This is a genomic window from Deinococcus sp. Leaf326, from assembly GCF_001424185.1.
Classification (GTDB): domain Bacteria; phylum Deinococcota; class Deinococci; order Deinococcales; family Deinococcaceae; genus Deinococcus.
Window position 1 is genome coordinate 1 of sequence record NZ_LMOM01000032.1, and the last position, 115,343, is coordinate 115,343.

Sequence of the window (115,343 nt, forward strand, 5' to 3'; positions counted from 1 at the left end):
TCCGCATGGCCGAGGGCCTTAAGGCGGTGGCCCTGATCTCGCTGCATTACGACATAGTCTTCAAGAATGCCCAGCCCATGAGCGGCGTGTACTACGCGCCGGGCAAGGCCAGCCGGAAGTTTGCGGAGAAGGTTCTGCCCGCCCTGCGCGAATGCCCCGGCCGCTGGGTCAAGCCGAGCAGCTCGTCGCGCTTCAACGGCCTCTACATCGACGCCTTCCCCGACGCCAAGCCCTCGGTGCTCTTGGAGTTGGACAGCATCCGGCACGCGCCCCCCACGGGTACAGCAGGGCGCGAGGCACGCCTCACCATGCTGCGCCCGGTGGCCGACGCCATCGCGGCGGCGCTCTAAGCCCGCACGTGAGGCGGTTCAGGCTGGTCCGCGCTGAGGACGTGTCCGGGTCGAGCGGCACCGGCCACGTCGCCCAGGGCGTCGTCTTCACAGACGGCCACGTCGCTATGCGCTGGTGCGTGAACTCGTGCAGCACGGCCCTCTACGACTGCATCGAGCACGTCGAGCGCATCCACGGCCACGCCGGGCGCACGTGCGTCGAGTACCTGGACGAGCTGCCTGAGTGGCCTGAGCCGCCCTTCCTCGTCTTCCCCTAGGTCCGTCCGCGCCCTGTGCGCGTCTCAATCCGCTCAGGCCCGCGCACGTCGCTGGCCGCTTCCCAGTCACCTGCCCCGGCAGGTGGCCGCCCTGGAGGGCACATGAACAAAGTGGGATTTCTTGCCGGCCTCACCGCTGCTCTGGCACTGACGAGCACCGCCCCGCAGACCGCACAGCTCGAAGCCTGGGCGGACATATACCTGCCCGAGCTGCACACCAAGGCGCAGGAGCTGCTCAAGCCGCCCTTCACGCTGGGCGAGCTGGAGCAGGTGGCCGACGTGGCGGTGCGCAGTGCCCAGGAACTCAAGGGCATCTTCTATGGCGTGCCCCGCGCGGTCATCGCCCAGACGGCGCTGGTCGTGGCGGTGAAGGCCACGCTGCCAGACCAGGTGCAGCCGTGGCTGCTGCCGTTCCTCAGCAGGCCGGGGCTGGCCGCCCTGATCGAGTCGGCCTTCCAGCGGGCGTTCGGCCCTGAAGCGGTGCCGCTGCCGGGTGCCAGCGCGACCCCAGTTGCTCCGGTCGTGGAAGCCAGCGACGTGGCCGAAGGCGGCGTGCAGTGAGGCGCCTCTTGGTGTTCACGGTGATCGGGGCACTAGGGCTCGCCGGGTGTGCGCCCACGGCGTTCGTACAGGCCAGCGTCCCCGATCCTGGGCAGGCCGTGCTCGGCTTCCAGACGGGCAAGGACGCGGTGCTGGGTTTCAGCGCGGGCAAGCTCGACGCCTTTGACCTGGTCGTCAAGGTGTCGGGGGAGGGGCTGCGAGTCAATGCGCCGAGCTATTGCCACGTCGAGCGACGGGACATCCTCTGCACCGTGCCCACGCTGCCCGCTGGGAAGAACTTCATCCTGCCGATGAAGGGCAGCAACCTGAGCGCCGTGGCGACGTACAAGCGCGGCGGCGGGCAGAGCTTTACCACCGAGGCGAGACGCTAAGCTAGCGACCGCCAAAGCGAGCGCCCCCGCCGATTGGTGGGGGCGCTTTCGCCTTTTGGAAACCCTTAAAATATGAGAGTCCGATATGAGAGCGCGAGGCCGTTTGGTTGAAAGAATTACCTGTCAATCTGCAAAGAATTACCTGTCAGCGTCAGTGACAACTAACTTGTCTGAGTTTTGACAACTAATTTTTTGCGTGACACCTTCCGGTGCGCTTAACGCTCGGCTCAGAAGGTAGCGGGGCCGCACTTGGGCACAGGCACTTTCTGGGACGCTGCACTCCGGAGGCCACGATAACCCATGCGACACCCCACCCTGACCGCCCTGACGGCGGCCCTTCTTGGCGTCTTGCCTGGAACGGCCCTTGCTCAGCAGACCCCTGCCCAGTCTCCCGTCACGCCGCCTCCCGTCGCGCGGCCCATTGCGCCCGCCGAGCCGCCCGCGACCGCAACCGTCACCCGCAACGAGCCCACGCCGCTGGAATTCACGGCCGACAAGCTCGCCCGGCTGAAGGTGCCGGCCGGCTTTACCATCAGCACCATGGCGACCGGCCTGGGCAACGCGCGCATGATGCATGTGATGCCTGACGGCGGCATCTACCTCTCGCGCCGCGCGCAGGGCGACGTGTGGTATCTGAAAGACGCCAACGGCGACGGCCAGATCAGCCCGGCCGAACGCCGCCAGGTCGCGCAGAACATGAAGGCCGCCCACGGCATGGACGTGCGGGACGGCAAGTTGTACGTGGTCGGCGAGAAGACCATCTGGGTCATGACGATGTCCAAGGACGGCGGCCTGAGCGTGCCGCGTGTCTTCGCCGACGGCTTCCCCGACGCGGGTCAGCACCCGGCGCGCGACCTCGCCTGGGGACCGGACGGGTTCATGTACGCCACCTTCGGCTCGACGAACAACGACTCGCCCACCCAGAACCCCGAGGAAGCGACGATGCTGCGCCTCTCGCCCGACGGCAAGACCCGTGAGGTCTATGCGCGCGGCCTGCGCCACACCATCGGCTTCGGCTGGCACCCGGCGACGGGCGTGCTGTACGGCGCCGACCAGGGCAGCGACTGGCACGGCGACAACATCCCGCCCGAAGAGATCAACGTGATTGAGCGGGGCAAGAACTACGGCTGGCCCTTTTGCTACGGCGACAAGCAGCCCGACCCCTACGTGAATGTGGGCAACATTCCCGGCAAGATAACCAAGGCCGCCTACTGCGCGGGCACCCAGGGCAGCGTCCTGAACTACACGGCGCACGCCGCCGCCATCGCCATGAACTTCTACACGGGCACCGCCTTCCCGGCCGAGTACCGCAACGACGCCTTCATCGCCTACCGCGGCTCGTGGAACCGCAACGAACCCAGCGGCTACGAGATCGCCCGTCTGGTCTTCGGCGCAGACAACAAGCCCGAGAAGATCGAGCCGTTCGTGACCGGATTCGTGTACGAGGAAGGCGGCGAATGGAAACAGTTCGGACGGGTGGCCGGCGTGGCGACCTACACCGACGGCAGCCTGCTGTTCACCGACGACCAGAGCGGCGTCATCTACCGCGTGCGCTACACCGGGGGGCAATGACATGAGCAGCCTGAAGATGATTCTGGGCGGCGCGCTGTTGCTGGGGACGGCCGCGGCCGGTGGGGCAGGGATGCCCATGATGGCGCTGGCCCCGGCCAGCACGGCGCTCGCGGCCAGCGGCACGTTGCGTGACCCGCAGGGCGCGGCGCAGGGCACGGTGACCCTGCGCCAGATGGGCATGGGCGTGCAGGTCAGCGTCGAGGCGCGCGGCCTGAAGCCCGGACAGCACGGAATGCACGTTCACGAGTTCGGGCGCTGCACGCCGGGCGTGGACGCGGCCACGAATACGGTCGTCGCGTTCGGAGGGGCGGGTGGGCACTTCGACCCCGGCAAGACCGGTAACCACGACTCGCCGGCCGCGCCGAACATGGTCGGACACGGCGGCGACCTGCCCATGCTGAGCGTGGGCGCCGACGGAGTGGGACGCGCCACCTTCATGACCGACAAGGCCAGCCTGACGGGCATGGACGGCGTGTTGAACCGCTCGCTGGTCATCCACGCGCAGCCCGACGACTACAAGTCCGACCCCTCGGGCCTGACCGGCGCGCGCGAACGCTGCGCCGTCCTGACCCGCACGAACTACGCGACGCGGGACTACGTCTTGCCGGGCGTGCAGGACTTCCCCGAAGGCGTGGCCTACGACGCCAGAAAGGGCGTGGTCTACACCGGCAGCGCGCAGAACGGCACCATCTACGCGGTCAATGCCGCTTCCGGCGCAGTCAGCAAGTTCAGCGAGGGCGGCGCGCTGGGCCGGGCGAGCGCCCTGGGCCTGAAGGTGGACGCGCAGGGCCGCCTGTGGATCGCGGGAGGCGCGCAGGGCACCGTGAGCGTCCTGAGCCCTGACGGCGCTCCGGTGGCCGTTCTCGAGACCCCCAAGAGCCCGAACGCCTACATCAACGACCTCACCCCCGCCGCCGATAGCAACGTGTACGTGACCGACTCGTCGCGTCCGGCCATCTACCGCGTGACCCCCGACCTCAAGATCAGCGAGTGGCTCAACCTCGCGGGCACGCCCATCCGCTACGGGCCGGGCATCAACCTCAACGGCGTCGTGGCGACGCCCGACGGTCGCTACCTGCTCGCCGTGCAGCTCAACACCGGTGACCTGTGGCGCATCGACCTGCGCAGCAAGGCCATTCGCAGGGTGATGGGCGGCCTGAACAACGGCGACGGCATGCTCCTTGACGGCCGCACGCTGTATGTCTCGCGCAACAAGGACGGGATCATCAGCAAGGTGATGCTGGGCGCCGACTACGCCAGCGGTCAGGTCATGGCTGAGGAACCTGTCACCGGCCTGCGCTTCCCGACCACATTGAGCGCCATCGGCGGCGACCTGATCGTCCCGCAGGGCCAGCTCGACAAGTTGCAGGGCGGCACGCCCGAAACGCCCTTCAGGCTCACCCGCTTCCCCAAGTTCTAACCACACCTCACTCTATCCAGCGCCGATCCGGACCCGTTCCGGCGGCGCTTTGTCGTGGCCCGCAGCGAAGGGATGGCGAATGCCAGGGGAGGCCAGCATCTCAGACTATTTTTGCAGGTTTTAGGGTTTTATCTGCAAATTGAGAGAGAAAAGTTTGACAAGTTGCAAAAAATCATGCTGAATAGGGACCAGCGGGTGTGGTCCCTCCGGGGACCGCAACCTGCGAGGGCCGCCGCAGCTCGCGCGGCCGATGTTCTCCCCCGCTCCCCGAGGTCACGTATGGAATGGTTTGAAGGTCTGCAGATCCTGAGTCTGGAATCGCGGCGCACCGAAGAGATGGAACGGCTGATCCGGGCGCACGGCGGGCAGGCGGTGATGGCGCCCAGCATGCGCGAGCAGAAGCTCGACCTGAGCGGCGCGCTGGCCGGGTTCGGGCGGGACCTCGCCGCCGGCGACACTCACGCGGTGGTGTGCCCCGGCGCCGCGGCCACCCGGCTGTTTCTGCGTGAGCTCGCGGCGCGCGGCGAGAGTGGCCCGGAAGCTCTGACCAGCACTCACCTGCTGGGCGGGCGAGCAGCGCGTGGGGTACTGGAGGAGGCGGGCCTGGAAGCCCAGGCCCTCCGGGCAGGCCCCGATCCGCTGGGAACCGACTGGGACGGAATCCAGGCCGCGCTGCTGCGGACCCTGGAACCGGGCCAGCACGCCACCGTGCTCGAATACGGCGAGGCCATGCCCGCCCTGACGGCCCGCGAACTGAGCTACGCCGGCATGCGCGTGAGCAGCCTGCCGCTGTACCGCTGCGCCTTTCCCGCCGACAGCGCGCCGCTGGCCCAGGCCGTGCGCGACTGCGTGCTCGGCGGGCCGGACGTGCTGCTGCTGTCCAGCGGTATCCAGGCGCTGCACTTCCTGAAGTACGCCGAGCGCATGAAGCTGCTCGCGGAGACGCGCTCGGCCCTGTCGCGCATGGCCGTGGTGAGCATCGGTCCGGCGTGCAGCGAGGCCGCCGCCGGGCTGGGGATTCCCGTGCACCTGGAGGCCAGCCCGTACAAGATGGACGCGCTGGTGCGTCTCGCGGCGGCGCAGGCCCCGGCGCTTCTGCGAGGCCGCCTGCGTAAAACCGCCTGAGCGGACGCCGGACAAGGCAGGAGGCGGGAGCCAGTCGCTCCCGCCTCCGTTCCATTGCTCAGCGCGTCAGCGCATACGGAATGATGTACGGCCGACCCGTATCGGGGTCCGAGAGGATGTGGGCGCGCAGGCCGAATACATCGCGCAGGAGTTCGGGGGTCAGCACGTCCTCGGGACGTCCCTGGGCGTAGACCTCGCCGCCGTGCATCGCCACGATCTCGTCGCTGTAGCGCACGGCCTGGTTGAGGTCGTGCAGCACCATCACGACCGTCTTGCCCTGCTCGGTGTTCAGGCGGCCCGCGAGTTGCAGCACCTCGAGCTGGTGCGAGAGGTCGAGGTAGGTGGTCGGCTCGTCGAGCAGCAGGATGTCGGTCTGCTGCGCGAGGCTCATGGCGATCCACGCGCGCTGGCGCTGTCCGCCCGAGAGGGCTTCGAGCGGCCGGCCCGCGAAGATGGTCATGCCGGTCTGGGCCAGCGACCAGACGACCGCCTCCCGGTCCTCCTCGCGGCGCACCGGGAATCGGCCCTGGTGGGGATGGCGCCCGAACCACACGAGCTCCTCGACCGACAGGCCCTCGGGCGCGGTCGGCCCCTGGGGCAAGATAGCCAGCCGCCGGGCGATCTCCTTGGCGGGCAGGCTGTGCAGCGCCTGACCGTAGAGCTGCACGTGGCCGCTGGAGGTGGGCAGCAGACGGGCCAGGGCACGCAGCAGAGTGCTCTTGCCGCAGCCGTTGGGGCCGATGATGCTCGTGACCTTGCCGCCCGCGAGTTCCAGGTTCATGTCCGGCACGATGACGGTCTGGCCGTAGCCGAGCCGGAGCTTGTCGGTCGAGAGTGGAGAAGGCAATGAGGGCGCAGGGGCGCCCAGGGGTGCAGGAATGTGGGTCATGGGGGACTCCTCGGGGGTCATGCTGTGCCCCAGGTCATGCGGAGCGCCGCAGGAGGTACAGGAAGTAGGGCGCGCCCACCAGCGTGGTGAAGATGCCGGCGGGCACCTCAATGGGTGGCAGCAGCGCCCGGCCCAGCGTGTCGGCGGCCAGCACGAGCAGCGCACCGATGAGCATGGCGACCGGCAGCAGCCGACCATGCCGCGCCCCCACCAGCAGCCGGGCGAGGTGCGGCGCCAGCAAACCGACGAAGCCCAGGATGCCCGCCCCCGTCACGGCGGCCCCGGCCAACGCGACGGCGACCGCCAGGCACAACAGACGCATGGCCGCGACGCGGGTGCCCAGGCTGGTGGCGAGGTCTTCACCGAGGTTCAGGATATCCAGCGTGCGTGAGAGGAGCACGCCGGCCGGCAGCAGCACCAGCGCCCAGGGCAGCACCCGCAGGGCGCGCACGCTGTCGGCGCCGTAGACCGTGCCGGTCAGGAAGCTCAGGGCGGCGCCCAGGCCGTCGGGTGCCCGCACGATGATGAGCTGCTGCGCCGCGCCCAGTGCCGCCGCGACCGCCACGCCGACCAGCGCGAGACGGACCGGATGCAGGCTGTTGCTGCCCCTCCACTCGCGCGCCAGCAGGAGCACGAGCCCGAAGCCCCCCCAGGCCCCGGCCAGCGCGGCCCAGGGCAGGCCGCCCGCCGGCGCGCCCGGCCACGCGAGCAGAAAGATGGTGGCGGCCAGTCCCGCCCCCGCCCCCACCCCGATGAGGTCGGGCGAGGCGAGCGGGTTGCGGATCACGCCCTGCATCATGGCGCCCGAGGCCGCGAACATGGCCCCGGTCAGCAGGGCCACCGCGATACGCGGGGCGCGCAGCTCCAGTACGAGTTGCCGGGTGAGGTCGTCCCCGCGTCCGAGCAGCACCTGCCACACGTCGGCAGGCGGTGTGCGCACGGCCCCCAGTCCCAGGGCCAGCACGGCGAGCAGCACCGTGATCCCCGCGAGGACCAGCATGATGCCCACGGCGCGCGGGGTGGTAAAGCGCGGTCCGGGGAGGCGCGGCGTGGTCACGGAGTGCCGAAGCCCGTCGCCGGAGCGGCGTCTTGCAGGAAGCGGCTGCGGATGGTCTGTGCGACCATCAATTTCAGGGCCTGCGGACCGCGCCCCCGCGTCCAGTCGTCGCGGTCGAACACGTAGACCCGGCCGCGCTGCACGGCGCTCAGGCGCTGCCACAGCGGGCTCTGTTTCCAGGTGTCGGTGATGGGTTTCTCGTCCGGCGCGGTGAACAGCACGAGCGACGCCGGATTCAGGGCAACGAGACCCTCCAGCGACAGTCCGTACTGGGTCTGGTCGCCCCGAGGAGCAAGCTGATTCTTACGTCCCAGCGCCTCCAGAAAACTACCCACGAAACTCTGGTCGGTGTGCACCGTGAAGCTGCCCGGCGTGACCACGGCGGCCACGAAGGCGGGGGCACCCTTTTTGGCGAAGGCCCGGGCCTTGGCGTTCAGCGACGCCTGATCGGCCAGCAGGCGGCGGGCGGCGGCCTCACGCCCCACGAGCTGCCCGATGGCGAGCGTCTGGGCATTCAGGTCGGCCAGACTGCCCCGGCGGCTCTGGAAGTCGGCGGTAGGCGCCAGCCGTGCGAACTGCACGGAGGTGTCCTTGTGCACGAAAGCGTCGGCCAGGATCAGGTCGGGGCGGGCGGCGGCGAGCGCCTCCAGGCTAGGCTGGGCGCGGCTGCCGGTCGCCGGAATACCGCGCACCTGGGCCCGCAGGTAGGGGGGCGCGCCCCGGTCACCGCCCTGGGTGCCCAGCGCCGCGCCGACCGGGCGCACGCCCAGGGCCAGCAGCGTGTCCACGAAGGAGTATTCCAGGGCGGCCACGCGCGCCGCCGGAGCCGGGAGGGTCAGGGTGCCGCGCTCGTGCTTGACGGTCACGGGGGCCGCCGCGGCATGGGTGCCCAGCAGGGCGGCGAGCAGGAGGGGCAGCGGGGAACGTCTGTGCATGGTGGAAGTCTCCGGAAGGAAAGGGAACGAGAAGCTCAGCGGCGGCCAATGCGGCGGGCCAGCACGACGAAGAAGGGTGCGCCGACCACCGCGACGAGCACCCCCACCGGGGTCTCGGCGGGGCGGTCGACGAGCCGGGCAGCGATGTCGGCCACGACCAGGAAGGCCGCGCCCAGCAGCGCCGCGAGAGGCACGCTGAACCGGTGGTCCGGCCCGACCAGGGTACGCGCGGCGTGCGGCACGATGAGGCCCACAAAGCCGATGGGCCCGACCACGCTGACCGAGGCCGCCGCGAGCAGCACGCCCAGACCGGTCACGATCAGGCTGTCGCGCTCGGTGCGGGCGCCCAGGCTGCGGGCCACGTCCTCGCCCAGCGACAGCACGTTCACGCGCGGCGAGACGAGCACGGCGAGCAGCAGCCCGGCAAGCATCCAGGGCGCGACCTGTGACACCTGCTCCCAGGTGCGCCCGGCGACCGACCCCGAGAGGGCGAACAGGGCGCCCTGGGCGCGTTCCTCGAACAGGATCTGGACCGTGCGGGTGCCCGCGCCGATCAGGCTGGCGATCGCCACACCCGCCAGCGCCAGCCGCAGCGGCGTGGCCCCGATGCTGCGCGCCACACCGTAGGCCACCGCCGCTGCCAGCAGGCCGCCCAGGAAGGCCGCCGGCACGAACAGCGCCGAGGGCGCGCCCGGAAAGAACACGACCATCATCAGGATGGCGAAGGCCCCGCCCGCCTCGACGCCCAGAATGCCGGGGTCGGCCAGGGGATTGCGGGTCACGCCCTGGAGCAGCAGCCCGGAGACGCCCAGTCCTGCGCCGGCCAGCGCGGCGACGAGCGTGCGCGGCATACGGATGGTCTGGATGACCAGACTGTTGGTCGTGTCGTCGGGAGAGCGCAGCAGCCGCAGGACCTCGCGCCACGGAATCTCACTGGCGCCCAGGGCGAGCGAGGCGATGAGCGCCGTGACCAGGGCCGCAGCGCCCAGGACCAGCCACAGCGGTCGACTCACGGCCTCACCGCGCGTTCGTGCCACTCGCCCAGTCGGTACTGGCGCACCTCCGACAGGTCGGGCTTGTGGCTCGAGCCCGGCAGGTGCAGGCTCGGCGCGGGCTTGACGGTCGCCCAGACCTCGCCGCCCCCGCCCGCAGGTAGGCGGTAGGTGAGGTGGACGGCCTCGCCGCGCACCTCGGCCTGCCGGTCTGCGTCCAGCCAGGACCATCCCCGGCGCACGAGCAGTTCGCGGTCCACGACCTGCGCCAGCGCCGGCAGGCCGCTGTAGCCGCGCAGATACCGGACGTAGTCGGCAGGGTGGCCCTCACGCCGGGCGATCTTGAGGGAAAGCTCGGGGGTCAGGTGCGCCCACAGCAGGCCCGAAGGCAGTTCGACGGCCGTGGCCGCCAGCCGGTGCCCACCGAAGTGCCCCGTGCGCCAGCCGCGCTCGCCGCCGGCCAGCAGCGCGTGATACACCGGCACGCCGTAGCGCCCACAGGCCGCGTCCACCGTGCCGTGGGTACAGACGTGCAGGTCCACGCCCTGCGCCGGCACCTCACGGGGGGTCCACGCGGTCAGGCGCCCGGGCTCCAGCAGGGTGTCGATCAGGCCATCGGCCCAGGCGTCCTGCGGCAGCTCAGAGACGTAGTCGCGCCGCGCGTAGCCTCCGCCCGCGCGTACGTAGTGGCGCACGGCCAGTGGAGTGCCCCGTGTGAGCGGCGCCGACATCAAGAGCCCGAAGCCGGCGCCGCTGGCCTCGACCTTGTCGCGCAGGCGCTCGAACAGGCCGCTCTGCTGTGGGGTCCAGTTCGCCACGTCGCGTAGGCGGGCCCACACCGGTACGTCGAGCTCCAGAACGGTGAGTTCCTGCCAGTGCGGCGCGGTGGCGATGGGGTCCTCGTTGGCCGCGCGCGACAGGTCGGCGCACAGGGCGAGTCGGGGAGCCGGAGGAGAAGAAACAGAAGTCATGTGAACCTAACGTCCCAGCACCACGCGGCTGATCTCGCCCGCGAGGGTCGGCGCCGAGAGCGGGCCGCCGAAGGTCCGGGTCTGTGCATTCAGTGGGTAGAGGCGTCCCGACTTCAGGCCCAGTGCCAGCCTCCTGTTCGTGTTCCGCTTCATCTGCCCTGCCCCTCGCCGCTCAGAACGCGGCTGCGAATAACGTCGTTGAGAATGCCCTCCAGACCGATGACACCCCGGCCCTTGGCCCAAGCGTCCCGGTTGAAGGCGTAGACCCGGTTGGCCCTGGCGGCGTTCAGGGCGCGGACCAGCGGGCCGCTGCGCCACTTCTGGAACAACGCCTCGTCCTCGGGGTTGTACAGCACGATCAGGGTGTCGGGGTTCAGGGCCAGCAGGCCCTCGGCACTGAGGACGTACTGCGTCTGACCGTCCCGGTTGCCGACAGGATTGTCGCGCCCCAGAGCCCCGAGCAGACTGCCCACGTAGCTGCGGTCGCTGTGGACAAAAAATCCGGTCGGTGCCAGCACGCCCACAGCGGTCCGGCCGGCCGCCGGTCGGCTGCTGGCCCTGGCGCGGTCGAGCAGCACCCGGTGTTCGGTCAGGACAGTGCGCCCCAGGCCCTCACGGCCCACCACCCGGCTGATCAGGCTGAACTGCTCGAGCTGGTCGGCGTAGCTGCCCCGGTATGACCGGAACAGTAGCGTCGGCGCGATCCGGCTGAGCTGCGCGTACAGCTGCTTGTGGTCTTCCTCGTCGGCGATGATGAGGTCGGGCTTGAGGGCCAGGATCTTCTCCAGGCTCGGGGCGTGGCGGTTGCCCACGACGGTCACGCTGCCCGGCGGGTAGAACCGGCACAGATGAGGCAGGACTTGATCGGCCTTGTCGCCGTCTGCCACGATACCCACCGGCTTGACCCCCAGTCTGGCCAGCGCGTCCATGAAGCCGAATTCCAGCACCACGATCCGTCTGGGCACTTTCGCCAGCTCGGTCTGGCCCATCAGGTGCGGAACGGTCAAGGCGTGGCCCGCGCCCCCCAGACTGGCGAGCGCGAGGGCAAGGGCGACGTGGCGCAGCCGCAGGGTCACTTCACCTTCTCCAGCACCAGGCGGGTCAGGTCGCCGCTGACCTTGGTGGACACGAGCGGCCCCGTCCAGGGCGAGAACTGCTCCATCTCGTAGGGCAGGAGCTGGTCCTTGAGGCGCTGGCCGACCGCCGAGGCCAGGAACCCCGCGAGGGCGCTGTCGTCGCGGCTGGGGGGCAGCACGACCACCAGGGTCCTCTTGTCGAGATTGAGGAGCACCTCGTCGCTGATGACCGAAGCCACGCCCAGGGTGGTCTTGGCACGGCCGGTCAGCGCGTCGCTGAACCCCAGGGCCTTGAGGTCGTCGATAACCCGCTTGGCCGAGTTGACGTAGGTGGTGCCGCCGGGGAAGGGCGAGATCACCACGACCTTGGGATACTTGCGGAAGGCGCCCGCCGCGAGCAGCTTCTGGCCGTTGACGCGGTTGGTGTCGGCCACGCCCTTGATGACCGTCTCGGCCTGCACCTGCTTGCCGAAGACGCGGGCCAGCGCCCGGAAGCTGGTCTGCCAGTAGGTCGGCTGAGCCTCGGCGTACCCGATGGTCGGGGCGATCTTGCTCAGGTTGTCGTAGTTCTGGTTGCCCGCCCAGGTCGAGCGCAGGATCAGGTCAGGCTTGAGGGCGGCGATGGTCTCCAGGTTGGGCGCGGTCCAGGTGCCCACGAATTTGGCGGCCGGATTCAGCGCGCCACGCCCCAGAAAGCCCACCTTCGCACGGTCGGGCTTGATGGTCCCTGCCGCCGTGAAGTCCGACGGCTGCACGCGGGGGCCACCGATGCCCACCACACGGTTTCCCAGGCCCAGGGCGTACATCCAGCCCAGCATCTCCTCGTCCAGAACGACCACGCGCTGGGGGTTGGCCCTGACCTGCGTGTTCCCCTCGTCGTGTTTGATGGGCAGGGTCTGCGCGGAGGCGACGGATAGACTCAGGGCGGCGAGCAGCAGCGCAGGCTTGTTCATTTGGTCTTCTCCAGGATCAACTTGGTCATCTCGTTGCTGTTGCGTACCGACACCAGGGGACCGCTGTAGGGGCTGTAGTCTTCGGGCACGTACACCACGCTCTGGGCCGCGAGCCGCTGGCCGACGGGGGTTTTCAGAAAGGCCTCGGCGCCGTTGAACTTGCCACCTGGAGGAAACAACACGACCAGGGTCTGCTTGTCCAGGCCTAGGAGCGCCTCGTCGCTGATCTGCTCGCCGACGCCTAGAACGGTCTTGCCGGGGCGGTAGGCGTTCTTGAATCCCAGGGCCTGAAGGTCGGGGATCAGGCGGGTCGCCGTATAGACCCAGTTGTTGCCGCCCGTGAAAGGCGCCACCACGATCACCTTGGGGTACCTGCCGAACACGCCCGCCGCCAGCAGCTTGCGAGCATTGGCGCGGTTGGTGTCGGCGACCTCCTTGATCACCTGTTCGGCCTGCACCTGTCTGCCGAAGACCCGGGCCAGATCGCGAAGGCCCTTTTGCCAGAAGCCGGCGCCGCTTTCCTTGTACCCCAGAACTGGGGCGATCCTGCTCAGGTTGTCGTAGTTCTGATTGCCTTCCCAGGTCAGCCGGACGATGAGGTCGGGCTTCAGGGCGGTGATGGTTTCCAGGCTGGGCTTTTGCCAGTCCCCCACATAGGCGGGATTACCGAGCCGGGCGCGGCCAAAAAAGCCCTCGCGCAGCACGGCCGGTTTGACGACCGTGCCGGTCACGTCGGCAGGCGTGATGTATGTGCTCGCCAGGCCCACGACGCGGTTCGACAGGCCCAGCGCCGAGATCCAGCCCAGCGACTCCTCGTCCATCACGACGATCCGCTGGGGGTTGGCCTTGACCTGCGTGGTCCCCTCATCGTGTTTGATGGTCAGGGTCTGCGCGGAGGCGGTCGCCGCCAGCGCGAGGGCGGCAAAGGACAGGGCAATCTTCATTCTGGGCATATATAGGCTCCTCGCGCGGCGTGCAGCCACAAAGGGCCGCCAGGACGCAGTGGCGCTATCCTGCTGTATTCCAACCAATTTAGTCAAGTTTCAAGAAAGCTGCCCTGCCGGGCGCCGGCTTAGTCGTCGCCTTCCGGAGAGAGACCCTGGGCCAGCGCGCGGGCCAGCTCGAAGGTCTGGGCCCCTATGAAGCCTGCCTGGTCCGGCGTGAGGACGAAGTCGCGCAGGGCCGCCTTGCGCAGCCGCGCCGGGTTGATGAACGAGATTCCCGCCGCGCGGGACACCTGAAAGATGCGGGTCCGCAGGGCGTCGTTGTTGTCGTACGGAAAGACGCGCCCCTGCGGCTCCGCGAGCGGCCCCCCGGCCGCGGCCATCAGGCGGTCCAGGGCGCGGTAGCTCGCCTCGTCGAGCCTGGTCACGGTCCGGCGGCGCAGCAGCGTGCCGTCCGCGTGCAGAAAGGCGGGCCAGCGCAGGGCGATCAGCTCGGCGACCTGTACGGCGTGGTGGTACATCAGGGTGAGGGCGGCGTGCAGCGCGGGGTCGTCCTCGGCGTGCACGAGCAGGCGCACGATGTCCTCCCGCGCTGGCAGGGTGTCGGGGGTGCGCTGCGTGGCAGGGCGCTCTAGGCCGCGCAGAGGATGGCGCAGCACGAGGCCCTCATCCATCAGGACATTGTAGAGCTGGGACAGGGTCGAGAGCCGGGCCGTGATGGTGTTGATCTTGGCCGTGCCCGGTCCGCGCACGGTCTCGCGCAGCGGCGCCTGAAGCCAAGCCTGGAAATCGTCGGGCGGCCGCAGAAGGTTCACGCCGCTCTGCTGCGCCGCCGCGAAGATCAGCCGCAGGTTGCTGTGCAGCTGTTTGCGCGGCCAGCGCAGATCGGCTTCGAGAAGCGGAAGCAGCGTATCGAGGTCATAGTCCTGGAGCGCGCGGGTCAACTTCAGGGCGCGTTCGTCGGGATGCATGGAATTGGGTGGGTTCATGCGGCGTCTCCCCTGCCTGGGCCTAGTTCAGTGTGCGGCCCCGCGCGCTGCCCATCAGCTCGCCCGCGCGGCGCAGGTGGTCTTGCAGGGTCACGTACCAGTCGTCGCTCTCGGGGGTGTGGGCCAGCGCCTGCTGGGCGTGCGCGTAGGCGGCGGCGGGGTCGGAGAACCCCTGCTGGGCCATAACGTCGGCCGCCATCTGGTGACCCGTCACCCAGTCGCGGCTCTCGGGGGCGGCCTCGCGCACCACGCGCTCGTAGTGCTCGAGCGCGTCGTCGAGGTGGTAGTAGTCCAGCGCCACATTGCCCAGCACCAGACTCGCCGGAATGACCGCGCCCTGCGCCAGCGCCTGCTCGGCCGTCTGCTGCGCCTCGGGCAGGCGGCCCAGGCGGTAGTCGCACTCGGCCACGTCGGCCAGCACCTCGGGCAGGTAGGGATACTCAGGGTCGCTCAGGACCGCTTCGAGTTTCTCTCGCGCCTCGACGGGCCGGTCGAGGTCCAGCAGGGCCACGCCGAGTTCGTGGTTGGCATAGGGCTGGTCGCCGGGCGAGGCGAGCTTGAGCGCCTGCTCGAAAGCGCTCAGGGCGCCTTCCTGCCGGCCCAGGTGGGTCAGCACCTGCCCGCGCACCAGGGCCACGCCGTAGCTGTGTTCGCCCTGCCGGGCCTCCAGACGCGCGGCCTCCTCGATGGCGCTCAGGGCCGCCTCGGGCTGTCCCTGCCCCAGCAGCGCCTGGGCCTGGAGGTACTGCCAGGTGGCGAGGTTCAACTCTTCTTCGGGGTCGCGGCCGGTGTAGAGCGCGCGCGCCTGCTCCAGCACGCGCGCGGCCTCCTCGGGCTGCCCGAGTTGCAGCAGCAGGGCCGCCTGCTCCTGAAGCATGACCGCGCGGTTCAGGCCCTGGGCCAGGTGCGCGGCTTCGGCATACAGGTGCGCGCCCTCCTGGAACTCGCCCAGCGCCTCGTGGGCGTCGGCCTGCCACGACCGCAGGCGCCAGCGCAGGTGCTCGGGCAGCTCGGCCGGGGTCAGGGTGAGGTCCAGGGCGTCCTGTGGGTGCCCGGCGAGCGCCAGCGCACACAGGGTGTGAAAGCGCACCAGGGGCGAGGGGTCGGTACGTAGGTCGGCGGCGGCGGGCGCGGCCTCCTCGCCCTGCGCGCGGGCAGCAAGCTCGGCGTCCAGGGCGCGCAGCAGCGGGTCGGCCGCGAGGGCGGGGTCCAGGGCTAGGGCGACGTTCAGGGCCTTGCGGACATCGGCCACGCCAGGATCGCCGTACAGGGCCTGCGCCGAGGCGAGGTACAGCGCGATGCGGGCGCGCGCCGGGGGGCGGGCTTCACGCATCGCGCCTTCCAGCACGCCGAACGCCGTGTCGTACTCGTCACTGGCAAGGGCCGCACATGCCTGCTGCCAGGTGGTGTCCACATCAATCATTACCCTGAAGTCTAGCGTGCGCGCCCACGCTCGGGGCAGCGCGGGGTCCGGCGCGGGCGTCACGGCGCCGGCTTCTGGGTTCGGCCGGGCGCTCGGCCAGCCCATCACCCAGACCACACACAGCGGAGAGGTCGAGGGCCGGGACCAGGGCGCCGGCCGTTCCAGCGGGGCCTTAGTCCCATGGGTCCTCCTCGGGGCCGCCACAAGAGAACCCCCGCACGGCGGCGGGGGACTCTCTCAGCGGCTCTGGGTATCGGCCGCGTCTCTCAGGGCGTCGCCCAGGAAATTGAAGGCGAGCACCGAGATCACGATCATCAGTCCCGGCAGCAGCAGCCAGGGATAGAGGTTCAGGGTCTCGAAGTTCTGCGCGTCGCGCAGCAGCAGACCCCAGCTCGTCATGGGTTCCTTGATACCCAGGCCCAGGAAGCTCAGGGCGCTCTCGCCCAGGATGTAGCCAGGCAGGGCCAGCGTGGCCGTCACGATGAGGATGGAGCTGAGGTTGGGCATGATGTGGCGCAGGATCACGCGCAGGTCGCTGGCGCCCAGGCTGCGCGCCGCCTGCACGTAGTCCACGCCGCGCGCGCCGAGCACCTGCCCGCGCACCACCCGCGCCAGCCCCGCCCAGCCGATGAGGGCCAGCACCGCCACGATGCCCAGGTACACCCAGGTCGAGGGCCACTTGGCCGGAATGATGGTCGAGAGGGCGAGCAGGATGGGCAGCCGGGGGAACGAGAGCAGCACCTCGGTCACGCGCTGGATCAGGTTATCCACCCAGCCGCCGAAATACCCGCTGACGCCGCCGAGCACTATGCCGATGGAAAAGGAGATCAGGATGCCGATGATGCCCACCGTCAGGCTGACCTGCGAGCCGACGAGCATCCGCGAGAGCAGGTCGCGCCCGAACTTGTCGGTCCCCAGCGGAAAGTAGTTGCCCCCCGGAGCGCCGAACAGGTGCAGGTCGCTGCTGAGCACACCCAGCACCCGGTACTCGTCGCCGCGCACGAACAGCCGGATGGGCACCGGCGCCGTCTTGTCCTCGGCGAAGGTCGAGAGGAAGGTCACGGGGTCGCGCGTGCGCTTGAACCCGTAGACGAAGGGGGTACGCAGCTGACCCTCGTGCACAAGGTGCACCGCCTGGGGGCGCTGGTACGGGTACTCCTCGTGCTGGGTGGTGATGCCGTAGGGCGAAAGAAAGCCCGCGAAAATGGCGACCGTATACATCACGACGAGCACCCAGAAGCTCAGGACCCCCACCCGGCTCCGGCGGAAGCGCCGTAGCGCGAGGGCGAGCGGGGACTGCCGGGCAGGGACGCGCGGCGCGGCGGAAGAAGACGGCGTGGCGGTCATTCGAACCTGATCCGGGGATCGGCCCACGCCAGCGCGAGATCGGCCAGGAGGTTGCCCACGAGCAGCAGCACGGCGCTGAACAGCAGCAGCGTCATGGCGACGTACTGGTCCTTGTTGAGCAGGCTGTCGTACAGGAAGGGGCCGATGGTGGGCAGGTTCAGGACGATACTGGCGATGATAGTGCCCGAGATCAGGGCCGGCAGGCTCAGGCCCGCGAGGCTGATGAGCGGGTTGATGGCGTTGCGCACCGCGTGCCGCCACAGTACCGCCCGGCCCGAGAGACCCTTGCTGCGCGCCGTGCGCACGTAGTCCTGGTTGATCACGTCGAGAACCGAGGCGCGCATCTGGCGCATGAGGCTGGCGACCCCCTCGAGCCCGATGGCGATCATCGGAATCCACAGGTGCGCGAGCAGGTCGGCCACCCGCGCCCACGACCACGGCGCGTCGATGAACTCGGGACTGAACAGGCCGCCCACGTTCGTGCCCCCCGTGCCCAGCACGAGCGCGATGAGCAGCAGCGCCACCAGAAAGTCGGGCGTGGCGAGACTCACGTAGCCCAGGAAATTCATGACGGTCGCGCCGACGCCGTGGCGGTTCAGGGCGGTGTAGATGCCCAGCGGAATAGCGACTGCCCAGCTCACGAGCAGGGTGAGCAGGGCCAGAAAGACGGTCCAGCCGAGCCGCTCCCAGATGAGCGAGCTGACCGGGCGGCCGTTGACGAAGGAGTACCCGAAGTCGCCCTGCGTCACGATCCCCTTGATCCAGGTGAGGTACTGCACCCACAGCGGCTGGTCGAGGCCCAGTTGCCGGGTGATGCTCTGCACCGTCTCGCGGGTGACGCGCGGGTCTTCGAGGTATTGGTCGATAAAACTTCCCGGCTGAAGCTGGATGACCACGAAGCACACCAGCGAGATCAGGAGCAGGGTGGGAATCATGCCCAGCACGCGGCGGATGGCGAAGGTCAGCATGAGAGGAAGGGGGGGTGATCAGGGCCCGGCGAAGGCGAACTCACGCGGAGCGGAACGGACAGGATGGGCGACATGGGCACCTCCGGGACAGGGGCAGGACAGGGCTCGGGCCACAGGGCGGCCGGGGAGAAGGGGCGCGCAGCCCAGCCTCTCCCCGGCCGCGTGTCCCTTCGCCGGGCGTTACTTCTGGAAGATGAGCGGCACGGGGTTGTAGCCCGGAATTACGCCGAGGTTGTAGACGTAGTTGCCGAACTTGTTGTTCACCGCGCCGATGTTCTCGGGCTTGGCAATGGGCGTCACCGGCAGGTTCTGGGCGAACAGCAGCTGCCAGCGCGTGTACAGCGCCTTGCGCGCCGAGGCGCTGGGGGTCACGGCCGCCTGGTTGAAGATGGTGTAGATGTCCTTTTCCCAGCTGGCCATACGGGCCATGTTGGGCGCGCCGCCGTCCTGGGCGGGTTGCAGCGTGCGGTGCCAGTAGTACAGCGCGCCGCCCGGCTGCCAGATGGGCCGGCGCAGTTCGGGGTCGGGCTGGTCCCCGAAGGCGTGCAGGATCATCTCCCAGTCGCCGCTCTGGCCGGTCGAGAGCAGCTTGCTGCTCAGAATCCCCTTGAGGTTGACCTTCACGCCTACCTTGGCGAAGTCGCTCTGGAGGATGGTCGCCATGGCCGGGTACACGCTCGAATCGGTGCCGTAGGTCAGGTCGAATTCCAGCGGGCGGCCGTTGGACAGCAGTCGCACGCCCGCCGCGTTCTTGCGGGTCAGGCCCAAAGCGTCGAGCGCCTTGTTCGTCGCGGCGAGGTCGAAGGTGCCGAGCTGACGGGTGGTGTTCGTGTAGAAAGCCTTGTTGGCCGGGGCGACCCCGTGGCCCGGCAGGCCCGCCAGCCCGTTGTATACGGTGTCGATGATGCGCTCACGGTTCACGGCCCCCTGCATGGCGCGCCGGAAACGCACGTCGCTGAACAGCTTGGAAAGGACCGCGTCCTTGGCGTCGAAGTTGTAGGCCACGAAGGGCGGGCTGCCGAACAGCGCCGTGCTGCGGATGACCTTGAAGGGCGCGCCCGCCACCTCCTTCTGCTTGAGGTCGGGAAACTGCGCGCCCGAGATGTTGAGCTGGTCGAGATTCCCGGCCAGGAACTGCGCCACCTGTGCCTGCGGGTCCCGGATGACCAGGAATTCCAGGGTGTTCAGGTAGGGCAGCTTGGTGCCGGCAGCGTCCACCTTCCAGTAGTTGGTGTTCTTCGCCAGCGTGACCTTCTGGCCGGTGGTGTAGCCCGTCAGCTTGAAGGGCCCGGTCCCCACGACTTCGCTCGGCGCCACGTTGCTGGGCCACGCCGTGTTGATTTCGGCCGCCTTGGCGCCGCCGTCCTGCGAGAACTTGGCGAGCTTGTGCTGCGGCATGATGAAGTACCGCTGCTGCAGCAGAAAGGCGGGCGCGGCGCGCGGCAGCGTGAACTGCACGGTCGTCGCGTCCACCTTGCGGACCTCGATGGCCTTGCCGTCGAGCTTGAAGTTGCCGGCGTCGCCCGCGCGGGCCTCGGGATTCATGATGATGTTCTTGTAGGTGAACACCACGTCGTCGGCGTTGAAATCCTGACCGTCGCTCCACTTGACGCCCTGGCGCAGCTTGAAGGTGTAGACCTTGCCGTCGGGGCTGATGGTCCAGCTCTCGGCGAGCGCGGGCTCGATCTTGTAGGTCGCGTAGTTGAACTCGACGAGGCCGTCGAACATCTGTTGGGCGACGAGGCCGAGGTTGTTGTCGATGACGCCGTAGTAGTTCAGGCTCTGGGGGCTGTCGCCCAGCACCAGGGTGTAGGTGCCGCCGGCCTTGCCGTTCACGACCCCCAGGGAACCGTACCCCGTGACCTTCTTGGGCGCGGCGAGGGCGCCGCCGGCCAGGGCGAGCGAGAGCAGGACGAACGCGGAACGCTTGAGCACAGAGCTGGACATGAGGGGCCTCCGAGATAGGGGAAAGGGCTAGGCGGGACGCCGCACCCAGAGTTGTCGCTAACGCTGCCCAGAGTAAGACCACTTCAGGACCAATTTCAAGTCTGGTCGCCAGTGGTCCTGAAGTGGTATGGTCGCCGCGATGCCTCAAGCCTCCTCTGCGCCGGACCGCCGGGCGCCGCCTGCTCCTGTGCCCGCGCCGCGCAGGGCCGGGGCGCCGGCCGCCGCGTGGCACCTTGCCCTCGACCCCGGCAGCGCCACGCCGGTTTACGTGCAGGTGGCCGCCGGGCTGCGCGGGCGCATCGAGGCGGGCGAGCTGCCCGGTGGCCACGCCCTCCCCGCCGAGCGCGAACTCGCCGCCCAGCTCGGCGTGTCGCGCGTGACCGTTCGGCAGGCGCTGGCACAGCTCACCGAGGCGGGGCTGCTCACGCGGCGCCACGGCAGCGGTACCTTCGTCACGGCGCGGTCCGCTCAGGGAGCGCCGCGCCCGCTGGGCCTGCTCAACTCCTTTTCCGAGGACGCCCGTTCGCGGGGACAGACCCCCGGCGCGCGGGTGCTGGCCTTCACGCGCACGCCCCCTACCGCGCATGAAGCGCTGACGCTGGGGCTGTCGCCCTCGGGGGCCGTGTACCGCGTGCGGCGGCTGCGTACCGCGAACGGTGAACCGCTGGCCGTCGAGGAGAGCACCCTGCCCGCCGCGCTGGTGGGCGAGCTCACGGATACCGACGTGACCGACGCGAGCCTCTATGCCCTACTCGCCGCGCGCAGCCTGCGCCCGCAGCGGGCCATCCGCCACCTGCGCGCCGTGAACGCCGACGCCGAGATGGGCGCGCTGCTGGGGCTGCCCGCCGGCGCGGCGCTTCTCGTCACCGAGCGGGTGTCGTGGACGCCGGGGGGCCAGCCCGTCGAGTACGCCCGCGCGTGGTACCGGGGCGACCGCTACGACTTCGTCATGGAACTGACCGGAGATGCCGAGTGACGCCCCGGAGGACGCGCCCGCCGCGTATCCTGGGCCTGATGAGCGGCACGAGCGCCGACGGCATTGACGCCGCGCTGCTGGAGCTGGAGGGCTGGCCGGCACTGGGCACTGGCCTTCCCTTCCGGGAACTGCCCCCTGGCGCGCCGCGCGGGCGGGTGGTCGCGCACGTCTTCACGCCGTTCGCGCCCGAGTTGCGGGAGGCGGTGCTGCGGGCCATGCGCGCTGACGCCGATACCGCCGACCTGACCCAACTTCACTGGTGGCTGGGCGAGGCGCTGGCTGACGCCGCCGCGCCGCTGGCGGAAGACGCCGACCTGATCGCCTCGCACGGCCAGACGGTGCAGCATCACCCCCGGCCCAATGCCGGGCGCGGCTGGGCACGGGCCGCGACCCTGCAACTGGGCGAAGCGGCCGTGATTGCCGAGCGCACCGGACGGCCCGTCGTGGCCGACTTCCGTCCGGCCGATCTGGCGGCGGGAGGCGTGGGCGCGCCGCTGGTGCCCTTCGCCGACTGGGCGCTGTATGCCGAAGCGAAGCGCCACCGCGTGCTGCTGAACGTGGGCGGTATCGCCAACCTGACCAGCCTGCCGGGCCTGGGCGCGGGCGCCGTGGTCGCCTTCGACACCGGCCCTGGCAACTGCCTGATGGACGAAGTCGCCGCGCGTGTGGGCCAGGCCTGCGACGAGGGCGGGCGGCTGGCGGCGGCCGGCACCCCCGACGAGGCCACCCTGGCGCGCTGGCTGGCCCACCCGGAACTCCGTGCCGCGCCCCCACGTGCGACCGGCCGCGAGGTCTGGAGTCTGGAGCGGCTGGGCCTTCCTGAGCAGCACGGATCTGAGGCACACAGCGGCCTGAGCGTGCCCGACCTCGCCGCCACGGCGACCCGCTTCACGGCGCTGACGGTGGCAGCGGCGCTGCGCTTCGTGCCGGGCACGCCAGACGAGGTCGTCGTGGCCGGGGGCGGCGCACGTAACCCGGTGCTGATGCAGGAACTGGCGCGGGCACTAGCCCCCGTGCCGCTGCGCACCTTCGCGGACCTGGGCTGGGCAGCGCGGGGGCTGACCGACGCCACGCGCGAAGCGGCGGCCTTCGCCTTTCTGGGCTACGCCCGTGCCCAGGGCTGGGCCAACACGCTGCCGCAGACGACCGGCGCGCGCCGCGCAGTCAGCGCCGGCAAGCTGACCCCGGCTCCCCTCCTGGCCCCACTTCTACTGACGGGAGAACAGCCATGACCGACCCTCGCCGCACCGAGCAGGTGCATCCCGACCACGCCGACCTCGACCGCCTGTCGCCGCTAGAACTCGTCGAGGTACTGGCCGCCGACCAGCTCGCCGCCGTTCTCGCCGTGCAGGCGGCGGCCCCGGCGCTGGCCCGCGCGGTCACGGCGGCGCTTCCCCGCCTCGCGCGCGGTGGGCGACTGGTGTATGCCGGAGCCGGCACGAGCGGGCGGCTGGGCGTGCTGGACGCCACCGAACTCACCCCGACCTTCTCCTGGCCTCCCGAGCGCGCCGTCCCGCTGATCGCCGGGGGCGAAGCAGCCATCCGCCGCGCGGTTGAGGGTGCAGAGGACGACGAGGAGGCTGGAGCGCGCGACGTGCGGGGAGTAGGGATCGGCCCAGACGACGTGCTCATCGCGGTCGCGGCCAGCGGCACCACGCCCTACGCGCTGGGGGCCGTGCGCGCCGCCCGCGCGGCCGGAGCGCTGAGCATCGCGCTGGCGAACAACCCCGGCACGCCGCTGCTGCTGGCGGCCGACTGCGCCGTGTCTCTCGACACCGGCCCCGAAGTCATCAGCGGCAGCACGCGCCTCAAGGCCGGCACCGCCCAGAAGATCGCCCTGAACACCCTGTCGAGCGCCCTGATGGTGCGTCTGGGCAAGGTCTACGGCAACCTGATGGTGGACCTGCGCGCCACGAACGCCAAGCTGGAGGGCCGCGCCGTGCGGCTGGTCCAGCACGCGACCGGCGCGCCGGAAGCCGGGGCCCGCGCCGCCCTGACCGCGGCGGACGGTCAGGTCAAGACGGCGGTGGTGATGCTGCGCCTCGGGCTAGATGCGGGGGCGGCGCAGGCGCGGCTGGACGCGGCCGGCGGACACGCGCGGGCGGCGCTGGGAGAAGTGGAGCAGGAAGAGCAGGAGGACTAGGGCTGGCACCTCTCCAGCCGCGCCTTCCTGTTACTGGCCTAGTCGTCCGCCGCTTCCAGCGTCGCGGCCTGCTCCAGCGCGGCGTAACGGCCCCCCCGGGCGCGCAGCACGTCGGGCGGTCCCTCCTCGACAATGCGGCCACCTTCCAGCACGGCCACCCGGTCGGCCACCCGCGCCAGCGAGAGGCGGTGTGTGACGATCAGGGCAGTGCGCCCGCGCATGAGGCGGCTCAGGGCGGCGACGATGAGGGCCTCGGATTCGGCGTCCACCGCACTCGTCGGCTCGTCGAGGAGCAGCGCGGCGGGCTGGGCCAGCAACACCCGCGCGATAGCAAGGCGCTGACGCTGTCCGCCCGAGAGCCGCACGCCTCGCTCGCCCACCATCGTCTCCAGGCCCTGCGGCAACGCCGCGACGAACTCGGCCGCTCCGGCGACCTCCAGCGCGGCCCCCACCTCCTGAGCATCCGCCTCGGGGCGCGCGTAGCGCACGTTTTCCAGCACCGTGTCGTGGAAGAGGAAGGTGTCCTGCTGCATGACGGCCGCCGCGCGGCGCAGCGAGGCCAGGGTCAGGTCACGCACGTCCAGGCCGTCGAGAGTGACGCCGCCCTCCTGCGGATCGTAGGTTCGCGTGAGCAGGCCGATGAGGGTACTCTTGCCCGCCCCAGACGCCCCCAGCAGCGCCACCCGCTCGCCCGCCGCCACCCGCAGATTCAGTTCACGCAGCACCGGATGGGCCGGATCGTAGCCGAAGGTCACGTTCTCGAAGGCGATCTCGCCCCGCACGGGCGTGGGCAGAGCGCGGGCGCCGGGCCGCTCGGTAACCGCCTCGGGTGCGTCGAGCACCTGGAAAATCCGCCGGCCGCTCGCCTCGGCGCGCTGCAACAGGTCGTTGATATTCACGAGGTCGTCGATGGGACCGAAGAAATACCGGCCGTAGCCCCGGTACGCCAGCAGCCCCCCCAGCGTGAACTGCCCCTGCGTGATGAGCCACACGCCGCCGCCCAGCATGAGGACATTACCGAAGTTCGACACGAAGCGCACGAGCGGAAAGGTCCGGTTGCGGATGTTCACGGCCTCCACGCCCGCTGCGTACAGGTCGCGCCCAAGGGCCGAGACGCGCGCCTCCTCCTGCGCCTCGCGCGCGAAGCCCTGCACGACCCGCACCCCCGCGAGGCGGTCGGTGATCAGGGCCGAGAGGTCGCCCAGACGGGTACGTGCCGCGCGGTAGCTGGGGCGGACCCGGGCGTTGTAGCGCCGCAGCATGAGGGCCACGGCCAGCATGGGCAGGGTCACGACCACGCCCAGCAGGGGTTGCAGCGCGATGAAGATGCCCACCACCCCTACGAGGCGCAGCGCGTTGCCCAGCACGGCGTCGGTGCCGCGCAGGAGTACGTCCTGGATCCCGTCCACGTCGGCCGTGACGCGCGAGAGCAGGTCGCCCGTGCGCTGCGACTCGAAATACGCCGCCGACTGCCCCGCGAGCTTGTGGTACAGCCGCAGCCGCAGGTCGTAGGTGAGCTGCTGCCCGGCGCGCTCGAGCAGTTGCCCGCGCACCGCGCTCAGGAGCTGCTGCACCCCGAACACCGCCACCAGGACGGCCAGCTGGCCGCCGATGTAGGTCCAGTCGGGCCGCACCTGTCCGCCCTCCAACAGTCCGCGGTCTACCACGCGGCCCCACACCAGCGGCGGGTACAGTTCGGCGGCCACGCTCAGGACCAGACACAGCGCCCCCAGCGCCACCGTGCGGCGGTACGGCGTGAGCAGGCCGTACAGTCGCCGCACGACGGACGGGCCAGGAACCGAAGCGGAAGCCGGAGGATTCACCGCGCCAGGGTACCCAGAAGCGGGCGCGCCCATGCCCCGCTTCGCTTACGGTTCGGGCCGGGTTGACAAAAAGGCCGGAGCGCGCGGGGCGGCTCCGGCCGGTCAGGGCGAACTCAGGCTCAGCGGGCGGGCGCGCCGACGACCACGATGCGGCCCTCGGGCTGCGCGTTGATATTCGGGTGGGCCTTGAGGTAGTTGACCAGGATGTCGACGTCCAGCGTGCCGGTCGAGAGCGAGGGCGCGCCCTTGAACATCGTGAAGCCGTCGCCGCCCCCGGCCGTGAAGTTGTTGGTGGCGACCTTGTAGGTCTGGGTGTCGCTTATGGGCTGCCCATCAAGCGTCACGGCCGTCACGCGGCTGCCGGCGGGTCGGGTGAGGTCGAAGGTGTAGCTCATGCCGCGCGAGACGTGCAGGAACTGGCCCTTGTTCTCGCTCCAGGTGGCGACGCCGTGTTCCAGCGCGGCCCGGATCTGCGCGCCGGTCAGGGTCAGGACCGTCAGCGTGTTGCCGAAGGGCTGCACGGTGATGGCTTCCTCGAAGGTGATGGGACCGGCGTCGATGCCGGCTCGCACGCCCCCACCGTTCACGAAGGCGAGCTGCGCGCCCGCGTTTGCGGCGGCCTCAAGGGCAGCGTCGGCCAGGACGTTCGCCATGGTGCTCTCGCGCTGGCGCACCACCTCGCGGTTGCCGTTCAGCGGCGCGGCAGCCGTGCTCACGACCTGCTGGCGCAGATTGGCGATAGGGACGCTGAGGGTCGCCACCATGCGGCGGGCGGTGTCGTCCTCGGCGATGTCGGCCGTCACCGGGACGGGGTTGCCCTCCCAGCTCTCGACCGCGCCCGCGTCGTTGAAGTTCACCTTCAGGCGCCCGAGTACCTTGCCCCATTCCCAGGCGGCGACGAGCAGGGTACGGTTGCCGTCGGGGTTCTGGACGATGGTCGGGTACGGGCCCTCGCTGGCCGGAAAATCCTTATTGTCGAAGGTGCCCAGCAGGGTGTGCGAGTGCCCACCCACGATCACGTCGATACCGGGGACGGTCTTGGCGACCTCCTGCTCCAGCGTGTAGCCCAGGTGCGACACCAGGAAGACCTTGTCGATGCCCTGGGCCTTGAGGGCCTCGGCGCTCGCCTTCAGGCTGTCCATGAGTTCGAGCATCTTCACGTTCGGGCCAGGGCTGCTGATCTGGGGCAGGTCGGGCGTCACCGCGCCGATCACGCCGATCTTCTGGCCGCCCACGTTCAGGACGGCGTAGGGCTTGAGGCGGTCCTTGAGCAGCGGCTCGGCGCTCACGTCGAGGTTGGCCGCCAGCACCGGGAACCTGGCCTTGTCGATGAAGTTCGCCAGCGCGCCGGGGCCGTCGTCGAACTCGTGGTTGCCGACCGCCATCGCCTGGTAGTTCATCAGGTTCATGAACAGTACGTCGGCCAGACCCTTGTAGACGTTGTAGAACAGCGTGCCCTGGAAGGTGTCGCCGCCCGAGAGGATCAGCGGGTTCACGTCCTCGGCGCTGTACTTCTTCATCAACGTGGTCTGGCGAGCGTAGCCGCCGTACATGTTCTGACCGACCTTGACCGGGTCGAGGTGGCCGTGGAGGTCGTCACTGTGCAGCACGGTCACGGTCAGGGGCGCGGCCGAGGCGCCGCCCAGCAGCCCCAGCGTCAGCAGAAACGCAAAAGTTTTGTTCATGCGCCTCATCCTAGAGGAAAACGCCTCTCTCCCTGCTCAACCGTGCAGCCGATCAGATGACCGCCCGACCATCCCGCATGGACCTCGGTTGGCCCTCCGGGCGCAGACAGACGGAGACGTCGTGGACGCACCGGGACTTCTCCCCTGTGCCCACGACGTCTGGCGGCTATGAACAGGTCTGACCCGTATCTTCGGGTCGTTCCAGGACTACCGGGCCTTCTCAGACCTGGACATGCCGCGCCAACTCTGCGGGATTCCGGCGTTCCGTCCCGCGCGCTAAACAGGTGGCCGGGCACAGGACACGGAACTACGCTGGAATCATCCGAAGTCCGTCTCAGCCGTCGTCGCGGTTGCCCCACCGGACGCCTCGCCACCCTTGCGGCCGATGTCGGCCATGTGCTCGCGGTCCTGGCTCACCGCCTCGCCGCCTTTACGGCCGGCGTCGCGGGCCTCCTCGCTGCTGAACTCGTGCGCGTTGCCGCTCTCGTGGGCGGCCCGGCCGCCCTCGCTGGCAATCTCGCGCTGCTTGTCCGGGTCCATACCCGCGAAACCGCGTCCGTCGTTGTCGCCGTTCGTCATGTCGCGCCTCCTTGACCTGCAGGAATATGGTGCGTGCTTCCTCAGCACGCGCCAAGTCTGCGCTTCCCTCCCGTACCGCCGATGTTCACCGGCTCAATTCCGGCTGAAATGGCCTGTGGGCCGTCCTTCCTCTGGCATTAAGAGGCCTTCATGCCGGTTCTCATCTGGAGGGCACAGCGCCGCATGGCCGGCAGCCCTGGGGGCTGCCGGCCACGCACGGCGGGGTCAATTCGAGCGGTTCACGTCAGGTGCAATTTCCACTCGGTCTGGCTGTCCCAGGGGGCGAACCCCAGCGCCACGTTGATGCCCAGCATGGCGGCGTTCTCCTCGGCGTTGCTCGTCCGTACGAACTGCGCTCCCGGCGCAAATTCGGGCAGCCGCAGCAGCACGGCCGCCTTGAGCCACTTGCCCAGGCCGTGGCCACGCGCCGAGGGCCGGACGGCCGTGCCCCCCTGAAAGACCAGTGGCGCACGCTCGGGACTCCAGAACACGTCGCTGAAGCCCACGAGTTCGCCGCTGCGGGTGTCCTCGATCACGGCGGTCAGGCGTTTCTCGCCGGCCTCGACGATCTGCTGTTCCCAGCTGCGGAGCATCTCGGGCGTCACCGTCCAGTCGTCCATCTCGATGTCGCCGCGCGGGGCCGTGTTCATGACCATGACCATGTCCGCCAGGCGCTCCAGGTACTCCTCCGGCAGCTCTTCCCAGAGGTGCAGGGCATAGGGCTCCTGCCCGGGACGCGTGGTCCAGGCGCGCAGCAACTCAGCCGACACGTCCTCCAGCACGAGCTGGCTGCGGCGCATGGGCAGCGTGGCCTGCGCGCCCAGCGTCCGGGCGAAGGGCTCTCCGGCCGGCGCGCGCTCGGCCGTCATGAACGTGACGAGGTCGCGGCCCAGGGCGCGGGTCCGCGCCTGCAGCGTCCGGGCGACCTCGCGGCCCAGGCCACGCCGCCGGGCGTCCGGATGCACGATCAGTCGGGCGTGGACGAGGTGCAGGTTCTCGTTCAGGCTGTAGTGCAGCATTCCCCAGGCCAGCGCGCGGGAACCGTCCCACACGACGACGTGTTCGCTGCATTCGCCGGGGGTCTCCTGGATCAGGCCGTGGGCTTCGCGCCCGGCGATGAGCGGAGGATCGGCCGGGTAGGCGGCGGCAAAGGCCGCGCACATCATTTCGGCGACCGCCAGCCGGCGCTCAGGCGTCTCGGTCTTCGGATCGAAAGCGGTGGGGGTCAGGGTAAGCATGGGCACAGTGTGACCCGGAGTCGTCAGGCACGCCTATGGGCACAATGGCGCACCGCACCTCCGCCATTTCCGCACGCGCTGCCCAGAATGGGGAGTCGGTGAACGTGTCTTCACCCCGTCCTCGGGAGACGGCCCTCTCTCCTTAACGGACCCAGAGGCGGACGGAAAGCAGGGCGACAGCCCGCTGAGGGAACATCGGCGCCATGACCGATGGCCGACACGACCGCCGGGAAGGCCCTGGCTCCCTCCCCTCCTTCGCTGGGCGCTGGGGCCTGCTGCTGGCCGCCGGAGCCGTCTGGTGGCTGGTTCGCCCGGCCAGGCGTCACCTTCCCCTGACCCCGACGACCCTGGCCGACGGCCTGGGCCCCGTGGTCGAGCGGCGGTTCTGGGCCGACATCGTGGACGCCCAGCACTCGGCTCAGGAGACGGTCGACCACGCCGCCGACTTCTTCCCGGCACTGATGCCCCGCCCACTCGCCTTTGTCTGGAAGGTCTCGGGGCGCCCAGGTCGCGCCGTGCCGGGCGACCGCTACGCCATCGTTCTGGCGGCGCGCCTGGGAGCCACCCGGCTGCAAGTGCGCGGGCCCCTGCGGTTCCGGGAACAGACCCTGCGGCACCACCCCGAAGCCGGCTGGGTCGAGTTCCGCGCCGTGCCGCAGGACGTGGGCCGGGCGCGCCTGGAAATCGAGACCTGCACGCGCTCGAGCACCCGGATGGACCGCCTGGGCTACCTGCTGGGGGCGTCCTACGTGCAGCGGCGCACCTGGGAACTCTTTCTGGAACGGGTCGCCGCCTCGACCGGCGGCCGGGTCGTCGGGACTGGGCACACCACCGAAGAACGCCCCTATGTGGCCGGGTCATCTGGGAACGGTTGACGCCCGGGGGCCGGCACCGCTGCACGCGGAAAACCGGGCCAGACGCTGGAGGCAGCTATCCTCAGCCAGATGAGCCCCTCTCACGCGCCCCACGCCATCGGCTTCGACGACGCGCCCTTCGCGCGCACGCACCGGGGCGACGTGGCCGTCTTTGGAACGGTCTACGCCGGCCACACTCTGCACGCCGTGGTCCGTGGGCGGGTACGCCGCGACGGCCGCAACAGCACCGACGAACTGACACGCCTCGCAGAGCTGGCTGGTGAACACCTGAACGTGGTACTGCTCCAGGGAGTCGCGCTGGCGGGCTTCAATGTGGTGGATCTCGCGCGGCTGCACCGGCAGACCGGGCGCCCGGTCCTGGTCGTGGCGCGGCGCCTTCCCCGACTGAAGCTCATCCGCGCCGCGCTGCTGGAACATGTGCCGGGCGGAGCACGCAAGTGGCGCTTGATTGAGCAGGCCGGGCCGATGGAAGCCTGCGGCGGCGTGTACGTGCAGCGGGCAGGCCTCTCTCTGGCGGTGGCCGAGACGGTTCTTGCGTCCCTGACCGTCACTGGGCATATCCCGGAGCCGCTGCGCGCCGCCCACCTCATCGCAGGCGGGGTGATGCGGGGCAGCAGTGCAGGGCAGCGGGTGTAGGGCGCCCCAGGCAGACCCCGCCCCGGCAACCTGACGACGTCCTCCACCTAACCCAGATCCGCCACCCGTCAAACTACTTGCTTTGCAAACTAAATACATGTAGAGTTGAGCCACCTGAGGAGGTTTCCCGGTGCTCACCCTTTCCCTAACAGAATTGTTGGCTTGGCGCGGCTTCCTGCATACGCACGACGCGCTGTGGAAGGCGCTGGACGCGGCACTGGCCGAAGAAGGCCTGAACATGGCCGCCTACGAACTGCTGCTGACGTTGCAGGAAGCGGGCGCGGCCGGCCTGCGCATGACCGAGCTCGCGCGCCGGGTCCGCTTTTCCGGCGGCGGGCTGACACGGCTGGCCGACAAGTTGCAGGCCCAGGGCCTGATCGAGCGCCGGCGCTGCGAGGAGGACGGCCGCGGTTTCGAGGCCGTGCTGACTCCGCAGGGCCAGCGCCAGCTGCGCCGGGCGCATGTGCGCCACCTGCGGGAGGTCCGCCGACTGTTCCTGAGCCGCCTGACCCCCGAGGAGACCGCCACCCTCGCCGCCCTCTGGACCCGACTTCAGGAGGAACCCGTACCGTGACCCTTCCCTCTCTTCCCCTGCCCCTCGGCGGTCTCCACCACGTCAGCGTCCTGACGGCCGACGCCGCGCGCAACCACGACTTCTATACCCGGGTGATGGGGCTGCGGCTGGTCAAGAAAACCGTCAACCAGGACTCGCCTGGCATGTACCACCTGTTCTATGCCGACGGCGCAGGCACCCCCGGCACCGACCTGACCTTCTTCGACTTCCCGCGTGCGGCGCGCGAACACCGGGGCAACGACTCGGTGACACGCACGACCTACCGGGTCACGGGGGCCGCGGCGCTGGAGTTCTGGACAGACCGCTTTGATGCGCTGGGCGTGCCTCACGGCGAGGTCTACACCCGCGACGGCCGTGCACACCTGGATTTTGAGGACCCCGACGGCACCCGGCTGTCCCTGTTCGACGACGGCGGCGAGGGTCCGCGCGGGACACCACACGGCGACCTGCCGGCTGGTGTCCAGCTTCAGGGCCTGGGCTACAGCGGCTATCACGTGGGCGATCTGGCCCCCACCCGCGCCTTTCTGGAGACGGGCCTGGGCCTGCGTGAAGTGCGGCGCTACAACCTGGACGGCCACCCCACCACCGTCTTCGCACTGGGTGGAGGCGGCCCCCACGCCGAGCTGCACGTGACCGAGGCGCCGGGCCTCTCCCACAGCCGCCCCGGCGCGGGGAGCGTGCACCACGTCGCGCTGCGGGTACAGGACGACCGCGAGCTGCGCCACTGGCTGCTGCACCTGGCGGCCACCGGCTACGGCAACAGCGGCGAGGTGGACCGCCACTGGTTCCACTCGGTCTACATCCGCGACCCCAACGGGCTGGTGATCGAGCTGGCCACCGACGGCCCCGGCTTCGCCACCGACGAGGACCTGTCCGCCCTGGGCGAGCGCCTGAGCCTGCCTCCCTTTCTCGAATCCCGCCGCGCCACCATCGAAGCGCACCTGCGTCCCCTGCACCTGCAGGAAGGAGAATGACCATGAGCGACCTGCCCAGCACCGGACTGCACTTTCCCGGCTTCCATCACCTGACTGCCGTGTCGGCCGATATCCGCGAGAACAAGCGCTTCTATACCCAGGACCTCGGGATGCGCCTCATCAAGCGCAGCGTCAACCAGGACGACGTGAGCGCCTACCACCTGTTCTACGCCGACGCGGTGGGCACGCCCGGCACCGACCTGACCTTCTTCGACTGGCCGGTGGAGCGCGAGCGCCGGGGCAACCACGCGGTGACGCGCACGGCCCTGCGGGTACGCGACGAGGCCAGCCTGAGCTACTGGCAGTCGCGGCTGGACGACCTGAAGATCACGCGCGGCGAGCTGACCGAGCGCGCGGGCCGCGCCACGCTGAACTTCGAGGACCCCGAGGGCCAGCGCCTGAGCCTCGTGGCCGACGGCGGCGCGGGCGACGAGCCGACCCCCTGGGCACAGAGCCCGGTGCCGGCCGAGCACCAGATTCGCGGTCTGGGACCCATTACCATGACGGTGCCCAGCCTGCGCAACACCGACGTCGTGCTGCAAAAGGTCATGAACCTGCGCCCGGTGCGCGAGTACGCCGATCCCGAGAGCCCCGCGCACATGGTCCACGTGTACGAGATGGGCGCGGGTGGCCCGCAGGCCGAGCTACACGTCGCCGTGCGTCCCGACCTGGCCCCGGCGCAGAGCGGAGCAGGAGGCGTGCACCACGTCGCCTTCCGCACGCCGGACGACGACCAGTACCACGCCTGGAACGAGCGCCTGAACAGCTTCGGCCTGCGCAGCAGCGGCGAGGTGGACCGCTACTACTTCCGCAGCCTGTACTTCCGCGAGCCCAACGGCGTGCTGTTCGAGATCGCCACCGATGGCCCCGGCTTCGGAGTGGACGAGGACATGGCCACCCTGGGCGACAAGGTGATCCTGCCCCCCAGGTTCGAGTCCCGCCGCGCACAGATTCTCGCCGGCCTCAAGCCCATCGACTGATCTCGGTGGGGCCCGCCCCGCAGACAGACGGCCCAGGCCCCACATACGACCTCTGGAGACGAGACATGACCACCCCCACACCTGACCTGAAATGGATTCACCATCTGGAACGCGGCGCGCAGGACCGCACCCTGCTGCTGCTGCACGGCACGGGCGGCGACGAGCGCTCGCTCCTCGACCTGGGGCGGCGGCTGGCTCCTGGCGTCAACCTGCTCAGCGTACGGGGGCGCTCACTGGAAGAAGGCTTCCCGCGCTTTTTCCGCCGGTTCAGCGCCGTGCAGTACGACCAGCCGCACCTGAACGCCGAGGCCGACGCCCTGGCCGACTTCGTGGGGGCGGCCGCCGCGCACTACGGCCTCGACCCCGCCGCCGTCACGGCGCTGGGCTACAGCAACGGAGCGAACATCGCGCTCGCTGCCCTGGTCCGCCGGCCCGGCACCCTGGCCGGCGCGGCGCTGCTGCGGCCCGTGATGGCGCTCGAACACCCGCCGCAGCCGGACCTGAGCGGCGTGCGGGTGCTGGCGCTGCACGGCGCGCACGATCCCTTTTTGCCCCACGCGGCAGCGCTGGGACCCTATCTGCGCGGCCTGGGGGCCGACCTGACCGAGCAGACCCTGAACGCCGGACACGAATTGTCGCCGCAGGACCTGGGCCTGACGGCTGCGTGGCTGAACACGGGCAACTGAGCCTGTAGGGGTGAAGACTCACCCCTGGACCAGCCCCAGCAATCAGTCGCCCGCCGGCACCCGCTCCGGCAGCGCCCTTATAGCCTGAGCCGCAGCGAACAGCACTGCCTGCGCCGAGGGTTGCGCACCCAGATCGGGCACCAGACCCACGCGCAGTTCGGGCACGAACGTCTCTTCTCCGACCGTGAAGGGCGCCGAGAAGCTCCCGCGCAGGCGATCGAGAATGCGCTCAAGTCCGGCGGGGCCACCGGGACGGGCCAGCAGAGCCGCGAACTGCCCCTGCTCGAAGCGGGCGACGAGGTCGCTTCCCCGGAACACGTCGCGGAATCGGGCGGCGCAGTCGAGCCACAGCCGGTGACTCAGGTTCGGGCCGATTCGGGCGCTCAGATCGTCCAGGTTGCCCAGTTCACACAGCAAGACGGCGTACCGGCATTCGGGGTCGTGCCGGCGCTCCTCCAGGGCCGTCTCGATGCGGTCCATAAAGGCCTGGCGGTTGGGCAGTTCGGTGAGGGGGTCGCGCCGCGTCACCTGACTGAGGTAGCTCAGCAGGCGGCGTTTCTCGCTGAGGTCGCGGGTCAGTACCGCCACACCCAGGTCGCTGGGCAGCACATAGGCGCTCATCGACATCGGCCGGGAGCCCTGCTCCGAGACGACCAGAACCTCCTCGTCGCGCACCTCCTCGCCCCGCAGGGCGCGCGTCCCGGGGAATTGCGCTGGCGCCAGCACTTCGCCGCCGACACTCCTGAGCTCGAAATGCCGCGCCCAGTCCCGCGCCGCACTGTCCTGTGCGCCAGGCATCATCATCTTGCGCACGGTGCCGCTGAGCATCAGGGGCCGGCCGCGGGCGTCGGTCACGACCACGCCCTCCGACGAGTACGCCAGGAGGATGTCCAGCAGGGCCAGGCGCCGCTCCAGGTCCTGCGGCTCATGGCTCAGGGGCGCAAGCTCCAGCAGGGCGTGTCCGGCGGTCAGTGGGCGCGCGCGGAGCTGCCAGGGGGGACCCGTCTCCAGCTCCAGCACGGTTTCGGCGGCCTCGCCGCGTCCGGCCCGCAGCGCTGCGGCACGGACCTGCCGCCGGACGGCCTCGTGGCCGCGCCATACGCCCACCGACCAGACCAGCTCACCCAACATGGAGACGGCACTGTCGCCGGCTTCCAGCGCCGCTGCCGCCGCGTTGACCTCTACCACGGTGCCCTTGCCCGTCACGAGCCACTGGGCGTGTGCCGCACTGTCGAACAGCGCCCGGAAGACAGTGGAGTCCAGACCCGGCGTAGGCGCCGCAGCGGTGGGCGAGGCCGCGACCCGCAGCGCGGCGTTGGCCTCCCAGACACTGAACAGCACCGCCAGTTCCGAGCCCGCAACCGGCCAGGGCCGGAGCTCGCTGCCGAACTGCGCGGGCGCTCCGGCGGGCACGGCGGCCCATCCCGCCGGCACCGTGAAGGCCCGGCCCGCCAGGACTCCGGGCAGCGCCTGCTCCAGCAGCCGCCACTCGGTACGCAGGTCGCCCAGCGGCTGGCCGATCGCCTCACCGGCCAGCCCGAACAGCGAGAGCCACGCGGGGGTGGCCGCCCGTAGCCGCCCGTCACGGTCAATCAGTGCGCTGTACCCGGCAAGCTGGTCGGCGCTCCAGGGGTCAGGGGCCGCACTGACGCGGGCCAGCAGGTCCGCCAGCGCTTCGGCGGCCGGAGCCGCCAGCGACTCTCCAGGCGCGGTCCACAGCAGCCCCACGGTCTGCCCGGCGTGCAACAGGGGCAGGGGAACGCCGCTCAGGGGCAACCATTCGTCCAGGCCGGCCCCCCAGTCGCCGCTCAGGCGCCGCACTCCGGCCGGGCCGAGCTGCACCGTGCCGCCGCCGTCGTGGTACAGCAGGAAGCTTTCTCTGGCCCCGCCACTCGCCAGAACGGCCTGAAGAGCGTAGGTCAGCGCCTCGGACGAGAGAAATGCAGTGCTCATGAAGTCAGTCTGCCCCCAGAACAGGCAGCAGTACCGTAAGAAAACCGGGAACCCGCCGAGCGTCCCCAATCTGGTGACAGCAGAATGAAGGCCAATTCAAGCCCAGCCCAGCCTGACTGGGAGAGGAAGTGAACAATTCCACAATATGCGTCAGCATGAAGGTTTCTCAACGTCGAACTTCATCGGACTGACGAAGCGCTTCCCCTAATGGGGGGATTTTTTCGCTACCCCGCGCAAAAGGATTCGTCCCAGCGCGTAAAAAACATTCACCTACTCCAGAGCTACCCATTTCATGTGCACCAAATGAGAGTATCGGGAGAAGCTGTGACAGCCCACCTCCTAACCTACCTGCACCGTGAAACCGATGACCGACCGTCTTGCCCGTGTTCCACGTTCCGTAGGCTCCTCGCCTTCCGACCCGTCACCCAGGAGGTTCTGCATGTCCCGTTCCCGTCATCTGCTCTGGACGGCCACCCTTGCCCTGACGACCGGCGCCCTGGCCGTGGGCACCCCCGTCGGTACCCGAGTGACCAACACCGCTACGCTGGACTACCGCACGTCGCTGGGCGCTCCCGTACAGATCGCCTCGTTGCCGGTCGAGGTCGTGGTGCGTCAGGTCTACGCCCTGAGCGTGACGCCCGACGCCGACGCGGGCAACGTCCCAGCCGCCCGGCGCTTCGGCGCGTTCGCGGGCCAGGACCGGCTTATCCCGTACACGCTGACCAACAACGGCAACGGCAGCGACACGTTCAACTTGAGCGTGGTGCAGCCGACTGCCGGCGACGACTTCGACTTCAGCAACGTGGCCATCTACGCCGACGCCGACAACAACGGCGTGGCCGACGGCCCGGCGCTGACCTCGCTGACCCTGGCCGCCGACGCCTCGACCGGCGTGCTCGTATCGGTGCGGACCCCGGCGGGAGCGCCGGCCAGTTCGAGCGGCCTCCTGGACCTGCGAGCCGTGTCGGCCGGTAACGCGGCTGCCATTGACGAGAACAACTACGCGCGCGTAGACGTGACCAACAACGCGCAGCTGAGCCTGAGCCTGAACGCCAGCCCGGCGGGCGCAGTGGCGCCGGGCTCGGCCATCACGTACGCAGCGACCGGAGGCAACGCCTCGGCCACATCTGCCGGCAACGTGACCGGCGCAGTCACGGTGGACGGCACGCCCCGCGACGGCATCTTCGTACGCGACGTGCTGCCCGGCGGGATGCGTCTGGCGAGCATCGATCCCACCAGCGGCAGCACGGCCGGCGCAGCGACGGTGCTGTACTCCACCGACGGCGGCGTGACCTGGACGGCCACCGCGCCCGCCGTCCTCTCCGACGTGAACGCGGTGGGCCTGCTCATCAGCGGTGCCGGCGCCTTCTTCCCGCAGAACGCCACCTACGCCCTGCGCTTCACAGCGACCGTACCGGCCGGCGCGGCCGCCGGCACCGACCTGACCAACCGCGCCACCGTGAACTTCGACGGCAACGCCGACGGCGACGGCGCGGACGCGGGCGAAACCGTGACCTCGCTGGCCACCAACAATACGGTGGCGAGCGTGAGCAGCGCGGCCTTCGGGCCCTTCGAGTTCCCCAACGGCGACGGCTCGGGCGCCTACACCTTCGGCGGGCAGACCATTACGCGTGCGGGCGACCTCCAGACGATGGCTACCCCAGTGACGGCCGGGACCTCGGTGACCTTCAAGCAGACCCTGCTGAACACCGGCAACGCCCTGAACACCTTCAACGTGGCAGTGGACCAGTCGCCGGCTGGCTGGACCTGCCGCGTGGTAAACGTGGACGCAGCCGGCAATCTCTCGCCGCTGAACGGCGCCGTGAGCCTGCCCGCCGGCGGCCGCGTGGACCTCGCGGCGCAGTGCGACATCCCACTGCCCTCGACCAACCTCACGAACGCCGAGATCCGGGTGGTGGCGACCCCCAACGGCGGCGTGCCCGACTACAGCCTCGACCGCGTGTCGCAGGTGAACGCCGCCGGCCCCGTACTGCTGGGCAACGGTGACGGCAATCCGGCCACCGCCCCGAGCACCGCCCCCGTAACCGTCACGGCCGCGCCCGGTACCCCGGCCCTGTTCGTGCTGGAACTGCAGAACGGCGCGCCGGTTCCGGAGGCCTACAACCTGAGCTCCACCGTGCCCGGCGGATACGGCACGCCCGTCTTCTACCTGGACACCAACTGTGACGGCACGCCTGACGGCGGCCCCATCACCCAGACGCCCGCCGTGGCCCCCGGCGCGACCGTGTGCCTGATCGCGCAGGTGACGCCGCCCCCCGGCCGTACGGCGGGCAGCGAGCCGGTGCAGTTCACGGCCACGAGCACGACCACCCCCTCGCGCACCAGCACCGTGACCGACACCATCGGGGTCAGCGGCGTGGCGGCGGCGACCTTCGTGCCCGACCGCGCCGGCAACGCCGTCCCCGGGGCAAACGTGGTCTACACCCATACCCTGACGAACACGAGCAACGGCGCCGTGACCGTGGCTGTGCCGGCCTTCACGTCACCCAAGGGCTGGACCTACGAGTTCTCGACCGACGGCGTCACCTACGCGCCGCAGCTCACCGGCCTGGCGCTGGCGCAGGGCGCAGCCACGCCGATCTACGTGCGGGTCAGCATTCCGGCGGCCTACGCGGCGGGTGCGAACGACACCGAAGCTGCTCCGATCCGCGCGGTCGTCACGGCGGCGGGCGCGGCAGGAACCACGAGCACCGTGACGGTCGTGGACACCACCACCGCCCTGCGGACGAGCGCGACCGTCACCAAGGAAGCGGGTCTGTGCAACGACGCGAGCTGCACCACCGTCACGCCGCTGGCCAACGGCGCCGCCGTCTCACCGGGTGACATCGTCCGGTACACCATCGTCGCCACCAACACGGGCGACGCCGCGCAGAACTCGGTCTACGTGGCCGACTCGCTGCCGGCCAACACCGAGTTCGTGGCCGTCAGCGCGACGGGCGCCGGCGTGGGCCTGCTGTACAGCGTGGACGGCGGCCAGACCTGGACGACCACGGCGCCGAGCAGCCTGCCGGGCGGCAGCATCCGGATCGGCGTGAACAGCGACGGCGACAGTAGCGTCGGCGCGGGCGATCTCTTCGGGGCGGGACAGAGCTTCACGGTCCGCTTCGACGTGCGGATCCGCTGAGGGGCGGGGCGGCCATGCAGACGCACACCCTGGTCCCCACCCTCGTGACCCTCGGCCTCCTGCTGGGCGGTCTGTCAGGAAGGGCGGCGGCCCAGGGCACGGTGCAGAACACCGCTGCCCTGCATACCGCTGGCCCCCAGAACCCCCTCGTCTTCTCCTCGAACACGGTCGAGCTGCGCCGGGAACTGCTGTGTTCCCCGGCGCTGAGCCTCGGCCCCGCTTCCGGCGCCCTGGCCCTCCCGGCCACGGGCGCCCTGTTCATTCCGTTCACCGTCCGGCAAAACGGCGCGGGCGGCGAGATCCTGCTCGAAGCGCAGTTGCCCGCCGACCTAGCGCCCTCGCTGCGTGTGTCGTTCTTCGCCGACGACAACGGCGACGGAGCGCCCGACGGCGCAGCCTTCGACCGCCTGACCCTGGCTGCCGGCGAGTCGCGCACGCTGCTGCTGGGCATCTCGTCGACCAACCCCCTGATCCTGCCAGGGGCGCTCGACGTGGGCGTCAGTGCGTCCTGCGGAGAGCGCCGCACTGTAGCCAGCGTGCGCGTCGCCGCTCCGGCCGCGGCGCTGAACCTCGCCCACAGCGCCGGTGTCGAGATGGCCCGCACCGGCGAACGGGTCCCCTTCGTGCTGTCGGTGGCCCACTCGGCCACGGAAGCCCTCATGGTGACGGTGCGCGCGGTGGTCCCCGCACACGGCGCCTACGTGGCCTCGGCCGGCGATGGTCAGCCGCAGGTTGAAGTGGGCGCGAACGGCCAGGTACTAACCTGGACCCGACGCGTCGCTCCTGGCGAGCGCCTGACCCTGCCCTATACCCTGCGGGTGCTGGGCAGTGGGAGCGGCCGCCTCGCCGTACCCGCGCAGGCCGAAGCCGTCGCCGGAATCCGGCTCCTCCAGAGCGCGCCCGCGACGGCGCAGGTGCGCGTCGCCGACCCGGTGGGCGCCCTCGGCACCCTGATCGGGCGGGTCTACGTGGACCGCGACGGCGACAACCGCTTCGGCGAAGGCGACCAGCCGGTCGTGGGTGCGCGCGTGGTTCTGCCCGGCGGCCTTCAGGTCCTGACCGACGCGGCCGGGGGGTACACCTTCCGCGACCTCGCGCCGGGACCCTGGCTCGTGGGCCTCGACCCGGCGTCTCTCAAGTCGGTGGACCAGACCGCTGGCCAGACTTGGCGTCAGACCGCCGAGGTCCGGGGACTGGCCCGCGCCGACTTCGCCCTGAGCGCCCAGGCGCCGGACGCGGCGGCGGCTCCCTCGGCGCCTGCGGCGGACCAGACCGTCGCCGCTCCGACCGGCCTGATCCGTTCGCCCCGCCCCGGTACCGTCGTGCGCGAGGGCACGAGCACGGGCGTTGTGCTCGAAGGACCGGCGCAGGGCACCCTGAGCCTGTGGGTCAACGGCGAACGGGTCGCAGACGACCGCCTGGGTCAGCAGGGACCGGGCGAGGCGGCCGGCACGCGGCGCCTGACCTACGTGGGCGTGGCGCTGCGGCCGGGCCGCAACGTGATCGAGGCGCGCACCGACACCGGCAGCGAGACGGCCGAGGTGACGGTCGCCGGCGCGCCCCGCACTCTGAGCGTACGCCCCGTGACCCTGCTGGCCGACGGCCATACCCCGCTGGAGATCGAGATTCTGGCGCTGGACGAGGCCGGTGTGGCGGGCGGGCGCGGCTTCGTGACGGTCGGCACCGACGCCGAACCGCTGACCCCGGACGCCGCTCCGGCCGAGAGCGGGTACCAGGTCGCCCTGAGTGACGGCGTGGCCCGGCTCCGGCTCGCGCCAGTGACGACGGGACGCGAAATCACAGTCAACGCGGCGCTGGGCGCCCTCCAGACCGGGGCGCGGCTGTACGCGGGACAGGCTCCCTCCTCGCTGTCGCTGTACCAGGGCAGCGTGGGGGTGCAGTTCGGCGGGGACGGCACGCAGCTGCGTGCCCAGGCCCGCGCCTACGCCGAGGGACCGCTGCTGGGCGGACAGGTGCGCGCCGCAGTGGACACCGGCGGCCTGCCCGACTCGCCTACCGCCCCGCGCTTTCCGGTTACGGGCAGCGCCAATGAGGCCCAGCCGGCCCTGCGCTCGGCCGACGGCTTCGCCGTGCGCTACGACCGGGGCGACCTGACCCTGGGCTACTTCGCCGCGCCGCTGGGCGTGCCGGGGCTCAGCGCCCTGGGCGCGGGCACGGCCCTGCGCGCCGAGGTGCGCGGGCAGGTGCGCGTGCAGGGCTTCGCCGGCCTCGTCGCTCCGACGCAGGGGGTAGTCGTCCTCCGCGCCGACGGCGGCCGGACCTACCGCCTGCCCCAGACCCCGCAGCCCGGCACCGAACGCGTGACCGTGCGTTCCGGCGGCCGCGAGCGTTTCCTCGTGCCGGGACAGGACTACACGCTGGAGGACAACGGTCTGCTGGTTCTCGCCGCTCCCCTCTCCGCCTACGACGACAACTTCTCGGCGGTCGAGCTCGTGGTGAACTTCGCGCCGCTGGGCAGCGCGCGCACCCTGGTGGCTGCCGGAGTCGGCGCCGAGTACGTGAACGGGCCCTGGAGCGTGCAGGTGGGCGCCGCGCGGCTCGAACGGCTCTACTTCGGGGCCTCGGCCGCGTACACCACGCCGGAACTGCGGGCGCGCGTGACCTACGCCCAGGACCCCCTGTACCCGCAGGGCCGCCTGAGCGCCGAACTGCGTGGCGAGCAGGGTCCCCTGAGCGCCGATGCCAGCGTGAGCGCCGTAGCCGGCGAGCGCCCCCTGGGCACAGCCGCCGTGAGCTACCGCCTGGGCGACACCCACCTGACGCTGCGCCAGCGTTTCGAGACGACCGGAGCCCGCAGCGAGGCCACCGCCGAACACCATTTCGGCGCCCTGACGCTGGGGGCCGGCGCGGACTACGACTGGAACACCGGCAGCTTCGGGGTCCTGGGCCTGGGCCGCTACGACGCGGGCCGCCTGAGCACCGAGGTGTCGCATGCCCAGCCGCTGGGGAGCACCGGCCGCGCTCCCGAAACCCGTTTCGGCGTGCGCTACGCGGTGACGGACACCCTCAGCGCCGAGGCGCGGGTGCGCCAGATCTGGGGCAGTGGCCCCGACGCCGGACCGACCGGCGAGTTCGCCCTGCGCCAGCGGGTGGGGCTCTCGAACTTCAGCGTGGCGTACACGCTGCCCGGCGCGGCCGGCGAATCCTCGCGCGCGCGGTTCGGGCTGGACGTGCCGCTGACCCTCAACGAGCACCTGGGCGCCAACCTGAGTGCCAGCGTGGACCGCGACATGGAGACGGGTACGTTCGGAACGACCCTGGGCGCAGGACTGCGCTACGCCGACGAGCGGATTGTGGCGACCCTGGGCGGCGAATACGGCCTGAGTGCCGGGCAGTCCCGCCTGGCCCTGCGCGGCGGCGTGACCGGTCAGCTCGGCGAGGGCCAGACCCTCTCGCTGGACGCCAACGGACAGCTGCTGCCCACCCCCGAGGGCCGCGTGGGCCTGAGCTACGCCCTGCGCCGCGAGGACTTCTCGCTGCTTACCACCCACCGCCTGAGCACGGCGTCCACCGTCCTCGGCACCGGGGTCGCGGGGGCAGTGCTGGAGGGTGAGGCCCAGGCCAACGTGGCCCTGGCCCGGACCCTCTTGAACCGCCCCCTGAGTCTGCAACCGGGCGTGTCGTACCGCGTGCCGCTGTCCGACCCAGAAGGCAGCGTCCTGGGCCTGAGCCTGGGCGCCGTGGTGGAAGTCACCGACCGCTTCGGCGTCGGGGCCGGCGCCGGCGTGATCTGGCTGCCCGCCCTGGGCCAGACCGAACGCGGCGCGACCCTGGACCTGCGCTACCGCCTCACCGGACCCGAGCAGCCCCTGTGGGTGGTCGCGGGCTACACCTGGGGCCGCGTGCCCGGCGCTGCCGGCGGTCTGTGGAACACCCAGAGCGGCTTCTCGGTCCGCTTCGACTTCTCGGGCGGCCACGTCTCGACCGGCGCGGCCCCCACCGATTCCAACCGTGCAGGAGGCACTCCATGAAGCGCATTCTGATCACGCTGCTGTGCCTGCTCGGCCTGTTTCCGGCCAGTGTCGGCGGGGCGCAGAGCTGCCGGGGCGGCGCCTGCGTGGCGGCCGGCCCCCGGCTGGTCAGCGTGGACAGCACGCAGGGGCCACTGCTGAACCTGCTGCTGAGTACCCTGCTTCCCGGCACGGCCGTGAACCTCTCGGTCCTCGACTGGAATGCCCTGACCCAGGGTTCGGTCGGCCTGAACGCCCTGCTGGAGCGGCTGCGCCTGAACCTCAACCTGTCGAGCACGAACGAGGTGCTGGCCACCAATATCGGCGTGGGTCAGCTCATTACGGCCCTCGCCCAGGTCGCGCAGGCCGACGGCAACACGGCCCAGGTGAGCGCCCTGAACGCGCTCGGCACTCAGCTCGGCGCCCTGGGGGGAACCATCCGCCTGGGCGACCTGCTCAACCTTCAGCTGCCGTCGGGCGCGCTCACGGACATCCGGCTCAACGTCCTCGACCTGCTCACCGGCAGCCTCCAGCTCTACAACTTCCGCAACGTGGCAACTACCCCGACCCCCATCACGGTCAATCCGGCGGCCCTGGGCCTGCCCGGTGTCGCCTCGCTGAAGGTCTACGCGCAGGTCGTCGAGCCGCCGGTCTACACCTGTGGGCCGGCCGGCAGTACCCTGCACACGGCCGCCATCCGCCTCAAGCTGGACCTCACGCTGACTCAGGGTCTTACCCTCGACGCCACCACCCTGAGCACCGTGACAGCTGGCGTCTCCAGTCTTCTGCCCCTAGGTCTCCAGGTTAGAACCGGAGTGGCGCAGCAAAACGGGCTGCTGTCCGTCAGCGTGTACGCCGAGGTCGCCAAGGCCGAAGGTACCATCACCAGCATCGACCCTGTGGGCAGGGTGCTTCAGCTCAACGCGCGGCCCGGCGTGGCCGACCTCTACGTGGGCCAGATTGCCGATTCGGTGTTCTTCAACCGCAGCCGTATCCTCACCGCAGCGGACGTGACCCCCGCGACTGCCGCGAACCTGACGGTCAGCCTGAACTTGGCGACCACGCTCGCACCGAACCTCACCATCGCGACCGTCACCGTGCCTGTCGAGGTGCGGCTCCGCGCGGTCGCGAGTGGCACCCCGGCCACCCAGACGGGGACCTTCGGCGGGCCCTTTCCGCAGACCCAGACCTTCACCTCGGGTACCGTTTCAATTGGAGCACTGGCCACTTCACTCGTGCAGAACCTGGAGATCAGCGTTCTGGGCAGTGGGGCGAGCATAGCCGTTCTGCTTCCCAATCCTCTTCTCAACAATCTGAACCTGACTGCTATCACCAACTCCGTGGTCAACGCCGTGACCACACCGCTCAAGACCCTGACCGCAACTGTGGTCGGTCCCGTCCTGACCACGGTCCTGGGGGGCGTCCTCGACCCCACACTGGCCCTGCTGGGCATCCGCGTAGGGCAGGCCGTCTTCACGGTGCTGGGCGTGAACAGCCTGTGCACGGTCAGCGGCGTGGTCTACCGCGACGTGCAGCCCGACGGAGTACGCGACCCCGGCGAAGACTCGGGCGTGCCCGCCGTCTCAGTGAATCTCGTCCAGAACGGGCAGGTCACGCGCACGGTTGCGTTGAACGGCAGCGGAACCTACGCCCTGGCCGACGTACCCTCCGGGCAGTACCGCCTGCTCGTGGCGACCTCGGCCACCAGCCCCACTCCGGCGCCGCCGGCCGGCTGGGTGTTCGTGAATCCGGAGCCCGGCGCGCGGGACATCGCGGTGGCGACCCAACCCGTGACCGGTCAGGACTTCGGCCTCTTCGCGGGCACGCGGGTGCGCGGCGTGCTATTCCGGGACGACGGCCGGGATGCGCCCGGTGTTGCCGCAGCTCCCAACAACGTCCGGCAGGAAGGCGCCGAGCCGGGCCTCGCCGGCGTGACCGTGACCCTGAACGCAGGCCAGAACACCCGCACTGTCCAGACGAGCGCCGACGGCAGCTACACCCTGTACTGGCCGTCCACACTGGGCACCGCCGCCACCCTGACAGTCACGGGCAGCAGCACCGCCCCCACGGGCTACGACCAGGGCACCGGAACGCCGGTGGTCCTGGCGACCGATCTCGCCGGGACAGGCGTGAACGCCCTGCCGCTGGACGTGTCTGGCGGGCGTGATCTCGTGCGGCGGTTCGGCCTGGTAGGCCTCTCGACCTTCACCCCAGACGCGGCCGGCGTGGCTCCCAGCCCCGGTACGGCCAGCTACGTTCACCTGTTCCGGCCCGGTACCCAGGGCAACGTGGCCCTGTCGGCCAGCGGGACCCCCGGCTTCACCTCCACCTTCTTCCGTGACCTGAACTGTGACGGCACTGTGCAGCCTGCCGAACGCGTGGCCGTGACGGCCTTCACTGTCGACGACTCCTGGCCGCGCGACCCGGACGGCCGACTGAGCGCCTGCGCCATCGAGGTCCAGGTCAGCGTACTGGGCGGCCTGGGTGCTGGGCAGCAGGACCTGCGGGACGTGGAAGCCCGCCTGACGTGGTCGGGCAGCGCCGTGCAGGACGCGCGCAGCGTCCGTGACACGACCACCGTGACCACCCTGGGCCGCGCCAGCCTGACCAAGACCGTGCGCAACCTGGGGACCGGGGCGGCCGGCAGCAACGCCACTGCTCTGCCCGGCGAGCGGGTCGAATACTGCCTGACCTACCGCAACGAGGGCAGCGACGCCCTGAGCGACCTGCGACTGGCCGACGACTTCAACGCCCCGCTGGTCTACGTGGCCGGTACCCTGACCCGCGACGGCACAGCCCTGACCGACGCAGCCGGTGACGACGACGGCGAGGTCGTAGGCCGTCAGGTCCGCGTGCGGGTTCCCGCTCTGGCGGTCGGTGCTTCAGGCCAGAGCTGCTTCACGGTGCAAGTGCCCTGAGAATTGAGGGGGAGGCCACGCATCAGCGACCTCCCCCTCTGCTGGACCCAACTTCTCGCCGGACCGGCCCCACTACCTAAGTGGGGCCGGTCCGGCGTTGTCTCTACTGCTCAGTCTGGAGCTGAACCGCGCTCCCGACGTAGAGGGCTAAAGCGTTACCCTCATCCACCGTCAAGCCCGCCCTAGCGAGATGTAAAGCATCAGTCAGGCAAAAATCCTACTCCGTTCTGACTGGAGCAGGGTTTCGGGTAAGAGTAAACCGAAAAAGGAGCCCCGAAGGACTCCCATTCACTAAGGTGAGACTTACCAGCGGTCGTCGCGGCGAGCCGGACGATCGTTGTAGGAACCGGCCGGAGCGGCCTTGGTCACCACGATGTTCTTGGCCTGGGGGCCCTTGCCGCGCTGGCCTTCTTCGATCTCGAATTCGACTTCGTCGCCTTCGTTGAGCTTCTTGAAGCCGCTGCTCTGGATCGCGCTGAAGTGCGCGAACACGTCGGGGCTACCCGCCGACTCGATGAAACCGAAACCCTTCTCTGCGTTAAACCACTTAACTTTACCGTTAGCCATACTCAACCCCTTGACCAAGAACAACAACAGCACACGGTCTTACCTCGTGCGCCTTTCACTGCGTACTTGGGAAATTCTAGATCTAGATCATACACACTTCTGCGGGTTGATGACAACCCAGCTTACAGAGCGAACAACCCAGGACCTGAATCTGCTCAAAGAGTAGCACACCGGAGATGCAGAAAGCAACAGGGGCGTGAGCCCGACAAGACCAGTGGATGACCGGCGCTCCTTGACCCGGGTGGGTAGAGACTGAAGACGGCTGGAAAGGACGACAGGACTGTCTCACTAAGGCGCAGGCAACGGCTGAGCATAAGGAAAGGTCACGCTCAGGCGTGCGCCGCCCAGAGGACTCTTGTCGGCGTGGGCCGCGCCCCCGTGCGCCAGGGCGAGTGCCTGCACGATGGCGAGGCCCAGGCCACTACCGCCCGTATCGCGGGCCCGGCTCTCATCAAGGCGGGTGAAGCGGGTGAACACCGCCTCGCGGCTCCCGGCGGGAATGCCCGAGCCGTCGTCGTCGACGAGTAGGGTCACGCCCTGTTCGCCGGGCTCGACCTGTACGCGGACCTGCGCGCGGGCGTGGCGCAGAGCGTTCTCGACGAGATTGGTCACGACCTGACGCACCCGGTCGGGGTCGGCACGTAGCGGGGCGGAGGCGGTCAGCACGTCGAGCTGCACGCCCCGGCGTGCCGCCTGGTCCTGAAAGCCGTCCACGACCTCAGCGGCGAGGTCCCCGAGTTCAGTGTCGCGCAACTTCAGAGCCAGCCGCCCGGCGTCGGCCAGGGTCAGGGTCCGCAGGTCACCGACCAGCCGGGTCAGAAGCTGCGTCTGGGTGCTCAGCAGGGCGATCTGGTCGGTGTTCAGCGGATACACACCGTCCTCCAGGGCGTCGAGCCGGGCCTGCATCACCGCGATGGGCGTGCGCAGCTCATGGGCGATATCGGCCACCGCCTGCTGGCGCTCGCGCTCCAGCGCCTGGAGGCTCTGGGCCATCTCGTTGAACGACCGCGCCAGGTCGATGATCTCGCGCTCGCCACTCGCCCAGGCCACGCGCGAAGCTGCCGGCGGCCAGGGAGCACGCACCGCCAGGTCGCCCTGCGCCAGCCGGCGGGCCGCCTGCGAGACGGCCGTGATGGGCCGCGCCAGCCGGCGAGAGAGCCAGAAGGCCAGCGCCGCCGACGCCAGCGCCGCGACCAGCCCGACCTGTACGAGACTGTCCTGGATATTGCGCAGGAAATCCTGTGATCTCGGGACTTCCGGCGGGACCCAGCGGCGGCCACTGCCATTCCCATTGTCGGTTCCCTGAGCGGCCGTCCCCGTCCCGCTCCCGGTCGTCTGGATACGGCGCACCCGGACACCGTCCTCGACGACCGTCACGCGCCCGGCGGCCGTGACCGTCTCGCCCGCCACGCCGGGACTGCTCCAGCCGGGCGGCAGGTAGGGGTCGGCAGGCGACCCGGTGCGGATCTCGGGAACCGGCGGCGTGGGTGTCAGGACCTGTCCCTGGCGCTGGGCGGCCTGCTGGGCCCGCAGGTAGGTCTGGACCTCGGGCGGCAGCCGCCGGAACTCGCGCTCGACCGCCAGGTTGGAGAAGAAGAACGTGCTGCCCAGCGCCAGCCCCACCACCCCCAGCATGGCGAGCAGCAGGACGGCCGCCAACGGCGGCGCGCGGCGCGAGTCGGGCACGCCGCCCGGCGACGGCCCCTCCGGGAGCGGGGAGCCCGGATTCTGGGTCAAGAATCCGCCTCCAGCCGGTAGCCCACCCCGCGCACGGTGCGTAGCATCCCGGAAGCGCCCGCCGCGTCGAGCTTGCGCCGCACGCTGGCGAGGTGGGCGTCCACGACCCGTTCCAGAGCGTCGCTGTCGGGCAGGGCGTGGGCCAGCAGTTCCTCGCGGGTGAAGGCCCGGCCCGGCACCTCGGCGAGCTGCGCGAGCAACCGGAACTCGGCCGGCGTGAGATTCAGCGCCTGCCCGTCCACGCGGGCGGCCACGGCGCGGCGGTCCACCTCCAGGCTGCCCACCCGCAGCGGACGGTCCTCGGGATCCCCGAGAAGCTGGCTGGCGCGCCGCAGCACGGCCTTGACGCGCGCCATGACCTCGCGGGGGCGAAAAGGCTTGACCACGTAGTCGTCGGCGCCCAGCTCCAGGCCCACGATCTGGTCGGTCTCCTCGGCGCGCGCCGTGACCAGGATGACCGGGGTGGCGCTGCTGGCGCGCACGGTCTTCAGGACCTCCAGGCCGCTGCGCCCCGGCAACATCACGTCGAGGAGGATGAGGTCGGGATGCGCCGCCCGGAACACCGTGAGGGCCGCGTTGCCGTCGGAGGCCCGCTCGGTGCGGTAGCCCTCCTGCCGGGCGTAGGCTTCGAGCACCTCCGCGAGTTGCGGCTCGTCCTCGACGATCAAGATCAGGGCGCTCATGACCGCATGGTAGGCGCCGGCCGTGAAGGCCATGCGAAGGGCCGGGCAGCCATCTTCGACAAATCTTCAAAAAAGGTGCGCGCCGCCTTCTCTTAACTGCGCGATGCTGCCCCCCATGAACGCCCCTCCCCTGCGCCGGCCCTCACGCGCCCGGACCACCCTGCTGACCCTGGCCCTGGGTCTGGGCCCGCTGGCAGCCGCCCAGACAGGCCCGGCCGCCGCACCAGCCAGCACAGCTCCGGCGACACCGACAGCCATCCCCGAGACAGCTGCCGGCAGCGCCGCCGGGGCCACCGATCTCACTCTGGAAACGGCCCTGGCCCGGTTGGCCCAGGCCCCCAGCGTGACGCAGGCGGCGCTGAGCGTGCAGGTGGCCCAGACCAACCTGAACGCCGCGCGCGCCGCCCTGGGCCTGAGCGTGAGCGTGAGCGTGAGCGGCAGCGCGGGCTATACGGGAGGCAGCGCCGTGACCGACGGCAGCGGCGAGACCACTACAGAGGGCAGTCTCAGCGGCAGCGCGGGCGTGAACGTGAGCCTGGGCCTGTTGCCCTGGTCGAGCAGCCAGAACAGCCTGCAGGCGGCCCAGCGCAGCCTGACACTGGCACAGTCGCGGCTGGTCGCGGCCCAGGCGGCGGCGCGGCTCAATGTGGTGCAGCAGTACCTCGCGGGCGTGATCGCCGCGCAGGACGTGACCCTGGCCGACCAGACCCTGACCCTGCGCCAGCGTCAGCTGGAGGTTGCCCAGACCCAGCGCCAGAGCGGCAACGCTACCGATGAGGACGTCCTGAGTGCCCAGGCGGCCGTCCAGTCGGCGCAGGCCTCGCAGTTGCAGGCCCGCGCGAGCCTCGACGCCGCGCGGCTGGGGCTGGGCGCAGCGCTGGGCACCGACCTGGGGCCGGTCAGTTTCGTCACCGCTCCGCCCGAGAGTTTCGCGCTGCCGGACCTCGCGGCGCTCGTGGCACGGGCGCGGACCACCCTGCCGGACGTGGTCAGCGCCCGCAACGACCTCGCCGACGCGCAGCAGACCCTGGCCGACCAGCGGCGCGACCAGACGCTGCCGGACCTGACCGCCTCCGTACGCTACGGCCCGGCGAGCAGCGGCGGCCTGAACGCCAGCCTGAACCTCAAGGCCGGTACAGCCTCGGCCGGATACACCGTGCCGCTGAATTCTGGCAGTTCCGCGGGGGGCACCAACCGCGTGGTCGCCAGCGTGACGGGCAGCTACGTGGTGTACTCGCCGGCCCTCAAGGCCCAGGTCTCGGCCGCGCAGGCGAACGTGACCCAGGCGCAGCTGACCCTGAACGTGACCCAGCAGAACGCCGAGCTGAACGTGCGCACCCGCTACGCCACAGCGCAGTCGGGCCTGATCACCCTCCAGAGTCTCGCCACCGGGGTCGAGGTCGCCCGTCTGGGCGTCCAGACCGCCCAGACCCGCCTCGCGGCCGGGGTGGGCACGGCCGACGACGTGACCCAGGCCGGGCTCGCGCTGGGACAGGCGCAGCGCGCGCTGCAGAATGCTCGCCTGACCGCTCAGATCAACCTCATTCAACTCGACAACGCCGCCGGAGGCCTCCAGTGAAGCGCACCACCCCCCATACCCGACCCGTACCGACTCGTTCCCTGTCTGCCCTGCTCGGCGCCCTGCTGCTCGCCGCGCCGGCGCTGGCCCAGACCGGAACTGCGACCAGCGCCGGCAGCGCCGTGCAGGCCGCCCTGAGCAACAACAGCGACGTGAAGACCGCGCAGGCCAACCTCGACAAGGCGCAGGCCGCCAACCGCGCCGCGCAGGCCGATCCCAGCAGCCTGGTGGCCGCCAAGCTGAGTGCGCAGAACGCCGCCACGTTGGCGCAGGCCAGTCTGCGCGGCGCGCGCATGAATACCTTGCAGAGCACCGTCGGGGCCTACACGGCGCTGCTCGAGGCCCAGGAGAACGTGGAGGTCCAGACGTTGCAGGTCCAGACCGACCAGAAGGCCGTGCAGGTGGCGGGGGTCAAACAGGGACTGGGCAACGCCACGGCACTGGACGTACAGAACGCCCAGAACACGCTCTCGGCCAGCACTCAGACCCTCGCCGACGCCCGCGCGCAGGTGACGCTCGCCTCGGCCCGCCTCGCCACCCTGACCGGCCTGGGCAGCGGCGTGCGGGCCGGCAGCGCCGTGAACGTGCCCAAGCTGAGCACGACCCTGGCGGGCCTACAGGGTGGCCTGAACAACCTCAGCGCGCTCGTATCCGCGAACAACGAACTGGCGGCCGCACAGCTGAGCGTCAAGCTCGCCACGAACGACTTCACGCCCGCACGCACCCTGCAAGACGCCCAGACGGCCCTCGCCAACGCGCAGCGCAGCGTGAGCAGTGCCGGACAGACGGCTGCCCAGACCCTCGCCAGCGCCTACCAGACAGCCCAGAACGCCTACGAACTCCAGCAGGTCGCCCTGAACCGCGAGGCCGCCGCCCAGAAGACCTACACCCAGGATGCCGCGCGGCTCAGGAGCGGGACCATCAGCGCAGTTGACCTGCAGGCCACGCAGCTCACCCTGAAAAAGGCGCAGTACAGCCGCCTGCAGGCCCAGAACAACGTCCTGGAAGCCCTGGCGGCGCTGTCCGTGGCCAGCGGTCAGAACCTGACCGGCATCGGGGGCACGCTCTGAACAGCGGACCCGCTCCTGCCGGGGCGGGCAGCCAGTCGTTGTGAGTCTCGGTCCCTCCCTTCCGGGCTGGACGCGGGGCGGCCACCTGAGGGCTGTTCTTCCGGTGGGGTGAGCGCCCGCAGAGAAGTCCCGTACAGATACCGCCACTCATACAGAGGCCAGAGTGACGGCGCTTTTTAAATGAACATTCATCTGACCGGATGACCATGCCTCACGCAGCCGAAGGTGAAGACAGAAGAATCTCGTCCTCACGACTGGGCGGAGTGTTGCAGTGAAGGCATGACTAGGCCCCGGCAGGATTGCCCGACCACGCTTCTGTACGGAAGTTGGAAAGACGACCACGGGTCAACGCGGCGGTATTTCAGCGGCCGCGTGCTCGAATCCGACCGGCCGGATATCCGGCGAGGAGAGCTCGTCATGATTGTGTACCAGTGCCCGGATGACCGCGTGGTCGGTCCCTGCGTGCACGGCTCCTACGTTATGAAGACGAGTCGCCTGCGGCTGCCGCTGGTCAGCTTTCTGTGCGAGGCGATCCGGCATCCCGGCGGGGGCTGCCGGCAGGACACCGCGCCCTCGCAGTGGGCCGCCCTGGCCATCTCGGAAACGGCCCTGCCCACGGCCCGCCTGGCCTGAGCGGGCCCGGTCAGCCCGCCTGCCTCTGTAGAAAACGGCCTCGCAGGGTGGGCGCATGTTCGGCCGCCGTGCGGACCAGAATGCCCATCTTGTGCGGATTGGCTTCCAGGTCGATCCGCAGCCCCAGTTCGCCGGCCGACTCGCTGCACGCTGGCCCGATGCTGGCGACCACCATGCCGCGTAGCTGCGCCCTGACCGCAGCGAGCTGCCCCAGCGATTCGGCGTATTTCAGGAAGTGCAGGACCTGCGTGCCGCTGGACAGCAGCAGCACGTCGAGTTGCCCTGCGGCGGTCGCCTCGACGGCGCGGGCGAGTGGAGCGGTATCCTCGGGAAAGGTGCAGCGGTAGACCGGCACGCTGGTCACCCGCAGCCCACGCCCTTCCAGCTCACGCAGCATGGGCGCGGGCGCGGCTTCGCCGTATTCCAGGATGACCGCGTGCTGCCCCGGTTTCAGGGTCTCCAGCAGGTGAGACTGCACCTCGTGCCAGGTATGCGGCCGGGGCACGCTGACTCCTGTCAGTCCGAAGGTCTTGAGCGCCTGCATGGGTTTATTGCCGCGCGCGACGAGGTGCAGGCCACGCAGGGTGTCGAGGTGCCGGGGGTCGCGCGCCGCGAGGTCGCGCAGGAACAGCCGCGTGCCGCCCCCGGTCATGAAGGCCACGGCGTCGACCCGTCCCGCCGCCAGATCGGCCTCGAAGCGGTCGAGGACACCGCTCAGGTCGAGTTTCTGCTCGGCCATGCTGGGCGCCACCATCGGCACACCCCGGTACTTCCCGATCAGCACCGCCATCTCGTCGGCGCGGCGCGACTCCAGGCTCAGTACATTCAGTCCGGCGAACCAATCCACAGGTCACCTCCGTCCACGCGCGCGGCGTACACCGGCAGCCAGACGGCCGGATCGTCGAGGCTCTGGCCGCTGCGCAGGTCGAAGGCGTTCTTCAACAGGGGCGAGACGACCTTCAGGCCCACCTCTTTCGGACCGGCGCCGGCGCGCGCATAGCTGCCCGTCAGGCCGCGCGACATCACGTTGGCTCCGGTGAAGGGATCGCGGTTACCGAGCGCGAAGACCTCGCCGGCCACCGAGAAGACCGCCACCTGCTGTCCACCCACCAGTGCGCAGACGCCAGCACCAGGCAGGATGTCGCTCAGAGCGCATATGCGCGTCCAGGAGCGCGGAGCCGGAACGGGGCTGGGAGGTGATGCAGTCGAAGTGGTCATGGCGAGAACCTCCTTGTCGGTCACAGATGGGGAGAGGGCCAGCATCAGTCGTCGCCCCCGGCCATCGGCAGTGGGGTCAGGTGAGACAGGCCCGCAGGCAGGTCGGCGGGGCGGATCTGGCCGCGCTCGTCCACCCACTGCACGCCGTCGTCGCGGGCGTCGCTGTTCACGAAGGTGCGGAAGCGGGCGCGGATCTCGGGAGTCTGGACCGCGCGGGCCCACTCGTCCTCGTAGCTCGCCACATGGCGCTCCATCTCGGCTTCCAGCTCGGCGCAGATGCCCAGGCGGTCGTCCAGGATCACGGCGCGCAGGTAGTCCAGGCCGCCGTCCAGGTTTTCCAGCCAGACCGAGGTGCGCTGGAGGCGGTCGGCGGTGCGCACGTAGAACATCAGGTAGCGGTCGAGCAGCCGCACGACCTCGTCCCCGTGCAGGTCGGAGGCGAGCAGCACCGCGTGCTTGGGGGTCACACCGCCGTTGCCGCCCACGTACAAATTCCAGCCCTTCTCGGTGGCGATGATCCCGAAGTCCTTGCTGCGGGCCTCGGCGCACTCGCGGGTGCAGCCCGACACGCCGCTCTTCAGTTTATGCGGGCTGCGCAGGCCCCGGTAACGCAGTTCCAGGCGCACCGCGAGGCTGGTGCTGTCCTGCACGCCGTAGCGGCACCACGTGCTGCCAACGCAGCTCTTGACCGTGCGCAGGCTCTTGCCGTAGGCGTGGCCGCTCTCGAAGCCAGCCGCGATGAGTTCTTCCCAGATGGCCGGGAGGTCGTCGCGCTGCGCGCCCAGCAGGTCAATGCGCTGCCCCCCGGTGATCTTGCAGTACAGGCCGTAGCGCTTGGCGACCGCCCCGATGGCGATGAGGCCCTCGGCGGTGATCTCGCCGCCCGGCACGCGCGGCATGACCGAGTAGGTGCCGTTCTTCTGGATGTTTGCCAGGAACGCGTCGTTGGTGTCCTGAAGGGGCGCGTGTCCCGGCTTCAGGACGTGCTCGTTGTAGAGGCTCGCCAGGATGCTCGCCACCGCCGGCTTGCAGATCTCGCAGCCCAGGCCGTGGCCGTGCGCGCCCAGCACCTCGTCCCAGGTGTGGTGGCCTCTGACCCGCACGAGGTCGAAGAGTTCCTGGCGCGAGTACGCGAAGTGCTCGCACAGATGGTTGGAAAAGGTCTCGCCCAAGCGCGCAAGTTCGCTCTGGAGCAGGCCGTGCAGGCTGGGCACGCAGCCGCCGCAGCCGGTGCCCGCGCCCGTGCATTTTTTCAGGGTGGCCACGTCGCGCGCGCCCCCCGCAATCGCGCCGCAGATGGCGTCACTGTGCACGTTCTCGCACGAGCAGATCAGGGCGTTGGAGGCCAGCACGGGCGCAGTCCCACCCGGCAGCGGCGGCACGATCAGGGTTTCGGGCGGCACGGTGAGGGGCGCGCCGCTCAGGGTCAGGTCGAGCAGGTCGCCGTAGCGCGAGGTGTCGCCTACCAGCAGGCCGCCCAGCACCTTCGTGCCGTCGGGCGAGAGCACCAGCTTGGAGTAGGTGCCGCGCACGTTGTCGCTCAGGCTCACCGTGCGGCAGCTCGGCGTCGTGCCCCTGGCGTCGCCAAAACTGCCCACCTCGACGCCCAGCAGCTTGAGCTTGGTCGAGAGGTCGGCCCCGGTGAAATGCACCTCGGCGGCGGGCAGCACGCCCAGGTCCATCAGGACGTTCGCGGCCGCCACCTTCGCCATCGCGTAACCGGGGGCCACCAGACCGTAGATGCGGCCGTCATGCAGCGCGCACTCGCCCACCGCGTACACGCCTGGCGTGCCGGTGCGGCAGTGGTTGTCGATCTGAATACCGCCGCGCTCGCCCACCGGCACGCCGCTGGCACGGGCGAGGTCGTCGCGCGGGCGGATGCCGGCCGAGAACACGACCAGATCGGCGTCCAGGCGGCTGCCGTCGGCAAAGTCCAGGCCGGTCACGCGGCCCGCTGCATCCAGCGTGATCTCGCGGGTGGCCCTGGCAGTGTGCACGCCGATCCCCATCTCCTCGATGATGTTCTGCAGCGCGCGCCCACCTTCGGGGTCGAGCTGCGCGGGCATGAGCTGCGGCGCAAACTCGACGACGTGCGTCTCCAGCCCCAGCTTGCGCAGCGCCCCGGCGGCCTCCAGCCCCAGCAGACCGCCGCCAATCACCACGCCGCGCCCAGCGCCCATGGCGGCCGTGCGGATCGCTTCGAGGTCGTCCAGCGTGCGGTACACGAAGCACCCCGCCGCATCCTTCCCCAGCACCGGCGGCACAAACGGAAAGCTGCCGGTGGCGAACATCAGGGCGTCGTAGGCCAGCACGCGGTCGCCCACCGTCACCGTACGCGCGGCGGTGTTCACCGCATGGGCGCGGCCGTAGACCACCTCCACCCCCTGAGCGGCGTAGCCGTCCGGAGTGGTCAGGGACAGGTCGGGCTGCGGATCGTCGAAAAAGCTGCTGAGGCGCACGCGGTCGTAGGCGAGGCGCGACTCTTCGCTGATCACCGTCACGCGCAGGGCACCTTCCCCGGCCTGGGCACGCAGGGCGTCCACGAAACGGTGGCCGACCATGCCGTTGCCGATGATCAGGACGTGGGGGACCGGGGACGCAGATTGGGGGGTCGCAAAGTCAGTCATGGAAAAACGCCTCCGAAGAGCGGGGGGAGCGGGGGCCGGCGGGAAGAGCCGACGGGCAGGCCTCTCCAGCCATTGGGCCGGAAGACTATCTGTTTGTCAAAAAATATCTGGACAACCGACAAATATCTGTCACCTAATCTAGTTTTAGGAGACAATTTTTGTTCTGCGTCACTAAAAAGAGGTACGTTCGGCAAATTCGGGGTTGACAGACTATTCCCTCTCCCGCCAAGGTGACGGCTATGAGGACACCCTCCCCCACCACGGTCCGGACCACCTGCCCGTACTGCGCCGTGCAGTGCAATTTCGACCTGCACCTGGAAGGCGGGCTGCCGGTGAAGGTCACGCCGACCAAGGACTGCCCGGTGGCGCACGGCACGGTGTGCAAGAAGGGGCTGTCGGCCCTGAGTGACCTGCGCCATCCCGACCGCCTGAGCACGCCGCTGCTGCGTAGGGGCGGCGAACTCGTCCCGGTGGGCTGGGCCGAGGCGATGGCCTACGTGCGTGAAGCGCTGACGCCCCTACTGGAGCGCGACCCGGGGCTGGTAGGGGTGTTCGGCAGCGGCAGCCTGACCAACGAGAAGACCTATCTGCTGGGCAAGTTCGCCCGCGTGGCGCTACGTACAGGCAACATCGACTACAACGGCCGCTACTGCATGGCCTCGGCCAGCACGGCGATGAACCGCACGGTGGGCTACGACCGGGGCCTGGGGTTTCCTCTGGCGGACATCGGTACGAGCGACCTCATCTTGCTCGTAGGGGCCAACGTTGCCGAAACGCTGCCGCCGATCATGCAGTACCTCAAAGCAGCCAAGGACCGGGGCGGCGTGATCTATGCCGTCGACCCACGCGCCACGACCACCACCAAGGTCGCCGGGCGCGGTCTGAACCTGCGCCCCGGCAGCGACGGCGTGCTGGCGCTGGGGCTGCTGCACCAGATGAAGCGGTGGGGCAAGATTCGCCCGACTGCCCCAGCGCACGGCATGGCCGAGGTCCTGGGCCATGCCGACGATTACCCGGCCGCCCGCGTGGCCCACGAATGCGGCGTTCCCGAGACCGAGTTCATCACGCTGGCCCACGCCTACGCCGACGCCGCCAAACCCCTGATCCTGACCGGACGCGGCCCCGAGCAGCGCGCGCAGGGCACCGACACGGTGCAGGCCTTCATCAATCTCGCGTTCCTGACCGGGCACTTCGGCAAGCCGGGCGGCGGCTACGCCACCCTGACCGGCCAGGGCAACGGCCAGGGCGGGCGCGAGCACGGCCAGAAGAACGACCAGCTCCCCGGCGCGCGCAGCCTGCGCGACCCCCGTCACCGCACCGAGATGGCCGCGCTGTGGAGCATGGCGCCGGAAGACCTGCCGCAGCCGGGATATAGCGCCCAGGAATTGCTGAACGCCTGCGGCCAGCCCACCGATCAGGGAGGGGTCGAGGCCCTCATCGTGCTGGGCAGCAACCCGGTGGTGAGTGCGGCGGGGGCCGGGCAGGTGACCGAGCGCCTGCGGGGGCTCAAGCACCTCATCGTCATCGACTTCCTGCCCAGCGAGACCGCGCAGCTCGCCACGCTGGTCCTGCCCGGCAGCATGTGGTGCGAGGAGGAGGGCACGACCACCAACCTCGAAGGCCGGGTGCAGCGCCGCCGCAAGGCCATGACCGCGCCGGGAGCCGCCCACGAGGACTGGCGGATTCTGTGCGACCTCGCCGCCGCCGTGGGCCGGCCCCAGGGCTTTACATACGGCAGCTTCCGCGAGCTTCAGGACGAGTTCTTCGCGGCGACCAGGGGCGGCAAGGCCGATTACAGCGGCCTGAGCGCCGAGCGCCTGGACCGCGCCAGTGCCCAGTGGCCGGTGAAGTCGGCGGACGGCCCCGATACGCCTTACGCCTACGCCCCCGGTTATCCCACGCCGGGCGGGCTGGCGACACTGCACGTACCCGACGTGCGGGTCACGCTGGGCGCGCCGCGAAGCCTGACCCTGATCACCGGGCGGCTGGGCAACCAGTACCAGAGCGGCACCCAGAGCCGGCGCAACCCCGCGCTGAGAGCCGAGGCCACCGCTCAACTACACCCCGACACCGCTGCCGAGTACGGCCTGAAGGCGGGCGACCCGGTACGGCTACGCACGGCGCACGGCGAGACGGTCCTGCCGGTGGCCCTCACGCCCGGCATCCGCCCCGACACCGTATTTCTGCCCTTCCACTGGCCGCAGACCGCCAACCTCCTGACCGACCCCGACACCCTGGACCCGCACTCGCGTATGCCGCAGTTCAAGGGCACGGCCCTGACGCTGCACCCCGCCGGGCATCCGGCAGGGCTGCCCGCGCCGCTCGTCGGGGTTCCGGCCCACATCAGGGCGGCCGCGCCCCTGTAGCTCGCCCTTACCTTCCCCACAACGTCTCCAGTCCAGGCCCCCGCCCGCAGATCGCCGCCCTGTCTCCTCCACCCCGCACTCTCCCAAGGAAGGTCTGACATGACGCATTCTGCTGCCGCTCCCCTGTCCGCCGACGCCCGCCGGGTCGTCGCCTGGTCCACCGCCGGCTTCACGTTGATGTTCGCCGTATGGGTGATGTTCGCCATCGTGGCCCTGCCCATCCGCCGGCAGCTTGGTCTCAGCGACGCGCAGTTCGCCCTCCTGACGGCCATTCCGGTCCTGACAGGCTCTCTGCTACGCCTGCCCGCCGGACTGCTCGCCGACCGTCTGGGCGGCAAGACAGTGTTCCTGTGGGTCACCTTCGTCACGGCCGGCTTCGCCCTGGCCCTGGCCTTCGCACACAGCTACGGGGTCATTTTGGCCCTGGCACTGGGTGTGGGTCTCGCAGGCGTGAGCTTCGCAGTCGGCAACGCCTGGATCGCGCAGTGGGTGCCAGCCGCGCGCCAGGGCCTCGCACTGGGCACCTTCGGGGCAGGCAACGCGGGCGCCAGCATCACCAAACTGGCCGCGCCCCTGCTCGTGGGGCTGGTGCCAGCCGGACTGCTCATTCCCAGCGGCTGGCAGTTCGTGCCCTTCGTGTTCTCGCTCCTGCTGGTGGGAGTAGGGCTGCTCACGGCCCGTTTCACCCCGGCCGACACGCCGCGGCAGGCCACGCGCACGCTGGGCGACTGGCTGCGCCCGCTGGCTGCGGCGCAGGTCTGGCGCTTCGGGCTGTACTACGTGGTGTTCTTCGGGGCCTACGTCGCCCTGAGCCTGTATCTGCCCAAATTCTACGTGGACCACTACGGCCTGCCCCTGGCCGAGGCGGGGCTGCTCACGGCACTGTTCATCTTTCCGGCCAGCCTGCTGCGTCCCCTGGGCGGCCACCTCAGCGACCGGTTCGGGCCGCGCGTCGTGACGGTCGCGGCCTTCGCGGTCATGCTGCTGGGGCTGCTGCCACTGACCCGTGAACTCCCAATCGCACCTTTCGTGCTGCTCACCACCGTGGTCGGCGTGGGGATGGGGGTAGGCAAGGCCAGCACCTACACATTGGTCGCGCAGTGGTACCCCGGCCAGATGGGCGTGGTCGGCGGCCTAGTGGGGCTGCTGGGTGGCCTGGGCGGCTTCGTCCTCCCCCTCACCTTCGCGGCCTTGGCTCCCAGCCTGGGCGCCGGGACGGCCTTCCTGACGCTGCTGGGGCTGACCTTCGTCAGCGCTCTGGTATTCCTGGCGAGCATGCTGCGCCTGCGGGCGCTGGGCCGTCAGCCTTCGTTGGTCTGACCTCCACCGGGTGAGGGCCGGGCCGTGTTCGTGCCCGGCCCTCACTCCTGTCAGGCCTTCGAGAGCGCCTCAGCGGTATGGGCGGCGTGGCGCCCGTCTTCGAGGCGCACCACGTAGCGCGGATCGTCCTTGCTGGCGCGGTAGTGAAAGCCCGCGACCTCTCCGTCCTCGTGGGCCACGCGCACCACCTCGCCGTGTGCCTCGCCGCCGTGGCTGTTCCACTTCACCCGGTCCCCTGTCTTGAAAGTCGTCATGACCGAAGGTGGCACGCGCCGAAATACCCCCGCTGTCAGCAATGAGACAGACCGGGTTTCAGGGAGGTCAGACCCCAACCTCCACCATCCGGTCCTTACGGCGCCGTTTGGCCGCGTACATGCGGGTGTCGGCCATCTCCAATAGCTCTTCCAGGACGCCCATCTGGGTCGTCACCGTCCCGGTACTGACGCCGAGCGGCGTGGGGGCGACCTGCCGGACCGCCAGCACCGCGAGGTCGATACGTTCGAGCACCTCGTCCTCGGGGTACAGTCCGGGCAGCAGCAACACGAACTCGTCTCCCCCCAAACGGTACACCCGGCCGTCGAGCGCGAACTCGGCCGCCAGCGCCCCGGCGAAGACCTTCAGCGCCTTATCGCCCTCGGCGTGCCCGGCCGCGTCGTTGAGTCCCTTGAACCCGTCGAGGTCCATCAGGGTGACGGTCCAGTCGCTCGCGGGTGCGGCGGCCAGAGCCTCTTCCAGGGCGCGCCGGTTACCGATCCCGGTGAGGGCGTCCTGTCTGGAGATCCGGGTGGCGGCGGCCAGGGCGTCGTGACGCTGCATGGCGCTGCGGATGCTGCGGCCCGCGGCCTCCAGTAGCGCGCGGTCGCTCGCCCGCCACGGCCGCCGCTCCTCGCCCCCGGCCCGCAGCACCACCAACACTGCCCGGTCCTGCTCCTGTTCCCACAGTCCCAGGGGAACCCAGGCCACGGCCCGCAGGCCCAGCTGCGCCGCGTCCGGCACCGCGGCGGGATGCGCGGCGTAATGGTCGACATAGACATTTTGCTGCGCGCCCAACAGGGTGGCCGTCACACCACTGCTCTGCCGGTCGGTCTGCTGGAGGATCTCGTTCAGCGCCGGGGAAAAGTCCGACTGGGAATGTACCACCCGCACATAGGTACACTCGCCCTGAATGGTCACCAGCGCCGTCCAGTCGGCTCCGACCGCCTCACCTAGCAGCTGCGCCACATGCCCGGTGATCTCCTGGGGGGTACCGCTCATGTTGCTCAGGGCCGTGACCGCTTCGAGCGTCCTGGCATTGTCCAGCTCACGCTGCAGCCCGGCAGAGTACAGGTCCTGCGCGCCGAGCTGCCGGCCCAGCTCCTCGGTATGGCGCCGCAGCTCCAGCTCACTGACCGCGAGCGCCGCGAGGTCCTGAAGCACCTGAAGGTCGTCGTCGCCCAGGCAGCGCGGGGCCGTGTCAAAGACACATAGTGTTCCCACATGGTGGCCGCGCGGCGTGACCAGCGACGTACCGGCATACATCCGGGCGCCGCCCCGGACCAGCCCGAGGTCGGCGAAGCGCTCGTCCTCCCGCAGGTCGGGCACGACCAGAGGGGTGTCCTGCGAGACCACCCAGGCGCAGGGCGAATCGGAGCGGGGCAGCTCGGTGCGTGCCGTGCCGGCCGCCGCCTTGTTCCAGTGGCGGTCCTCGTCCACGAAATTCAGGATGGCCGAGGACACCCCCAGCAGCCGCGCGGCGAGGCGCACGATGCGGTCATAGTTCGCCTCGGCCGGGGTATCCAGGATGCCGTAGCCCGCGAGGTCCAGAAGTCGTGCGGCCTCGTTGGTGGGCACCGGTGTCCGAATCATGACTCCACGTTAACTTCAGCCAACTGACGCAATTCGGACAGGAGCCGCACCCAAGGCCACCCGATGGGGGTCAAGCGGCCGGTGTTCTTTTATCCCGGACAGGGCCGGGACCACCGGTCAGACTCGTGGTCCGCTCCACGAACACGGACATTCCGGGCCCCGGACGCGCATCCGGGCTCTTTGCAGATGCAGGTCCGACACGCGGAATCCCGGCTGTCCAGTGGCTGCGCAGGAGGCGGGGGCACATCCCCCCTGCCTCAGCCAGCGCCGGAATCAGTTGACGACGCGCGCCGTTCCTTCCGGAGCACCCATCAGCACAACCACGAAATGCCCCGGCAGGTTGTGAATGACCATCTGGTGCGCGCCGTAGCGGATGCTGACCTGGTCGATGTCCTCGCCGAGCATCTGGCGGCCCAGCACCCCGGCCGTATTGGTGAAGAAGCGGGCGAACAGCTGAATGTTCTCAGGCAGCACGTTGCCGGTCTGTTTCAGGGGCTGGCCCTGGCGGTCCAGAATCACCACGTCGCGCACCTGGGGGTGGTCCTCGTAGGTCTGCAGGAGGGCGTTCAGGGCGCCCAGATCGCCATTGTCGATCGCCGGCGCGGTGGGCATAGGGTCGGCAGCCTTTTCTCCGGCAGCCTGGCGGTGAGCGGCGAGCACCTCGTGCACGAGCGGAATGAGCTCCTCGGAGCGGAAGGGCTTACGCAGCACGCCGCTGGCCCCGGCTTCGCGGGCCTGCGCACGGACCTCGTCGTCCACGTTGCCACTCATCAGGATCACGGGCAGGTGCGCCGAGCGTGGATCGGCCTTGAGACGGCTGCACAGTTCCAGGCCGCTCATGCCGGGCATGATCACGTCGACCATCAGCAGGTCACAGGCCGCCGCCGCCTCGTCGAGCATGTCCAGGGCCTGCTCGCCACTCGAGGCGCTGCGGCTGTCCAGGGCGTGATTGCGGAAGGTGATTTCTAGCGCCTTGCGGACGCTGACGCTGTCGTCGACGATCAGAATTTCAGGCATGTGAGGGGAGTCTCCAGAACACGGGAATCAGGGGGACGCGGAACTTCGGGGAAGGGGTCAGGAGAGGGGCCGGTGGGCTACCGGCGCGGAGTGCGCGTGATCAAGGTCCACCGCGACTTCGAGCAACAGGCGCGAGGTCGAGAGTTGCAGGTCGGCCATGCGTGGCACTGGCAGCGGCGCAGACACCGCGCAGAACCGGAACCCGGCGTGCTCGGTCTTTTCGACGGCGCGCATGAGCGCGGTCATGGCGGCCTTGCCGCTCAGCCCGGCGTATTCGGCGTATGTCACGTCGCCGCCCTGCATAAGCAGATAGGCCCCCGGAGAGAACAGTTCGGTGCCCAGGTCCACCGTCCAGTGGCCGTGCAGGCCCATCTCGCCCACCCAGGCGAGCAGATCGCCCAGCGGGAAATCCACGAGTTGCCCCTGGAGCTGCGAGGGCGCCTCCTCGCACAGCGGCGCGCCCAGCAGGTGCGGCGAGCGGTCGAGCGAGCGCATGACCTGCCGGAACATCTGCGGCGTGGTCTCCATCTCGCCGCCTGGGCTCAGGAGGTGCAGGGGGGGCGCGCCGTCCGGAAAGGTTTCGGCGAGGATCTCGGCGAACTCGGCGCCGCTCATGTCAGGAAGTTCGGAGTCGCACACCACTGCCGAGACGGTCGTGCGTTCGAGCTGGGTCAGGGCGGGCAGGCCGCCGTCGGCTTCAAGCACGTCCATGCCAGCCTGCCGCGCTAGGGCGGCGTACAGGGCCGCGCGCGCGGGGTCCTGCAGGATGGTCAGGAGCCGGGTCATGCCCAGTCCTGTAGGGTCGCGTCACGCGACGCCATCGCCTGCGCGGCGAGGCCCTGGGGGGCGAAGAGTGACTCGAGGCGCCGCAGCAGCAGCGGCTCGTTGACGGGTTTGGTGAAGTAGTCGGCCGCGCCGAGCTGGAAGGCCAGTCGCTGGTGCTTCTCGCCCGCACGGGTCGTCATGACGAGCATCGGCAGGGCGGCAGTGCTGAAGCGCGAGCGCAGCCCCTCCATCAGCTCGTAGCCGTTCAGGCGCGGCATCTCCAGGTCGGTGACAACCGCGTCGAAGTGAGGGTCGAGGTGCAGCAGGTCCAGCGCTTCCTGACCGTCGGCCGCCACATGCACCTCGTAGCCGCCGCGTTCGAGCATGCGGCCCACGAGCTTGCGCACGCTCAGCGAATCATCCACGAGCAGCAGGCGGCGCAGCGGCGCCTTCTCGGCGACCGTCTCCTGGCGCAGCCACGCCTGGGGGCGGCGCGAGAGGCGGCGCAGTCCGGCCGGTTCGAGCACGGGGCGCACCTCGCCGCTGGGCGCCAGGGCCAGGCCCGAGAGATAGTCGAGTGAGCCCAGCGCCAACCCCGGCGCCGTGACCCCGGCCTCGACGAGTTCGCCGAATTCGCCCACCTGCGCGGCGACCATACCGATCACCGAGTTCAGGAACACGAGACGGTACGACCTCACCTCGCCCGCCGGCTGACCCCACAGGGGGCGCAGGTCCACGACCGGAACGAGCTCGCCCTCGAACTGGGCGTAGCGCTCGTCGCCCTCACGCACCACTTCGTCGGCCGGTACGTCCCGCAGCGCGCGCACCGAGGCCAGCGCGAAGGCGACCTCCGGCGACTCGGGGCCGCCGACCCGCACCTGCAGCAGGTCCATGATGCGCTGCGCGGTCGGGAGCCGCAGCGTGAAGGCCGTGCCCACGCCGCGTTCGGTCTGGATGAGCAGCTCGCCGCCCATCTGACGCACGGCGGTCGCCACCGCGTCCATGCCCACGCCGCGACCGGCCACCCGGCCGACCTCAGCCGCGGTCGACAGCCCCGGCAGCAAAATCAACCGCGCGAGTTCGTCGTCACCCATCCGACCGAGTTCCTGAGCCGAGCGCAGCCCGCCGGTCAGGGCGCGGTCGCGCACGCGGTCGAGGTCCAGGCCCTGACCGTCGTCGGCCACCGTGACCTCCAGGAACTGCCCGGACTCGGCGGCGCGCAGCCAGATCTGACCGCGCGCGGCCTTGCCGGCCTGCAACCGGCCCTCGGCGGCGCCCAGACCGTGCGACACGGCGTTGGTCAGCAGGTGCATGAGGGGTCCGGTGAGACGCTGAAGCACGCTGCTCTCGACCTGGATGTCCTCACCCTCGACCACGAGGTCGAACGGCGGGCTGCCCTCCACGTCCTGCTGCTCCCGCGACCAGCGCTTGAGGCGGGCCGTGGCCTGCGTGAAGGGCACGCGGCTGGTGCGGTTGACCGAGAGGCGCAGGCCACGCAGCAGCTTGCCCAGCCGCTCGTTTTCGTCCTGCAACTCGGCCACCGTATCACTGAGGTTACGCCGCACTTCCGAGAAGTCGGCGCTCAGCTCGGTCACGCTGCGCGAGAGGATGTTCAGGTCGTCATAGGTATCGAATTCCAGTTCCGCGAACTGCCCGGTCAGTGGACGCTCGCTCCCCATGGGCGCCTCTTCGCGCTGCACGAGATCAGGGTTGAGATGCCGTTCCTCGAAGTCGCGTACCGCGCGCTGAAAGCGCTGCTGGCTGTCGCTCATGCTGCGTTCGAGATCGCTCAGGCGTCCCAGCAGGTTCGAGAGGCGCGCGCGTGAGGTCACGGCGGTGCCCACCTGGTCGAGCAGGCCTTCGAGCTGTCCCGCCGGCACACGGATGGTGGTGCGCTGCGCGTTGTCCGGCAAAGCCGGAGCCGCCACTGCCGCAGCAGGGGCCGGAGCGGCAGGCGCCGCCGAGAGCGGGGGCAACGGCGCCTCGCCGCTCGCCATGCGGCGCAGCCCTTCGCTCTGGTGGTCCAGACGCCGGGGCAGCAGCGCCGCGCCGCCGCTGGGGTCGCCGCCCTCGGCCGTGAGGAGCAGATCGTCGGCGAGATCGGCAGCCTGTTCCAGCAGTCCACGCACGCCCATGTTCAGGCCGAGGTCCCCGGCGCGCACGGCGCCCAGCAGGTCCTCTGCGCCGTGGGCAAAGTCGCCCAGCACGTTCAGGCCGACCATGTAGGCGCTGCCCTTGATGGTGTGCGCCGCACGGAACATGACCCCGAGGTCGCCGTCCTCGCCGCGCGCGAGTTCGGTGCGCAGGGCCGCGAGATGCTCGCGCACTTCCGGCGCAAAGTAGTCCCAGACCTCTGCCTGCTCGCGCACGAAGCGCCGCAGTTCGTCTGCCGTGTCGCCCTCGGCCACTTCCTCGGCAGCGGTGTCGGCGTCGGGCACCGCGTGGGCCGGCGCACGCAGCGTGAAGGCTGCCGGCACCGCGCGCAGCAGGGCGCCCAGTTGCTCGGTGCCGCCCTGGCGGGTGAAGGTCTGGCCCAGGTCGCGGTCGTCGCCCCCAGTACGCAGGGTGTCCAGACTGCCTTCCAGCACGCGGCACACCGTGTCCAGCAGAGCGACGAATTCGCTGCGCTGCGGGGTGGGCAGCTCGGGGCGGGCGTCCAGGACGCGCTCCAGCAGGCCGCACAGCACCGAGAACTGCGCGAAACCGTACAACCCGGCGCTGCCGCGCAGGCGGTGGGCCAGCAGACTCAGGGGGGCCAGCGCGGGGGCGAAGGCCTCCGGCGAGGCCGTCTCCAACGCCGCGACGCCCCCGCGCAGACCGGCCAGCACTTCGCCGGCCTCGGCATAGAACGCCTCCATCAGTTCGGCACTCAGGGCGGGCGAGCGCGCGGCGAAGGAGGTCATGCGGGCAGCCGGAAGCGCGAGAGGCTGGCGCCCAGTTCCTGCGAGAGCTGCTCGAGCTGTTCGGCGGCCGTGCGGCCACGCGTCACCGAGCCCTGCGATTCCTGGGCGATGCTGGCGATCTGGCTCACGGCGCCGCCCATCTGCTCGATGCTGCGCACCTGGTTCTGGGTCGAGTCGGCGATGAGTTCGGCGAACTGCGCCGCCTGCGTCGCCAGGACGCCCAGTTCGCGCAGACGTTCCCCGGCGCTGCCGGCCACGCGGTAGCCCTGCTCCACCTCGCGGGTCCCGTCCTCCACGCTGGTGATCACGTCTTGAATCTCGGCCTGCACGTTCTTGATGAGCGTGGCGATGCGGCCGGTGGCCTGCGCCGAGGTGTCGGCCAGCTTCCGGACCTCGTCGGCGACGATGCTGAAGCGTCCGCCGGCCTCGCCCGCGCCCGCCGCCTCAATGGAGGCGTTGAGCGCCAGCAGGTGGGTCTGACGGGTGATCTGCGTGATGGTGTCCACGATGTCCTGAATTTCCAGCGAGCGGTCCCCCAAGCCCTTGATACGCTTGGCGACGCCCTGCACCTCGCGGCGGATGTTCTGCATCCCGCTCAGGGTGCCTTCCACCGCTTCCTGACCCTGCTGCGAGGCGAGGAGCGCCTGCTGCGCCGTCTGGGCCGAGGACTGGGCGTTCTGCGCCATCAGTCGGATGGCCTGCGTCACTTCGGCGGCCTGTTCGGACACGCGCCGGGCTTCTTCCACCGTCGCCAGGGTGCCGCGCTCGATCTGCGCCGTGGTGCCCAGCATGGCCTGCGAGCCGCCCGTGACCGACTGCGAAGCCTGCTGCACTTCCTGAAGCACCTGCGCGAGCTCGTCGGTCATCAGGTTGATGGAGTCCACGACGTTGCCCAGCACGTCCTCAGTCACCTGGCCGCGCCGGGTCAGGTCGCCGCCCGCGATGTCCATCGTCACGTCGAGGAACTCGCCGATGTTGTTCTGGAGCTTCTGGGCTTCGAGACGTTCCTGCTCGACACGCAGGGCGTTTTCACGCAGCTGCGCGGCGGCGGTGTTGAAGGACGTGGTGAGCAGGCCCATCTCGTCACGGGTGGTGACGGGCACGTTGACCTGTAGGTCGCCGGCGGCCAGACGGCGCGAGGCGCTCGTCAGGGTGCCCAGCGGACCGGTGATGGAGCGGGCGATGAGGAACAGCAGGCCGGCCACGAGCAGCGTGCCCAGCACCAGCAGCAACGTGCTGAGTTGCAGGCTGCGGGTATGGCTGGCGACCTCGGAATTCAGGATGCTGCCGAGCGTGTTCACCGACTGCTTGAAGGTGCCGTACAGCGCCCCGAGGTAGGCGGGGCTGAGCTGCGCGAGTTCGGCCGAGGTGATCGAGAGACGCTCGGGGACGATCAGGCCGTCGTTCAGGCCGTTGAACACGTCGTCGGCGCTGGTCTGGAGCTTTTGCGCGGCGGGACCCAGGGCAGCTTTCAGGTTCGGCGAGAGCGCCGTGGCCGCCTCGAGGTTGGAGGTGATCTTGCTGGCCGCCTGATAGGCGCTTTCCCAGGCCACGCGCGCGTCGGCGCGGTTACGGGCGTCGATGACGGTGCCGCGGGCCCCCAGGCGCTCGAGCACCGGCGAGGTGCCGGCCACGACCGAGCCGGCCAGCGCCATGTTCTCCGGCAGGGTGGTGGTGGTCAGGCTGAACAGTGAGGACAGCCGCGGGTCGGCGGTGACGTTCAGCTCCTTGGCGACCGCCACACGGGTAAAGAGCGGCGTGACTGAGGTCTGGAGCACATCGCTGTAGGCCTTCTGGGCCTCGGCCGCGGTGACCGACGCCGACTCCACGCTCCAGCGCAGGGTGTCGAGGTTCTGCTGGGTCTGCTTGACCTCGGCAGCCAGACTCTCGAGGCCCTGCGCGGTGGCCGCCGTCGCCAGCGCCTTGAAGGCCTTTTCGAGCGCCTGAAGCTGCTCGGTGTTGGCGACCTGTGCGCCGGTCTCGCCCTGAAGTACCCGCACCGAGGAGAGCTGCACCTGCTGGGTGTTCTGGAGCACTTCGAGCAGCGGCACGAGCAGCTGCTGACCGCCGAGCTGGGTCTGGAGCTGGCGCACCTGGCCCTGCTCGCCGCGCAGCTGCGCGACGTTGCTCACGACGAAGGGCACGCCGAGCAGCAGTCCGGCGAGGGCCAGTTTCTGACCTACCGACAGCCGGCCCAGCAGGGTGCTGCGCTCACCGGCAGGCGGGCGGGGGGTGCCCACCCGCGCCGAGGGGCGGGTCTTGGTTCCGGTCTTGCCGGGCAGCAGCGGGGCGGCGGTGGTGGGGTCCAGACGGGCGTTTTGTGACATGGCAAACTCCTTGCTCGAATCGTGGAAGGGAGGGCGGCTCAGCCGGGCAGGCGGTAACGGCCCAGGTGTTCACCGAGGGCCTTGGCCCCGGTCTGCATCGTCTGGGCGGCTTCCTGGCTGCGTTCCAGCGCGCCCGACTGGGTCTGCGCCGCGTGCGCGAGCGTCTGGGCCTCGCCGCTCAGGGTGCCGAGATGTCCCAGGCCGCTCTGGGCGCTGCCCTGCACCTGCGTGATGCGGGCCGAGGCCAGCGCCGCGAGGCGGGCGAGCTCGCGCAGGCCGTCGCTGGCCCACTCGGCCTGCTGCTGGCCCTGCGTCAGGGCCGCGCGCTGGGTGTGCAGTTCCTGGTGCAATGCACCGAGTTCGGCCTGCACCGCGCCGACCAGCGCCGCGATATGCGCCGTGACCGCGGCCGATTCGTCGGCCAGGCCACGCACCTCGTCGGCCACGACCGCGAACCGCCGGCCGCTCTCACCCGCGCCGGCCGCCTCGATGGCGGCGTGCAGCGAGAGCAGGTTGGTCTGGCCGGCCACACGGCCCACCGTGTCCAGCGCCGCCTGAATCTCCTCAGCGTGCGCGGTGAGGTTCTGGAGGCGCGCGCCCGTTTCCTGGGTGCTGCCCTGCAAGGTTCCGAACTCTCCGAGAGCCGCTTGCAGGGCCTGCTGCCCCGCCTGCGCGGTCACGCCTGCCTGGCCCAGCGGCTCGGCGCCCGACTGGGCCTGCGCGGCGAGGTCCATGAGCTGCGCCGCGAGGGTCTGGAGGCCCGTGGCCAGGGTGCTCGCCTGCGTGGCCGTCCGGCCCGAGGCGTTTCCGGCAGCCACGCCCGTTTCCACGGCCGCGCGGCTGCCTCCTTCGAGGTCGGCGGCGTGCTGCCGCGCGGCGCGCAGCGTCTGGGCTAAGACCATGTTCAGGCGGTTCACGGCGCTGCCCACCTCGGCCAGCTCGCCGCGTTCGGGTGCCGCGCGGGTCAGGTCACCGAGGGCCATCGCTTGCGCCGTACCGCGCAGCTCGCTCAGATCGCCGCGCAGCTGCGCCGCCGCGCTGCGTTCTTCTTCGGTCCGCCCGGCCTGCGCCGCGAGCTGCTCGGCCGCCACATTGAAGCTGCCGGCGAGCTGAGCCAGTTCGTCGCGGCCCGTCACCGGCACCCGCACGCTGTAGTCGCCCTCGCCCAGCGCGTGGCTGGCACGCGACAGCTGGCCCAGCGGCCCGGTGATGCCCCGCGTGAGTAGAACCAGAAGCGCCGCACCCGCCAGCAGACTCAGCAGCCCCAGCACCAGCGGCCACGCCAGACCGCTGCGCCCCGCGCTCACCTGGGCGGCGAGCGTCCGGTCCAGCGCTCCGGCGAGGACGCCCTGCATGTCGTCCAGACGGGTCAGGGTTCCGCCCAGGGCCGCGGGCTGACCGTTCCCGGCCGCCGAGGTCAGCGCCTGCCGGGTATCGCTCACCAACGTGTCGGGCTCCTCCGCGACGGGCTCGGCCAGCTCCGGAGCCGCTGCGAGCAGGGCTCCAAGCTGCGGCCCCAGGCGGCCGAGGTGGTCGGCGGCCACGGCCAGCGCGCCGCGAACCTGCGCGCTGTTGCGGCTACCTGGGTTGTCCAGCGACAGCGACAGTTCACGCACGGCGGCGATCAGTGCGGGTAGCGTCTCGCCCGACAACCGGGTGAGGGCGGCGGCGTCCTGACCGGCCGCGCCTGCGGCAGAGCCCCACACCACGTTGCTCAGGCGCCCAGCGGCCTGCTGCGTCTGCACGAACCGGGCGGCACCCGGCTGGTCCTGCAGGGCCTTCCAGGCGTCCTGAAGGGCTTCGAGCTGGCTGGCCGGCGCACCCTGGAGCGTACCGAGGGCCGCCGTCACGTTCGCGGCGGCGGCTGTACGCGCCTCGGTGCCGGAGGCCGACACGTAGCGGTACAGCGCGCTGTTCAGGGTGTCGAGGCCGCGTTGCTGCGCGGCGGCGCTCTGTACACTCCGGGCGGCCGTCAGGTCCTGGGTGCGCTCACCCAGCAGCGCGGCCCCCAGGCCCAGGGCGGGCAGACCCAGCAGGAGGGCGGCTAGGCCGAGTTTGGGCCCCAGGCCCAGGCCACCGGTCCAGCGCAGGGCCTGAACCGGCGCGGGCTGAACCGGGGTACCGGACTCCGGAGAGCCGGCGAGCCGGGCGGTCTGATACTGAACTTGCATGGTGCCTCCAGAAAAAGGGCTGTCGAACGGAGAGGAAGCGGGGCCCCGCAGAGGGGGTGAGGCGTGGGCGGGCAGGTCAGGTGAGGGGCAGCGGGCTCAGGCCGGCACGAGCCGCTGGGCGACGAGCTGTTGCAGGGCCGCGAGGTGCAGCATCTGGCCCTCGCCGTAGCTCCCCAGCCGGACCGGCTGGCCCAATGGGGTGTCGCCGGACGGATCGGGCTGCTCACTGCTCAGCACGCCCAGCACCTCGCTGGCCGGCAGGGCCAGGAACTCGCCGCCCTGCTCGGTGATCAGCGCCAGGGTCGCGCCGGCGCTGGCGGCCGTGTCGGCCCCCGCCGCGCCGGCCAGGTCCATTCCCAGCACCCCCGCGAGGTCCACCACCGGCACCGCGCGGCCCGAAGCCGGAGTCAGCCCCAGCAGGGTGCCGGCGCTGCCGGGCAGGGCACTCAGGGTACCCATCGGCACGACCTGACGCGACAGATGCGCGGGCAGCGCCAGTAACCGGCCGCCACAGCGAAACAGCAGCAGCGCCCGGGCCTGGACAGCGGCGAAGTCGGCCATGTCTTTAAAGGTGACGGCCGAGCAGCGTCGTGAGCTGCTCGGGGGTATAGGGCTTGATGAGGTAATCCACCGCGCCCTGGCGCAGTCCCCACTTCACGTCGCTCTCGGCACCCTTGCTGCTCACGAAGATGACCTTCATGCCGGCGGCGGCGGGCATCCGGCGCAGGGCACGCAGGGTCTCGTAGCCGTTGCGCTCGGGCATCACGACGTCGAGCAGGGCGAGGTCGGGGCGCTCAGTCTCGACGAGACGCTCGACGTCCTTGGCGTCGGTGCTGCTCACGACGCTGTGCCCGGTCGGCGCCAGCGCCTCGGTGAGAAAGCGCAGGTCTGCGGGTGAATCGTCAACTACCAGAATCTTGGCCATGGGGGAACTCCTTGGGGGCGGGCGAGAAACGAAGGACCCTGCCCGGAAGCGTGGCTCCAGAGTGTGCGAGCTGCTTCTCAAGCAGGGCTTATCTACGGCTCAGAGTAGAGAGGGTGCCGCGACAGAAGTCTTTCAGTCGGCGGGTTTATTGACGAATTTTTCACAAAAAACCGCACTCGCCTTTCGAGATCGCTCTTTTCCGCGGCTTTTCGGGTACCGTTCTCCGGCTCTGCCTGCTGCCACCACAAGTCTTCCTGGCACCTACTCCACAGCCTGCCTGCCACACGACCCACAGTGACCTGGCCCTCACCGGGAACGGTGGGGCCAGGGGAGGCGGCTATTCTTTGACGTTCACGGGCTGGTGGCGGCGCAGAAACGCGGCGAGACCTGCGACGAGCAGCAGCGCGGCGTTCAGTGCGCCCCACCCGGTCAGTACGGGCAGGAAGTGTTCCATAAAGGTGGTCCGATAATAGCCAGCCGACTGGATGAGCGCAACCCGTCAGATTGAAGTCAGCTTTATATTCTTCTCGTCCAGGCCTACGGAATTCCTATCAGGGTAACGCCGGGCAGGGGCCGCCGACCAGAGTCTCGCCGTCCTGCTCGCCAAAACGGGACCTACCGCCAGCGGGACGATCAGATGTAGAAAGAGACAGCCCTGCTCATACAAGCAGCGCTGGAAGGGTGCCCAGTCCCATCAGTACGGACAGACCAGCAGGACAGAGGCTAATCTCGCTCTGGACGTGAACCCGACCAGCGGACCTGGGCACTCCGGCCGGCATAGACGCCCGAGAAGGTCTGCGCAGCGACATCGAACTGCACGACTAGGGCCGTGTCGACGCCGTCCGCCCGTACGAAGGCGTTGAGGACGGGGGTGCCGGCGTCGCCGCTGAGAGTCCCGCGCACGCTGCCGCCGGGCAGGTCGGGCCGGACCGAGGTCAGGGTGCCCGTGACGCGCGTGCCCTCGATCCGTAGCGCCAGGCCGCCGAACGTGTGCCGCCAGGTGCCCGCAACTCCGGCGTAGGGCTGCGCGGCCGGGGAGGGCGTGACCACCGCCTGCAAGGGTACGCGCAGAGTCACGCGCTCGCCGCCCGCACTGAGCACGAAACTCTGGTCGGCGGTCCGGGCACGCGGCGTGCTCGTCTGGCCGGCGGGCGGAAAGGACCCGTCGGCATTGGGGCCGCGCAGCCCCGTGATGAACACCTTGTTCACGCCGCGCACCTGCCAGACGAGGGTAGCGAACTGACCGGAGCGCAGGCTGGCCGGAAACGCCACAAACTTCTCGATCTCGGTGACCGGCGTAGTGGGGGCAGCCGGCGTGGACGGACCCGCCGACGTGTCCCCCCGGCTCCCCTGCGGGGTAACAGCAGAAGGAGAAGCGGGCGCGACCACCCTCACGCTGAGGCGCGCGAGCCGCTCGGCCCCGGACGTCCGGCCAAGGGTAAAGGTCTGCGTCCCCGTCCGGGTCAGGGACACGCGGGTCTGGGCGGTGGACGCGAAGGTACCCAGCGACCGGCCGTCCGGACCGAGCAGGACCACCCGCCCGTTCCCCCTCCCCTGCCAGCGCAGGGTCAGGGTCTGGCCTACAGTCGACCGCGCGGCACTGGCCGTGAAGGAGGTGATCTGGAGCGGGGGAACTGGAACCGCTGGCGAAGCGGTGGCTGGGGACCGAGTGACCGGCGTCTGCCCTACTGGTGCCTGGGATGCTGGCGTCTGCGCAGCCGGTGCCTGGGCTGCGGAAGGCCGGGTCGCTGTAGCCTGGCTGGCCGGGCTGCCCGACCCCTGCGCCGCCGAAGTTTGACCCAGAGAAGACGGCCCAGCCGCCGTCCGAGGAGCGCGCAGGGTCAGGGTGCGGGTCAGCAGGACCGGCACGCCCGACTCCCCCTGGACCACCAGGGACAGGCGGCCCATCTGCGCGGTGGCGATCAGGCTCAGGTCTCCGCTGGGGGGCAGGGTCTGGCGCTGGTCGCTCCAGCGCAGTTCGGCGCTGCGCACGCCCGCCGTCTGCCAGCGCACGGTCAGGGGTTGCCCGATGACCGGCGCGGCCGGGCTGACCGTAAACGCCAGGATGCGGGCCGGGCGGGCAGTGACCGTCACAGCCGCAGCCGCCATCACCTCGGTCTGGCCGTTGCTGGCCTTGAGGGTGTAGTTGCCACTCGCACGTGGCACGAAGGTCCGGTTGCCCGAGGCCGGCAGGTCACCCAGCGGCGAGAGGCGCACCCGGCTGGCTCCACTGACCTGCCAGCTCACCGTGACAGGCTGCCCCGGCGTGACGGTGGCGGGCGTCATGACAAAGCGCGCGATCTGTGGGGGGCGCAGGGCGGCGACCTGCACACTGCGGTCCTGCTGCCCGGCCAGGTCGCCGCCGCCACGGGCGACGAGTTCGAAGCGGGTGTCGCGCCGCAGCGTGAGCTCCCGGCTGCCCGACGCCGGCACCGACCCGAAGGGGGCGAGGGTAACGGCCGCCGCGTTCTCGGTCGCCCAGCTCACCGTGACGGTCTGCCCGAGCGCTGCCTGAGCCGGCGTGACGCTCAGGGCCGTGACCCGCGGAGCAGGGGTCAGCGGACTGACCGTGAGCTGCCGGGTCTGCCGCGTGAGCGGCCCACTGGCGATCAGGGTGTAGGTCTGGGCCGCCTGAAGACCCGGCACCTGGGTCTGTCCACTTTCCCCCAGCGTGCGGCCGGGGAGCTCCTCGATGCGGACGTTGCCCGCACCCGAGGTCCTCCAGGTCAGCGTGAAGGCCTCGCCCCGTGCCGGCGCCCCACCGACGAGCGCGAACTCGCCGATGCTGGGGGGACGGGCGACCCAGACGCCCCCAGCCAGGGCCGCCGAGGCCAGCAGTGCCGCCGCCCACCAGGGCAGGAAGGGCCGCTGGTCCAGTCTCGCCGAGGCCTGCACCGCCGAGTGCACCGGAGGCCAGGGTGCCGACGGCCCCGGTGCCGAGGCGCCCAGGGCAGTGGGCCCCCGCCCCGCGTCGCCGGGGCGGCTGAGCTGATGCACCACTCCCAGGACGTGCAGGGTGCGCCCAGCGAGCAGCGCGGGCGGCAGGCGCAGTTGCAGCGTGTCATGGTATTCGCCCCCCGGCGCAAGCTCGAACTGGCGCCGGACCGCGCCGTGGCCGACCACCGCGCCCGGCGGAACCGTCACGTCGAGGTTGTACTGCTGCGCCCGGTTGCCCCGGTTGCGCAGGCTCAGGGCCACCGTGGCGCTGCGGCGTACGACCGACTGTGCGGGACGCAGCTCCAGAACGCTGTCCACGAAAGGAAGGACCCGCAGCGCGAGAGGCAGCCGTGCCAGCACACGGCGCCCGGCCGGCAGGTCTGCCGCTGCGCCGTCCGTTCCGGCCGGGTCTGGCCGAGTCCCCAGCGCCAGCACTGTCACATCCAGGCGGCGCGGCGCCGTATCGGGCGCGCGCGGGGCCGTGAGCCGCAACGCTACCAGCGCCTCGGTCCCGGCGCTTAGGGTCACCGGCGGCAGCGGCGCAGCCCAGCCGGCAGGCAGACCCTCGGTCTCCAGCTCAATGTCCTCGCCGTCCAGTTCGGGTGCGCCGCGCAGGGTCAGGGTGATGGTGCGCGTGTCGCCGGGCCGCAGGACCGTCACGCCGGCCTCGGCGTCTTCCGCTGGAACGTCGTCGGTACTAGGCAGCTCGGCGCTCAGGCTCAGAAGCTGGGTACTGGCCGCCACGCCCTGAACCCCAGCGGCGAGATGCAGGGCCCGGAGTTGACCCAGAAACCCGGCCATATCGGGAAAGGGGACCGACAGGCCCAGGCAGCGCGCCGCGAGCTTCCGCCACGGGTCCCCCAGGACCAGCAGGTCATCGAGGCCAGGATTCAGGGGAAGCGGCCCCCCACTCAGGCCCTCGAAGAGCAGCGCGCCCAGGGCGTACAGATCGTCGTGCGCGGTCGCCTTGCCCCCGACACGCTGCTCGGCACTCTGGTAGGGGCTGAGGGGATCGGGCGGCCGCAGACTGTTCAGGCCGAAATCCGAGAGCCACACCCACAGCTGCTCGCCGCGCGCCTCCAACAACACGTTCTCAGGCTTGAGGTTGCCGTGGACGGTGCCCTGCGTGTGCGCAAAAACCAGCGCATCGGCCGCCTGACGTATCAGATCGGTGATCTGCTCCGGTGGCATCCCTGCGCCTGGGGTCAGGAGGCGGCGCAGCGAGCCCGCCTCGGCCAGAGGCATTACCGAGAGGACGTGGTCCTGCCGCTCTTCGGGCAGCGAGAGGGGCAGGATATGAGGGTGAAGCTGCGCGGCACCCAGGGCCAGGGTGGCAGCCAGAGGTTCCGGCGGCACCCCGACGAGCCGGACCGCCACCAGCCGGGGAGCGTCGAGATCGGCGGCCGCATATACACTGCCGCCCCACCCCTCGCCCAGCAGGTGAACGAGTTCGAGACGCTGGGGCCGGGACCACTCCATGTCCCTTCATTCTAAGGGGAGAACCCCCCGCCCGGCCCCGGACTGGATGAGAAGCGGCGACTCAGGTCCCGGCGGCCTGCACCTGACGGTACCAGGCCAAGGTACGCGCCAGGCCGGTTTCCAGCGGCGTGAGGTCCCCCAGCAGCGCGTGCAGGGCGTGCGCACTCAGGACCGAGCGGCCCACGTCGCCGGCCCGCGGCGGTCCGCTCTCGATGGCCACCCCAGTTCCCGAAACCCGCAGCAGCGTCTCGGCCAGGGTGCGCGAATCGGTCCCCTGGCCGGTGCCCACATCAAGAATGGACGTTCCCGGCTGCAGTCCGCCGTACAGCGCGAGCAGGTTGGCCCGCGCCACGTCGCCCACATACACATAGTCGCGCACGCAACCCCGGTCTCCGGTTTCCGAGCGGCCGTTGACCCGCAGCGGCGCGCCGCGCAGCACCGCCTCGCAGAAGGCGGCCACCACTCCTGCCTCGCCGTGAACGCTCTGGCGCTCGCCGTATACGTTGCTGTACCGCAGCGTGGCCGCTTCCAGACCGTGATGCTGGCGGTAGACCTCCAGGTAGTGCTCGCCCGTCAGTTTGCTGACCGCGTAGGGGGTAAAGGGCCGCAGCGGGCCGCCCACCTGCCCCACTTCTCCTTCCGGCACCTCGCCGTAGATGGCGCCGCCGGTCGAGGCGAAGACCAGACGGCGGACCCCGCCCTGGCGCGCGGCTTCCAGCAGGTTCAGCGTGCCGAGCACATTGACCGAGGCGTCGTGGACCGGGTCACGGAAACTGCCCGGCACACTGGCCTGCGCCGCATGGTGACTGACCCACTCGGGGGCGAAATCGGCGACCGCCGCCGTCACCACCGCCGCGTCACGGAGGTCGGCCTCGTAGACCCGCACGGCGCCGGGCACATTTTCGCGCCTCCCACTCGACAGGTTGTCGAGGACCGCGACCTCCAGCCCCTGCGCCAGCGCCTGCTCGGCCACATGACTGCCGATAAATCCCAGCCCACCCGTAATCAATAGCCGTGTCATCGCACCCGTCCCAGTTCGGAAGAAGGCCTGGCCGCCGCGCCGCGCGTCGTCCTGGCAGGTCAAGCATCTAAGGTGCTGCTCTCTGGCAAACACCGCCGCGAACGCCGGCCGACAGGCCGAGTCTCGCCCAGCAGTCTAGCGGGCCGGAGAAGCGCCGAGACCCTGGGCCGGCCGTCTCTGGAATCGCTCAAGGCGGAGGCGCTCTGCAGGGGGCCGGCATAGAGAGGACAGAAAAGAACGCCGGCCCGGGAGGACCGACGTACCCTATGACAGAGAAGTCAGGAGAAGACGGAAGAGAAGCTACTTCGTCCTGACGGTGATATCGAGGACTTCGGTCTGGTCGGGCAGCAGGGGCGTCGCGGCACAGCTCACGGTGCCCGCGCTACCGGCCGCTGGGGCCGTCACGACAGGATTGCTGCTGGAAGTGGTGCCCGTGTAGACCGTGCAGGTCGCCGACACGAACTGTAGATTGGCGCTCAGAACGTCTCTGAGGACGAAGTTGCTCACGGTGGTGTTGTAGTTGTTCTTGGCGATGATCTGGTAGTTGTAGTTCACGCGGGGTAGGTAGCTCTGCGTGTTCAGGGCGTCGTAACCGACCGGGTTGCCCACGTCGGTCGCGGCGGGCGTACCGGCACTCGCGATACCCACAAAGACCGGTGGCGTAGCAGACGCCTTGGTGGGATCGTTCGCTACCTTCTGCGTGTTCACAGCTGGCGTAGTGCCGCCGGTGTTGGTGAACTTGCCAGTCACGATATCGCCAGCCACGCGGATGACGAGCAGGTTGTTGAGGTCAGTCAGGACGAGGCTGCCGCCCTGATTGGCGCTGTACACGCTGCTGGCCGTCTGCTGGAGGGTAGGGGCGGGCAGGGGCAGGGTACCGGTGGCTGCAGACGTTCCAGTCGCAGCAGCATCGGCAGGAATCGTCACGGTGGCCGTCAGAGGAGCCGACGTGTTGGCCGCGACGTTGCTGACGGTGTAGGTGTTGAAGGTCACGCCGCCCACCGTTGTCGTGCCGGTCTGGGTCACGTTGTTGCCGCTGTAGACGACCGGTACGGTGCGTGTCGTGCCGTTCCGGATGGTGACAGTGACGTAGCCGCTGAGAGTGTAACTGTCGGTGTAGGTGCCCGTGTTCGCCACACTCATCGTGTAGGCGACGCTCGAGCCGGGTGCCCCCGTCTGCGACTGCGCAGTGGTGGGGTTGACCGCCAGAGGACCGCTCGTCAGGCTCGACGTATCCCCGAACTGGGCCTGGGTCGGCTGGATGGTGTCAGTGGTGTCGTCGCTGACGTTCGAGTTGTTGGCCGAGGTGGCCCTGACGACCAGGTCCAGCGGGTGCTGGTTGGCCAGCGAGTTGCTGTCGGAGTACGTGACCTGGGTGACATAGTTGGCCGAGCCAGCTGCCGCGACCGTCACGGTGTCGATGGGGCTGTTGCTGCCGTTCAAGAACTGCACGACCACATCCCGGCCCTGGGCGTCCTTGCCGGTGTACGTGCCCACAGACGTTTTGGTAAAGCTGTCCAGTCTGTTGGGACCCGTTCCATTGACCGGGGTCAAGGTGAGGACGTCCGACAGGGCGCCGCTGTTGGTGAGGGTGTTGTTGAACCGCACCACGTCGGGGGTGGCGTTGGCGTCGGCGGGCGGGTAGGCGATCTGCTGGTCACCCACGACGGTGACGAGCGTGGTGCCGGGCGCAGTGCCGCTGGCGGGCGGCGTGCCTGCGCCGGTGGTAGGCGGCGTGCTCGCCGTATAGCCGGGAGTTGCGGCGGCACCGGGAGGCGTGACCGTAGTGCCGCCGGGCGACGTGGGAATGTTGGTGATGAGAGGATTGTAGACGTTCGCCACCGTGAACTGCATGTCGGTCGTGGCAGCTGGAGCCGGGCTGGGCGTCCCCCCGGTAACGGTCTGACCTTCGTTGAGCGTCGAGCCCGTGGCGACCCCGTTGGCGGTGGTCCCCGTTCCGACCACAGTGCCGACTGGCGAGGCGCCGTAGAGGGTGCCGGGGGTGGCAGCGGCGGGTACCGTGAACGACTGGACTACGGTGATGACACCATTGGCCGGCAGTGTGACCGTTCCGTCGCCGTTGGGGGTCACGGCCGTGGCGCCGTTGGCGTAGGTGTACGTTACGGCGCCGGTCGCCAGCGTCCCGATGGTCGAGGTGGTGGAGTTCGCAGCCGTGTTGCCAGTGGTGTTGGCATCCACCTTGACGTTCAACGGCGTGTTGCCGTTGTTGACGATGTAGTACGTATTGGTCACGACGTCGCCGGGCTTGACGTTGATCTTGTAATCCGGCGTGGGAAGAACAGTGCTGATACCGTTGGCGGCGTTACTGGCCGTGCCGCCACCGTCAGGGTTGCTGGAGTTGTACACGATGTCGAAGCTGGGCAGGGGCAACACGGTCGTCGTGACGATGTTCGAGGCGCCGTCGATCGTCTTGGCCGGGTCGCTGGGGTCGGTAAAGCTGGAAGTCGCCTGGTTGGTGATGGCAGTGCCGCTGGTGGTATATCCACTGGGGTTGGCAACGGGCGCCGCTGCAGAAGCGACTCCTGCCGCCAGGGCGACCATCAGGGTGAGAAATTTGGTATTTCCTTTCATGATTCCTCCGTGTTCGCCCCTTTCCCGGAGTCGAACAATCTCCTCATTAAAAAACTGTAAAAGGTGGAACAGAATCCTGACTCGGCAAAACCACCCTTTGGGGGCATTTACGGCCTCGTCCAGGAAGTGGGCGCGGTACGGACCTCACTGCTGGGAGCAAAATCCAGGCCGCCTAAATACCGTCCAGAACATCAGAGACAGCGTCACAAGAAGCAGGGTGCCCCTCCAGGATTTCAGGCAGCCAAGGCCCCCGACTGGCCGCTTTGTTCCTGCGCTCGCGGGTGACTTTCCCTTTTGGCCCAGCTGTCACGGAGCCGGGTACGTCTTCCTGATTAGGGTCATCTAGGCGGATGGGGCCAGGACAGCCCAGTCCCGACTCGCTTCACAGGGCCTCCGGCTCCCTGCGGCCGAGGGGCACATCTCAGGTCATCGCTTCCCCTGAAGTTTCCGCCAATGGGCTTTGCGGCACACACCACGTCGCCATAGAGCGGATACAGGTCATCGGCCCCCTCAGCTGCGGCGCTACGTAGGCCGCTTTCCAACACTGGAAAGGGCTTGAGCGACGCAAACTATGTTCTTTAATGAGCAATGAATGAGTATTCGGCAAAGAAGTGTCAGAGGGGGTGGTTTATATCTGAGGGGCCCATCCGGCCAGGCCCTGTTCGCCGCTTCCGGATGGAGCAAGCGCGGTGTACTGGGAGGTCGGGAGGGATGCCAAGTCAGAAATCGTCGTCTCTTTTTCTGGTCGCCGACGAGCAGGGCCGGTTGTCCGGACACCTCTCGGCACAGTTCGCGGCGGCGGCCGACTGGGAGATCTTCACCTACGCCTGCCCCGCCGAGGCGATCCGGATAGACGATCAGGACGCGCCCAATCTGGCCGTCGTTCTGTGCACCCGCACGGACGGCACGCTGCCACCCGACCTGATTCCCCTGCTCGAGCACGCCAAGCACCACTGGCCCCTGACCTTTTTCGTACTGGGTGCCGAGGGACCTCTGCCGGACGTGGACGTGCTGTTCGCGCGCTTCGGGGAGATTCCGGTGGTGGACCTCACCGACGCCACCAGCACCCGGCACATCGTCGAGCAGGAGATGGCCAACAGCCATTACGGCACCGTCCGCGGCGTCCCGCTGCCGGGCTTCCTGCAGATGATGGAGTGGGAGCACAAGACCCTGGGGCTGCGGGTGACGTCGGGGGCGCTCCTGGGGCGGCTGCACCTGCTTCAGGGCAAGCTGGTCAACGCCTACTCGCACCAGAGCCGCAAGACCGGCGAGGAGGCGGTGCTGGAACTGCTGGCCTGGGACGAGGTGACCATCACCATCGAGCGCTCGCACCACAACCACCAGGGCGTGCCGATGAAACCGCTGAGCGCCCTGCTCATGGAGGCGATGCGGCTCAAGGATGAGCGCGAACGGGGCGACTCACCCCTGGCGCCCGACGATTTTCTGCTCGACGACATGGAGGGAAGCGTGTTTTTCAGGAGGCCGAAAAGTTCGACCGAGGGCCTGCCCAAACCCCAGCAGGCGGCTGCCCCGCCGGCCACACCGCCCGCAGCCCCCTCCTCCCCTCTCCCCGCAGCGCCAGCCTCACTGGTCGCGCCGCCCCCGTCCGCTCCCCTTTCCTCCGACTCTTCTTCTGCACCGCGTCACTTCAGTGACCACGAGGTCGATATGGCAAACGTCAAAGAAACCCTGAACGCAGCAACCTCCTCTATCGACGGCGCCATGGCGGCGGCCCTGGTGGATTACGAAAGCGGCATGGCGCTGGGCATGGCCGGCTCGGGTGTGGACCTGGAACTGGCCGCCGCCGGCAATACCGAAGTGGTCCGCGCCAAGATGCGCACCATGGACATGCTGGGCATCAAGGGCGAGATCGAAGACATCCTGATCACGCTGCAGAGCCAGTACCACATCATCTACATCGTTCCCGACCGCACCCTGTTCCTGTACCTCGTGCTGGCCAAGGACAAGGCCAACCTCGCCATGGCGCGCTACAAGCTCAAGTCCCTCGTGGCGGCCCTAAGCATCAACTGAAGCGGCCCCGCGTCCGTGTTTCGTCCCTGCGCCGCCACTGACCGGTGTCCGTGGGGACGAACCTTTCTGGCGTGTCGGGCGCCGGGCGGCTCCATGCCGGCGCAGAGAACTCGGCACATTGCCGCGGGTCACCATCCGTCCCCCTCTGGATGTCCGCGCCTGTGAAGATCGCAAGAAGATCATCAACGACGTGGTCCGTTAGTTGTGCGAGAGGTTTGTCACCGCGCACGCCGATCTCGGGCGCCTGAATGCCAACCTGCTGTATCTCGCCCGCCGGTATCGCGCTCATCTCCGGGTGAGGCAGCGGCCACGAGTTCCTGCACGCCGGCTTCGTGGGCCAGGGAATGCTGTGCTGGCAGTAGATTGTCCCGGCGAGGCTCTCAGGGTTGGGTCGGTGGTCATCGGGGACGATGTGGCCGTGCAGGACAGCACCTAGACCGCCGGACGGCGCGGCGTAGGGGCAGCCTTTTTCTGGAGAAGGTCGCTGGGGCCGTTGAGGAGGGCTGTGGCCGAGGGCGTCAGGGCCGGGGTCCGCAGCAGGGGCCTGACTCTGAACGGTGCGACCGTACGCCGACGGGCAGCCCAACTTCACGTCAGGAAAAGACGAGTTGGAGCTGGGGATAGGGCTTTACGGCTCGCCCTGAAGCGCCCGCGTGAAAATGGCCGGTGCCGGCGAACTGGTGCGCGCTGCTGGAATTGGTCGCCGACGACCTTGACCTTAGATGCGGCGAGGAGATGCTTGTTCTGACCAACACCCCCAGTACCTTCCAGCCCATTGCCTTCTCGACAATCCCAACCGATAAGAGGGCCCCTCCCAACACGGAAGGGACTCTCTTCAATTTCTAGACCGTAGGCACGAGCTGCTCAAGCATAGCCTTCAGTTCATCAGACCAAGCTCACGCAGCAGCCCCTGTACCCGCGCTTCCTCCCGCGTCAGGAATACCGTAAAGGGCGTTCCAGGCTGGAAGAACGAGTTCTGCTTCTCCGCGAACAGCAGCGAACGCCACTCCCCACTCAGTGCCATGCGGCTGATGGTGCTGTTCAGCTTGCTCTTCGCCTCGTTGTTCAGGCCTGCCGGCGCGAAGATGCCCCGCCAGTTCACCAGTTCGGCGTCCACACCCTGCGAGACCGCCGTCGGCACATTGATGCCCGCCACGGCTTCCGGCGCACTCAGAGCCAGCGCCCGTACCCGGCCGGCCTTGATTTCCGGCTCGGCCACGCCGTAGCTACTCGATACCACATCCAGCTCGCCGTTCATCAGCGCTTTGATGCCCTGCAGGTTCCCGCTGCTGGGAATCCACTTCAGCGTGCGGATGTTGCCGCCTCCAGCCCGTAGCACGTCCCCCGTGAAGAGATGTCCGGCGCTCCCCACCGAGGCTCCGCCGAAGCGCAGGCCCGGATTGCCCTTGTAAGCGGCAATCAGGTCGGCCAACGAGCGATACGGGCTGCTGTTGGACACGACCAATACCTCGTAGTCGTTCACCAGCCGCGCTACGGGCGTCAGGTCTTTGAGACTGACCGGGCTGTCCTTGCTCAGCTGCATGGACGCGATGGTCGTTAAGCCAAAAACCACCAACTGGTTGGTTTTGCCCTTCTGGTTGGCGGTGAACCCACGCAGACCGACCACGCCGCCCTCACCGGGCACGTTGTAGACCGTGGAACCAGGGACGAGCTTTGTGCGGTCCAGCGTCGTGGCGATGTTGTGCGCAAGGGTGTCGTACCCGCCTCCAGCCGTACTCGGGGCGAGGATGCGGTATTGGGCATGGGCGGTACCCAGCAGGCACAGGGTGCTCAGGATCAGCAGGTTTTTCATGGGATTCCTCGACAGGTCAATAGACTCCACCGCTTTGGACGGTGAATACATGAGGGAGTAGCCAGCTGCCCGGAGAGCAGCTGGGAGCTAAGAGGAAACGGCCTTTTTTAGTCCGTTTCCGAGGTTCAGTTCTTGCGCCAGGCGCCCAGCAGGAGGGCTTTCTGGGTACTACTTACGGTGCGCTCGACCCGGTCGAGGGGATATCCGTGCGTACTGTCGAAGCCGATCACGAAGCGGTAGCCGCCCAGGCCACCGCCCAGGGGCCAGCTCTGCACGTTGCGCGTCGTGAAGCCCAGCGCACGCAGGCCACTGACTACTTCACCCAGTGCCGGGCTACCGACCGGGGCATCGAGCATGACAACCACGCGGTTGGGCAGCTTGGCGGGGAACACCTGACCGGCACGCTGCACAGCCCAGAAGGAGGTCGCGTTGGTCTTGTCGTCCTGGATGTCGGCAGCCAGGACAGTCAGCCCATAGACGCCTGCTGCAGCCGGCGCGCTGATGGCAGCCGTGGTACCGTCGCCCTTGCTTACAGCCTCGGCGGCGGCGGCCGTACTGGCGACTTCCTGACGGGCCACGTTGGGGAAGGTTTTGGCGAGGTAGCCCGCCGACTGCTTGAACGGCTGGGGGTGGCTGATAATTGTCTTGATCGCGTTGGCGGGGGTGCCGGGCTTGACCAGTAGGGTATTGCTGATGGGCAACGCGAGCTCACCGATGATGCGCCAGCCGGGGTCACCCTTGGCGAGCAGGCCACTCGTCTCGGCCACGAAGGCGCCGACACTGTTCTCGTTGGGAACCAGGCCGTACTGACTCTGGCCGGCGGCGACGGCCGTGCTGATGGCCGTAATGGTGGGCAGCGCCTGCCCAATGGTGAGGCCTGCCTGACCGGCGTACAGCTGCGCGGCCTGATCGCTATAGGTGCCCTTGGGACCGAGGTAGTCGAGCGAGGCGGCCGAGGCCAGGGAGGACGTGAGGAACAAGGCTAGCGAGAACAAGGTGCGCATGGAGGAGCTCCTAGAGAAGACGCGAGGGAAATAGAGCCACAGTAGGCAGAACTACCTGCTAAAGACGCGGACATCAGCCACAGCGGAGGTGGCGGCTGAGCATCATACGACCTCTCTACCTTTAGATTTTCTGCCCTCGCAGGAAGGAGAATTTTGTAAGACGCCGTTTTACACTGAAAACTTGAGGCTGATGCACAGGACAAGCGCTGACAAGCGACGCCTGAAGTGTTAACGTCCCCGGGTCATCACGATATGGCAGCGAGGGCTCTACTCGTTTGAAAGCAGGCCGTTATAACCCTCCGTGAACATCCACCCGCCCCTCGTTGCCCACCACGATCCGCAAGTTCAACCGTTCCATAACCTCCTCAAGCACCCATCGCTGAGCCGCCACCGAGTCCACCACTGGGACGAGCGAACCGCTGTACGGTACGGCCTTTATACGCGCGTCGGCGGCTGTGGTGGGTTAGACCGCGCCGCCGCGCACAGAGCTGGAGATGGCCTATCAAAGACTCCTGGGGTATGGCAAGACCATATCCGACGCATGGATACCGGCCCTTGACGCCCTGTATGCGGGCGGCAGGCTGGAGGAGAGTGCCCGCGTGCGGCCGCACAGGGCCGCGCCGCCACCGCCGAACTCGTGGCCCGCGGCCACGTGGACCCCGGTGCCCTACTGAGGGAGGCACTTGCCCACACGCTTTCCGGCCCTCTGGAGACGGCGTGACCGCAGGAGAAACGCGCCCGGTCGCGCTGGTCGTCGTCTCTCACAGCAACCTTCTGGCGCGCGGCATCGCCGAACTCGCCGGGCAGATGACCGGAGGCACGGTCCCGATCAGGCCCATCGGCGGCGCAGAGGACAGCAGTCTGAGCACGAGCGCGCCGCGTATCGAGCAGGCGTTACAAGAGCTGCTGGACATGGGGCACGACGTTCTGGTTCTGCTCGACCTGGGCAGCGCCACCATGAATACGTCGCTGGCCCTCGAGCTGCTGCCCGAGGACCAGCGCGCCAGAGTTCGGGTCGCGGACGCGCCTCTCGTCGAGGGCGCCGTCCTCGCCGCAGTCTCGGCCGCCGGGGGACGATCTCGGCAACGTGGCCCGTGAAGCGGCGGCGGGACGGGACATGCCCAAGGTCCACTAAATCCGGCTCCTGTCCAGGCAGGTCGGCGGCCGCGGCTCAAGAACCTTTCTGGCCGGGGACGTAGACCATCACTGGCCCGGCGCCGTGGCTCAGGTTGAGCGTCACCTTGTAACGCGCACTGTCATAGTTGGCCGTCTGGAAGGTGCCACTCAGGTCGGTACCGCTTGCCACGTCACTGCCCTCGACGCTCAGTGAGCCCGTGCCAAAGGTTTTGATGACGAGCTTCAGGCCCGTGTCCTTCGGCATGAAAATCTCCAGGCTGCCCGTCTCCTGCGACACGCTGGCCGTCAGGGTGCGCGAAGGTAGCCGCAGGGCCACGGGACCGGAACCGGTTGCCACGTTCAGGCGAGTAAGGGGCAGGCCTTCGAGGTTCAGGATGCTGCTGCCCGTCTCCTGGGTCACGCTCAGGCTCAGGGGCAGCTTGGGACTGAGGCCGACACTCCAGGCGCCGACCCCGTGGCTGGCCCCCACATACGCGACGCCGCCCCGGACCGTCGGCTGCGAGGCCCCCAGGGTCGGACTGACCCGGTCACTTTTACTGATCTCTAGGGGGCCGACCTCTTTTTTCAGCGTCACGTCTACGGAGCTGTAGGCGGCGGCGACCGCGATCGCCGTAAGACTCAGGACCACCGTACAGGGAAAAAGCCGCTTACTGGCGAAGTGGGTCATGAACACCTCCGGGGCAGAGAACGGTCCGGGCGCTCTGCCCCGCGCGCCATCAGAACCTCGGGTCCGTGTCAGGGGCCGTAGTGCCAACCTGACCAGTGCCCAGTACGACACCCGAACATGACAGCGTTCTTAGACAGTCTTCATACAGTGCAGCCGGGGAGGCCGGAAACCCCGCCCAGGAGCCAGTCGAACGCCCGGACTTTTCTAAAGTTCCAGCCAAAGAAAGCGGCACCCAGTGAACCCAGCCGCTTAGCCGGCCTGTGGCCCCGCGTTCCCACGGCCAGATAAAGGTGGAACCAAAAAACTCCCCCTCCACGAAGGAAGGGGGAAGCCTCTAGGTACGTCAACCCTGGGTCTTAGCGGCGACCGCCCCGGCCCCGGGCGGGCTGCGGGCCTACCCGGCCCCCACCCACGCCTGACGGCGCGGCACTCTGGGTGCGGCCACGGCTGCCGCCCGATTCACTGCGGCCGCCTTCGCGGCGCGGAGCGTCGTGACGGGACTGCCCCTGGCCGGACTGACCCTGGCCCGAGTGGCTCTGGCGGGGCTGCGACGAGTTCCGCTGGCCGCCGCCTTGGCCTTGGCCCCGGCCGCCGCCGCCCTGCCCACGCTGGCCCTGCTTTTCCTGGATGTCGCGGTCGATCTGAGCTTCTTCGCGGCTCAGCGGGGGGTGGAGCGCGGCGGGCAGGCCCCGGCGCACGCTCTGCCACAGGGCACGCTGCTCGGGAATGAGCAGGACGAGGTTGGTGCCGGGGCGCCCGGCGCGGGCGGTCCGGCCCGAACGGTGTACGTGGTCCTCGGCAGTCGAGGCCACGTCGAGGTGAATCACGATCCGCACTTCGGGCAGGTCAATGCCGCGCCCGGCGATGTCGGTCGCCACGAGCACACGCGACTGGCCCTCGCGCAGCAGGTCCATCGTGCGCTCGCGCTTCTTCTGGTCCATGTTGCCCTGGAGCGCACTAACCGTCTCTCCGGGCAGCAGTTCGCCCAGTCGCTCGGCGCGGCGTTTGACCAGGGCCTTGGTGCGGCAGAAGATCACCACGCAGCCGCCCGGCGCGCGCAGCACTTCACGGGCCTGTTCGGCGGCGATGTCCAGCAGGTCCTCGCGCACCGCGTTGATGAGAAGGTGGGTCGCGCCCGTCGCCCCGCCCAGCACGTCACTGTTGCCGTCGGCGGCCTCGGCGCTGCGGGCCGGAGCGATGTCGATGCGCTCAGGCTTTTCCATGAAGCGCTCGGCCACGTGACGGATCTCGGCCGGGAAGGTCGCCGAGGCCATCGCCACCTGGAGGCGTTCGGGGCCGCGCGCTTCCTGTTTGGCAGCGCGCAGGATGTCGCCCACGTCGCGCAGGAAGCCCAGCGACAGCAGTTCGTCGGCCTCGTCGAGCACCACGTAGCGCAGCCCCGCGAGGCTGAGTTCGCCCTGATTGATGAGGTCCTTGAGGCGGCCCGGCGTGCCGGCGATGAGGCCCTTGCCGGTCGCCTCGCTGCGGGTCTGGCGCGGCGTGATGCCGCCGGTGATGCGCCCGGCGCTCATGCCGAGTTCACGGGCCACGTCGCGGATCTGCACGGCCAGTTCGCGGGTAGGCGTGACGACCAGCACCTCGGGACGGATGCCGCGCACCTCGCTCAGGCCGATGCCGCGCGCCGCCGCCGGAATGAGGAAGGCGAGCGTCTTGCCGCTGCCGGTGCGCGCGGTCGTGATCACGTCACGTCCGTTGATGAGCGCGGGAATGGCACCGGCCTGCACCGGGGTCGGCTCGCGCCCGCCGAGCAGTTCCGGCCAGAGGTCGGGCGAGGCGAGACGCACAGGCGCGGGCTGGGGTACAGCGCGCGGCGCGGCGCTGTCGCGGTGATCGGTAGTCGGGTTCGGGCTGCCGCCCTGACCGCGGCCCCCCCGGCGGCGCGACTGGTCGCGGTCGGAGGAGGAACGGGTGGGGGCAGAGGACTGGGTCTTGGGTCGGGTCATGGCACATCCTGGCCGCTGCGCCTTTTTGTCTCCTAGCAGGAAACACAGGCCAGCGGCGTATTGAGTGAAGCGCGGCAGGTACCGGGGCCACCTGCGCAGGAAACGGAGAGGAGACACTGGCCGGGGTTCACGCGGAAAACTGCACTCTTGACACGCAGTTGCGGCGGAACCCGCCCGGAAGTCCTGACAGCCTAGCGCACATTGGCCCGGCAGAGCGTGACCCGCAGCGTCTTCTGGCCCGGTTCGTCTGCTAGCCTGCACGCACCTGAGGTAGGGGAAGTCCGGTGAAGGCCCGTCCAGGGCCCATTCCGGCGCTGTCGCGCAGCGGTAACTGACACGGTTTCAGAAGCCCGAATGCCTCTCAGGGACGTCCCGGCCCCTTCGTGGGCGCGGGGCGACCTCTCGCCGCCAGAGGGCCAGCTACCGAGCGCCTGCGCGCTCCGGCCCCCGGCTGGACGCGGACCCCATAGGGTGTGCCCCCGCGCTCCGGCCGTCTTCTTTCCCGCACCCGGAGCCTCACCCATGCGTACATCCCTGCTGGCCCTCATGGCCGCCGCCCTGGCTTCCCAGGCCGCCGCCACCCGCTATCCCCTGACCGTCACCGACGACCTCGGGCGCACCGTCACCCTGCGTGCCGAGCCGAAGCGCATCATCACCATGCTGCCCTCGCACACCGAGACCCTCATCGCCATCGGCGCGGGCGACAAACTCGTGGCGGTAGACCGCTACAGCACCTACCCCAAGGCCGCGACCGACAAGCTCCCCAAGGTCGGCAGCGCCTTCACGCCCAACCTCGAAGCGATCCTGGCCCTCAAGCCTGACCTCGTGCTGGCCGATGAATCGGCGGGCTCGCGCCTGACCGAGAAGCTGGCGGCGGCAGGCCTGACCGTGTACGGAGGCAGCGCCCAGACCTACAACGAGGTCTTCGAGAAGATCGCTGTGCTGGGCAAGCTGACCAACCGCGAGGTGGGCGCGACCCGGCTTGTCACGTCCATGCGCACCGAGCTGAACACCCTGCAACAGAGCGTGCTGCGACTGCCCAAAGTCAGCACGTATTACGAGATTGACCCGACTCCCTACTCGGTCGGCCCGAACTCGTTCATCGGCACGCTGATCAACAAGGCGGGCGGCGCAACCATCGTGCCCGCGCGCCTGGGAGACTTCCCCAAGCTCGATCCCGAACTGATCGTGAAGAGCAACCCGCAGGTCATGGTCGGTCTGGGCGCGGCCGAGGCCCGCACGCGCCCCGGCTGGGCCAATCTGCGCGCCGTGACCTCGGGCCGCGTGTACCAGCCCACCCCGGAAGAGGACGACGCCCTGTCGCGCCCCGGCCCACGCCTGCCCGCCGCCCTGCGCGCCCTGATCCGCTTCATTCACCCGGAGGCCGGGAAGTAAGGCCTGCGGGGTGGAGCAGCTTCTCGCCGCCCCGCCCCCACGGCCCCTTCCTGCCTGTCATGGACGACACCACCCGCGAGCGCCGCGAGGCCGCCATGCGCGAGCTGACCGAACAGCGCGACAACTACCGCAAGAAAGAAGGCATCAGCAAGGGCCGCCGGGGCCTGATCATCGTGAACACCGGCAACGGCAAGGGCAAGACGACCGCCGCTCTGGGGCTGATGATGCGGGCGCACGGGCGCGGATTGAGAACGCGCATGTTCCAGTTCCTCAAACACGACACGGCCAAGTTCGGCGAGCACCGGACCCTCGACGTGCTGGGGCTGCCCTACGAGGGCCTGGGCGACGGCTGGACCTGGCGCAGCAAGGACCTGGAGAACTCGGCCGAACTGGCCGCACACGGCTGGACGCTGGCGCGGGCCGCCATCGAGTCGGGCGAGTACGACCTCATCGTGCTCGACGAATTCACGTACCCGCTGAAATACGGCTGGGTACCCTGGGCCGAGGTCGAGGAGGTCCTGCGCGCGCGTGACCCGGCGCTGCACGTGATCATCACCGGGCGCGGCGCGCTGCCTGAACTGGTCGAACTGGCCGACACGGTCAGCGAGATCACGCCCGTCAAGCACGCCTACCAGGCAGGCATCGGCGGCCAGCAGGGCATCGAGTATTGAGGGTGGCCCTCCCGGACTCCCTGACCATCCGGGCGGCTCCGCGCCGCACGCTGCTGCTGGCCCTGGCTCTCGACGCCCTGGGCGAGCCGCCGAACGCCATGCACCCGGTTGTAGGGATGGGCAATTTCCTCGGCGCGGCGCGGCGGCGCTGGAACGCCACTACCCCAGCCGGGCAACTCGCCGAGGGACTGGGCGGCTGGACGCTGGGGGCTGGGCTGGCGGCCGGTGCGGGGACTCTTGCCACACGCCTGCCCTGGCCCGCACAGGCGGCCATCCTCAAGACGCTGCTGGCACGCCGCGCCCTGTTCGGCGCGGTGGGCGAGGTACACGCGGCGCTCTTGCGGGACGACCTCCCCGAAGCGCGGCGGCTGCTCGCGTGGCATCTGGTGAGCCGGGACACCTCGGCGCTGAGCGCAGGCGAGGTGGCGGGCGCGGCAATCGAGAGCCTCGCCGAGAACCTGTCCGACAGCGTGATCGCACCGCTGCTGGCCTACCGCGCCGGAGGGCTGCCGCTGGCCGCCACCTACCGCCTGACGAACACCGCCGACGCCATGTGGGGCTACCGCACGCCGGAGCTGGAATACGCGGGCAAGGCGGCCGCCCGCGCCGACGACCTCCTGAACCTCGCCCCCGCTCGGCTGACCGCCGTGTGTGCGTTGCTGGCCGCCGGAGGCACGGGCTGGCGAGTCTGGGCTCAGGACCGCCGGGCCACTCCCAGCCCGAACGCCGGGCACCCGATGAGCGCCTTTGCTGGAGCGCTGGGCCTGCGGCTGGACAAGCGCGCGTTGGGCGGCGAGTGGCTATACGTGCTGAACCCAGCGGGGCGTGGGGCGGCGGCCACCGACCTGCCCCGCGCGCTGGAGCTGGCCCGCCGCACGCTGACGCTGGCCGTTCTGCTGCTGCTCGTGCCGGGGGGACGGCATGGCTAACCTGCCGCCCCTGATGCCGCGCGCGCCGCACGGGGGGCCGTCCTCGGCGGCCTTCACGGGGCTGGACTTCAGCGTGAACGCCAACCCCTACGGCCCCAATCCGGCGCTGCTGCGGGCCGTGCGGGAGGCCGACCATGCCCACTACCCCGACCCCGCGTACCGCGCGGTGCGGGAACGGCTCGCGTCGTGGCACGGCCGCACGCCGGACGGGGTGGCCCTCTCTGTCGGGGCGTCGGACCTGCTGCACCGGCTTGTGCGGGCGTTCGTACCTCCGGGCGGCCTGCTGCTCAGCCTGAACGCCCCCTTCGGCGAGCTGGCGCGGGCAGCAGCACTGGGATACTCACAGGTGGAGGTCGTGTCCGAACTCCCCGACCTCCTGCCCCCCGGCACGGCGCTGGTGTACGTCGGCGCCCCGCACAACCCGACCGGGCGCGCTCCCACCCCGGCCGAGGTGCAGCACCTGGCCGACGTGTGCGAGGAAGCCGGCGCCCTGCTGATCGTGGACGAGGCCTACGCACCCTTCGTGCTTCTTGACCCGCCGCCCGTCTCGCCGGCCGTGGTGCGCCTGCTCTCGCCGGGCAAGGCGCACGGGCTGGTCGGGGCCCGGCCCGCCTACGCGTTGGGCACGCCGGAGGTCGCCGCGCGACTGGACAACCTCGCTCCGGCGTGGCACCTGCCGGCGGGTACGGCGGCGCTGCTCGCGGCCCTGCCGGACGCAGGAGACTTTCTGGCGGCCACGCTGCCGCGCGTGCGGGCGGACGCGGGGGCGCTGGCCCGTCACCTGACAGTATTCGGGCCAGTAGAGCACCACGGCGCTCCGTTCATGACGCTGGAAGTCGGGGACGGCGCGGGGACGGCGGTGGCGCTGCTGGCCCACGGCGTCCGGGTACGCGACTGCGCGAGTTACGGGCTGCCGGGCCACATTCGGGTCAGCACACGGGGGGCGGTGCAGGACAGCGCGCTGCTGACGGCCCTCGGGCAATGGAGAGAAGCACATGGCTAAGGCGATCATGATTCAGGGCTGCACGAGCAACGCGGGCAAGAGCTACCTCGCCGCCGCGCTGTGCCGCATCCTGGCCGACGAGGGCTACCGGGTCGCGCCCTTCAAGGCGCAGAACATGAGCAACAACGCGGGTGTGACCCCGGCCGGGTTGGAGATGGGCCGCGCGCAACTGGTCCAGGCCCGTGCAGCGAGGGTCACGCCCGACGTGCGGATGAACCCGGTGCTTCTCAAACCCGAGGCCGACACCCGTTCGCAGGTCGTGCTGCTGGGCCGCGCCGACTCCGACCTCACCGCCCTGCCGTGGCGCGAGCGCAAGCCGCGGCTGTGGCCGCACGTGCAGGGCGCGCTGCACAGCCTGCTGGCCGAGTACGAGGTTGTGGTCATCGAGGGAGCGGGCAGCCCGGCCGAGGTCAACCTGAAGGGCAGCGATATCGTGAACATGCGCGTGGCGCGCGAGGCGCAGGCCGCCGTGCTGCTCGCCGCCGACATCGACCGGGGTGGGGCTTTCGCGCACCTGCTGGGCACTTGGCACTGTCTGGAACCGGGCGAGCGGGCGCTGCTGCGCGGCTTCGTCCTCAACCGTTTCCGGGGCGACGCGCGGCTGCTCGCGCCGGGGCCGGAGTGGCTACACGCACAGACCGGCGTGCCGACCGTGGGCGTGGTGCCCATGCTGGACATTCCCCTGCCGGAAGAGGACGGCCTGATGCCGCGCGGGTCGGCATCAGGTGGGGAGGGCTTCGTCGCCATCCCGCGTCTCCCCCGCGTCTCCAACCTCGACGAGTTCGCGCCGCTGGGCGAATTGGCCCGCTGGGTCACGGCCCCGGCCGAGCTGGAAGGCGCGCGGGCGGTCATCCTGCCGGGCAGCAAGAGCACGGCCGCCGACCTCGCGTGGCTGCGCGCGACCGGACTGGCGGGGGCGGTGACGCGGCTGGCGGCCTCGGGCGTGCCGGTGCTCGGCGTGTGCGGGGGGTTGCAGATGCTCGGGCGCACCATCACCGACCCGCACGGGGTCGAGGGCGCGGCGGAGGTTACGGGCCTGGGCCTGCTCGACCTGCACACCGAATTCGCCCCCGACAAGACCACCCGCCTGACCACCTTCACGGACCCCGAAACCGGCCTGAAGGTGCAGGGCTACGAGATCCACCACGGGCGCACGGGGGGCGGCGGCGGCGCGCAGACCCTCGCCCCGGAGTTGCTGTGGCGCCAGGGCAACGTGCGCGGCACCTACCTGCACGGCCTGCTGGAGAATCCGGCGTATCTGGAGCGCTTTCTGGGCTGGGCGGGCCTGGACGCTCCCGCGTCGCTCGACTCGCTCGACGCCCGCCTCGACGCCATCGCCGTGCAGGTGCGCGCCAGCCTGGACTGGGACTTCGTGGGGGGGCTGCTGTGACCTCCAGACTGGTCTACGTGAGCGGCGGCGCGCGCAGTGGCAAGAGCCGGTTTGCCGAGGAGTACGCCGCGCGCCCCGGCAGCGCCGTGACCTACCTCGCCACCGCGCAGGCCTTCGACGACGAGATGCGCGACCGCATCGCCCGCCACAGGGACGACCGCCCCGCCGCCTGGCACACGGCCGAGGAGCCGCTGAACGTCGCCCAGGCGGCGCGCGCGGTCCAGACGCCCACGCTGCTCCTCGACTGCCTGAGCCTGTGGGTCAGCAACCTGCTGCTGGCCAACGAACCCGAAGACGAGATGCTCGCGGCCACCGACGACCTGCTCGCGGCGCTGCGCGAACGCGGCGGCCTGTCCGTCCTCGTAAGCAACGAGGTCGGCCTGGGCATCGTGCCCGACAACGCCCTGGCGCGGGCCTACCGCGACGCGCTGGGGCGCGTGAACCAGCGCGTCGCCGCCGCGAGCGACGAGGCGTACCTGCTCGTCAGCGGCCTGCCGCTGCAACTGAAAGGACGACCATGACTCCCGAACTAACCGAGCTTCTCCAGTCCGTCCGCCCCGCCGACGAGGCCGCCATGCAGGCCGCCCGCGAGCGCCAATCGCAGCTGACCAAACCGTCGGGCGCGCTGGGCGACCTCGAAGCCCTGAGTGTGCGCCTCGCGGGCGTGTTCGGCACTCCCCTTCCCGACCCGCAGGGCGTCGCGGTGATCGTCGCGGCGGGCGACCACGGCGTCGCAGCCGAGGGCGTCAGCGCCTTTCCGCCCGAGGTGACGGGCGCGATGGTCGCCAACTTCCTGGCCGACACGCCGGCCGGCCCCGGCGGCGCGGCCGTGAACGCCCTGGCCCGCAGTGTGGGCGCGCGCGTGTACGTGATGGACGCGGGCGTGGCGGCCACGCTGCCCAAACACCCCCGCCTCGTGCGCGCCGCCGTGCGCCCCGGCACCCGCAACCTGCGCCGCGAGGCCGCCATGACCCGCGCCGAGACCGAGTCTCTGATCCTGGCCGGGGCGGCGCTGGCCCGCCAGGCCATCGAGGACGGCGCCGACCTTCTGATTCCCGGCGAGATGGGGATCGGCAACACAACACCCGCCGCCGCTCTCACGGCCCGGCTGCTGCATTTGGACGCGGCCGAGGTCACGGGGCACGGCACGGGCGTGGACGGCGCCGCGCTGGCTCACAAGGTCGCTGTGATCCGGGAGGCACTGGAACGCAGCGCCGTGACGGACCCGCTGGATGTGCTGGCCGAGTTCGGCGGTTTCGAGATCGCGGCGATGCTGGGCGTGATGCTCCAGGCGGCGGCCTCGCGGCGCGCGGTAATTCTCGACGGCTTCGTGGAGGGCAGCGCGGCCCTGGTCGGCGTGGCGCTCGTGCCCGCCCTGGCCGACTACCTGTTTCCGGCCGGCGAGTGCGCCGAGCGTGGGCACGCGGCGCAGCTCTCACACCTGGGCCTGAAACCCATGTTCCGCCTGGGCCTGCGTCTGGGCGAGGGCACGGGCGGGGTGCTGGCCGCGCCGCTGCTGCGGGGCGCCGCCGCGACCCTGCGCGAGATGCGGACCTTCGCGGAGGCCGGGGTGCCGACCGCGTGAGCTGGAGTCCACTCCGCTCCTGCCCAGCCGGGGAGACACCGTCCGCGCCTACACGCCGCAGAATCCAGCGTCTTTCCTGCTCGCCCCTCTCGGACCACATCATGTCTCCAGCGTGATGCGGTCGGAATCCGCGTGAGCTGGCGGCGGGAGGTCCGGGCTGCGCATCTGGCCCTGACCTTCCTGACCACGCTGCCGCTGCCCCACACGAAGGAGCTCGCAGAGGGCGACTTCGCGCGGGCGGCGGCCTACTACCCCCTGGCCGGATACGCGGTGGGCGGGCTGGTGGCCCTGATGCTCTGGTTGCCCCTGCCGCTGCCGGAGGGGGTGCGGGCCGCGCTGGCCCTCGCCGCGTGGCTGGCCCTGACAGGGATGCTGCACTTCGATGGACTGGTAGACAGCGGAGACGCCCTGTTCGCCGCGACCACGCCTGCACGGCGGCTGGAGATCCTGCGCGATGTGCATGTCGGCGCTTTCGGGCTGGCGACGGGAGCACTGACCCTGCTCGCGCTGTGGAGCGTGCTCTCCTCTTCCCTGCCCGTCTATGCCCCGCTGGTGGCGGCGGTGGCCGCCCGCACAGCGCTGCTGGTCCCCATGCGGCTGTTCCCGGCCGCGCGGGCGGGAGCACCGGGCCGGCCCTCCCTGGGCGCACAGTCGCGGGGTGGGCGCCTGTGGCCCGCGCTGCTGCTCGCCGCGCCCACGCTGCTGCTGTCGGGGGCAGGGGCCGCCTGGGTCTGGGCGCTGGGGGCCACGCTGCTCGTGTCGGTCTTCGCGGCGCGGCGCCTGGGCGGCGGCCTGACCGGCGACAGCTACGGCGCGGCCGTCACCCTCGCCGAACTCGCGGCCCTGTGCGCGCTGGCGGCGGGCCGGAGCTGAGAGCACCCCAGTTAGACTCCGGCTTTACGCGGCCAGGCGGGGCGCCCTACTCTACCCCCGATGACTCAGCCTTCCGGTTCCCTCGAGCAACGCCTCTTCTCCCTGGAGCCGCAGTACCACGAGCGGGTCTGGGGCGGCCAGCGGCTACGCGCCGCCACACCGCCGGTCGGTGAGGCCTGGGTGGCGGGCGAGGGGAGCCGCGTGACGGCCGGGCCTCACGCCGGAGCCAGCGTGGGCGAGCTGAGCGCGCAGTACCCCGCAGCGCTGCTGGGCGAGGCCGCGCGGCTGGGGGGACGTTTTCCACTGCTGATCAAGCTGCTCGACTGCGCCGACTGGCTCAGCGTTCAGGTCCACCCGAACGACGATCAGGCGCGGCGCATGGTAGGACCGGGAGAGTTCGGCAAGACCGAGGCCTGGCACTTTCTGGAGGTCGAGCCGGGCGCGGCCATCCTCGCCGGCGTGACGCCGGGCACCACGCCGGACGAACTGCGGCGGGCCATCCTGGCGGGCAAGGTGATGGAGGTCTCGCAGCGCCAGGAGCCTAGAGCGGGCGAGACGCTGTTCATTCCGGCGGGCACCCTACACGCCCTGGGGCCGGGGCTGCTGCTGTACGAGGTGCAGCAGACGAGCGACACCACCTACCGCGTCTACGACTGGGACCGCCCCGCCAGCGCAGGCCGGCAGCTTCACCTTCAGGAGTCGGCTGAGGTGACCGACGCGCACGCCCAGGCCCGGCTCACGCCGCCGCCCGCGCCCGGCCAGGCCGAGTTCCGCGCCGTGACCTGTCCCTTCTTTGGGCTCGACGTGCTGGCACTCCAGGAGGGCGCGGCGCTACGCGGCGACCCGGCCGGCCAGTCGCCGCACCTCCTGACCGTGGTGGAGGGCGAGGTCAGCGTGACCTGCGGCGACGAGGAACTTCACCTCGGGCTCTACGACACCGCCCTCGTCAGTGCCGGGGCCGGCGGCTACGAACTGCGGACCAGCGGCGCGGCGCGGGTGCTGCGCGCAGGGGTTCCTACCGGCGCCTGAGCCGAAAGACTCTCCGGATTGAGGCGCGCCCTCAGGAGACCGGCAGGGCGCGCGTCAGGACCAGCCGGCCCCGCGCCACGAGGCGGCGGTTGAGTCCGGCGTGCACCGAGACGGCGTAGCCCTGAACGCTGTCCTGGGCCTCCGCGCCCTCCTGGGGCCGGACCTCGAAACACAGGTTTTCGCCCGCCCAGCACAGGTCGTTGACCTGCAGGCCCACCGAGGCGAGCAGGGCGGGTGGTCCCGCCAGCTCGGCCGCCAGCGCGGTCAGGTGCCCCACGAGCACCGACGCCGGCAGCGCGCGCGCACCGAGCGAGGTCCCCGCGCAGGTTTCGGCCGGCAGCGTCTCCACCTCGCGGATCAGGGCGCCCTCCCAGAGGGTGAGGGTGCCGCCCGGCAGAGGCAGGCACCAGTCCGGCGACGTCTCCGGGTTCACCAGTTGCCGCCGGGCGAAGAGGCGCTCGAAGGCCTCGCCGCTCAGGACGGTGTACAGCACGTTGAGCGACGCCAGCAGCTGTGCGCCGCTCGACACGTGTACCTCGGCGCGCAGGCTGCGCTGGTCGAGGTCGATGACCTGCGCCGAGAGTTCGACCTGTCCGGTACCCGGCGCTGCCTGCACGACATAGTGGATCTCCTGCACGATGTAGTGACGCCGCGCGTCGTCCGGCTGGGCCAGGGCGCCGGCGCACAGTCCGGCGAGGGTGGCGTGCCGCAGCATCTGCGCCTCGGGTGACAGGCCGACAGTGTCGAGCGCCTCCAGCTGGGCCTGCGCGCCGAACAGGCCGCCCTGCCAGGCGACCGGCCGCAGCGCGAAATAGGGCGGGCCGATGAACACGCGGCTCAGTACCGAGTGTTCGAGGTCAGAGCCGGCGACAGAAGAGAGTGGCATCAGTTTTCGGTCAGACATTCACACCCCGGAAAGGACCCCACAGCTCCGGGGCCGACTCAGCCTAGACCATTTCCGTGACCAGTGGGGCTCAGTTCCACCTTCACCTCTGGATTCCGCGGGCGTCGCCGGGAAACCCAGCTTCCTCTACTCCGTGTGGTCGGCGCCGTCTCCGGGCGCCTCGGGCTCAGAGGCCAGCGCACCGGTAAAGCGCTTGGTCAGCCAGCGGTCGAAGCGGGCGAGGTTGTCGGCCTGCCGCTCGTAGGCGCCGTGGATGGCCCGCAGCCGGGCATGCAGGGCGTCCAGGCGTTCGTCGCTCAGGGGCACGTCCGCCCGCGTCCAGTCGCGCCGGTAGGTTCCGTCCACCGCGTGGGTGGCCCGGCGCAGCGTGACCATGTCGCGCGCTTCTTCCAGGGTCATGCCCAGGGCGCGCATATCCATGACGTCGCGCAGCAGCCGCAGCGCGTAGGGGCCGTACAGCGATCGCCCCGACGCGGTGACCTGATCGGGGGCCAGCAGCCCCAGCTCGGCGTAGTGCATGACGGTGCGCCGCGTGACCCCAGCTGCGCGCGCGAGTTCGGCGGTGGTGTAGAAGGCGGGCGCCGCAGCCGTCACAGCACCCGTCGTGGAGTCTGTCACGGCGTCAGGACGACCTTGCCGGTCACGTGGCGCTCCAGCAGGGCGCGCATCGCCTCGGGGCCGCGCTCCAGCGGATAGCGCTCGCTGACGAGTGGCCGCACCTGCCCCGACGCCACCCACGCGGCGAGCTGCGCGAAGTTGCGGGCGTTTCCGCGCGGGTCCCGCCTCGCGAATTCTCCCCAGAACACTCCCATCAGCGAGGCGCCCTTGAGCAGAGGCAGATTGAGCGGCAGCTTGGGAATGTCGCCGCCTGCGAAGCCCACCACGAGGTAGCGCCCGCCCCAGCCGATGCTGCGGAAGGCCGGTTCGGCCAGGTCGCCGCCGACCGGGTCATAGATTACGTCGGGGCCATTTTTGCCGCACAGGGCCTTGAGGGCCTCGCGCAGGTCCGTCTCGGTGTAGTTGACGACCTCGTCGGCGCCGTGCTCGCGGGCCACCGACGCCTTCTGGGCGCTCCCCACCCCGGCGATCACCCGCGCGCCGAGTGCCTTGCCAATCATGACGGCCGCGAGGCCCACGCCCCCCGCCGCGCCGAGCACGAGAAGGGTCTCGCCGGCCTGGAGCTTCGCGCGGTCCACCAGGGCGTGCATGGACGTACCGTAGGCCAGCGGCAGCGTCGCGGCGACCGCAGGGGACAGGCCGGGCGGCAGCGGCAATACGGCAGCCGCCGGTGCGAGCAGGTGCGTGGCGAAGGCCCCGGTGCCGGTGAAGGCCACCACCGGCTGCCCAAGCTCCAGCCCGGTCACGCCCTCGCCGAGTGCCGCGACCGTACCCGCCGCTTCCGCGCCCGGCACGAAGGGCAGCGGCGGGCGCACCTGGTACAGCCCCTGCACCATCAGGGCGTCGGGATAGTTGACGCCGGCGGCCTGCACGGCGATGACGACCTCGCCGGGGCCGGGCACGGGGTCGGCGAGGTCCTGCACGGTCAGGGTCTCGGGTTCGGCGAACGCTTGGCACAGCAGGGCACGCATGGGCAACCTCCAGGGTCGGGATCGGGAAGACGGCGGACGGAACTTTGGCCTATCATAAACGCCGACGTACAACATTGACGTGCGCGGACATCCGCTGCCCTTTTTCCCCGCCTGAGGAGGCCCCGACGTGGCACCATTCCTGAGCAAGCGCGACCTGCAGTTCCAACTCTACGAAGTTCTCGACACCGGGGCCCTGACCGCCCGGCCCCGCCACGCCGAGCACAGCCGAGAAGTGTACGACGACGTGCTGAATCTCGCCTACAACGTGGCCGAGAAGTATTTCGCCAACCACACCCGCGAGGCCGATCTGAACGAGCCGCATGTCGAAGGCGGCCGTGTGAAGCTGGTGCCGGGCGTGGAAGCCGCCATGAAGGCCTTCCGCGACGCGGGCTTTTTCAGCGCCCATCACGATGAGGAACTGGGCGGGCTGCAACTGCCGTGGGTGGTCATGCAGGCGGTGCAGGCGCACTTTCAGGCTGCGAATATGGGTACCTCGGGCTACCCGTTCCTGACCATCGGAAACGCCAACCTTCAACGCGAGTTCGGCAGCGAGGAGCAGAAGCGCAAGTACCTGACGCCGCTGCTCGAGGGCCGCTGGTTTGGCACGATGGCACTGTCCGAGCCGCACGCAGGCTCCGGGCTGGCCGACATCACCACCTCCGCCACGCCGCGCGGCGACGGGACGTACAGCATCCAGGGCACCAAGATGTGGATTTCGGGCGGCGAGCACGAGCTCTCCGAGAACATCGTGCACCTCGTGCTGGCCCGCATCAAGGGCGCTCCGGCGGGCGTGAAGGGCATCTCGCTGTTCATCGTACCCAGGTACCGCGTGAACGAGGACGGCAGCGTCGGCGAAAAGAACAACGTCGTTCTGGCAGGCCTAAACCACAAGATGGGCTACCGGGGGACCACGAACACGCTGCTCAATTTCGGCGAGGGCGGCGAGACGGTCGGCGAACTCGTGGGCGAAGCCGGGCGAGGCCTGAGCTACATGTTCCACATGATGAACGAGGCCCGCATCGGCGTGGGCATGGGCGCGGTGATGCTGGGCTACGCAGGGTATCTGGCGAGCCTGGAGTATGCCCGCGAGCGACTGCAGGGCCGCCACGCCAGCGCCAAGGACCCCACGGGCCCGATGGTGAGCATCATCGAACACGCCGACGTCAAACGGCTGCTGCTGCGGCAGAAAGCCTTCGTCGAGGGCGGCCTTGCGCTGGGTCTGTACGCATCCAGCCTCGTGGACGACCTCGCCACCGGCCCCGAGGAGGCCCGCGAGGACACCCGCCTGCTGCTCGACCTGCTGACTCCCATTGTCAAGTCGTGGCCCAGCAAGTACAGCCAGGAGGCCCTCAGCGACGCGATCCAGGTCATGGGTGGAGCCGGCTACACCCGCGATTACCCGGTCGAGATGTACTACCGCGACAACCGCCTGAACCCCATCCACGAAGGCACCGAGGGCATCCAGGGCAACGACCTGCTGGGCCGAAAGGTGACCCAGTCGGGCGGGCGTGGCCTGACCGTGCTGCTGGAGCGGATGTCCGCCGACTTAAGGGCAGCCGAGGGTTTGGACGGCCTGGAAGAGATCCGTAGCGCTCTGAGCACCGCCATTGGCCAGAACCGGGAGGCCTTCGGGGCCATCCTGGGGCGCGCGGCCGAGCTGGGGCCCGACCTCTACCTCGCCAACGCCAACAGCGCCCTGGAGATGCTGGGGCACACGGTGGTGGGCTGGATGTGGCTGCGGCAGGCGGCGGCGGCGGCAAGGGCCCTGCCGGGCGCGCGCGGCGACGACGAGGGTTTCTACCGGGGCAAGGTGCAGGCCGCGCGCTTTTTCGCGGTCTACGAGCTGCCGAAAGTCCGCGCCCACGCCGAGCTGCTGGCGAGCGCCGACGCCACGACCCACGAGATGCGCGGGGACTGGTTCTAGCGCCCTGTAAAGGACAATTCTCCTGCGGGTCAGAGGGCATGACGGGTTGGTGAAGCCAAGCTCTAGTCGTCCTGAGCGTCACTCATCTTGAGTCTGTTACACTCAAGTCTGAGGGACGGCCTGCGTCCCGTGTTCTGTTTTCACCCCCTGTCCCCCGGAGGACCACCCTTGAGGCGCTTAAATCCCTGGCTCATCGTCCTGTTCGTCCTGGCCCTGTTCCTGATGTTCTCGCAGACATCGCTGCCCGGACGCACTACCGTCAATTACAACCAGTTCAAGGCCCTACTTGCCGACAACCGCATCGAGAGCGTCGTCGTGCGCGAGAACAACGCAACCGTGCGGACCAAGGACGGCACTACCCTGCCCGTGCAGACGCCGCAGGGGGTCCAGCAGCGCGACGTGCAGCAGTTCACGGTGCGCCTGCCCGGCAGCGCCGCTACGCCCGACGCCACGCTCATCAGCCAGCTCGAGGCGCAGAACGTGCAGTACCGCTTCGAGGCGCCCAGCCAGTGGCTCAACATCCTGCTGAGCCTGCTGCCCATCTTGCTGCTCGTCGGCATGATGTACTTCTTCTTCATGCGTGCCCAGGGCGGCCAGAGCGGCGTCATGCAGTTCGGGCAGTCGCGGGCCAAGAAGTACGGCAAGGAAAACCGCGTTCAGACCAAGTTCACCGACGTGGCCGGTCACGAGGAAGCCAAGCGCGAACTCATCGAGGTCGTGGACTTCCTGAAGAACCCCGGCAAGTACCACCAGATCGGCGCCGAGATTCCCAAGGGCGTGCTGCTCGTGGGCCCTCCCGGCACCGGTAAGACGCTGCTGGCCCGCGCCATCGCCGGCGAAGCCGACGTGCCCTTCTTCTCGGTGAGCGCCTCGGAATTCATGGAGATGTTCGTGGGGGTCGGCGCCAGCCGCGTGCGCACCCTGTTTGAGGACGCCCGTAAGAGCGCGCCCGCCATCATGTTCATCGATGAAATCGACTCCATCGGGCGCAAGCGCGGTGCGGGCATCGGCGGCGGGCACGACGAGCGCGAGCAGACGCTGAACCAGATCCTCTCGGAGATGGACGGCTTCGACAAGGCCAGCAGCGTCATCGTGCTCGGCGCGACCAACCGCCCCGACGTGCTTGACCCCGCCCTGCTGCGTCCCGGCCGTTTCGACCGTCAGGTGACCATCGACCTGCCCAACCTCAAGGAGCGCGAGGCCATCTTGAAGGTGCACCTGCGCAACAAGCCGCTGGGCGAGGGCGTGGACGTCCCCGAGATCGCCAAGAGCACGCCGTACTTCTCGGGGGCCGACCTCAAGAACGTGACCAACGAGGCGGCGCTGGAAGCCGCCCGCCTGAGCAAAACCAAGATCGACATGAGCGACTTCTACCGCGCGCTCGACAAGATCACCCTGGGTCTGGAGAACGGCTCGCTGACCATCAGCCCCGAGGAAAAGCGCGCCATCGCCTTCCACGAGGCCGGGCACGCCGTCACGGCGGCCGTGATCCCTGGCAGCGACAAGCTCCAGAAGGTGAGCATCATTCCGCGTGGCCGCGCGCTGGGCGCCGCTTTTTACCTGCCCGAAGAGCAGGTGCTGATGAGCAAGGAACGCCTGGAAAACCAGCTCGTCGTATCGCTGGGTGGGCGCGCCGCCGAGGAAGTCTTTACCGGAAACGTGACCTCGGGCGCCGCCGACGACTTCCGCAAGGCCACCAACATCGCCCGCAAGATGGTGCTGGAGTGGGGCATGGGCGAGAACTTCAAGAACATGGCCCTGACCACCGATTCCGGCCCTGTGTTCCTGGGCGAGGATATGGCCAAGCCCAAAGCCTTCTCCGAGCACACCTCGCAGCTCGTGGACGAGGATGTCAAGCGCATCCTGAACCGGGCCTACGAGCGCGCCAAGAGCCTCGTGACCGAGTACTCGCAGGCCATGCACGAAGTCACCGAAGCCCTGCTGACCCAGGAGCTGATCACCGGTGACGTAGTGCGCGACGCAGTCGCCCGGATGCAGGGCAGCCAGCCGATGCCCAACACGACCGCCTGATCTTTTCCAAGGACAACCAGAAGCCCCCGCTGAACGCGGGGGCTTTCTTGTCTGACGGAGCCGTCTCCAGGAGGCTGCTGTCCGGCGACCGGGTCAGCCGTCACCTAGGCGCATGTCTTTCAGAATCTCGTTGGGGGTGAGCGTCAGCAGTTCGGGGTCGTGAAGCATCCCGCGCTCGGCGCGCAGTTCCTGCAATACGGCGTCGAGCTTGGCATGCAGTTCGCGGGCGTCCTCGTTCTGGGCGTTCTGGATCAGGAAAACCATCAGGAAGGTGACGATGGTCGTGCCCGTGTTGATGACGAGCTGCCAGCCGTCCGAGAAGTGGAACAGCGGCCCGGTGACGCCCCAGACCGCCACCGTGGAAAACGCCAGTGTGAAGGCGACGGCCGTACCACTGAAATCGGCGATATGGCGGGAAAAGCTCTGGAAGTGGGCTTCGAGGGTGGGCGCGCGGCGGCGAAAGGCCTTGAGGTTGAGATCCGGCAGCGACATGAGACACCTCCCGGGCCAGATTCCCGGCCCGCCCAGGAGCCTGCGCGGAGAAGGTGGACGCCGGATGAAACAACAGTGAACTGGAAAATCCGACCCTGAAGTGATGTCAAGCAGTATCCAGGAGCCTGGGGGTGCAGTTGAGTGGCGATGGCTTATCTCGCCACTCTCCAGGCTGTGAACCTGCCTACGATGGACTGCCCACCCGCCCTACATGTGTTTTGCACGAACCGTCGGGCACCCCCCAGCAAAACAGCCGGACCTCCGCCCGGCTGTCTCTGCGTCTCCTTGCCTCAGCGCGTCAGGCCGTGGCGCAGCACTTCGGACAGCTGCCTAGTCGCGGCGGCCTGAAGCTCGTCGAGTTCAGTGGCGGCGGCGCGCAGCTCGCTCCGGTAGCCCTCGGCGCTGCGGGCCTCCGCACCGGTCAGGCGGCGCACGACGGCCTGCACCGCGAACTGGGCCTCGGGCAACCGGGCGAGGTTCGAGGACGCCCCGGCGTGCCGCGCAGCCAGTAGGGCGCCGAGCATCCCAGCCTCCTCGCTGCGGCGCATCAGCTCGCGCTGGAAGGCGCGGTCCTTGATGCTGGTGATCACGTCCCAGGCGGCGTCGGCCAGGGCTTCCTCGGCCGAGGCGGGGCGGGCCACCTCGACATGCAGCGTCTCATCCCGGCGCCACACGCGCGAGAAGGCCCCGCCACGCTGCGGCGTCCAGTAGGTCTCGAAGTCGCGCGCCTCCTCAATCAGGACCTTCAGGACCGCGAAGGGAGCGTCGGCGGCCACGCGGTGGCCCTCGCCCAGCACCCCCCACAGGCTGAGCCCCCGCTCGTCGGCCGCGCCCATCGGGGCGTAGGCCTGGGCAATCGCCGCGTAGCCCTCACCGACACGGACCACCTCGCGCCCGTCCACGAGCAGGGCCACGTCGCCGCTGTCGAGCTGCCGGGCTTCGTGGCGCAGGTGGTGCAGCCCCAGCCCCCAGCGGTCGTGTGCGGCGCGCAGGGCCTCGGTCAGGGCGGCCTCCAGCGTGCCGGTGTCGGCGCCGCTGTCCGCGAGAGCGACGGCGCGGCTGTCCACCCCCGCCGTCGCGGTCAGGGCATCGAAGGCCGCGAGGAGGTTGCCGCTGGACGCCTCCGTCTCAGGCAGGTCCAGGGCGGCGGCATTGCGGGAGGCAGGGCGGGGCTGGGGGGCCGCGTCGTCTTTCGTCTTCAATCGTGCCATATGACTCCTATTCTGCCCTAAACAGAATAAGGGTGTGGGATGTTATGCCACCTTCGGCCCACACGGCAAAGGGGGCCGGAACATGCAGCCCCGGCCCCCTCGTCTTTCCCTGGTCTCAGTCGTCCGTACCCGCCGCCAGCGGCGAGGCGATCAGCGGCCTGAAGTGCTCGTCGGGCACGAATTCCCAGCGCCGACGGCCGAGCAGCCACAGCGCCACGCTCACGGCGAACATGCCCGCCAGCGAGAGCATGAGCACCGGATACTGACCCTGGTACGCACCCGTGATGGCGTGCCGAAAGGCCCCGACGCTCTGCGTGACCGGCAACCAGCCGTGCAGCGCGCGGAAGATCCCGGGGGAGAGTTCGACCGGATAGCTGCCGCCCGAAGCCGCGAGCTGCACGACGAGCAGCACGAGGGCCACGAGGCGCCCGGCCGCGCCGAACAGGAACACGAGCGCCAGCACGAGGGCCAGGAAGGTCAGGCTGGAGGCCAGGGCGGTCACGACAACCTGCACCGGATGCACGAACTCCACCCCCAGCGCGTGCACACCGGCCACGACGAGCAGCGCCTGCACACACACGAGCAGCGCGGGCACGGCGGCCTTGCGCAGCGCGCGGGACCACTGCGAGGTGCCCCGGCTGCTGCGGGCCAGTTGCTGGTACGGAAAGATGAAGGTGGTCAGCGTGACGCCCACCCACAGGCTCAGAGCCAGGAAGTAGGGCGCGAACCCGGCGCCGTTGTTGGCGACCGGCGCGAACGTCTGCGTGACCGGCAGGACGCTGGCGCTCAGGCCAGCCGGGTCGCCGCCCAAGCTCTCGGGCTGGGGCGGCAGCCGGGCCGAAAGCTGCGAGAGCCCGCTCGACAGCTGCTGCGCGCCGCTCTGGAGACTGGCCGCGCCCTGACGCAGCTCACTGCTGCCCTGCGCCAGCGTCTTCAGGCCGCCGGACAGGTCGGCCGAGCGGGCTGCCAGGGTAGCCGCCCCCGTGTCCAGCCGCCCGAGGTCGGCGTCTCTAGGCAGCTGGCCCGTGATGTCCCCGAGGGCCGTCTTGATCTTCAGGTTGCCCTGGGCGAGGGTCTCCACGCCGCGCCCGACTCCGGCCGCGCCGCTTGCCAGGGTCTGCGCACTGGTCGCCGCCTTTTTGGCCCCTGCCGACAGCGACGAGGCGCCCTGCGCGACCTGACCCGTTCCCGCGGCGAGCTGCGCGCTACCAGTCTTCAGGCTGGCCGCGCCCGTGGCGGCGGCCTGGGCGCCCTGGGCCGCCTCCCGGCTGCGGGCCGACAGCGTGGCCGCGCCCTGCGAGAGTTCAGCCGTGCCCGCGGCCAGTTCGGTGGCCCCCTGGGCGAGCTGTTCGGCTCTCCCGGCAGCGGCGGTGGCCCCCGGCTTCAAGGGGGCAGGCGCGGCCTGCGCCAGCGCCCCCAGCTGGGTCTTCAGCGTCCCAGCGCCGGTCGCCAGTTGCTGCGCGCCCTTCCCCGACGCCGCCGCACCCTGCGCCAGCGTGCCTGCACCCTGCGAGAGCTGTCCCAGCCCCTGCGAAAGCCTAGGCAGCTGGTCCGCGAGCGCCGCATTGCCCTGGCTCACCTTGCCTGCCCCACTGCGGGCCGAGGCGGCGCCGGTCGCCAGCTGCCCGGCCCCCGACGCTAGGTCGCCCAGCCCCCCCGACAGTGCCCTGGCCCCCTGCGCGACCTGCCCAGCCCCCTGACGCAGCGGAGCAAGCTGAGCCTCGCCGGGCGCGGCGGCTTCCAGCTGACGCAGGCCACTCGACAGCCGGCCCGTACCGGCGGTCAGGGTCTTGACCCCCCCCGCCAGCGTGCCGGCCCCGGCCGCGAGCTGAGCGGCGCTGGTACTCGCCTGCTGCGCTCCACTGTCGAGGCGCGTAGCCCCGGCCGCCAGCCGCTCGGCGCCCCCACTGAGGGTCTGCGCGCCGTCGCGCAGCTTGGTCGTGGCCGCTCGCAGGTCCGCCAGACTCTTCTCCGAACGGGCCAACGACGCCTGCACGACCTCCCAGCGGTTCTCACCGAGCGTGCGGTTGAGGCGGTCGCTCAAGGTCGTGGCGAAGCTGGAGGCCACGCGGCTGGCGAAATAGCTGCTGCCCTGCGACACGTAGAACTTCAGCAGGCCGTGCTGGCGACTGTCGCCCGCTACCGCCTGACGGCTGAACTCAGGAGGGATGGTAAGCGAGAAATACATCTGCCCGCGCCTCACTGCCTCCTGCGCCTCGGCCTCGGTCCGGAACACCGTATAGGCGAAGGCCGGTTCCTGACGCAGTTCCCGCAGGGTTTCGGTGCCCAGGTCATAGGTCTTGCCCTGACGCACTGCACCCTGATCGAGATTTACCAGCGCCACCGGCAGGCGGTCGAGATTGCCGTAGGGGTCGAGCGAGCTGCCCAGATAGATGGTCACATATAGCAACGGCACTGCCGCGATGGCCGCCGCCGACACCCACATCATCGGATGACGCCACAGACTGCGCTCGGCGGGGCTCAACTGCCTGAAATCTTCACGAAATCCCATCCTGGCCTCCTCAAACTGACACCCTGTCAGCAGTGAGATCAGTATCCGCCTAAGATGACAGTCTGTCAAGTGACGTTTTGTCAGTTTATGCTAGACTCGGTGGCATGTCGAGTCCAGCCGCTGCCCGCCGCCTGAAAGCCGAGGACCGGCGCGAGCAGATTCTCGCGGCGGCGGCGAAGTTGTTCGTCGAACGCGGGTTCGAGGCGGTAGGGATGGCCGATGTGGCGGCGGCGCTGCATACCTCGCGCCCCACCGTGTACGCCTATTTCGCCTCAACCGAGGAGATGCTGGGAGCGTTGCTCGACGCCCGGCTCCACGACCTGCCCGCGCGGCTCGAACCCCTGCTGGGGCGTCAGGAGGACCTCTCGTTCGCGCGGCTGTTCCTGGCCCTGCTCGAAGAACGCGAACTGCTCCTGCTGCTGGGCAGCGGCGGCGGCCCACTGTTCCGCGAGCGGCGAAGGCACTTTCTGGCGGCCATCGAGTCCCGCCTCGAACTGCGCGAGCTTCAGCGCCGCCGCATGGGGCCAGGGCGTGAACAGCCGCTGCTCATTCCACTCGTGCTGGACCTGCTGAGCAGCGCCGCCTACGAGCAGGTCACGGCCGGCGCACCCGACCCGGAGGCGCGGGCCCAACTGCTGGAACGCTTCATCCTTGGCGGCGTGGCAGCCGTCGCGGGCCAGACAGGGGCCGGTCCCCTGCCCTGACTCCCGGACCTGTGGCCCTTACCGGGCCGTCATGCGCTGGCGGTAGGCCTGGGGACTCAGGCCGGTTACGGCGCGGAAGGTGCGGGTAAACGCGCTGTGGTCACTGTAACCGCAGGCGTGGGCCACTGCCGCTACCGAGAGCGCCGGATCACGTAGCAGCCGTGTGGCCGCGTCCAGACGCACCCGCAGCAGAAACTGTTTGGGGGTGACGTGACATACCCGGCGCACCAGGCGGCCCAGGCTGTCCTCGGAAAGCCCGGAGCGGGCCGCCACCTCCGGCATCCGCAGGGGGCGGTCGTAGCAGCGCGCCATGTAGGCCAGGGCCTCAGCCACGCGAGCGAAATCTCCCTGACGCCCGCCGGACCGGTCACTGGGCGGGGGGACATCGCGCGACACGCCGGCCAGCCCCACGACCGCGCCCGAATCGTCGCGCAGTGGCCACTTGGAGGTCAGGCACCACACCGGTTCGCCCCCGCCGCCGAAATACAGTTCCAGCACGTCGCGGAGTTCCTCACCTGCCCGCAGCGTGCGCTCGTCCTGTCCGCTGAAGCGCTCGCCCGCCTCGCCAGTGAAGACCTCGGCGGCCGTCCGGCCAATCAGCTCGCTCTTATGCTGCGCTCCGCTCCGCCGCCGCAGGGCGTCGTTCACACTGACGTAGCGCCCCTGCCGGTCCTTCACAAAGAAGTTGAGATCCGGCACGGCATCGAACAGGCTCTCGACCAGCCACTCGCCGGCCGGACCGGGCCGGAGCCACACACGCGGATCGTCCATAACCTACTGTGACATAGCGCCGGGCGCCGGGCCATCCAGTTCCCTGTAAGGCGGCCCTGTGCCGTTTTCCGCAGTCGACCAAGCCTTTTCGTGCAAGACGGCGCCCCCCTGCGGCTTCTAGGCTGTCGGTGTGCTCAAGGCCGCTCCCAGTTCCTCTTCCACGTCTTCCTCCCTGCGCGGCGACCTGCCGGGCATCGGGCTGGCGCTGCTCTCGGCGGCGACCTCGGGCACCCTGGGGCTGTGGGGCAAGCTGGCGACGGCCGCGCACCTGAGCACCCCCACCCTGCTGAGCTGGCGTTTTGGGCTGACCGCCCTGCTGCTGTTCGCGCTGGGGCAGGGACGCGCCCCGGCACGCGAGCGGGTGAAACTACTGCTGCTCGGCGCGGTGTATGCGGGGTCCACGGTGGCCTACTTTGCCGCGCTGGCCCGGATCTCGGCGGGGACGGCGGCGCTGCTCGTCTATGTCGCGCCGGCGTTCGTGGTGCTGTACGGCGCCCTGGCGGGAGCCAGGCCCAGCCCCGCCCAGCTCGGCGCCCTGTTGTGCAGCGTTCTGGGGCTGGGGGTGGTTGTGGGGGTCCCGGGCGCCGCCGACCGTGACCTACTGGGCCTGGGGCTGGGCGCGCTCTCGGGTGGACTGTACGGGGCCTATCTCTTTTTCAGCGGGCGCGTGGCCGCTGGCAGCGCGCCACTGACCGTCACCACGCACGTCACGCTGGTGTCGGCCCTGACTTTCGCGGTTCTGGGCACGCTGGGCGGAACCCTGAGCGTGCCGCAGAGCCCGAGCCACTGGGGCCTGATCCTGGGCATGCTGCTCGTGCCCACCCTGATCTCGATGCCTGCCCTGTTCAGCGCTGTGCAGCGCCTGGGGGCGGCGCGAGCCAGCCTGCTTACCACCACCGATCCCCTATGGGCGCTGCTCTTCGCTGCCCTGTTGCTGAATGAGCCGCTGGGGCCGTCGCAACTGGCCGGCGGCGCCCTGATCCTGTGCGGAGCCCTGCTGGCCCAGGGACGGTCCCGGACACGCACAGCGGCCCCGTGAGTGCCCCCCTAGTGGGGGGAAAGGTGGCGCACAGAGGCGTGTTTCAGCCCTCCGCTAGCACAGCTGCGTGCGTTTCGCGCACGAATATGCCCGAATTAACAAAAGCGTAACGTTGAGTGTCCATACTGAGCGCATGATGTTGAACCGCTGGACCCGACTCCAAGGGCTGCTCCTCCTGCCCGAAACGACCGAAAGTACCGAAGTGCAGCGTGTGGACTGCTACACCAAGCCGGCCCGCTGGTTCTGGCAGGCGCTCGAGGAGGTCGAAATCTGGGTCCTGCCGGACGGCCGTCAGATCCGGGCCAGCCGCCGAGGCCACCAGAGCTGGATGCTCGCCTGGCGAGCCGCCTGAAAGCGCGGCGGTAGCCTGCCGAGCGACTCTCCTCTAGCCTGGAACGTTGACAACAAAGCTCAACTGAACTACCTTGCCCCCTGACCCTTCAGGGGGTCGCCTTTATCCAGAGTCGGCGTGAGGGGACTGGACCCCGGAGACCGCCGCAGCAACCAGCCCTCATCACGGCGGGTGCTTTCAAGTCCAGACCTGCGGGCCTCAACGATGACCAGGGCCGCAGACCGGGTAAAGGAAGGGTGTTCCTCTCTGCAGGTTCCACAAGGCGCGCATGGCCGCTCCGTCCCCTTCCCGACGCACTTCGCCCAGGAAGGGGACCGCTTTTTGCTGCGGTGTTCTGTCCGTCTTTTCCCGCAGGAGCGCCCTCTCTCATGTCCACCGCGCTGGAATTCAGCCACGTCGGCAAACGCTACGCCGGGCAGGCCCAGGCCGCCCTGCACGACCTTTCCCTCCAGATTCCGCGTGGCAGCCGCACCGGTATCATCGGGCGCAGCGGCGCGGGCAAAAGCACGCTGGTGCGCCTCATCAGCGGGCTGGAAATCCCCGACAGCGGCGAGCTGCACCTTCAGGGCGAGGCGCTGACGCCCCAGACCCGCGCCCGGTTGCAGGAGCGGACCGGGCTGGTCTTCCAGCACTTCAACCTGCTCGCGCAGCGCACGGTCCTCCGCAACGTGACGCTGCCGCTGGAGCTGCGCGGCGCGCCCCGGCCCCTACGCGAACGCCGGGCGCGCGAACTACTGGACCTCGTGGGCCTGGGCGGCTTCGCGGAGCGCTACCCCGCGCAGCTTTCGGGCGGGCAGAAGCAGCGCGTCGGCATTGCCCGCGCCCTGGTCACCGAGCCGGCGCTGCTGCTCGCCGACGAAGCCACGAGTGCCCTGGACCCCGAGACGAGCGCCGGGATTCTGAAGCTGCTGCGGAGGATTCAGCAGGAGCGCGACCTGACGCTGGTTCTCGTGACCCACCAGCTCGAGGTCATCCGCACGGTGACGACCCATGTGGCGGTGCTCGACGGGGGCCACCTCGTCGAGGCGGGCGATACGGGCACGGTGCTGCGTCGCCCGCAGCACGCCGTGACCCGCGCCCTGCTCGACGCCCACCGCCCCCAGGACGCCCTGCACAGCGGCGAGACGCTACGGCACCTGACCCTCCCCGCCCTGGACGGCGCGGCGCTGGAACACCTGGCCCGGCAGGGAGCCCGCATCGTCCGCGCCGAGACGCATCCACAGGGCGCGGACGTGTGGCTGGCCGTGCGCGAGACCGTGCCCCAGCCCAGCCCGCAGCCCGCGCTGCAGGAGGTGGGCGCGTGACCTGGGAGGCCATGTGGCCGCTGCTGTGGCAGGCCACCCTGGAGACGCTGGCGATGGTGCTGCCCTCGGCGCTCATCGCGCAGCTCGTCGGCACGACGCTGGGGGCGGTCCTGACCCTCACGCGCCCCGGCGGCCTGCGGCCCCAGGCGGCCGTGTACTGCGTGCTTGACGTGGTGGTCAATGTGGGGCGCAGCCTGCCCTTCATCATCCTGCTCGTGCTGCTCATTCCGCTGACCCGTCTGATCACCGGCACGAGCATCGGTTCGGTGGCGGCGACCGTCCCGCTCACCATCGCGGCGATTCCCTTCGTGGCCCGGCTGGTGGACGGCGCGCTGCGCGACGTGCCTGGCGGCGTGGTCGAGGCCGCCCGCGCGATGGGCGCAACGACGGCCCAGACTGTACTCGGCGTGCTGCTGCCCGAAGCCCGTCCGGCCCTGATCCACGGCTTCACCGTCATGCTCATCAGTCTGATCGGCTACAGCGCGATGGCGGGCGCCATCGGCGGCGGCGGCCTGGGCGACCTCGCCATCCGCTACGGCTACCAGCGCTTCGAGACCGGCGTGATGATCGCCACCGTGGTCGTCCTGCTCGTTCTGGTGCAGGGCGTGCAGTGGCTGGGTGACCGCGCCGCGACCCGCACCGACCACCGCTAGACCCCACACCCTGCTGAACCTGTGCCCTCCCGCCTGTGTGGCCGGAGCCGGGTCGACCTGTCCCGCCCTTCCCTCCTCACGCCCCACCTTCCCAGGAGTTCCCCATGTCCACGACCCGTTCCCTGCGTCTGCCCTCTGCCCTCCTTCTCGTGATCCTGACCGGCTCGGCCTCGGCAGGCACGCTGCGCATCGGCGCGACGCCCGTGCCGGCGGGCGAGTTGCTCGAATTCGTCAAGCCCGCGCTCGCCAGGCAGGGCGTGAACCTCGTGGTCCGCGAGTTCTCGGACTACGTGCAGCCCAACGTCGCGCTCGGCGAGGGTAGTCTCGACGCCAACCTCTTCCAGCACCAGCCCTACCTCGACGCCTTCCAGCAGAACCGCCCGCTCAACATCGTGCCTGTGCGCAAAATTTACCTGCCGCCGCTGGGGCTGTACAGCAAGCGCGTCACCGAGGTCACGGCGCTGAAACGGGGCGCGACCGTCGCCATTCCCAATGACCCTAGCAACGGGGCGCGGGCACTGCTACTGCTCGAACGCGCGGGCCTGATCCGCCTGAAAGCTGGCGTAGGCGCGCGGGCCAACGTCACCGACATCGTGAGCAACGTCAAGAACCTGCGTTTCCGCGAACTGGAAGCCGCGCAGCTCCCACGCTCACTGGCCGATGTGGACGCCGCCATCGTGAACACCAACTACGCACTGGAAATCGGCCTGAACCCCACGCGCGACGCGATCTTCCGCGAGGGCAAGAACAGCGTATACGTCAACATTCTCGCCACGACCAGAGACAAACTCAACAATCCCGACCTGCAAAAGCTCGCCCAGGCCCTCACCAGCCCCGAGGCGAAGGCCTGGCTGCTGAAGAAGTACGGCGGCAGCATCGTTCCGGCGTTCTGAGCCTGGGAGGAGTGGGGGAAATTCCGCCCCACACAGCCCCGGCTGCCCGACCTTCAGACCCCTCTCTCTATGGAGTCCCCTACATGACCAAGCACCTGTTTCTGATCGCCGCCCTGACCCTGACCGCCACCGCCTCTGCCGGCACCCTGCGTGTGGGGGCCAGCCCGGTGCCGCACGCCGAGATTCTGGAGTTCGTCAAGCCTGCGCTCGCCAAGCGGGGCGTCACCCTCGTGATCCGTGAATTCTCGGACTACGTGCAGCCCAACCTTGCGCTGGCCGACGGCAGCATCGACGTGAACTTCTTCCAGCACCTGCCCTACCTGAACTCGTTTCAGCAGGGCCGCCCGCTGGGGATCGTGGCCGGCGCCAAGGTGCACGTCGAACCCATCGGGGTCTACAGCCGACGCGTGCAGAAGCTCAGCGACCTCAAGGCGGGCGCGACCATCGCCCTGCCCAACGACCCCAGCAACAGCGGCCGCGCCCTGAAGCTGCTCGAACGCTCGGGCCTGATCCGCCTGAAGGCCGGCGTAGGCGTGAGCGCTACCGTGCTGGACATCACGACCAACGTCAAGCGCCTGCGCTTCCGCGAGCTGGAAGCCGCGCAGCTCCCGCGCGCCCTGGGCGACGTGGACGCCGCTGTCATCAACACCAACTACGCGCTGGACGCCGGCCTCAATCCCCTCAAGGACGCCCTGCTGCTCGAAGACAAGCGCAGCCCCTACGCCAACCTGCTGGCCGTCAAGCCCGCCACCCTCAAGAACGCCGATTACCTGAAGCTGGTCAAGGCGCTGCAAAGCCCCGAGGTAAAGGCCTTCATCCTCAAGAAATATTCGGGCGCAGTCGTTCCGGCCTTCTGACCCGGTTTCCTTTCAGGGCTCCCCCCGTGAGGAGCCCTGAGGGACCTGAACCCCTCAGCGAAATCCGCCCTTTCCCCCGGTCAGCCACCGCGCGCGTCTCTGACAGGGGGGCGTTTTTCAGTCCCCCGCTGCACCTCTCGCCTTACTGATAGACACCAGTTATCCTGTCCACTTTACAAACCGTCCAGACGGTCGGTAAGCTGAGGCTATGGCCCGATCTGCCCATCCCGAACTGACCCGCGACGCCCTGCTCGCCGCGGCCCGACAGGTCCTGAGGCGTCAGGGCGCGACCCTGTCGCTCGACGCGGTGGCGCGGGAAGCTGGCCTGAGCAAGGGCGGCCTGCTGCACCACTACCCCACCAAGGAGCGGCTCCTTCTGGCCCTGGCGTACGCCCTGGTCGAGGACTTCCAGCGTGAACTCGCGGCGGTTCACGGCGCCGAACTCGCGCAGGACGGCCCGCGCCCCGGCGCCTGGCTGCGGGCCTATATCGAGGTCTGCCTCCGGCCCGACGTGGACGAACCGGCCCTCAGCGCCGCCCTGGCGCCCCTGGGCGCCCTGCCCGAACAGCTCGCCACCCTGCAGGAGGTGCAGGCCTTCGTGCTGCACGACGCCGAGGCCGACGGGCTGCCGGCCGGGCGCGCCCACGCCATCCGGCTGGCCTGCGACGGGCTGTGGCTCGGGCGGCAGGTGGGCCTGCCCGACCTGGACGGGCCGCAGCGCGCCGCCCTGAAAGAGGAGCTGACCGCATGGACCCGGCTGTGAACGTTCCGGCCGTGGCCGCCCACCCGGACCCCGGTCCCGGCTGGCAGCCGCGCTTCTGGGCGATCTTCTGCGGGCAGGCGTCCTCGCTGGTGGGGTCGGCCCTCACGCAGTTCGTCCTGCTGTGGTGGATCACTGACACGACCGGCAGCGTCTCGGCGCTGGCGACCGCCGGGGTGGCCGCGCTGCTGCCCCAGGCGCTGCTCAGTCCGCTCGGCGGCACCCTGGCCGACCGCTACAGCCGCCGCGCGCTGATGATCGGCGCGGACGCCATCAGCGCCCTGTGCATGGTGGTCCTGATCGCCCTGTTCCTGACCGGGCGGGTCGAGCTGTGGCACGTCTACACCATGATGTTCATCCGGAGCGCCATGCAGGCCTTCCAGTCGCCGGCCGCTGCCGCGAGCACGGCGATGCTCGTACCGGCGAGCTTCCTGCCGCGCGCCGCCGGCCTGAACCAGACCCTTCAGGGCCTGATGACGGTGGCGGCCGCGCCGCTGGGCGCCCTGGCCATCGGGGTCATGCCCATCGGCTGGGCGCTGGGGATCGACGTGTTCACGGCGCTGCTGGGTATCGTGCCGCTGCTGCTCTACCGCATTCCGCAGCCCCGGCGACCGGCGGGGGACGATTCCGGGGGGCTGTGGAGCGAGTTCCGCGAGGGCGTGAGCCTGGTGTGGCACCAGCCGGGGCTGCGGCGGCTGTTCGGGCTGATGGGCGCCATCGTTCTGATTATCGTGCCGTCGTTCACGCTCGTGCCGCTGCTCGTCAAGGAGC

General features: G+C 69.8%; 94 protein-coding genes (1 of these 94 running past the window's edge). 46 read left to right on the forward strand and 48 right to left on the reverse strand.

Annotated features, from left to right (window positions below):
• From ASF71_RS24510 to ASF71_RS10800, 7 genes are all read left to right on the forward strand, one after another.
• The coding region (locus tag ASF71_RS24510; protein WP_200939695.1) for a hypothetical protein at positions 1 to 350 on the forward strand (350 nt) is incomplete at its 5' end.
• Between the two features lie 8 nt (positions 351 to 358).
• A complete protein-coding gene (locus tag ASF71_RS10775) occupies positions 359 to 607 on the forward strand; it encodes a hypothetical protein (protein ID WP_056299465.1) in 249 nt (82 codons plus the stop codon).
• Positions 608 to 709: 102 nt separating this feature from the next.
• Positions 710 to 1,168 (forward strand): hypothetical protein, encoded by a 459-nt coding sequence (locus ASF71_RS10780; RefSeq protein WP_056299469.1) that lies wholly within the window; start codon positions 710 to 712, stop codon positions 1,166 to 1,168.
• Positions 1,165 to 1,539 carry a hypothetical protein gene (locus tag ASF71_RS10785; RefSeq protein ID WP_056299472.1) on the forward strand — a complete coding sequence of 125 codons (375 nt, stop codon included), beginning with the start codon at positions 1,165 to 1,167 and terminating at the stop codon, positions 1,537 to 1,539. The genes ASF71_RS10780 and ASF71_RS10785 overlap by 4 nt, the downstream gene beginning before the upstream one ends.
• 300 nt (positions 1,540 to 1,839) lie before the next feature.
• Entirely contained in the window at positions 1,840 to 3,111 is a 1,272-nt protein-coding gene (locus tag ASF71_RS10790; RefSeq protein ID WP_056299475.1) for a sorbosone dehydrogenase family protein, read from the forward strand.
• Between the two features lies 1 nt (position 3,112).
• Positions 3,113 to 4,531: a superoxide dismutase family protein gene (locus tag ASF71_RS10795; protein ID WP_056299478.1), complete on the forward strand. Its 1,419-nt coding sequence runs from the start codon at positions 3,113 to 3,115 to the stop codon at positions 4,529 to 4,531.
• 279 nt (positions 4,532 to 4,810) lie between these two features.
• A complete protein-coding gene (locus ASF71_RS10800) occupies positions 4,811 to 5,656 on the forward strand; it encodes a uroporphyrinogen-III synthase (protein ID WP_056299480.1) in 846 nt (281 codons plus the stop codon).
• Between the two features lie 58 nt (positions 5,657 to 5,714).
• Here the strand turns inward: ASF71_RS10800 and ASF71_RS10805 are convergent, their stop codons facing one another.
• The 14 genes from ASF71_RS10805 to ASF71_RS10865 form a co-directional block, all read right to left on the reverse strand.
• Positions 5,715 to 6,545, reverse strand: a complete 831-nt coding sequence (locus ASF71_RS10805; RefSeq protein ID WP_056300467.1) for an ABC transporter ATP-binding protein — start codon at positions 6,543 to 6,545, stop codon at positions 5,715 to 5,717.
• A 34-nt stretch (positions 6,546 to 6,579) separates the two neighbouring features.
• Positions 6,580 to 7,545, reverse strand: a complete 966-nt coding sequence (locus ASF71_RS10810; RefSeq protein ID WP_056300471.1) for an iron ABC transporter permease — start codon at positions 7,543 to 7,545, stop codon at positions 6,580 to 6,582.
• 53 nt (positions 7,546 to 7,598) lie between these two features.
• Positions 7,599 to 8,537, reverse strand: coding sequence for an ABC transporter substrate-binding protein (locus ASF71_RS10815; protein ID WP_056299483.1), 939 nt, complete (start codon positions 8,535 to 8,537; stop codon positions 7,599 to 7,601).
• Between the two features lie 35 nt (positions 8,538 to 8,572).
• Positions 8,573 to 9,550 carry an iron ABC transporter permease gene (locus ASF71_RS10820; RefSeq protein WP_056300475.1) on the reverse strand — a complete coding sequence of 326 codons (978 nt, stop codon included), beginning with the start codon at positions 9,548 to 9,550 and terminating at the stop codon, positions 8,573 to 8,575.
• Positions 9,547 to 10,500, reverse strand: coding sequence for a sucrase ferredoxin (locus ASF71_RS10825; protein ID WP_056299486.1), 954 nt, complete (start codon positions 10,498 to 10,500; stop codon positions 9,547 to 9,549). Before ASF71_RS10825 ends, ASF71_RS10820 begins: the two co-directional genes overlap by 4 nt.
• 6 nt (positions 10,501 to 10,506) lie before the next feature.
• Positions 10,507 to 10,653 carry a hypothetical protein gene (locus ASF71_RS23705; RefSeq protein ID WP_156372739.1) on the reverse strand — a complete coding sequence of 49 codons (147 nt, stop codon included), beginning with the start codon at positions 10,651 to 10,653 and terminating at the stop codon, positions 10,507 to 10,509.
• Complete coding sequence (locus tag ASF71_RS10830) at positions 10,650 to 11,576, reverse strand: ABC transporter substrate-binding protein (protein WP_235514343.1); 927 nt, start codon at positions 11,574 to 11,576, stop codon at positions 10,650 to 10,652. The genes ASF71_RS23705 and ASF71_RS10830 overlap by 4 nt, the downstream gene beginning before the upstream one ends.
• Complete coding sequence (locus ASF71_RS10835; protein WP_056299491.1) at positions 11,573 to 12,529, reverse strand: ABC transporter substrate-binding protein; 957 nt, start codon at positions 12,527 to 12,529, stop codon at positions 11,573 to 11,575. Before ASF71_RS10835 ends, ASF71_RS10830 begins: the two co-directional genes overlap by 4 nt.
• A complete protein-coding gene (locus ASF71_RS10840) occupies positions 12,526 to 13,482 on the reverse strand; it encodes an iron-siderophore ABC transporter substrate-binding protein (RefSeq protein WP_156372740.1) in 957 nt (318 codons plus the stop codon). Before ASF71_RS10840 ends, ASF71_RS10835 begins: the two co-directional genes overlap by 4 nt.
• Before the next feature lie 119 nt (positions 13,483 to 13,601).
• Positions 13,602 to 14,462 carry a tyrosine recombinase XerC gene (xerC, locus tag ASF71_RS10845; protein ID WP_056299497.1) on the reverse strand — a complete coding sequence of 287 codons (861 nt, stop codon included), beginning with the start codon at positions 14,460 to 14,462 and terminating at the stop codon, positions 13,602 to 13,604.
• A 22-nt stretch (positions 14,463 to 14,484) separates the two neighbouring features.
• Positions 14,485 to 15,885, reverse strand: a complete 1,401-nt coding sequence (locus ASF71_RS10850; protein WP_056299501.1) for a tetratricopeptide repeat protein — start codon at positions 15,883 to 15,885, stop codon at positions 14,485 to 14,487.
• Positions 15,886 to 16,122: 237 nt separating this feature from the next.
• Complete coding sequence (locus ASF71_RS10855; RefSeq protein WP_056299506.1) at positions 16,123 to 17,232, reverse strand: ABC transporter permease; 1,110 nt, start codon at positions 17,230 to 17,232, stop codon at positions 16,123 to 16,125.
• Positions 17,229 to 18,200, reverse strand: a complete 972-nt coding sequence (locus ASF71_RS10860) for an ABC transporter permease (RefSeq protein ID WP_056299509.1) — start codon at positions 18,198 to 18,200, stop codon at positions 17,229 to 17,231. Before ASF71_RS10860 ends, ASF71_RS10855 begins: the two co-directional genes overlap by 4 nt.
• A 180-nt stretch (positions 18,201 to 18,380) precedes the next feature.
• Positions 18,381 to 20,147, reverse strand: coding sequence for an ABC transporter substrate-binding protein (locus tag ASF71_RS10865; RefSeq protein ID WP_056299514.1), 1,767 nt, complete (start codon positions 20,145 to 20,147; stop codon positions 18,381 to 18,383).
• A 139-nt stretch (positions 20,148 to 20,286) separates the two neighbouring features.
• On the opposite strand from ASF71_RS10865, the gene ASF71_RS10870 reads away from it, so the two are divergent.
• From ASF71_RS10870 to murQ, 3 genes are read left to right on the forward strand one after another with little or no spacing between them, the layout of a single operon-like run.
• On the forward strand, positions 20,287 to 21,123 hold the full coding sequence (locus ASF71_RS10870; RefSeq protein WP_082505973.1) for a GntR family transcriptional regulator: 837 nt from the start codon (positions 20,287 to 20,289) through the stop codon (positions 21,121 to 21,123).
• Positions 21,120 to 22,355 (forward strand): anhydro-N-acetylmuramic acid kinase, encoded by a 1,236-nt coding sequence (locus ASF71_RS10875; protein WP_255354733.1) that lies wholly within the window; start codon positions 21,120 to 21,122, stop codon positions 22,353 to 22,355. The genes ASF71_RS10870 and ASF71_RS10875 overlap by 4 nt, the downstream gene beginning before the upstream one ends.
• Positions 22,352 to 23,266: an N-acetylmuramic acid 6-phosphate etherase gene (gene murQ, locus ASF71_RS10880; protein WP_056299522.1), complete on the forward strand. Its 915-nt coding sequence runs from the start codon at positions 22,352 to 22,354 to the stop codon at positions 23,264 to 23,266. The genes ASF71_RS10875 and murQ overlap by 4 nt, the downstream gene beginning before the upstream one ends.
• 38 nt (positions 23,267 to 23,304) lie before the next feature.
• On the opposite strand, the gene ASF71_RS10885 is transcribed toward murQ, so the two are convergent.
• The 4 genes from ASF71_RS10885 to ASF71_RS10900 all read right to left on the reverse strand — a co-directional run bounded on the left by ASF71_RS10885 (position 23,305) and on the right by ASF71_RS10900 (position 28,591).
• Positions 23,305 to 25,089 carry an ABC transporter ATP-binding protein gene (locus ASF71_RS10885; protein ID WP_156372741.1) on the reverse strand — a complete coding sequence of 595 codons (1,785 nt, stop codon included), beginning with the start codon at positions 25,087 to 25,089 and terminating at the stop codon, positions 23,305 to 23,307.
• Positions 25,090 to 25,208: 119 nt separating this feature from the next.
• A complete protein-coding gene (locus ASF71_RS10890; RefSeq protein WP_056299529.1) occupies positions 25,209 to 26,774 on the reverse strand; it encodes a bifunctional UDP-sugar hydrolase/5'-nucleotidase in 1,566 nt (521 codons plus the stop codon).
• A 318-nt stretch (positions 26,775 to 27,092) separates the two neighbouring features.
• Positions 27,093 to 27,353, reverse strand: coding sequence for a KGG domain-containing protein (locus ASF71_RS25105; RefSeq protein ID WP_056299532.1), 261 nt, complete (start codon positions 27,351 to 27,353; stop codon positions 27,093 to 27,095).
• Positions 27,354 to 27,592: 239 nt separating this feature from the next.
• Entirely contained in the window at positions 27,593 to 28,591 is a 999-nt protein-coding gene (locus tag ASF71_RS10900; RefSeq protein ID WP_056299535.1) for a GNAT family N-acetyltransferase, read from the reverse strand.
• Positions 28,592 to 28,794: 203 nt separating this feature from the next.
• Between ASF71_RS10900 and ASF71_RS25110 the strand changes: the two genes are divergently transcribed.
• The 6 genes from ASF71_RS25110 to ASF71_RS10930 all read left to right on the forward strand — a co-directional run bounded on the left by ASF71_RS25110 (position 28,795) and on the right by ASF71_RS10930 (position 33,316).
• A complete protein-coding gene (locus ASF71_RS25110; protein WP_056299539.1) occupies positions 28,795 to 29,466 on the forward strand; it encodes a hypothetical protein in 672 nt (223 codons plus the stop codon).
• A gap of 69 nt (positions 29,467 to 29,535) precedes the next feature.
• On the forward strand, positions 29,536 to 30,102 hold the full coding sequence (locus tag ASF71_RS10910; RefSeq protein WP_056299540.1) for a DUF99 family protein: 567 nt from the start codon (positions 29,536 to 29,538) through the stop codon (positions 30,100 to 30,102).
• A gap of 130 nt (positions 30,103 to 30,232) precedes the next feature.
• Complete coding sequence (locus ASF71_RS10915) at positions 30,233 to 30,676, forward strand: MarR family winged helix-turn-helix transcriptional regulator (RefSeq protein WP_056299543.1); 444 nt, start codon at positions 30,233 to 30,235, stop codon at positions 30,674 to 30,676.
• Positions 30,673 to 31,650: a VOC family protein gene (locus tag ASF71_RS10920; protein ID WP_082505941.1), complete on the forward strand. Its 978-nt coding sequence runs from the start codon at positions 30,673 to 30,675 to the stop codon at positions 31,648 to 31,650. The genes ASF71_RS10915 and ASF71_RS10920 overlap by 4 nt, the downstream gene beginning before the upstream one ends.
• Entirely contained in the window at positions 31,647 to 32,630 is a 984-nt protein-coding gene (locus ASF71_RS10925; protein ID WP_056299546.1) for a ring-cleaving dioxygenase, read from the forward strand. The genes ASF71_RS10920 and ASF71_RS10925 overlap by 4 nt, the downstream gene beginning before the upstream one ends.
• A gap of 65 nt (positions 32,631 to 32,695) precedes the next feature.
• Positions 32,696 to 33,316, forward strand: coding sequence for an alpha/beta hydrolase (locus tag ASF71_RS10930; protein ID WP_056299549.1), 621 nt, complete (start codon positions 32,696 to 32,698; stop codon positions 33,314 to 33,316).
• Positions 33,317 to 33,358: 42 nt separating this feature from the next.
• Here ASF71_RS10930 and ASF71_RS10935 read toward each other — a convergent pair whose 3' ends face one another.
• Complete coding sequence (locus tag ASF71_RS10935) at positions 33,359 to 35,269, reverse strand: GGDEF domain-containing protein (RefSeq protein ID WP_056299555.1); 1,911 nt, start codon at positions 35,267 to 35,269, stop codon at positions 33,359 to 33,361.
• A gap of 439 nt (positions 35,270 to 35,708) precedes the next feature.
• On the opposite strand from ASF71_RS10935, the gene ASF71_RS10940 reads away from it, so the two are divergent.
• From ASF71_RS10940 to ASF71_RS10950, 3 genes are read left to right on the forward strand one after another with little or no spacing between them, the layout of a single operon-like run.
• Entirely contained in the window at positions 35,709 to 38,414 is a 2,706-nt protein-coding gene (locus tag ASF71_RS10940) for a DUF11 domain-containing protein (protein ID WP_056299558.1), read from the forward strand.
• Between the two features lie 14 nt (positions 38,415 to 38,428).
• Positions 38,429 to 42,406 (forward strand): carboxypeptidase-like regulatory domain-containing protein, encoded by a 3,978-nt coding sequence (locus ASF71_RS23710; RefSeq protein ID WP_056299559.1) that lies wholly within the window; start codon positions 38,429 to 38,431, stop codon positions 42,404 to 42,406.
• Complete coding sequence (locus tag ASF71_RS10950; protein WP_056299562.1) at positions 42,403 to 45,303, forward strand: SdrD B-like domain-containing protein; 2,901 nt, start codon at positions 42,403 to 42,405, stop codon at positions 45,301 to 45,303. Before ASF71_RS23710 ends, ASF71_RS10950 begins: the two co-directional genes overlap by 4 nt.
• 303 nt (positions 45,304 to 45,606) lie before the next feature.
• On the opposite strand, the gene ASF71_RS10955 is transcribed toward ASF71_RS10950, so the two are convergent.
• The 3 genes from ASF71_RS10955 to ASF71_RS10965 all read right to left on the reverse strand — a co-directional run bounded on the left by ASF71_RS10955 (position 45,607) and on the right by ASF71_RS10965 (position 48,290).
• Positions 45,607 to 45,870, reverse strand: coding sequence for a cold-shock protein (locus tag ASF71_RS10955; RefSeq protein WP_056299566.1), 264 nt, complete (start codon positions 45,868 to 45,870; stop codon positions 45,607 to 45,609).
• Positions 45,871 to 46,158: 288 nt separating this feature from the next.
• Positions 46,159 to 47,607, reverse strand: a complete 1,449-nt coding sequence (locus ASF71_RS10960) for a cell wall metabolism sensor histidine kinase WalK (protein WP_235514349.1) — start codon at positions 47,605 to 47,607, stop codon at positions 46,159 to 46,161.
• Positions 47,604 to 48,290 (reverse strand): response regulator transcription factor, encoded by a 687-nt coding sequence (locus ASF71_RS10965; protein ID WP_056300488.1) that lies wholly within the window; start codon positions 48,288 to 48,290, stop codon positions 47,604 to 47,606. The genes ASF71_RS10960 and ASF71_RS10965 overlap by 4 nt, the downstream gene beginning before the upstream one ends.
• 115 nt (positions 48,291 to 48,405) lie before the next feature.
• On the opposite strand from ASF71_RS10965, the gene ASF71_RS10970 reads away from it, so the two are divergent.
• The 3 genes from ASF71_RS10970 (at position 48,406) to ASF71_RS10980 (ending at position 51,572) form a co-directional block, all read left to right on the forward strand.
• A complete protein-coding gene (locus ASF71_RS10970; protein ID WP_056300490.1) occupies positions 48,406 to 49,869 on the forward strand; it encodes a TolC family protein in 1,464 nt (487 codons plus the stop codon).
• On the forward strand, positions 49,866 to 50,939 hold the full coding sequence (locus ASF71_RS10975) for a TolC family protein (protein WP_056299569.1): 1,074 nt from the start codon (positions 49,866 to 49,868) through the stop codon (positions 50,937 to 50,939). The genes ASF71_RS10970 and ASF71_RS10975 overlap by 4 nt, the downstream gene beginning before the upstream one ends.
• A gap of 417 nt (positions 50,940 to 51,356) precedes the next feature.
• Positions 51,357 to 51,572, forward strand: coding sequence for a hypothetical protein (locus ASF71_RS10980; protein ID WP_056299573.1), 216 nt, complete (start codon positions 51,357 to 51,359; stop codon positions 51,570 to 51,572).
• A gap of 10 nt (positions 51,573 to 51,582) precedes the next feature.
• Here ASF71_RS10980 and ASF71_RS10985 read toward each other — a convergent pair whose 3' ends face one another.
• From ASF71_RS10985 to nirB, 3 genes are read right to left on the reverse strand one after another with little or no spacing between them, the layout of a single operon-like run.
• On the reverse strand, positions 51,583 to 52,419 hold the full coding sequence (locus tag ASF71_RS10985; RefSeq protein WP_056299578.1) for a uroporphyrinogen-III synthase: 837 nt from the start codon (positions 52,417 to 52,419) through the stop codon (positions 51,583 to 51,585).
• On the reverse strand, positions 52,398 to 52,790 hold the full coding sequence (locus tag ASF71_RS10990) for a nitrite reductase (NAD(P)H) small subunit (protein WP_056300494.1): 393 nt from the start codon (positions 52,788 to 52,790) through the stop codon (positions 52,398 to 52,400). The genes ASF71_RS10985 and ASF71_RS10990 overlap by 22 nt, the downstream gene beginning before the upstream one ends.
• A gap of 44 nt (positions 52,791 to 52,834) precedes the next feature.
• Positions 52,835 to 55,417 carry a nitrite reductase large subunit NirB gene (gene nirB / locus ASF71_RS10995; RefSeq protein WP_056299581.1) on the reverse strand — a complete coding sequence of 861 codons (2,583 nt, stop codon included), beginning with the start codon at positions 55,415 to 55,417 and terminating at the stop codon, positions 52,835 to 52,837.
• A 239-nt stretch (positions 55,418 to 55,656) separates the two neighbouring features.
• Between nirB and ASF71_RS11000 the strand changes: the two genes are divergently transcribed.
• Both ASF71_RS11000 and ASF71_RS11005 read left to right on the forward strand, forming a co-directional pair.
• Positions 55,657 to 57,783 (forward strand): molybdopterin oxidoreductase family protein, encoded by a 2,127-nt coding sequence (locus ASF71_RS11000; RefSeq protein WP_156372742.1) that lies wholly within the window; start codon positions 55,657 to 55,659, stop codon positions 57,781 to 57,783.
• 99 nt (positions 57,784 to 57,882) lie between these two features.
• Positions 57,883 to 59,103 carry an MFS transporter gene (locus ASF71_RS11005; RefSeq protein WP_056299587.1) on the forward strand — a complete coding sequence of 407 codons (1,221 nt, stop codon included), beginning with the start codon at positions 57,883 to 57,885 and terminating at the stop codon, positions 59,101 to 59,103.
• A gap of 50 nt (positions 59,104 to 59,153) precedes the next feature.
• Here the strand turns inward: ASF71_RS11005 and ASF71_RS11010 are convergent, their stop codons facing one another.
• The 12 genes from ASF71_RS11010 to ASF71_RS11065 form a co-directional block, all read right to left on the reverse strand.
• Entirely contained in the window at positions 59,154 to 59,357 is a 204-nt protein-coding gene (locus tag ASF71_RS11010; RefSeq protein ID WP_056299590.1) for a DUF2945 domain-containing protein, read from the reverse strand.
• Positions 59,358 to 59,424: 67 nt separating this feature from the next.
• Positions 59,425 to 60,948 (reverse strand): sensor domain-containing diguanylate cyclase, encoded by a 1,524-nt coding sequence (locus tag ASF71_RS11015; RefSeq protein WP_082505943.1) that lies wholly within the window; start codon positions 60,946 to 60,948, stop codon positions 59,425 to 59,427.
• A gap of 273 nt (positions 60,949 to 61,221) precedes the next feature.
• Positions 61,222 to 61,965: a response regulator gene (locus ASF71_RS11020; RefSeq protein WP_056299593.1), complete on the reverse strand. Its 744-nt coding sequence runs from the start codon at positions 61,963 to 61,965 to the stop codon at positions 61,222 to 61,224.
• Positions 61,966 to 62,022: 57 nt separating this feature from the next.
• On the reverse strand, positions 62,023 to 62,751 hold the full coding sequence (locus ASF71_RS11025) for a DUF4388 domain-containing protein (RefSeq protein ID WP_056299597.1): 729 nt from the start codon (positions 62,749 to 62,751) through the stop codon (positions 62,023 to 62,025).
• Positions 62,748 to 65,633 (reverse strand): Hpt domain-containing protein, encoded by a 2,886-nt coding sequence (locus ASF71_RS11030; RefSeq protein WP_056299601.1) that lies wholly within the window; start codon positions 65,631 to 65,633, stop codon positions 62,748 to 62,750. The genes ASF71_RS11025 and ASF71_RS11030 overlap by 4 nt, the downstream gene beginning before the upstream one ends.
• Positions 65,630 to 67,960: a methyl-accepting chemotaxis protein gene (locus ASF71_RS11035; RefSeq protein WP_056299604.1), complete on the reverse strand. Its 2,331-nt coding sequence runs from the start codon at positions 67,958 to 67,960 to the stop codon at positions 65,630 to 65,632. Before ASF71_RS11035 ends, ASF71_RS11030 begins: the two co-directional genes overlap by 4 nt.
• A 38-nt stretch (positions 67,961 to 67,998) precedes the next feature.
• Entirely contained in the window at positions 67,999 to 70,131 is a 2,133-nt protein-coding gene (locus ASF71_RS11040; protein ID WP_056299606.1) for a methyl-accepting chemotaxis protein, read from the reverse strand.
• Between the two features lie 96 nt (positions 70,132 to 70,227).
• The gene (locus ASF71_RS11045) at positions 70,228 to 70,692 is read right to left on the reverse strand and encodes a chemotaxis protein CheW (RefSeq protein WP_056299609.1); all 465 of its coding nucleotides are present in this window, start codon (positions 70,690 to 70,692) and stop codon (positions 70,228 to 70,230) included.
• A 4-nt stretch (positions 70,693 to 70,696) separates the two neighbouring features.
• Positions 70,697 to 71,056 (reverse strand): response regulator, encoded by a 360-nt coding sequence (locus tag ASF71_RS11050; RefSeq protein ID WP_056299611.1) that lies wholly within the window; start codon positions 71,054 to 71,056, stop codon positions 70,697 to 70,699.
• Between the two features lie 723 nt (positions 71,057 to 71,779).
• Positions 71,780 to 75,472 carry a protein kinase gene (locus ASF71_RS11055; RefSeq protein WP_056299614.1) on the reverse strand — a complete coding sequence of 1,231 codons (3,693 nt, stop codon included), beginning with the start codon at positions 75,470 to 75,472 and terminating at the stop codon, positions 71,780 to 71,782.
• A gap of 61 nt (positions 75,473 to 75,533) precedes the next feature.
• Complete coding sequence (locus tag ASF71_RS11060) at positions 75,534 to 76,556, reverse strand: NAD-dependent epimerase/dehydratase family protein (RefSeq protein ID WP_235514352.1); 1,023 nt, start codon at positions 76,554 to 76,556, stop codon at positions 75,534 to 75,536.
• Positions 76,557 to 76,793: 237 nt separating this feature from the next.
• The gene (locus tag ASF71_RS11065) at positions 76,794 to 79,085 is read right to left on the reverse strand and encodes a hypothetical protein (RefSeq protein WP_056299618.1); all 2,292 of its coding nucleotides are present in this window, start codon (positions 79,083 to 79,085) and stop codon (positions 76,794 to 76,796) included.
• Between the two features lie 711 nt (positions 79,086 to 79,796).
• On the opposite strand from ASF71_RS11065, the gene ASF71_RS22705 reads away from it, so the two are divergent.
• Positions 79,797 to 81,116, forward strand: a complete 1,320-nt coding sequence (locus ASF71_RS22705) for a DUF4388 domain-containing protein (RefSeq protein WP_162243104.1) — start codon at positions 79,797 to 79,799, stop codon at positions 81,114 to 81,116.
• Positions 81,117 to 81,993: 877 nt separating this feature from the next.
• Here the strand turns inward: ASF71_RS22705 and ASF71_RS11085 are convergent.
• Positions 81,994 to 82,929, reverse strand: a complete 936-nt coding sequence (locus ASF71_RS11085; protein ID WP_056299627.1) for a tripartite tricarboxylate transporter substrate binding protein — start codon at positions 82,927 to 82,929, stop codon at positions 81,994 to 81,996.
• Positions 82,930 to 83,054: 125 nt separating this feature from the next.
• Complete coding sequence (locus ASF71_RS11090; RefSeq protein WP_056299630.1) at positions 83,055 to 83,933, reverse strand: prephenate dehydratase domain-containing protein; 879 nt, start codon at positions 83,931 to 83,933, stop codon at positions 83,055 to 83,057.
• Between the two features lie 717 nt (positions 83,934 to 84,650).
• On the opposite strand from ASF71_RS11090, the gene dhaM reads away from it, so the two are divergent.
• On the forward strand, positions 84,651 to 85,031 hold the full coding sequence (dhaM, locus tag ASF71_RS11095; RefSeq protein WP_056299632.1) for a dihydroxyacetone kinase phosphoryl donor subunit DhaM: 381 nt from the start codon (positions 84,651 to 84,653) through the stop codon (positions 85,029 to 85,031).
• Between the two features lie 73 nt (positions 85,032 to 85,104).
• Here dhaM and ASF71_RS11100 read toward each other — a convergent pair whose 3' ends face one another.
• Together ASF71_RS11100 and ASF71_RS11105 are read right to left on the reverse strand one after the other, a co-directional pair.
• The gene (locus ASF71_RS11100; RefSeq protein WP_056299635.1) at positions 85,105 to 85,737 is read right to left on the reverse strand and encodes a hypothetical protein; all 633 of its coding nucleotides are present in this window, start codon (positions 85,735 to 85,737) and stop codon (positions 85,105 to 85,107) included.
• A 356-nt stretch (positions 85,738 to 86,093) separates the two neighbouring features.
• Positions 86,094 to 87,701, reverse strand: a complete 1,608-nt coding sequence (locus ASF71_RS11105) for a DEAD/DEAH box helicase (RefSeq protein ID WP_235514353.1) — start codon at positions 87,699 to 87,701, stop codon at positions 86,094 to 86,096.
• Positions 87,702 to 88,223: 522 nt separating this feature from the next.
• Here ASF71_RS11105 and ASF71_RS11110 point away from each other — a divergent pair.
• From ASF71_RS11110 to ASF71_RS11150, 9 genes are all read left to right on the forward strand, one after another.
• Positions 88,224 to 89,096 (forward strand): ABC transporter substrate-binding protein, encoded by an 873-nt coding sequence (locus ASF71_RS11110; RefSeq protein WP_056299639.1) that lies wholly within the window; start codon positions 88,224 to 88,226, stop codon positions 89,094 to 89,096.
• A gap of 59 nt (positions 89,097 to 89,155) precedes the next feature.
• On the forward strand, positions 89,156 to 89,767 hold the full coding sequence (cobO, locus tag ASF71_RS11115) for a cob(I)yrinic acid a,c-diamide adenosyltransferase (RefSeq protein ID WP_082505946.1): 612 nt from the start codon (positions 89,156 to 89,158) through the stop codon (positions 89,765 to 89,767).
• A gap of 2 nt (positions 89,768 to 89,769) precedes the next feature.
• Positions 89,770 to 90,696 (forward strand): CobD/CbiB family cobalamin biosynthesis protein, encoded by a 927-nt coding sequence (locus tag ASF71_RS11120; RefSeq protein WP_255354734.1) that lies wholly within the window; start codon positions 89,770 to 89,772, stop codon positions 90,694 to 90,696.
• Entirely contained in the window at positions 90,689 to 91,699 is a 1,011-nt protein-coding gene (locus ASF71_RS11125) for a histidinol-phosphate transaminase (protein ID WP_056299642.1), read from the forward strand. The genes ASF71_RS11120 and ASF71_RS11125 overlap by 8 nt, the downstream gene beginning before the upstream one ends.
• Positions 91,692 to 93,089, forward strand: coding sequence for a cobyric acid synthase (locus ASF71_RS11130; RefSeq protein WP_156372743.1), 1,398 nt, complete (start codon positions 91,692 to 91,694; stop codon positions 93,087 to 93,089). The genes ASF71_RS11125 and ASF71_RS11130 overlap by 8 nt, the downstream gene beginning before the upstream one ends.
• The gene (gene cobU, locus ASF71_RS11135; protein ID WP_056299647.1) at positions 93,086 to 93,610 is read left to right on the forward strand and encodes a bifunctional adenosylcobinamide kinase/adenosylcobinamide-phosphate guanylyltransferase; all 525 of its coding nucleotides are present in this window, start codon (positions 93,086 to 93,088) and stop codon (positions 93,608 to 93,610) included. Before ASF71_RS11130 ends, cobU begins: the two co-directional genes overlap by 4 nt.
• Complete coding sequence (cobT, locus tag ASF71_RS11140; protein WP_056299650.1) at positions 93,607 to 94,674, forward strand: nicotinate-nucleotide--dimethylbenzimidazole phosphoribosyltransferase; 1,068 nt, start codon at positions 93,607 to 93,609, stop codon at positions 94,672 to 94,674. The genes cobU and cobT overlap by 4 nt, the downstream gene beginning before the upstream one ends.
• A gap of 132 nt (positions 94,675 to 94,806) precedes the next feature.
• Positions 94,807 to 95,547 (forward strand): adenosylcobinamide-GDP ribazoletransferase, encoded by a 741-nt coding sequence (locus tag ASF71_RS11145; protein ID WP_082505947.1) that lies wholly within the window; start codon positions 94,807 to 94,809, stop codon positions 95,545 to 95,547.
• Between the two features lie 60 nt (positions 95,548 to 95,607).
• A complete protein-coding gene (locus ASF71_RS11150) occupies positions 95,608 to 96,576 on the forward strand; it encodes a type I phosphomannose isomerase catalytic subunit (protein ID WP_056299658.1) in 969 nt (322 codons plus the stop codon).
• Positions 96,577 to 96,607: 31 nt separating this feature from the next.
• Here the strand turns inward: ASF71_RS11150 and ASF71_RS23715 are convergent, their stop codons facing one another.
• From ASF71_RS23715 to ASF71_RS11165, 3 genes are all read right to left on the reverse strand, one after another.
• Complete coding sequence (locus ASF71_RS23715) at positions 96,608 to 97,462, reverse strand: hypothetical protein (protein WP_156372744.1); 855 nt, start codon at positions 97,460 to 97,462, stop codon at positions 96,608 to 96,610.
• Positions 97,463 to 97,606: 144 nt separating this feature from the next.
• On the reverse strand, positions 97,607 to 98,098 hold the full coding sequence (locus ASF71_RS11160) for a MerR family transcriptional regulator (protein WP_156372745.1): 492 nt from the start codon (positions 98,096 to 98,098) through the stop codon (positions 97,607 to 97,609).
• Entirely contained in the window at positions 98,095 to 99,069 is a 975-nt protein-coding gene (locus ASF71_RS11165) for an NADPH:quinone oxidoreductase family protein (protein ID WP_056299666.1), read from the reverse strand. Before ASF71_RS11165 ends, ASF71_RS11160 begins: the two co-directional genes overlap by 4 nt.
• A gap of 127 nt (positions 99,070 to 99,196) precedes the next feature.
• Between ASF71_RS11165 and ASF71_RS11170 the strand changes: the two genes are divergently transcribed.
• Both ASF71_RS11170 and ftsH read left to right on the forward strand, forming a co-directional pair.
• Positions 99,197 to 100,993: an acyl-CoA dehydrogenase gene (locus ASF71_RS11170; RefSeq protein WP_056299668.1), complete on the forward strand. Its 1,797-nt coding sequence runs from the start codon at positions 99,197 to 99,199 to the stop codon at positions 100,991 to 100,993.
• Positions 100,994 to 101,161: 168 nt separating this feature from the next.
• Positions 101,162 to 103,024, forward strand: coding sequence for an ATP-dependent zinc metalloprotease FtsH (ftsH, locus tag ASF71_RS11175; RefSeq protein WP_056299671.1), 1,863 nt, complete (start codon positions 101,162 to 101,164; stop codon positions 103,022 to 103,024).
• A 93-nt stretch (positions 103,025 to 103,117) separates the two neighbouring features.
• Here the strand turns inward: ftsH and ASF71_RS11180 are convergent, their stop codons facing one another.
• The 3 genes from ASF71_RS11180 to ASF71_RS11190 all read right to left on the reverse strand — a co-directional run bounded on the left by ASF71_RS11180 (position 103,118) and on the right by ASF71_RS11190 (position 107,239).
• Entirely contained in the window at positions 103,118 to 103,516 is a 399-nt protein-coding gene (locus tag ASF71_RS11180) for a low affinity iron permease family protein (RefSeq protein WP_056299674.1), read from the reverse strand.
• Positions 103,517 to 103,806: 290 nt separating this feature from the next.
• A complete protein-coding gene (locus tag ASF71_RS11185) occupies positions 103,807 to 104,727 on the reverse strand; it encodes a hypothetical protein (protein WP_056299677.1) in 921 nt (306 codons plus the stop codon).
• 115 nt (positions 104,728 to 104,842) lie between these two features.
• Complete coding sequence (locus tag ASF71_RS11190; RefSeq protein WP_056299681.1) at positions 104,843 to 107,239, reverse strand: YhgE/Pip domain-containing protein; 2,397 nt, start codon at positions 107,237 to 107,239, stop codon at positions 104,843 to 104,845.
• Positions 107,240 to 107,343: 104 nt separating this feature from the next.
• Between ASF71_RS11190 and ASF71_RS11195 the strand changes: the two genes are divergently transcribed.
• Positions 107,344 to 107,943, forward strand: a complete 600-nt coding sequence (locus ASF71_RS11195) for a TetR/AcrR family transcriptional regulator (RefSeq protein WP_056299684.1) — start codon at positions 107,344 to 107,346, stop codon at positions 107,941 to 107,943.
• A gap of 18 nt (positions 107,944 to 107,961) precedes the next feature.
• On the opposite strand, the gene ASF71_RS11200 is transcribed toward ASF71_RS11195, so the two are convergent.
• Positions 107,962 to 108,714 (reverse strand): AraC family transcriptional regulator, encoded by a 753-nt coding sequence (locus ASF71_RS11200; protein ID WP_056299687.1) that lies wholly within the window; start codon positions 108,712 to 108,714, stop codon positions 107,962 to 107,964.
• A gap of 130 nt (positions 108,715 to 108,844) precedes the next feature.
• Here ASF71_RS11200 and ASF71_RS11205 point away from each other — a divergent pair, with 130 nt between their 5' ends.
• The 8 genes from ASF71_RS11205 to ASF71_RS11240 all read left to right on the forward strand — a co-directional run.
• Positions 108,845 to 109,753: an EamA family transporter gene (locus tag ASF71_RS11205; RefSeq protein ID WP_056299690.1), complete on the forward strand. Its 909-nt coding sequence runs from the start codon at positions 108,845 to 108,847 to the stop codon at positions 109,751 to 109,753.
• Between the two features lie 133 nt (positions 109,754 to 109,886).
• Positions 109,887 to 110,105, forward strand: coding sequence for a hypothetical protein (locus ASF71_RS11210; RefSeq protein ID WP_056299692.1), 219 nt, complete (start codon positions 109,887 to 109,889; stop codon positions 110,103 to 110,105).
• A gap of 368 nt (positions 110,106 to 110,473) precedes the next feature.
• Positions 110,474 to 111,409, forward strand: coding sequence for a methionine ABC transporter ATP-binding protein (locus ASF71_RS11215; protein ID WP_056299696.1), 936 nt, complete (start codon positions 110,474 to 110,476; stop codon positions 111,407 to 111,409).
• A gap of 11 nt (positions 111,410 to 111,420) precedes the next feature.
• The gene (locus tag ASF71_RS11220; RefSeq protein WP_200939700.1) at positions 111,421 to 112,062 is read left to right on the forward strand and encodes a methionine ABC transporter permease; all 642 of its coding nucleotides are present in this window, start codon (positions 111,421 to 111,423) and stop codon (positions 112,060 to 112,062) included.
• A 104-nt stretch (positions 112,063 to 112,166) separates the two neighbouring features.
• Positions 112,167 to 112,955, forward strand: a complete 789-nt coding sequence (locus ASF71_RS11225) for a MetQ/NlpA family ABC transporter substrate-binding protein (RefSeq protein WP_056299703.1) — start codon at positions 112,167 to 112,169, stop codon at positions 112,953 to 112,955.
• Positions 112,956 to 113,038: 83 nt separating this feature from the next.
• Complete coding sequence (locus ASF71_RS11230) at positions 113,039 to 113,812, forward strand: MetQ/NlpA family ABC transporter substrate-binding protein (RefSeq protein ID WP_056299707.1); 774 nt, start codon at positions 113,039 to 113,041, stop codon at positions 113,810 to 113,812.
• Between the two features lie 208 nt (positions 113,813 to 114,020).
• Positions 114,021 to 114,575 (forward strand): TetR/AcrR family transcriptional regulator, encoded by a 555-nt coding sequence (locus tag ASF71_RS11235; RefSeq protein WP_056299710.1) that lies wholly within the window; start codon positions 114,021 to 114,023, stop codon positions 114,573 to 114,575.
• Positions 114,560 to 115,343: the 5' portion of an MFS transporter gene (locus tag ASF71_RS11240; RefSeq protein WP_056299714.1), read on the forward strand. 521 nt of this gene lie beyond the right edge of the window; the window shows 784 of its 1,305 coding nt (coding positions 1-784); it begins with the start codon at positions 114,560 to 114,562; its stop codon lies beyond the right edge, outside the window. The genes ASF71_RS11235 and ASF71_RS11240 overlap by 16 nt, the downstream gene beginning before the upstream one ends.

Bases quoted from the DNA above. Each gene is read 5' to 3' on its own strand.
- ASF71_RS10990 (WP_056300494.1), bottom strand. From the start codon at position 52,790: ATGACCACTTCGACTGCATCACCTCCCAGCCCCGTTCCGGCTCCGCGC.
- ASF71_RS10795 (WP_056299478.1), top strand. From the start codon at position 3,113: ATGAGCAGCCTGAAGATGATTCTGGGCGGCGCGCTGTTGCTGGGGACG.
- ASF71_RS10925 (WP_056299546.1), top strand. From the start codon at position 31,647: ATGACCATGAGCGACCTGCCCAGCACCGGACTGCACTTTCCCGGCTTC.
- ASF71_RS10805 (WP_056300467.1), bottom strand. From the start codon at position 6,545: ATGACCCACATTCCTGCACCCCTGGGCGCCCCTGCGCCCTCATTGCCT.
- ASF71_RS11050 (WP_056299611.1), bottom strand. From the start codon at position 71,056: ATGGCCAAGATTCTGGTAGTTGACGATTCACCCGCAGACCTGCGCTTT.
- ASF71_RS11165 (WP_056299666.1), bottom strand. From the start codon at position 99,069: ATGCGTGCCCTGCTGTGCCAAGCGTTCGCCGAACCCGAGACCCTGACC.
- ASF71_RS11100 (WP_056299635.1), bottom strand. From the start codon at position 85,737: ATGACCCACTTCGCCAGTAAGCGGCTTTTTCCCTGTACGGTGGTCCTG.
- ASF71_RS11130 (WP_156372743.1), top strand. From the start codon at position 91,692: ATGGCTAAGGCGATCATGATTCAGGGCTGCACGAGCAACGCGGGCAAG.
- ASF71_RS10970 (WP_056300490.1), top strand. From the start codon at position 48,406: ATGAACGCCCCTCCCCTGCGCCGGCCCTCACGCGCCCGGACCACCCTG.
- ASF71_RS23705 (WP_156372739.1), bottom strand. From the start codon at position 10,653: ATGAAGCGGAACACGAACAGGAGGCTGGCACTGGGCCTGAAGTCGGGA.
- ASF71_RS11085 (WP_056299627.1), bottom strand. From the start codon at position 82,929: ATGAAAAACCTGCTGATCCTGAGCACCCTGTGCCTGCTGGGTACCGCC.
- ASF71_RS11190 (WP_056299681.1), bottom strand. From the start codon at position 107,239: ATGGGATTTCGTGAAGATTTCAGGCAGTTGAGCCCCGCCGAGCGCAGT.
- ASF71_RS11185 (WP_056299677.1), bottom strand. From the start codon at position 104,727: ATGGCACGATTGAAGACGAAAGACGACGCGGCCCCCCAGCCCCGCCCT.
- ASF71_RS10825 (WP_056299486.1), bottom strand. From the start codon at position 10,500: ATGACTTCTGTTTCTTCTCCTCCGGCTCCCCGACTCGCCCTGTGCGCC.
- ASF71_RS11005 (WP_056299587.1), top strand. From the start codon at position 57,883: ATGACGCATTCTGCTGCCGCTCCCCTGTCCGCCGACGCCCGCCGGGTC.
- ASF71_RS10930 (WP_056299549.1), top strand. From the start codon at position 32,696: ATGACCACCCCCACACCTGACCTGAAATGGATTCACCATCTGGAACGC.
- ASF71_RS10780 (WP_056299469.1), top strand. From the start codon at position 710: ATGAACAAAGTGGGATTTCTTGCCGGCCTCACCGCTGCTCTGGCACTG.
- ASF71_RS11020 (WP_056299593.1), bottom strand. From the start codon at position 61,965: ATGCCTGAAATTCTGATCGTCGACGACAGCGTCAGCGTCCGCAAGGCG.
- ASF71_RS11125 (WP_056299642.1), top strand. From the start codon at position 90,689: ATGGCTAACCTGCCGCCCCTGATGCCGCGCGCGCCGCACGGGGGGCCG.
- ASF71_RS25105 (WP_056299532.1), bottom strand. From the start codon at position 27,353: ATGACGAACGGCGACAACGACGGACGCGGTTTCGCGGGTATGGACCCG.
- ASF71_RS10850 (WP_056299501.1), bottom strand. From the start codon at position 15,885: ATGATTGATGTGGACACCACCTGGCAGCAGGCATGTGCGGCCCTTGCC.
- ASF71_RS10835 (WP_056299491.1), bottom strand. From the start codon at position 12,529: ATGAACAAGCCTGCGCTGCTGCTCGCCGCCCTGAGTCTATCCGTCGCC.
- ASF71_RS11180 (WP_056299674.1), bottom strand. From the start codon at position 103,516: ATGTCGCTGCCGGATCTCAACCTCAAGGCCTTTCGCCGCCGCGCGCCC.
- ASF71_RS11230 (WP_056299707.1), top strand. From the start codon at position 113,039: ATGACCAAGCACCTGTTTCTGATCGCCGCCCTGACCCTGACCGCCACC.
- ASF71_RS11220 (WP_200939700.1), top strand. From the start codon at position 111,421: ATGTGGCCGCTGCTGTGGCAGGCCACCCTGGAGACGCTGGCGATGGTG.
- ASF71_RS10890 (WP_056299529.1), bottom strand. From the start codon at position 26,774: ATGAACAAAACTTTTGCGTTTCTGCTGACGCTGGGGCTGCTGGGCGGC.
- ASF71_RS10855 (WP_056299506.1), bottom strand. From the start codon at position 17,232: ATGACCGCCACGCCGTCTTCTTCCGCCGCGCCGCGCGTCCCTGCCCGG.
- ASF71_RS11010 (WP_056299590.1), bottom strand. From the start codon at position 59,357: ATGACGACTTTCAAGACAGGGGACCGGGTGAAGTGGAACAGCCACGGC.
- ASF71_RS11210 (WP_056299692.1), top strand. From the start codon at position 109,887: ATGATGTTGAACCGCTGGACCCGACTCCAAGGGCTGCTCCTCCTGCCC.
- ASF71_RS11225 (WP_056299703.1), top strand. From the start codon at position 112,167: ATGTCCACGACCCGTTCCCTGCGTCTGCCCTCTGCCCTCCTTCTCGTG.
- ASF71_RS11035 (WP_056299604.1), bottom strand. From the start codon at position 67,960: ATGTCACAAAACGCCCGTCTGGACCCCACCACCGCCGCCCCGCTGCTG.
- ASF71_RS25110 (WP_056299539.1), top strand. From the start codon at position 28,795: ATGACCGATGGCCGACACGACCGCCGGGAAGGCCCTGGCTCCCTCCCC.
- ASF71_RS10940 (WP_056299558.1), top strand. From the start codon at position 35,709: ATGTCCCGTTCCCGTCATCTGCTCTGGACGGCCACCCTTGCCCTGACG.
- ASF71_RS11040 (WP_056299606.1), bottom strand. From the start codon at position 70,131: ATGCAAGTTCAGTATCAGACCGCCCGGCTCGCCGGCTCTCCGGAGTCC.
- nirB (WP_056299581.1), bottom strand. From the start codon at position 55,417: ATGACTGACTTTGCGACCCCCCAATCTGCGTCCCCGGTCCCCCACGTC.
- ASF71_RS23715 (WP_156372744.1), bottom strand. From the start codon at position 97,462: ATGCCACTCTCTTCTGTCGCCGGCTCTGACCTCGAACACTCGGTACTG.
- ASF71_RS11110 (WP_056299639.1), top strand. From the start codon at position 88,224: ATGCGTACATCCCTGCTGGCCCTCATGGCCGCCGCCCTGGCTTCCCAG.
- ASF71_RS11150 (WP_056299658.1), top strand. From the start codon at position 95,608: ATGACTCAGCCTTCCGGTTCCCTCGAGCAACGCCTCTTCTCCCTGGAG.
- ASF71_RS11055 (WP_056299614.1), bottom strand. From the start codon at position 75,472: ATGGAGTGGTCCCGGCCCCAGCGTCTCGAACTCGTTCACCTGCTGGGC.
- ASF71_RS11045 (WP_056299609.1), bottom strand. From the start codon at position 70,692: ATGGCCGACTTCGCCGCTGTCCAGGCCCGGGCGCTGCTGCTGTTTCGC.
- ASF71_RS11000 (WP_156372742.1), top strand. From the start codon at position 55,657: ATGAGGACACCCTCCCCCACCACGGTCCGGACCACCTGCCCGTACTGC.
- cobO (WP_082505946.1), top strand. From the start codon at position 89,156: ATGGACGACACCACCCGCGAGCGCCGCGAGGCCGCCATGCGCGAGCTG.
- ASF71_RS10840 (WP_156372740.1), bottom strand. From the start codon at position 13,482: ATGCCCAGAATGAAGATTGCCCTGTCCTTTGCCGCCCTCGCGCTGGCG.
- ASF71_RS10810 (WP_056300471.1), bottom strand. From the start codon at position 7,545: ATGCTGGTCCTCGCGGGGATCACGGTGCTGCTCGCCGTGCTGGCCCTG.
- ASF71_RS10870 (WP_082505973.1), top strand. From the start codon at position 20,287: ATGCCTCAAGCCTCCTCTGCGCCGGACCGCCGGGCGCCGCCTGCTCCT.
- ASF71_RS11015 (WP_082505943.1), bottom strand. From the start codon at position 60,948: ATGATTCGGACACCGGTGCCCACCAACGAGGCCGCACGACTTCTGGAC.
- ASF71_RS11065 (WP_056299618.1), bottom strand. From the start codon at position 79,085: ATGAAAGGAAATACCAAATTTCTCACCCTGATGGTCGCCCTGGCGGCA.
- ASF71_RS10980 (WP_056299573.1), top strand. From the start codon at position 51,357: ATGATTGTGTACCAGTGCCCGGATGACCGCGTGGTCGGTCCCTGCGTG.
- ASF71_RS10860 (WP_056299509.1), bottom strand. From the start codon at position 18,200: ATGCTGACCTTCGCCATCCGCCGCGTGCTGGGCATGATTCCCACCCTG.
- ASF71_RS10815 (WP_056299483.1), bottom strand. From the start codon at position 8,537: ATGCACAGACGTTCCCCGCTGCCCCTCCTGCTCGCCGCCCTGCTGGGC.
- ASF71_RS10965 (WP_056300488.1), bottom strand. From the start codon at position 48,290: ATGAGCGCCCTGATCTTGATCGTCGAGGACGAGCCGCAACTCGCGGAG.
- ASF71_RS11030 (WP_056299601.1), bottom strand. From the start codon at position 65,633: ATGACCTCCTTCGCCGCGCGCTCGCCCGCCCTGAGTGCCGAACTGATG.
- ASF71_RS22705 (WP_162243104.1), top strand. From the start codon at position 79,797: ATGCCAAGTCAGAAATCGTCGTCTCTTTTTCTGGTCGCCGACGAGCAG.
- ASF71_RS11195 (WP_056299684.1), top strand. From the start codon at position 107,344: ATGTCGAGTCCAGCCGCTGCCCGCCGCCTGAAAGCCGAGGACCGGCGC.
- ASF71_RS10950 (WP_056299562.1), top strand. From the start codon at position 42,403: ATGAAGCGCATTCTGATCACGCTGCTGTGCCTGCTCGGCCTGTTTCCG.
- ASF71_RS10955 (WP_056299566.1), bottom strand. From the start codon at position 45,870: ATGGCTAACGGTAAAGTTAAGTGGTTTAACGCAGAGAAGGGTTTCGGT.
- ASF71_RS11090 (WP_056299630.1), bottom strand. From the start codon at position 83,933: ATGCGCACCTTGTTCTCGCTAGCCTTGTTCCTCACGTCCTCCCTGGCC.
- cobT (WP_056299650.1), top strand. From the start codon at position 93,607: ATGACTCCCGAACTAACCGAGCTTCTCCAGTCCGTCCGCCCCGCCGAC.
- ASF71_RS10790 (WP_056299475.1), top strand. From the start codon at position 1,840: ATGCGACACCCCACCCTGACCGCCCTGACGGCGGCCCTTCTTGGCGTC.
- ASF71_RS10910 (WP_056299540.1), top strand. From the start codon at position 29,536: ATGAGCCCCTCTCACGCGCCCCACGCCATCGGCTTCGACGACGCGCCC.
- xerC (WP_056299497.1), bottom strand. From the start codon at position 14,462: ATGAACCCACCCAATTCCATGCATCCCGACGAACGCGCCCTGAAGTTG.
- ASF71_RS10935 (WP_056299555.1), bottom strand. From the start codon at position 35,269: ATGAGCACTGCATTTCTCTCGTCCGAGGCGCTGACCTACGCTCTTCAG.
- ASF71_RS10900 (WP_056299535.1), bottom strand. From the start codon at position 28,591: ATGCTTACCCTGACCCCCACCGCTTTCGATCCGAAGACCGAGACGCCT.
- ASF71_RS10800 (WP_056299480.1), top strand. From the start codon at position 4,811: ATGGAATGGTTTGAAGGTCTGCAGATCCTGAGTCTGGAATCGCGGCGC.
- ASF71_RS11105 (WP_235514353.1), bottom strand. From the start codon at position 87,701: ATGACCCGACCCAAGACCCAGTCCTCTGCCCCCACCCGTTCCTCCTCC.
- ASF71_RS23710 (WP_056299559.1), top strand. From the start codon at position 38,429: ATGCAGACGCACACCCTGGTCCCCACCCTCGTGACCCTCGGCCTCCTG.
- ASF71_RS11025 (WP_056299597.1), bottom strand. From the start codon at position 62,751: ATGACCCGGCTCCTGACCATCCTGCAGGACCCCGCGCGCGCGGCCCTG.
- murQ (WP_056299522.1), top strand. From the start codon at position 22,352: ATGACCGACCCTCGCCGCACCGAGCAGGTGCATCCCGACCACGCCGAC.
- ASF71_RS11215 (WP_056299696.1), top strand. From the start codon at position 110,474: ATGTCCACCGCGCTGGAATTCAGCCACGTCGGCAAACGCTACGCCGGG.
- ASF71_RS11235 (WP_056299710.1), top strand. From the start codon at position 114,021: ATGGCCCGATCTGCCCATCCCGAACTGACCCGCGACGCCCTGCTCGCC.
- ASF71_RS10865 (WP_056299514.1), bottom strand. From the start codon at position 20,147: ATGTCCAGCTCTGTGCTCAAGCGTTCCGCGTTCGTCCTGCTCTCGCTC.
- ASF71_RS11200 (WP_056299687.1), bottom strand. From the start codon at position 108,714: ATGGACGATCCGCGTGTGTGGCTCCGGCCCGGTCCGGCCGGCGAGTGG.